This is a genomic window from Paenibacillus sp. cl141a (assembly GCF_900109305.1).
Classification (GTDB): Bacteria; Bacillota; Bacilli; order Paenibacillales; family Paenibacillaceae; genus Paenibacillus_AQ; species Paenibacillus_AQ lautus_A.
This window is the reverse complement of record NZ_FNZO01000011.1, coordinates 57,672-173,014: the sequence shown is the minus strand read 5'-3', so window position 1 is coordinate 173,014 and position 115,343 is coordinate 57,672. Positions and strand designations below refer to the sequence as shown.

Below are 115,343 nucleotides of genomic sequence, written 5' to 3'. Positions count from 1 at the left end.
TTGTCCAAGTGGAACGAAGGACGCGACAACAACAAGGAGATTCCGTTTATCCCTGCCCGTATCGTACTGCAGGACTTCACCGGCGTACCCGTTGTCGTAGACCTTGCAGCCATGCGCGACACTGTAAAAAAATCCGGCGGCGATCCTAAACAGATCAATCCGCTCGTTCCGGTCGACCTCGTTATCGACCACTCCGTCATGGTCGACGCTTTTGGTACCGACCAAGCGCTTGAAACGAACATGAAGCTTGAATTTGAGCGCAACGAGGAGCGTTACCGTTTCCTCCGCTGGGCTCAAACGGCATTCAACAACTTCCGCGCGGTTCCTCCGGGAACAGGTATCGTTCACCAGGTTAACCTGGAGTACCTGGCTTCCGTTGCGGCTACGAAGACCGTTGACGGCGAAACGCTGGTCTTCCCTGATTCCCTCGTAGGCACGGACTCCCATACAACCATGATCAACGGTCTTGGCGTTGTGGGCTGGGGCGTCGGCGGCATCGAGGCGGAAGCCGGCATGCTCGGCCAGCCGCTGTACTTTGTCACCCCTGAAGTTATCGGCTTCAAGCTGACAGGCAGCCTGGCAGAAGGCGCTACCGCGACTGACCTTGCCCTCACGGTAACCGAGCTTCTCCGCAAGAAAGGCGTCGTAGGCAAATTCGTAGAATTCTACGGTCCAGGCCTCGCCAACATCAGCTTGGCTGACCGCGCAACGGTTGCCAACATGGCTCCGGAATATGGCGCTACGATCGGCTTCTTCCCGGTTGACGACGAAACGCTGGCTTATCTTCGCAACACGGGCCGCTCCGATGAGCAGGTTGAGCTTGTGGAGAACTACTATAAAGTGCAAAACATGTTCCGTACGGCCGATACGCCGGACCCTGAGTTCTCCGACGTAATCGAACTGGACCTGGCTTCGGTTGTGCCGAGCTTGGCCGGACCGAAACGTCCGCAGGACCGTATCGAGCTTACCAGCATGAAACAAAACTTTAACGACATCATCCGTACGCCGATCGATAAGGGCGGATATGGACTCAGCGACGAGAAAATCGCAGAGACCGTTAAAGTTAACCATAAAGACGGCTCTACCAGCGAAATGGGTACGGGTGCGGTTGTAATCGCGGCCATCACCAGCTGTACGAACACGTCGAACCCAAGCGTTATGCTCGGCGCAGGCCTCCTGGCCAAGAAAGCCGTTGAACGCGGACTGAAGAAGCCTGGCTATGTGAAGAGCAGCTTGACACCGGGCTCCCTCGTCGTAACCGACTACCTGGAAAAAGCCGGTCTCCTGCACTATCTGGAATCCCTTGGCTTCTACGTGGCAGGCTATGGCTGCGCAACGTGCATCGGTAACTCCGGTCCATTGCCGGATGAAGTGAGCGAAGCGATTGCCGACAACGACATGACGGTAGCTGCCGTATTGTCCGGTAACCGTAACTTCGAAGGCCGCGTGCATGCTCAAGTCAAAGCCAACTACCTGGCTTCGCCGCCGCTGGTTGTTGCTTACGCCCTGGCAGGCACGGTGAACATCGATCTTCAGAACGATCCGATCGGTTACGATCCGAACAATGAGCCTGTGTATCTGAAGGACATCTGGCCAACGAGCGCGGAAATCCGCGAAGCGATCGGCCTGTCCGTCAGCGCTGAAGCATTCCGCGCCAAGTACGAGAACGTGTTCACCGCCAATGAGCGTTGGAACAAGATTCCTGTGCCTGAAGGCGAGCTGTACGAGTGGGACGATCAATCCACTTACATTCAGAACCCGCCGTTCTTCGAAAGCCTGGGCAAAGGCCTGAACGACATCCAGGACATCAAGGAAGCGCGCGTGCTGGCTCTCTTGGGCGATTCCGTTACGACGGACCACATCTCTCCAGCGGGCAACATCGCAACGAACAGCCCTGCCGGCAAATATCTGAGCGATCGCAACGTGGAACGCAAAGACTTCAACTCCTACGGCTCCCGCCGCGGTAACCACGAAGTCATGATGCGCGGTACGTTCGCTAACATCCGGATCCGTAACCAGGTCGCTCCAGGTACGGAAGGCGGCGTTACGACTTACCTGCCAACGGAAGAAGTGATGTCCATCTATGATGCATCGATGAATTATCAAGCAGGCGGACAGAACCTGATCGTTATCGCAGGTAAAGAATACGGTACGGGAAGCTCCCGCGACTGGGCGGCAAAAGGTACGTATCTCCTCGGCGTCAAGGCTGTACTGGCTGAAAGCTTCGAGCGTATCCACCGCTCCAACCTGGTGGGCATGGGCGTTCTGCCGCTCCAGTTCCAGGAAGGTCACGGCTGGAAGAGCCTCGGTCTGAACGGCCGCGAGACATTCAATATTCTCGGCCTCAGCAACGACGTGAAGCCAGGCCAGGAATTGACGGTTGTCGCTACGCGCGAAGACGGAACCCAATTCGAGTTCCCAGCCATCGCTCGACTCGACAGCATGGTGGACGTGGATTACTACCATAACGGAGGTATCCTCCAAACGGTACTGCGTCAAATGATCGCATCGAACCAATAAAGCATTCTTCTAGGCGATTTGACCTTAGTCAAAAATCCCCATCATCCGCGCATGGATGATGGGGATTTTGTTGTTTCCCGGTACTTTTTTCCTGAATACTGGATATTCCGTTTCGAATTAGGCCACACAGGTTAATGGGTACACAACATTGCGGAAACCCATATCCAGGAGGAAGGTACCGATGATCAAAATACATACGATGGCTTCGTTCCACTATCAATACCAGCCGCCGCACCCGGTGGCAGCGCCTAAGAAAGAAGAAGCGACGGACAAACCTCTGACCTTTCAAGAAATCCTTAATCAGAAAATGAAGGAAAAGAACGTGAAGCTGACCTAAGTTGAACTTGCCTGTGACATACTGAGCTGCAGCGGTAAAAGGACCGTTCCCCGGATCACCAAGATCATGGGGGACGGTCCTTTTCCATCCTGATAAGAAATATCACCTATGGCCGAGCCTTCTTTGAAAATGGACAGCGTTTGGACGGTGTTATTTCGGGCGGCTGTATCACACGCAGCCTCCCGGTCATTCAATAACTTATAGTGATGCTGTCTCTGATCCGGCAATAGAATAAATTAAATCATCATTCCCATTTCCCGTGCCGCTTCCATCAGAATTGGCGCATGCTCGCGAAGCGTTTCGGCCGACAGGCGGGTTACAGGCCCGGACATCGACAACGCGGCGGCGACGCGGCCGCTGCGGTCGAAGATCGGCACCGATACGGCAGCAGCTCCAGGCTCGCGCTCTTCGATGCTGATCGCGTAACCGTTCTCCAGTATTTCCGCCAGCTGCTGCCGGTACGCGTTCTTATCGACCGCCTCCGGCCAATCCGGCGCATTCAGCAGCTCCTCCTGGTCCGCCTCAGGCGCAAAGGCCACAAGAACCTTGCTGGACGCGCCCACCGAGAGCGGCAGCCGCACGCCGACCTGGGCGACCCGGCGGATCCCCTGGTTGCTCTGAACCGCTTGAATCCGAAGACGATCCGAACCGTCCCTTAAATACAGACTTACCGTTTCCCCAAGCCGATCCCGCAAAGCCTCCATCGCCGGCTGAAGGCGAATGGCAGGGTCGTCGCTTTGGGACAGATGCATCGACAGCTCCCATATTTTCAAGCCGAGCCGGTATTTCTCCGTCTCTTTGTTCCGCACAACGAATCCTTTGTCTTCCAGCGTTGTTAGCAGCCGATGGACGGTGCTTTTATGTAATCCGATAAGGGAAGAAATCTCCGTGAGAGCAAGTTCGCCATCCTTCGTAAAACACATCAAGATATCAAGGGCCCGCTCTACGGCGCGTACCGTTAATTTGCGGTCTTCCATCCCGATCAGCTCCTCTCCTGTTTCATTGTATGAAACCTGGTTACAAGAATTATATGAGAATTCTTCTCAAAAGTAAACCATGGGGACAGGGACTTTACAGTTGTCTTACAATCTATGGTTTTGCATTGACTTTATAGGCATCCGGGCATACGATTATTATAATTTCAACTTTTTCATGTTCACGAAACGCACTCATACTATATGGTAAGGAGGGGCCACTTATGAGCACTACGACTGGTAGTAATGCCCCACTCTCCCAATTGAATGACGCGCCTGCCGAGCTGTCCACGGGCTTGGTTCGTCTAAAGCATATTATATTAGCGCTGTTATTATCTGTCGTTTTTTTCCTCGTTTTCTGTTTTATTGCGCTTCATGCCTATATCGCTTGGGTTTTGTCGAATCCGACGGTGGCTCCGCTCTATTCCAATCCCAAGCTTGCGAAAGATATGAATTACGAGAATGTCACGTTCCACTCCATTGACGGGAAACGAAATATCAATGGATGGTATATCCCGGCTGAGAATTCCTCGAAAACCATCGTGCTCAGCCATGGTTACGGCGCCAACCGGGAGGAAACCTGGGTGCCGATGTACGATATCGCCCACTACGCGCATAACATGAATTTCAATGTGCTCATGTTTGATTACGGTTTTGCCTCCCAGACCAGCAAGGAAGTGGCGACCGGCGGCAAGGAGGAGAAACGCCAGCTTCTTGGAGCCATTGAGCATGTGAAGCAGCGCGGCGCGAAGCAAATTGTCGTCTGGGGGTTCTCCATGGGGGCCGGCACCGCGCTGCAGGCAGGGCTTGAGACCAAGGACGTGGATGCCATGATTCTGGACAGCGCCTTTTTATTGGAGCCGGACACGCTTTACCACAATATCCACAACCAGATTGATCTCCCCCGTCATCCTTCGCTGGAGATTCTGGAGCTGCTCTTCCCTGTGCTTAACGGCACAAGTCTGGACCAGATTCCGTACAATGAGGTGAAGAAGCACGATTACCCGTTCCCGACCTTGTTCATCCACGGAACGAAAGACGATAAGGCTCCTTACCCGATTGCCGAGAAAATCGCTTCCAACCAGACGCATGCGGATTCCGATTCCTGGATTGTAGAGGATGCCCATCATGAGCTTATCTTCCGCGAGCACCCTAGGGAATATCTGCGCAAAGTATCGACCTTCCTCGGCAAACTCGAAACGCCGGACGAACCCTGAGGTGTTCATCAGTGGTTTATATAGCGAAGAGACCGTGCCTTTCATGATACGATTCTACTCCCCTGCTGCCTGATGCAGCGGGGGTTTTTATTTTTCCTTCATAATACAGGCCGCCAAATGAATATAGTGTGTTTAGTGAACCTGATACTGGAGGGAACGGACATGTTATTTCATTATGGAGCGAAGCTCCCGGTGCGTTTACTGGAGGAAATTCGCTTTTGGAAGCATCAGGAGAGAAAACACATCGCGCTGATCAAAGCCGTGTTGCCCGGTCTTGAGCCGGTCTACGTGAAGATGCTGGATCAATGGGCCCTCGTGTTCTCCGACACGGAGAAGGCGACAGACGAACTTCTACGCCATATTCTAAGTTATAATGCTTCTCCCACGCCTCAAATGCTGGCCCAGATCGAGCAGCTCTTGCGCGCTTCCTGCGAGCAGTCCAGGGAGTTCATTCGCCAGCTGCACAGCCTAAAAGAGAACAGTGAAGCCGTTCAGAAAGTGCCGCTTGCCGGTACGGTCCTGCACCATGTGATTCGGGAGTCCGAATATTTCCTGAATGCACTCGAAACACTGAACGCCGCCGGAGCGCTGGAGAGATTCATGGACGTGGATATGCCGCTGCAGTCGATGACGCTGCACGAGGCCACGTCTCCTCCGCCGTCTACTCCCGAAGCCGAGCTGTCCATTCAAGGCATGGGAGACAGCGGCGGCAAGGCTGTGCCGATTGGCGGACACCGCCTCCCTCCACTGCCTTACGCTTATAATGCGCTCGAGCCTTATATCGACGAGAAAACCATGCGGATTCATCACGACATTCATCACCAAAGCTATGTCGACGGCTTGAACAAGGCAGAGAAGAAATTGGAGGAGGCCCGAAAAAGCGGCGATTTCGAGCTCGTGAAGCACTGGGAACGCGAGCTTGCGTTTCACGGTGCCGGGCACTATCTGCATACGATCTTCTGGAACATCATGAACCCGCGGGGCGGCGGCGAACCGGGCGGAGAGCTTGCCCAGCAGATCAAGAAGGATTTCGGAAGCTTCGATCGATTCAAGAAGCATTTTACCGAAGCAGCAGACAAAGTGGAAGGCGGCGGCTGGGCGATCCTCGTCTGGAGTCCGCGCAGCCATCGGCTTGAAATTTTGCAGGCCGAGAAACATCAAAATCTCTCCCAGTGGGACGTCGTCCCTCTCCTCGCCCTGGATGTATGGGAGCATGCATATTACCTTAAACATCAAAATAAACGCAAGGATTACATCAACGATTGGTGGAACGTGGTCTACTGGCCGGAAGTCGCAGAGCGTTATAAGCATGCCAGCAAGCTGAAATGGAAACCGTTTTAACTTTCAGTCCGGCATTAGCTGCTTCGGATTGGTTAATATTGGGTATAAAGTCGATAGCCCTCCTTACTTCCTTTATGGAGGTTAGGGAGGGCTTCCCTGTTCAGAGGAGTGCTTGGTCATGCGCCCGGAATTCAACAGGATTATTCAAGCTAAGGAGTAACCCAACCGTATTGTTAGGTCTTTTTTACCACATATCTGGTTATTTATTCGGTTGAACGCTACCATATGCTGGATTATGATATGACAGTAAGCTTGGTACGCAGCCTCAGCATTGGTCTAAGGCAACAACCGAAAGATCCGGCGTGCCTGTGGGAGCAGGACATCACGACTGAAGGGATGGGTCAGTGTGAACAGTAGGTTCAAATCGCGTATTTTCATTTTTGCTTTTGTATTCATTATTCTAATTGTTGGAGGATGCCAGCCCGTGAACCATAATCAAAACGAAGCCACTGCAAACGGCAGCTCGGACGAGGTTATAACAAAGGCGAAAACCACGGCCGTTGAGTATTTTAAGGAAAAATACAATTTGGATGTAGAGATTACCAAAGAAGAGATGATGCCTTCGATCGTAGCGGACAAGGTCAACCTCGAAGGGTATGTCGTGGATCATCCTGAACAAACCTTTAAAATATCCGTAGATTTCAACACAGGCGAAACGTCCAATTTCGTGATGAACCCGGAGCTTAGAAAAGCTATTAAGGGCGAGTGATGGGCCTATGTTTCTCTTTGCAATAACCATAGGCTCTGAACCTGATAGATCGCGTTAAGGGAGGGAATATATTTGAGTTCACCGCAAGTGGATGACGAGACATACCGACTCATGTCGGAAGCGGCATATCTCGATCTGAAAAAAGAAGATACCGTTGAGGACCTGCCGGGATGGGAGGTTCTTGAGGACTATAAGAGCAACAGCATATCCGGTTTTGACGCGGTAACTTTCTACAATAAGGAAACGAACCAGGCCGTCATCGCATACCGCGGCACCGAAGCAGGCAGAGATTTATCCCATGCTCTCCCCGATTATCTGGCCGACGCGGATATTGGCATTGAAGAGATCAAACGAAAAATCCCGGAGTTTCGGGCTCCTTGGGCCGACCATGTAGACAAAGTCAAAGAAGTCACGGGCATTAACGATGTCACGGATTGGTTCGGCGAACAATCGAGGAAAATCGATAAGAAAACGGATATCTTGGGCACCAATCAGTTGTATCAAGCTGAGGATTACGCGCTGGAAATGAAGGAGAAGTACAAAGGTGTTGATTTTTCTCTTACCGGTCATTCGCTTGGCGGAGCCAACGCGCAATATGCTGCCGCTTATACGGGCATGTCGGCTGTCACCTTCAGCGCCCCGTCCGTCATCGGAAGCCTCTCCCCTGAAGCCCGAAGAAAGGCTGAGAATGGGGAATTCGATTCTCAGATCATTAATTTCGCCCATCCCGGCGACATTATTGCCAGCGGTGCGCTCGGAGGTTACGACGGTCACGTCGGCTCTACCTATTACATAGACTCCAGTTACAAAGATGCGAATGACGGGCTCAGCATCAAAGAAAAAATCGATAATACGCTAGGAGGCCCCAACTATCACCAGCTGGACCGCTATCAGTTCGAGAATGGTTACATTTCGAACCGTCTGTATGACGGCGCTACCGGTAAAGCCGTGGATTCGCCCAGAATCCCTTCCCATAGCGACCTCTTGTTTGGTCTTGGCGGGCCGTTGAGCAACTTGGGCTTAGGTTTAGGCAGCTCGCTGGGAGCCATGGCCGGATCGGCAGGAGGCTCCTCCGGCACCATCCAGGTTACCCCTGCCGAGCTGCGAAGCGTAGCCGAGAAATGGAGAGCCCACGCCCATCAGAGCGATGCCGAAATGCAGGGAATCCGGCAGCGTCTCTCCAAATACATGTTCTCCAGCCACAGCCGGCGTCTGCAGCCGATCGTCCAGCAGCTGGATACATCCATCATGTCGATGAGTCAGTGGCATCTGCAGCATACCACCGACATCGTGCAGTACATTAAATTCAAGGCGGATCTGTTTGAACGTACAGATAACAGCGGGTAAACATCTATTAGCAATCACCGGGAGGAATGGGGATGAGTCGAGAGATTCTGCTGGAGCTTGATGATTTGCTTCAAGCCGAACGCGAGCTGACGGGGCTGCTTGCAGCCCTTCGGCCCGATGAACAAGAGGCACGGGTCATGTATGCCCGCCTTCAGGATTGGAAGGGACAATCGGCTAATGTGCTGAGGGATCAGATTGAAGTCTTTTTCATGGAGATGTCCCGTCGAATCCGGGAGATCGAGGAGCAGAAAAGCGCCCTCGTCCAGTATGTGCAATATATGAAACAAGTCGATGGTGCATCTTGATCTTTCTGTCCTGGATGATCAGATGGCTTCATATCGTCACAAGGATAACAAAAAAAGGCTTCGCCTCCGTGGGCGAAGCCTTTTTGATATCATAAAGACCCAGCTTAGTCTTTAATCAAGGACAGAAACTCCGAGCGCTGCGCAGAATCGCTCTGGAACGTACCGCGTACAGCCGACGTTACCGTCTTGCTGCCCGGCTTCTTCACGCCGCGCGCGCACATGCACAGATGCTCGCCTTCCACCACGACCATAACGCCGTTAGGCTGCAGCGCCTCCACCATGATATCGGCGATTTGCGAAGTGATGCGCTCCTGCACCTGAAGACGGCGCGTAACCGCCTCTACCAAGCGCGCCAGCTTGCTCAAGCCGGCGATTTTGCCGCTCGGGACATATCCGATATGGACTTTGCCGAAGAACGGCGCCATATGGTGCTCGCACTGGCTGTAATATACGATATCCTTCACGATGACCAGTTCCTCGTGATTCTCGTCGAAGGTAACCCCGAGAACGTCCTTGGGATCGACTTCATATCCCGCAAAGATCTCTTCGTACATCCGCGTCACGCGGGCCGGTGTCTCAAGCAGACCCTCACGCTTGGGATCTTCACCGATCAGCTTCAATATTTGCTCTACATGGTACTCGATCTGCTCCCGGTTTTGGCCTACTTTATGGTTCACATAGTCCTTTACGCCCGCCACAGTACAATCCCCCTTTCCGTTCCAAAAAAAAGCAAACGGTTAACTTATAGCCGCTGTTAGCGGTCTTTTTAAATAGAAATGCCCCTCCGTCGTTCCATTTAGACGGGAGCGGGCTTTCTTGCATTATGATTTGCGTTTGCGGCCTTGCCCTTTGCCCGGCATAGGCTGATTTTTCATCATTTGCTGTGCACGCTGCATCTGCTTGCTGTTCATGTTATACCCCATTTGTTTTGCCATCTTCTGCAGCATTTGCGGATCGTTCTGCATCTTCTCCAATTGCTTGCGCAGATAGAATACGCCGATGAAGAATCCGCCGACCAGACCCACGATCAATGTAATAATCGGAATGACAATATCCATCACTTGACCACCTTCTACTAATATCTGCCATTAAATGGCGCATACACGAACCTATCATAGCATGTCCTTTTCATCACAGCAAATGAAAATAACGGATGTTCGGCAGCAGGCAGTTCCGATGATTACGCCTTGGTCAACTACGATCCTTTACGGTCCGGCATGGCTCCTTCGATCGTCAACAAGGTGCGTTTGATTTCCGGCCCGCCGGCATAGCCGATCAACGCTCCGTCGGCCCCTACCACCCGGTGGCACGGCACGATAATCGGAACGGGGTTCTTATTGTTCGCTCCGCCTACGGCTCGAACGGCTTTCGGACGCCCGATGGATTCGGCTACATCCTTATAGGAGCAGACCGTTCCATAGGGAATGGATTTCAGCGCTTCCCATACCTGCAGTTGGAATGAGGTTCCGCGCATGTCCAGCTGTACGTCGAAAGCCTTCAGTTCCCCGGCAAAGTACTGCTTCAACTGCGTGATCGCAGGGGCTAGTCTGGCCTCGTCCCGTTGGTATCCGCCGTTGCCGGCCCAAGTCCGCGACCACTGCTGGATGACCGCTTCCTTCACATAGAAGCTGCCGAATTCAATGAGACAAAGCCCCTTCTCCGTGGCACAGACCGTCAGCGGTCCGATCGGAGATTGGACTTCATCATAATACAGCATTTCCGGTCCTCCTTCAGGGATGGCCATCGGCTCGATCCCCTGAATGACAGGACCCTCCTGCTCCGGATTGCCCCCATTAGAGGAACCCGGAACCCCGGCGGATGAAGCTTCGGCCGCGGCTTGCGCTTCGGCAGGTGCTTCATTTCCAGCTGGTTCAGGCTTTAGTTTGTTCAAGGCTTGCTGCAGCATATCTCGTACTCGGGAATCTCCTTCTGATTTCATGCTTTTCTCTAAGTTGTTCATCGCTTCTTCGCCTCCAATACGGCCCAGAGCCCATGCAGCGGTTCCCCGCAGCTCCGGGCGCGGGTCCTTCAGCAGTACTTCGCTCAGCTTCGGTACGGCTGAAATATCTTTAAAATTGCCGAGCGCGATGACGGCATTGCGCTGAATCGGCTTACGGCCGCGCCAAGCGGCGGACGTATCTCCGAAGGTCTCCTTGAATTCCCGGTTGCTCATATCCAGAATGGGCAGGAGCAGCGGCTTGGCTTTTTCAGGATCGGGCTTGAAGTCCTCTTGATGAGTCCAGCTCTTGCCCCGGTTCTTCGGACAAACTATTTGACAGGTGTCACATCCGTACAGCCGGTTGCCGATCTTGCGCATGGCTTCTTCGTCCAGAAATCCTTTGGTCTGGGTTAGAAAAGAAACGCAGCGCTGGGCATTCAGCTGCCCGGGACCGACAAGGGCGCCGGTTGGACATGCATCGATGCATTTGGTACACTCCCCGCAATCCTCGGTTACCGGCGAATCCGGCGGAAACGGGATATTGGTTACCATTTCGCCAAGAAATATCCAGGAACCGAACTTCGGCGAGATGATGGCGCAGTTCTTGGCACTGAAACCGATGCCGGCACGCTGCGAGACGGCCCGGTCGACAAGCGCGCCGGTGTCCACCATGCTTTCAAGCTTTGCATCCGGCACGCGTTCCTTGATGTACGTCTCCAGGCGGCCCATCGCCTCCCGGAGCACATGGTGATAATCCCTTCCCCAAGCGGATCGCGCCATGATGCCCCTGTACTTGCCAGGCTCCGATTTCGGCGGGTTCTCCATCTTGGAGTGGTACGTTATCGCGATGGCGATCAGGGACTTCGGCTCGGTGCCGGGGAGTGCGGGAGTCACCCGCTTATCCAAATTCGGCTCCTCGAACCCGGACTCGTATCCCTTATCCCGATGGGATTGTAAAATCCCCTTCAGGGATTGGAACGGCTCCGCCGAGGCGAAGCCGATATCATCTATGCCTAGCTCGGGTGCAGCGGCTTTTAGCTCCTGCTTGAGTTCCTCCCATACCGAAGGCGGAGGAGCGTACGAGCCGAGTGTGTAGGTCATTATCCAGCGCCTCCTTTTCTGGGATGATGTTCTGTCTTAAGCTACAGCTTTTTGATCTCGGACAACGGCCAGAAAATAAATTCGGCCCTGCCCACGATGTCGCTTTCCTTCACGCTGCCGAACATGCGGCTGTCCTTGCTCTTTCCGAGATGGCGGTTATCCCCCATAACAAAATACCTTCCCTCTTCCAGGGTAACGGGCTCAAAGCCAGGATCCTCGATCGGGACATCGGTATACCCTTCCTCTTGGGCCACGCCGTTCACGTACAGCTTCTGATCCTTTACCTCAATGGTATCCCCGGGTACGCCGACGACACGCTTAACAAGAAACTCCTTCTTGTCCGGACCGTCGCTCGGATCCTTAAGCACAATGACGTCGCCGTGGCTCGGTTCCGAAAAGCGATAGACCACTTTATTAATAAAGAGCCGCTCCGATGCCACCAGCGTCGGCTGCATGGATTCGCCCTTAACCATAGACAGGTTAAACACAAACATATTTAGAAGCACCATAATAACAAATGCAATCGCAATCGTCTTTACCCAATCCCACAGTTCGGCGGCCCAGCTATTCTTCTTGGCCGGTTGATTCTGAGGCCCGTTGTTCTCGCCATGCTCCGTATCCGGAGAAATCACTTGTCCCATGCTACACCTACTTTACTTCGATTTCACCTTCGAGCATCGAGGGCGGCACCTTCAAAAACAGGTACATTAATAGAAAAGCATATCTCCCACCCATTTGCAACGGCTGAAAGATATGCTTCATATCGAAAAAATGTCGTTTCTTATCTCTGTCGAAGCTTGAGGCCGCCGTTTTGCGCTGCTCGTATGTACCGCTGTAGTCGCTGCAACTATTGACCAAGGATACTGAGCTTCTGGAACGACCGCAGGATTTGGCTGGCACCGTATCCCATGGCTTCATAAAATGGCATGGCTGCGGCGTTGTGCTCATCCCCGGCTACCATGATCCGACTGACTTTCCGTGATTGAAAACGCTGTTCCATCGCTGATATCAAGGCTTTGCCAATCCCTTTCCTGCGATAGTCGGGATGAATGGCGATGCGGTAATAACAACCATGATTGCGTTCGATCGTACCGATTAAGGCACCAACGATTTCACCGTTTTCTTCTGCCACCATAATCAGATCGGAGTCCCAGGCGAGCTGCCTGGAGAAAGGCTCCATCGTGTTTTCGTAGCATTCTTCCGATAAAGCAATCTGTAATAGCTCGGTTACGGGGTTACAGTCACTCAACTGAAAGGAACGAACATGCATTTCAAAATCTCCCTTTTCGTTAGCATGATGCGGTTTACCCGGTTTACAAAGATCTAGTATTCCGTTAACGCAAACCTGACATTTAAGTTTACTACAAAAAACCCGAAAATCCTGTTTCCTTGTCCATTAAACCACATCTTTCTCGTAAATTCACGAGTTTTCTTCTGAAAGCGCTTTATATGAAGCGTTTTCATTATTTTTGATGGATAAAATTCCATATTTTTGTTGAATGATCAATTCGTTTCCTGCCGTTACACCATTAGCTCACGGTAAAATGCACCCCATTAATTACCAATGAGTTTACATCATTGTCTCCATGTATTTTTGAAATCACCGGGCTGCCTTTCCTGTGGCGACACATGCTGTAATGAGAGAACTTGATGAAAAAAACAGCGCCCCCCGGCCATGTGCCTTTTGAGGAACGCTGCTTTCGTACATCCATGTTTACTGAAGAACGACGGTATCTCCCGCTTTCAGCCCTGACAAAACCTCGATTTTATCTAGCGTCTGCATCCCCGTCTCAATATCCTGCCGCTCGATCTGGCCGCCTCCCTTGTCCACCATGACATAAGAGCTATCTCCCTCCGTCATGACGGCCAGCTTGGGAACGACAACCGCTTTGTTCTTCCGTTTGGTCACGATCTCTCCGTTCAGCGTCAATCCGCCGATCAAGCGATCGTTCTTCGGCAGGGATATGATGACCTTGAACTGCGGTGTCTGGGACGTCTGCTTCTCCTGTGCCGTCGCCTCGGCGAATTTGGCCACTTCCAGCACCTTGCCCTTCAGCTTCAAATCTTTGATGGACGGCAGCTTGACCTCAACCGCCATATCAGGCTTAATGCTGAATATATCGTTCTCCCCGACAAATGCCACTAATCGAAGAGAGTCCAGGTCGACGATTTTGCCGATATACTGGTTCGCCGTCACCGATTGCGGTCGCTGCTGCGTCGGATCGAACAGAAACAGGCCTGTTGCCGGAGATACGTATGTCGATTGCCTCAGCCTCTCATTCAAATCGGCAAGCGTCTGACGTTCGATATCGTTGTTCACCTCGTCCAGTTGACTGCTCAGCCGCGCATTTTCCTGGTCTGCCAGCATTTTCAGGCGGTCCGCCTCCGTTGCGCCTACAGGCGCGTTGTCGAGGTCCTGATTCAGCGTAAACTCCTTCAGCTCCTGCTCCAGCTTCCGCTTCTGCAGCTCCGCCTCCTTCTGCTGGAGCTGCTGGCGAATCGCCTTTTGCTCCAATTTGAAAAGCGCATCGCCTTTTTTGATCTGCTGGCCGTTCTCGACGTTCCAGGACTCCACCTTCGCTTCAAAAGGTGCGTACACATTGGTCTCACGCCCGTATTCCGACGTTCCCTTGACCTGCACGGTCGATAGAATCGTTTCCTCGGTTACCGGAAATGTGATGACCTGCGGCTCTTCCATCATGGGAATCTCGGGTTCCTTCGGTTTCACCTGTCCGTAACCCCAATATCCCACCAAGCCCAGCACGGCAATGATAACCGTCCATTTTAAGATTTTTTTTATCATACCGATTTAGCTTCCTTTCTGAAACTCATTATCCTAATCCCGCTTGATGGCTAGAAGTGCATTCGTTCTTGCTGCGCTGATCGCCGGATAGATCCCCGAGAAGATTCCGGTCATTACAGCGAATGCAATGCCGATGGGCAGCGTCTCCAGCGTAACCGCAATTTGGAGCCCTGACATGCCCGCCGAAGCCATAATGAATGAATTCAGTCCCTTGATGATCAAAAATGCGAATACGATGCCAAGCAGTCCGCCAAGCAAACCGAGCAGGCTGGCTTCCACGATGAACATGTTGCGGATTTGCGGCATATTCGCCCCAAGGACCTTCATGATGCCGATTTGTCTACGGCGCTGATGCGTAGACATCGTCATGGCTACGATGATTGATATCGAGGCCAATAACAGGATAAATACGCCTATGCCGAGAGCGATCGCTTTGAATGTATCCAATTGGGAAGCGACCTGATCACGCATGGCCAGATTGTCGCTCGCATTCAGCGCAAGCTTGGAGATCAGGTCCTCAAGCGGTTTAATATTCTGCAGGTCATCCACCTTGACGGTTAGACTATCGTATACCCGCTGTTTCGAAGCTGTCCCATGTTGCAGTTTCAAACTGTTTGTTAGCCATTCCGCCGTATCAAAGGAAATATAGGCCTGACGATCGTAGAACGCAAACTGGGCATCTCTCCCCGTAGGCACGTCCAGCACGCCTCCAACATAAAGTTGTGGGCTAAGCTGTTTCTTATCACCGTCCATCGACTCCAGCTGAATATTTTTACCGTTCATTTCCGAAACGGTGCTCTCATACATCTGATATTCTTCCCATAGCTTCGGGTTATTGGGATCGGTATTTATCATATTCATCAATCTTTCGCTCGTCTCTGCATCCTTCCATCCGGTTGTTGCTCCGTAATTGAGCACCATAGCACCGATCTGATCAAGCGGGCCACCTTCCTTGAACCTGTTACCCTGCTCTTTGAGCTTTGACAGGTCCACAGCCACAACGTTAAAGCCGTCGTTGATCAAATTGTCGGACGAAATGGCTCTGAAATACCCGAGCTGTTTGGTCGCTATAACGGATTTGACATGATCAAAGCCCTGAATCACCTGAACCTTATCATCCGTGAGCAATCCCCGGTCAGCTCCGACCGAGGGGCCGCTGCCTTCACCTTGCCCGCTTGAGCCCTGCGGAGTCACCGTAATTTCGTCAAGCTTCATGCCGCCTATAATTTCCGTCTCCAAGTAATTCTGGGCGCCATTGCCAATGCTGATCGCTACGATAATAGCCGCGCATCCAATCGAAATACCGGTCATGCACAGGGCTGTCACCACTTTACGGCGTTTAATCTGCCCCCATGCCAGCCGTATGCTGTCTAAAATTATCAGCTGACCTCACCTGCCTCCTCCACATGAACCGGGGCCCCAGTCAGGGACGAAGGGGCGCTCGGCCCCCGCTGCCCTCCCGTGGAAGTCGCGTAGTTCTCCGGCTGAACCAGGTAACCGTCGCGGAGCATAATCGTTTTTTTCATTTGGGCGGCGACTTCCATCTCATGGGTAACGATGACAAACGTTGTTTTCATGGACTCGTTCAACGACATCATGATTCGGATAATTTCCTCTTCCGTCTTGGTGTCCAGGTTGCCCGTCGGCTCGTCCGCAAAAATGACGGAGGGCTCGGTAATCAACGAGCGGGCAATACTGACGCGCTGCTGCTGTCCGCCGGACAGCTGGGACGGGTACAGCGAAGCCTTATCGCCGATCCCCGTCATCTCCAGAAGCTCCATCGCTTTCTTGCGGCGCTTGGACGGAGAGACGGATTGAAAAACAAGCGGAAGCTCCACGTTCTCCCGGACCGTGAGTGTCGGAATCAATTCGTAAGCCTGAAAAATAAATCCGATATGCTTGCGCCGAAAAACGGCAAGCTTGTTTTCCCCGTATTTGACGATATCCTGATCCGCAATATAAATATGGCCTTCGGTCGGTTTCATCAGCCCGGCCATCAAGTTGAGCAGCGTGGACTTGCCCGATCCGGAGCTGCCGAGCAGCGCAATCATCTCGCCCTTCTGGACTTCGAACTGGATGTTATGGAGCACCTTTAACACTTCGTTGCCGTTCTTAAAGCTGTGCGATACATTTTCCAAACGCAGCATGTTCGCTATTCCTTTCCGGTTCTTAGTCTATCTCTCCTCGTTCGGGTCCAGAAGGGGCTGGAACGTCAGGTTGTAGCTCTGGCTGCCCAGCGTGATCCGCTCGTTCTGGAATTCGTCCACAAGGGTCAAGTTAAACCAGCCGCCGCGGAGCTTTTTGTACTGCTCGTCCGTCAGCTCCATCGATATCGACCGGGTGCCCGGCACTTGGATATCGGTGCCTGGCGTAAGTGTCCGCTCCTGTGTTTGTCCGAGGCTGTCCTTGATGATGAGTATCAGCTTGTGGCCGGAGTCCGCCGCAATGATGCTCTCGCTGCGTTTCACATCAAACGTGATATTCAGCGGAATGGAAGAACTGCCCTCCTGCAGATGTCCTACCGCTTTCGTAACCGAAACGTGGTAAGGATACCAATCAAGGTTCGTCAGTGCGGAACTTATGGCAGGCCTGATAGGATTCAGCATCATTTTTTTTACGCCCATGACACCGGTAGCATCCTTACCCGTTTCCGCAAGCTTGCCTCCGGTCATCGCCGTACCTAGAGCAAGCCCCAATTCGTTTGAAGCCCCCTTCGGCACCCTGGCCCAAAAGACGACCGACTGCCTGGATCCCGGCTGAAGGGCCGCTTCCGGCTGAATGGTTTCCGCTTCGTAGATCTTGCCATCCGTGCTTTGGAAATACCCCTTTAGCACCGCTGCTTGAACGCGGCGCTGTTCATTGCTGGTCAGCAAGAACTCGGAATAGACAATGTCGGAGTCCACGCCTTCATAGATGACCGTCCGCCGTTCCTGCGCCTCTGCGCGTTTACCAATCGTGGTAACGGTATACGGCTTCCCTTTTTCCAAAGTGCTGATCGACTGCGTCATGCCGGACGTGGTCAAGGTAAGGAACGACGTTTTGGCCGTATCCTGCTGCGTAAACAGCTCGAAGCGGAGCGAACGGATATCCTTGGTATACGGGATCCGCGCCATGACATACACCTCGGTTGATGACCCCGGGGCAATCAGAGAACCCTGCTCCTCCGCAATAACCTCCGAACCGGCCAAGCTCGTTTTTTCGTCCGCCGTGACGTTCACTTTAAGCTCAGGCAGCGGCAGCGATTTGGATTCCTGAGTATTCCGCAGACGAAGCTTCGCCACGATCAGATCCTGATCCTGCCATGGCAGGCGCTGCATGGATTCCAGCGTGTACGCAAATCCTTTGGCCGTCTGCGCGTCGTACTCTACGCCGATAGATGATTTACGTTCCGTTTGATAAGGGATGGCAAAGTATGCAATCGGCAGGGTCAATGACTCCTGGACCTCGGCGGTCGGCTCACTGCCCGGTTCGCCCGAGTTCGCCGGCGGTTTGGATGGGCTGACCGGGCCAGATGCGCCGATCATTTGCAGCTTCAACCGTTCCTGCTTGAGATCAAGCGGAAGCGTGATTTCCATCACCATCGTTTTCTCTTCCCCGGGACGCAGCGTCAAACCCGCTTTATTATCCGGAGTGTAAGGATGGAAGGAACCTTCGGATGCTTTAATCGCATACTCGTAGGCCGGAACCTCCACCGTTTTTTTTCCTTTGTTCTTGAAGGCCATCTCGATGGTCCATATGCCCTGCCCCCCTGAGGCACGCAGCGAAGCTTGGCGGATTCTGGCATCGACCGGAATCCCTTTGATGGTCAACTTCTTGGCCGCACCCGCCGCAACATCCCACTTTGGAGCTGTTGCCGCAGGCAGCTTGAAGGATGCGACCGGCAGCGCCAGCTTCAGCGTTTCATCGTTTTCGGTCCACAAGAAACGCAAACCGGCCGTTTTAAGATAGGAGGGAACTTCTGTTATGTAATAAACCAGTTTCTTTTCTTTCGGCTGAACAGGCACACCCTCAGCCCCTGCCTCATGTCGCAGAAGGAACGAACTGCCGCTTGCCGTTACCAGATGCGGCTCGAATCCCCGATCATTCCATACTTTTCCGCCATGGTTGGTCATATACATCCCGACTTTAGCAATGACTTTGCCGTCGTACTTGATGATCTCCAGCGATTCCGCCTGTACCGTAACCGGCGTTCCGCCCAGCCTCAGCTTGGTGCTTGAGCCCGTTGGGACGGCAGCGGAATAATTGGCGGGCATTCTGTACGTTCCGACGCGCTGCAGGTAGCCTTTGACCTGCGGATTCCATACGTCCATGACCAGCTTCATGCCGGCCAAAGAGCTGCTGTCGGTCTTCGCATAGTAGGTGACGCTCACGCTTTGCCCGGGCTCTACCTTCTTCTTGGCCAGGTCCTTGGAAATGGGATTGGCCGTACTCACGGAACCGCCGGGAAGGACCACCTTGGGAAAATAAGATACCAGGCGCGCCGCGCTCTTGCCCCCATTTTTATAAGTCAGGGTAAATACCGCCGCATGCGACCCGCTTTGCTGCCATACGTCGGCATAGTCGAGCTTCGCCGTGACGTTGCTGCCCAGCTTCACGCTCCAGGCCAGATTTGCATTTTTCTGCGCGGCCGACTTCGCGATCTGCGATGTCTCCGTCTTAGATGCAGCAGCTTCCGCTTGCGGTGCCGCAGCCAGAAGCGCAGCCATCAAAATGGCCGTCACTCTGAACTTTGTACTATTCATGTTACGACTCCTTTCTACCTCGATCTATCCCTTTCATGCTCCATCTATAAGTACAGATTTCTTCAAGGCTAATATATATAACGACAACTTTCTCAGGAAAGTTTTTCATCATTTTCCATTGCGGCAAAATAACATTCTTTAGCCTTAAATCGGCTCTCGCGGACTTTTCAAACATAAAAGTTGATTTAATCACCCAAAACGGTTTAATATATGTAGTGTAGCCGGATTACATATTCCATTGCTCCGGGATGATTAAAGACTTCCTGATGAAGGAAGGCCTTTCATCATAACCAAAAACTAAATTTACAGGAGGTTTTTACTATGGCATTTCAATTACCAGCACTTCCTTACGCAAACGACGCGCTCGAGCCTCACATCGACGCACAAACGATGGAGATCCACCATGATCGCCACCATAATACCTACGTAACCAACCTGAACGCTGCTCTTGAGAACGCTCCTGAGCTTCAAGGCAAATCCCTTGAGGATCTGATCGCTAACCTTGATGCTGTACCGGAAAACATCCGCACAGCGGTTCGCAACAACGGCGGCGGCCATGCTAACCACTCCCTGTTCTGGGAAGTGATCGGACCAAACGGCGGCGGACAACCAACCGGCGCTTTGGCTGATGCCATCAACAGCGAGCTCGGCGGCTTCGACAAATTCAAGGAAGATTTCGCCAAAGCGGCTACAACTCGTTTCGGCAGCGGCTGGGCTTGGCTCGTTGTTAAAGACGGCAAACTGGCAGTAACCAGCACCCCTAACCAAGACAGCCCGATCATGGAAGGTCAAACCCCTCTCCTCGGCCTGGACGTTTGGGAGCATGCTTACTACCTGAAGTATCAAAACAAACGCCCTGATTACATTTCCGCATTCTGGAATGTAGTGAACTGGGAAGAAGTCGGCAAACGTTACGATAACGCGAAATAATATCGCTTAACTCAAAACCGATAATCATACAAAAAAAGGCTGCTTTCCGCTGTAGACCCTGTCTACCGCGAAAGCAGCCTTTTCCTATTCATTTAATTTCTCCTACGCATCGTTTGCCGCTGCGGCAGGGCTGGTCTCATAATAACGCGCTTTGGACGGCGAGTAGATGACCGCCAGCAGCATGACCGAGGACAGAACCGCTGCGCCTGCACCGATCAGGCATACAGCCTGCAGCGACCAGGCATCGGCGGCAAAACCGAGCAGGAGCGTGAAGAGAATCTGCAGCATCCCTTCCAGCAGTCGGGTCACGCTCGTAAAGCGTCCCATGAGATCAATGGGTACCTGGTTTTGAAAAAAGGTGGTATAACCCGCGTTGGCATACGAAGAGAAGAAACCAAACAGGATAAAACCGATTACGGCCGTCATGAGACCCGAGGCCGCATAGAAGATCATATAGCCGATGCTCGACAGGAGCATCCCTGCACCGATAAACATACGCAGCGACAGCCGTTTAACGGATAAAGACGCAGCCATTGAGCCTGCCAGATACCCAGCTCCCGCAACGCTGACAAGCAATCCGTAATCCTCGTCGCCGAGGAGCAGCACCTGCTTAATAAAAGTGGCCTCCTGGGAATCAAGCGCAAAGCTGAGCAGCGTAGCGGATTGAAACAGCACGTATACGAGCATAAAATACTTCGCGGCCTTTCCGAAATCAATCACCGCGGCCCAGTCCCGCAGCAGCATTCTCATCGTCATGGCCTCCCGCTTGCTGCCTGCCGCCTCCTCTCCATCCACATCGGGAAGGAAGTAGATGACAAGCGCACAGATCAGGAAGGAGACCGCATTGATGACGATGCTGATCCGGATATCCGTATAGGCGATCAACAGGCCGGATATGGCAGGTCCAAGCAGCACCGCGCCGGAAGTCGTAAAGCTTGACCATGCGTTGAACCGCTTTCGTTCCTCTGCCGGAATCAGCTTCGTTACGTACGTCATGGACGTAGGCCCAAAGAAAGAGCCCGCCACATTAATCAGAAACATGACGCCATAGATGCCCCACACCGAGGACATGAAGGGAATCAGGGCGATCAAGGCCCCCCGGATCACATCGGTAATCATCATAAGCCTGCGCTTGTTCGCCCTGTCGATGATGCTGCCCGCCCAGGAGTTGGTCAACAGGGTAGCGAGCGGCCGGATGATGAACAATCCGGCGACTGCAGCGGGAGACCCCGTCATGTGGAGCACGAGCAAATTGATGGCAACCAGATAGATCCAGTTCCCGAGATTGGAGATCCCGATGCCAAAAATGTACAACAACGCATTCTTCCAACTATGCAAAAGCTTCACGACTCCTTATAAACCTCTTCTGCATTACATCCTAACGAAAAAGGCAAAAGCGGCTTCAAGATGAGAAATAGGCATTCAGAATCCGGATGAATACATTGGGAAATGCGTAACGCTCCATATCCTGAACGTGAATCCACCGGAAATTCTCTTCGCCCGTCTCATATGCAGCCGCGCTTTCCGCTGCTTGCAGGGCTGCCGGCGGCACATCCTGCCACTTACAGCGGTATACGCCCATATTCCATTGAATATGGCTAAATGTATGCTCCGCGTCCATCACATGGCCGATCGGCTGGACCGGGACCCCTTCCTCCAGCAAGGCGTCGTGCAAGCGGATCATCGCAGTCTCCTCAGGCATTGCAGCTGGTACGCTGCTCCCATCGGCCGGTACGATCACATGCGGCAGCTCCCACATCCCGGCCAATAAACCGGCGGCTGGACGCTTGCGGATCAGGATCTTGCCTTCATGCACGCCGGTACCCTCTACAATCGCGGTAAGACGGTATTCAGGACGCGGCGGCTTGGCCTTCGTTTTAATAGGAAGCGATTCCTCTTTGCCCTCCAGCCGAGCCGAACAATGCTCCATGACCGGACATACTAGGCATTTGGGCGACTTCGGCGTACAGATCAAGGCTCCCAGCTCCATCAGCGCCTGGGTGAAATCCGAGGCCCGTCCATCCGGAACCAGCGTCAGCACCAGATCCTCCATCTTGGTACGGGTTTTCACTTTCATGATATCTTCCTCGATCAAAAAATAACGGGAAAGCACGCGCATCACGTTGCCGTCCACGGCCGCGGCCGGAATGTTGAACGCGATGCTGCGAATGGCACCCGAAGTATAGGGACCTATCCCTTTCAGACCCGACACTTCGTCTTTGCCGCTGGGCATCACGCCATCGTACTGCTCCGTCACTTGTCTGGCGGCAGCCTGAAGGTTGCGTGCGCGGGAATAATAGCCCAGACCCTCCCAGCATTTCAATACATCGTCCTCCGGCGCGTCCGCAAGCGATTGGATCGTCGGAAACCGCTCGATAAACCGATGGAAATACGGGATCACCCTATCTACCCGGGTCTGCTGCAGCATAATTTCAGATACCCATATATAATAAGGATCGCGATGCCTGCGCCATGGCAGATCCCGTTTATTGATTTCATACCAATCCAGCAGCTCTTGGCTGAAGTATCGTTTGTGTTCCGTGTTATGCATCTATTCGTAATCTCCTTCGTCTTCCTTACTTGATCTTCTCCACCACGGCGAAGGCGGAAGCCAGCGTGGCCTGATGGGAAATCGTCAAATGAATCGCATAATGGGCAGGGCCCCCCAAGCCCAGACGGTCCCAGGCTTCCTTGGACAGACTGGCTTCCGGCCTGCCGAGAGCACCCGGCATTACTTCCATGTCATGGAATCCGATCAGGCGGCCGATTCCGCAGCCAAATGCCTTGGATATCGCCTCCTTGGCAGCAAATCGCCCGGCAACAAACTCCGTCCGTCTTGCCCCCTTCTTAGCGGCAACGGCCTGCTCTTGCTGCGTAAGCACGCGCTGAATGAACTTCTCTCCATGCGGGCCAGTCATCAACATCTCCATTCGCTTCATGTCCAGCACATCATGCCCGATTCCGTAGATCACAATCGTCTGCTCCCCTTCGTTGATCCAGTCTTCCTGTTCCAAAAAAATAAAAGCTCCTACTTATTGTAGCAGTCGATGTCCGCCAACGCGAGACTACGGTGTTACAACAGCATGAATTAAATACATAAACGAATCGATCAGCTGGTTTTAAAAATTAATCCAGTGATGGTTAGTGACGGTGTTCCGTTATTCGGGAGTGTTAAACCCAGGTTGAAGTTCGATTTGATCGATATGAAGCAATATGCCAACGGCGTTCTCAAACCGACCTACAACATCATATATGCCTAGTCTCTCATAAAAATAAAAAGCCTTCCGGGGGATGGATGATCCTCCGAAAGGCTTGTTTCGCTTGGGATATGGTTATGTTAGATGCCTGGAATCGTATTGCGCTTGTGCGCCGTTTTGACGTAATAGCTCTCAAGCTTCTGCTGAACCTCGGGATTGATCGTTTTGCCTTCCAGATAATCGCTGTTATCATCATAGCTGATTCCGAGCTCTTTCTCGTCCGTCTGTCCTTCCCAAAGTCCGGCAGAAGGCGCTTTGTCCAGAATCGATTGCGGTACCCCCAAATAGGATGCAAGCATGCGAACCTGACGCTTGTTCAGGGAACTCAGCGGCGTAATGTCCACTGCGCCGTCCCCCCACTTGGTATAGAAGCCGGTAATCGCCTCGGATGCATGGTCCGTGCCGACAACGATCAAATTCTGCTCGAATGCCAGCGCATATTGTACCACCATACGCACTCTGGCCTTCACGTTGCCTTTCCCGGGGATACTCATATGTTGATGGACGCCGATATTCTTCAGGCCATGCTCCACTTCCAAAGCAACCTCGTTCACCGCCTCCTCGATATTGGTCTCGACGGTATATTTCAAATCAAAGGCCTTCGCCGTTGCGTAGCTGTCGGAAATATCGGCCTGTTCGCCGTATGGCTGGAACACCCCGAGCGTCTTGTATTCCTTGCCGTTCTCCTCCGTGAGCTCGTCTGTAGCCCGCTTGCACAGGCCGGTGGCCACGGCCGAATCGATTCCGCCGCTAATGGCGATCAGCAGTCCGGAAGTCCCGGAGTTCTTCACGTAGCTTTTCAGGAAATCCACGCGCTTGCGTACCTCTTCCTCCACGTTAATCGTAGGTTTGACACCCAGTTCAGCGATAATTTGTTCTTGCAGGCTCATGATAGATGACTCCTCTCAGTATGTTCTCTCTAACCTAGGTACTTCACTCATACAACAAAAGCCCCGCGGCTTCGGAATATGCCGAATGCTTCGGGGCCTATGTAACTGCCGAATTACTGGCAGTAGCGATTGAATGCGTCGGTCAAATCCGCGGCGATTTCCTCGGCGGAACGGTTCTCCACTTGATGACGCTCAATAAAGTGTACCAATTCCCCGTCCTTCAGCAGCGCAATCGATGGGGAAGATGGAGGATACGGAGCAAAATACTCACGGGCTTTCGCCGTTGCTTCCTTATCCTGTCCGGCGAACACGGTATACAAATGATCCGGCTTCACCTGGTTCTCAAGCGCAATGGCTACACCAGGACGTGCTTGCCCTGCTGCGCATCCGCAAACGGAGTTTACTACGACCAGCGTTGTGCCTTTCGCTTCCGGAAGCACTTCTTCCACCTCTTCAGGTGTTGTAAGCTCCTTGATTCCTAAACTGGTCAGTTCATCCCGCATCGGTTGAACCATATCGCGCATATATCGGTCAAAAGACATACCCATAACTGCTTCACTCCTTATATAAACAAGATTGTTAGAATTATAACAACTCATCGATATCTATATTATACAATCCTAAAGAGTGAAAGCAAGAAAATACAAAACGAGCAGCATCACAAAATGGGATACCGCCCGTCTTCTTGCTTCATTCATCATACTAGGTAGCAGGATAGTTTACCCCGTCCTTTTTCTTGTCAACGATGGGCTCGCTACGGCGATCTTTGTTTTCACGCTCCTGCCGCTCCTGTTGCTTGGAATCGTTCTTACTCATCCGAATCCCTCCTTTACCCTGAGCTCTGCCTTATGATGCGTAATTAACAGACCGTTTATTCGAAAGCGGCAGCGCTCTGGGATTCCGGCAGGCCGTGCGGGTACGAGCGGACAGGAAAAGAAATGATGAACACCGTGCCCTCACCTAGGTGCGATTTTACGTCTATCGTTCCATGATGACGCTGTACAATGCTCATGCACAGGGCGAGTCCAAGCCCCGTCCCCTTGCTCTTCGTGGTGAAGAAAGGTTCAAACAAGCGCTCCAGCTCATTCTCCGGTATGCCGATTCCGGTATCCGCCACATACAGCTGGGCGAGGTCCCCTTCCAGCCGGGTTTCGATCGTCAGCGTCCCCTTGTCATCCATGGCCTCCATCCCATTGCGGCACAAGTTCAGAATGAGCTGCTTCATCTCCTTGGCATTTAGATACAGTTCGGGAATGCCGGTTCCCAGTTTCAGCTCGATGTTCTGTCCGCGCAAATTGGCGTCCGCCCACAAGAGCGGGCTGAGCTCATGGATAATGTCATGAAGGTGGCACTCTTCTTTCTCGGCAGCCCGGTTCTGGGCCAGGGACAAAAAGTCGCTGATGATGCCATTGGCCCGATCGAGCTCTTCCATGACGATCCGGTAATAATGATCCAGCGTATCCGGACTCTTCTCTTTCATAAGCTGCAGGAATCCGCGCACGACAGCCATCGGGTTGCGAATCTCGTGGGTGATGCTTGCCGCCATTTGGCCGACCAAGCTTAACCGTTCTACATTAATAAATTCCGCGCGGAGCTTCTCAAGCTCCGTAATGTCTTCCATAATGCCTACCGCACCCATGATGTCGCCGTTCCCATTATGTATAAGCGGATAAATGCCGGTAGAATACACTCTAGTAGCGCTGCGCATAATTTCCCCGGTGCTTTCGACACCGTTTATGGCTCTCTGAAATCGGCTGCGCAGATGTTCCTTTTGAATCATGCCCTCCAGCAAGTCGAACAACGGCCTGCCGATGACATCCTTGGTGGTCAGATTGGGAAACACGCTTCGAAAGCTGCGCATAAGCGGTTGATTAAAGGCGATGATATTGCCGCTGCGATCCACCGCAACCATCCCTAAAGGAATCATCTCCATCATTTTCGTTAATGAAGCAATCTCTCCGTCCTTCACGTCGTATTGGCCCGAAGCCAGACGCCCAGAGGTTAATTCGATCCAATACACGATCACGCCCGAATAAAAAATGCCGATCAGCATATACAGAATGGTCACCAGAATCGTGTCCGGATTCAGATCGTCATTCCTAGCCTTTCCTTCCATCGCGTGGCAGGCTACAATAATCAGCATAGCCGGAACGAGCGCGCTCCAGAGCCAATAGATCTTTTCGGTCATGGAGCCTTTCTTGAAATTGGAGGATACCCTAGGTAACAGCGAGTATCCCAAGACAAGCAAATTCAGAACGAGGCCGGCCGTTGACCAGCCGTTAATCAGCCCATGGCTTGTGACATAAATTACTGCAAGGCATAGCCCTGAACTCCTGCTTCCATATAATATGCCTAAAAATAACGGGATCACGCCAAGATGGATCGGAACGTAATAATCGCTCATCGCAGAAATCAAGACGCACAATACGGTGCTGATTCCGCTGGCAATAACAATATGCTTGCGAAATCGAAGCAGATCATCCGGGTTCTTCTTATTCAGGCACTTTAGATGTCTGTCGAGGAGAAGCGGCAGATGAAAGATGAGTGTACCAGACAGCAAAACTTGCAGCAAAATATCTTTCCATAGGCTCAGCACAGTGATCCATCACCTCAATTGGACAACGCATCTAATATTTCTGATTAAAGCACAGGCGACATCATATTACAATATCTTGTAAATTCCTGCAGCGGCGACGGAGTCCCCCGTCTTATGTCCTATTCATGAGGTTTGGGATAATTCGCGAATATCCTATATAATAAGATCCATCTATTAATTGATATACCCCCAAAGGAGCTATGAGCAAACATGCTGGATTATGATATTATCGTCGTCGGAGGCGGGCCTTCCGGATTGATGTCCTGCGTGGCTGCAGGGGAAAGAGGAGCTTCTGTCCTCTTGATTGACAAAGGGGATAAGCTAGGCCGTAAGCTTGGCATCTCGGGCGGCGGAAGATGCAATGTCACGAATGCCAAAGAACAGGATGAATTGATTGCCAACATCCCGGGGAACGGGCGCTTTTTATACAGCGCTTTTCAGCATTGGAACAACAGGGATATCATGACCTTCTTCGAGGGGCTTGGCATCCGGTTGAAAGAGGAAGACAACGGGCGCATGTTTCCTGTTACGGACAAAGCCTCCAGCGTGGTGAATGCCCTGATTGGCAAAGTGAAAGAGCTCGGTACCGATATCCGGACGAATAGCCCGGTGAACCGCGTTCTCTATGAGAACGGCCGGACGTCCGGGGTCGAGCTGAAATCCGGGGAAGTGATCAAATCTTCCTGCGTGATCATTGCCACCGGCGGGCAATCCGTGCCCCAGACCGGTTCGACGGGAGACGGTTATCCATGGGCTGAAGCCGCAGGCCATACGATAACGGAGCTGTATCCGACCGAGGTGCCTATCGTGTCTACCGAGCCTTTTATTGCCTCGAAAGAGCTGCAGGGCTTGTCACTGCGGGAGGTGGAGCTGTCCGTCTGGAATCCGAAAGGAAAAAAAGTGATTGCCCACCGGGGAGATATGCTGTTTACCCATTTCGGGGTGTCCGGACCGATCGCGCTTCGCTGCAGTCAGTTCATCCGCCAGGTGCAGCGGAAATTCGATGTCGTCAACGTGGACATGGCCATCGACATGTTCCCCGAGCGCTCTCAAACGGAGCTTGCGGCCGAGCTCAAAGGGCGATTGGAGGATGAGCCGCGAAAGAGCATCAAGAACGTGCTTAAGGGCATGCTGCCGGAACGGATGATCCCGCTGCTGTTATCCAAATCGTCCATCGATAGCGACATGATCTGCAGCGGCATATCCAAAGCCGCGCAGGAAAACCTGGCCTCCGTTCTTAAAAAATTTACGTTCCGGGCTTCAGGCACCCGTTCGCTGAAGGAGGCCTTCGTGACGGGCGGCGGCGTCAGCCTTAAGGAAATCCAGCCCAAAAGCATGGAATCGAAGCTGATGCCCGGCCTCTTCTTCTGCGGCGAGATTATGGATATACATGGATACACCGGCGGCTACAACATCACGGCTGCCTTTGCGACCGGTTATACGGCAGGCAAGCATGCCGCCGAGTCCGTATCGTCGCACATAGCCGATTAAAAAAGCGCGCCGGAATGCCCTGTGGATGGGAGCATTCCGGCGCGCTTTGATTATTCCTGAGGTTGGCGTTTCTCCTCCTTGTATACCGGCCAAGACATGAGCGATGGCGCGACCATGAGAGCAAGCACGGTCAATGCAAGCACGGCGAGCCATCCCATTACGCCCTGAAAAAGCGTTAACCCTGCCACGAGCGAATAAAGAAATGCGGGAACGGCGAGCAAAGCTCGTACCGCAACAATGCCGGCGGCTCGATGCTGCTGATTCGTAAACGGAAGCACATGCATGAATTCGGCTTTGGCAAACAATGCCCATCTTGTGTTCAGCCAATACGACATCATCAAGACAAGGGCAGCATAAACGATGATTTTGATGATCAGCGGCGGCAGCCAGACGGCCGGGATGCCGACCAGCGTAATCTGAACATACAATAACAAACTCTCAGGTTGGCGCAAAATCGCTTTAAGCCCCGCATCGGCGAGCCTTTTCTCTGCCGTGCCTTTGAACAATCGGCCGGACTTCCGCATAAACCAGGTTTTGCTTCGTATGCTGGGCGGTTTCCCGACGGCTTGAACCAGCAGCTTCTCCGTCAGCTGGACCCGAGTCTTTGCATCTTCGCGCGCATCGGCCAGGAAGGTCCCCTGCATGGCCAGACGCTTTCGGCTGAGAAAAAAAAGCAGCATGAGCAGAAGCAAGACCGCCGCCCATATCACAACATAGGACTGAAGCCAAAACGTAACAAGCAGCGTCAGCAGTCCGAATGATAGCCAGCGTACAACATACGTCATCAGATGCTTCCGCCAGCCTTTATAACGGGAACGAATCATGGCCGTCCATAGATTGGCGCACCAGGCGCAAACGACTGTAACGGCCAGTAATGTCATCAGGGCAGTTCCGGTAATTTCATGTTCCCTGACGAGAATCGGCAGCGCAAGCACCGAGATGATCAATCCCTTGATCATTGAAACCGCATGACTGTACGCCATGCCTCCGATCATTAATCCCTTCATCCATTCCCGCTTCTGGCGAAGAAACAACGTGTCGGCCTCTTCAAAGAATAACAGCACTCTGCCGGAAAACATGAGGAGCAGGATCCCTACCACCGCTTGCAGCGGCAGGAATTGTACCCATCCGGGAAGCGGGCTCGTCCATAACTCGCGGTATAACCCGCCTCCCAAGAGAAGGCCGGGGACAATAATGTAGAGCATTACGACCCAGTCGACCACGGTCGCCAGATTGTCGCGCTGATTCTTCCAATGAGCGGTCACCCTTCGCCATAAGAGGGAGCCCGGATGTCTGAAGTGATGTGATCGTTCCATATCCATCATCCCCCTCATGTCAGCGCATCGAAGCAGTCAAACAACGATGCGCCGGGAAGTTCAGCGGACTGCCGGATTTGGTCCAGCGTGCCCTCCGAGGCAATCCGCCCTCCGGATATGAGCACAAATCGATCGCAAATTTTCTCCGCGGTGTCCAGCACATGGGTAGACATCAATACACCTGCGCCCCGGCGCCTCTCCTCAAGCAGCAAATTCAGGAAGTCGCGCGTTGCCCGGGGATCCAAACCGATAAACGGCTCGTCTACGATATAAACGTCGGGTTTGGAGAGAAAGCCGATCATCAGCATCATCTTCTGCTTCATTCCTTTGGAGAAGCCTCCCGGCAGTTCATGGCGTACCGACTCCATGCCGAACTGCCGAAGCAGCTGGGCGGCCTGCTCCTCAAAATGCTGATCGTCCATTCCAAAAGCAGCGGCTGCCAGATCCAAATGCTCCCACAGCGTCAAGTCCTCGTAAAACACGGGCTGCTCGGGAACGTAAGCATATCGCGGCGGATTGCCCGCGATATAGACGTCGGCTTTGCTATCTTTAAGAAGCCCCAGCACCGTCTTAATGGTCGTGCTTTTCCCCGCTCCGTTCGGTCCGATCAAACCCAGAAGCTCCCCGGGCACCACTTGAAAGGATATATCCCGTATGCGCGGGCGGCTTGGTTCGTACCCTGCCTCCTGAATATCCACCTTCAGCACCGGTTCTGGCCCAAGTCCATTCTCTTGAATCTTATGCATCCTAACACCCCATCCGTTGTCTCTATTCCCAGTATTACGCAGCAAGGCAGGGATCCGTTGCATTTGGCGAAACATTCTTGCATTATATCGTCGTTTCAGGGTTCCTATGGATACCGTTCCCTGCTGCAGCGGCATCATCTTTCCTTTCGATTCTGCCTTTGAACAGCAAGCGCCGCACCCACTGCGGCCGTCCCAAGCCCTGTGACGATATACGTCGACACGGGTCCTATACCCGTTATGTGCTGAGACCCATCAACAACATAAGTTCCGATTGCGCAGCAGCGATTTGAGCCCCGCGGATTCTGCGGTTTGTGCTTGTTTCATGTCCCCCACCCTTTTCTTCCCATTTGAGTTTCATTATAGGATCGGCGCACGGAGGGCGTATCGGGCTGGAGGCATCGTGGCTGCCGGAGCCGGAGGATGAAAAATGTTTCGTCCGCATTGTGACAAATCACATGTTGCATTTGTACATTTCAGCGTAATCTTAGATTTGAAGTAATTCAGGACATGAGTCCATACCAAAGGCGGGAGAATGTATGAAGGTGTCACATGAACGCGATACACAGCTTGCGATGCACCTGTATCGGGTGTTTGCCAAGTCATTCAAGAGCGTCAACGAACATGTCGTGAATGGCAGTAAAATCGAAGGCTTTAATCCAACCTCTTTTGCCGTCATGGAAGTACTATTCTATAAAGGCCGCCAGCCCATCCAGCAGATCGGGGCACAGCTGCTTCTGCAGAGCGGAAACGTAACTTACGTGGTTGATAAGCTGGTAGAAAAAGGCTACGTGCGCCGCAGACCCTGTCCCGAGGACAGACGAGTGATCTATGCCGAGCTGACCCCATCCGGAGAGCAATTGATGCAGAAGCTGTACCCGCTGCATGAACAACACATCCAGCATGCCTTGGGGGGACTGGACGAGGAAGAGAAGCGCCAGCTGATCGGGCTGCTGGGCAAAATGGGAAAACATGCGGAACTGGTGCAGATCGTGCGCCAGCAGGGCTGAAAAAGAAAGAGAAGAACCCTTCCTCCTTCTAGGAAACAGGGTTCTTCTTGCTCAATGTACTGATTAGAAACGCTCGGTCTTTAAAGCCTTCCAATCCATGCCGATTTCGCTGATCATGATGCTTTTTCCATATCTGGCGGTCATGTCTTTGGCATTGGCTATCGTCTGATCGACCTTCGATGACCAATCGCCCGCTTCCGGGTACAGCGACATGCCGATAATATCGAAGTTCGCGCCGTTGCTGATCAATCCGCCAAGATTCCACTTGAACAATTCATTGTCATACCCATTCGATAAATGAACGATCGTCTTGGCCTGGCCGCTGACGGTCTTCACCGTATTATGCCCCGTATTGACGAGCCATGCGTAATTCTTCATGTTCGCTGAGGCCTTGCCGTCCTCCCACAGCATTCCGTTGTTGGTTTCGTTGCAACCTGTACCCAATCCGAGTCACGCCTTTACATGAGTCCATCGATCAATGGCTTGACGGTTTTTCCTCTCCCGCCTCCGGTTCAGGGGGCGCATTGCGGAAGGCGGCCACGATCAACATACAGATCACCGCCATCACGGCCATCACCACGAACAGGGAATTGAGGCTTCCCTCCAGTATTCCGCTCAGCAGGCTGCCTGACCCTTCCGGCAGTTCGGCCATTCCATGCGGGGAGAGCAATTTATTAATGTCGTCGCTCGTAATGCCGGCCGCATCCGGCTCAGCGGCTAGCCTGCCCGCGATTCCCGCATTGACCCATAATCCGAACACCGCTACGCCCACGGTCTGACCGAACGTCCGTATGAAGGAGTTCAGCGCCGTAGAAGCTCCGCGAACCTCATAGCCGACCGAGGATTGCGCAATGATCTGAAACAAGGTGGAGATATAACCGAAGCCGACGCCATAAATGAACGTAAAGACCAACAGTACGCCCAGCGCCGTATCCTTATGCATGAACGCCAACCCCACCGCTCCGATTATTAGGAGCACGACGCCGATCATCGCCGTTTTCCGGGAACCGGATTTAACGATCAGGCGACCGCTGATGATCGAGCCGATCAGCCATCCGATCGACATCGGGGCCAGCGTCAGACCCGACAAGGTGGCGTTGCCGCCGCGAACGCCTTGAATCCACAGCGGCAAATACGTGGTCAACCCGATGATAAGCGCGCTTACCAGAATGTTGGCTACCGTCGATACACTAATATCCCGGATCTTGAACAGATGGAGCGGCAGCATCGGCTCCTTCACCCTGCTCTCCACCACCAGAAACGCAGCGAGCAGCACCACGGAACCGATCATCAGACCGAGCATGAACGGAGAATTCCAGGAATAGCTCTCTCCGCCGCCGACCGCGAGCGCAAACAGCAGCGCCGTCATTCCCACGGTAAACAGGGCCGCTCCCCCGTAATCGATCGATACTTCGCGGGCGTTGCGCTCCTCTTGGAAATAACGGAAAATCAGCCATATCGATAACAGCCCGAACGGAACATTAAAAACAAAAATCCAGTGCCAGGACAAGAAATCCACGAAATACCCGCCAAGCAGCGGTCCGATCAGCGAGGAAATTCCCCAAACGGAGCTGATCATCCCCTGGATCTTCCCTCGTTCCTCCAGATTGTAAATGTCTCCGACAATCGTGAAGGTCACCGGTATAACCGCACCGGCTCCGATCCCTTGGATTGCCCTGAAAATGATCAGCTGCGTCATGTTCTGTGACAGCCCGCACAGCAAAGAGCCTACGAGAAAGATCAGCGAGCCGTATAAAAATACGGGCTTGCGTCCATATAAATCGCTTATTTTACCGAAGATCGGCGTCGTTACAGCCATCGTCAGCAGATAGGCCGTAAAAATCCAGCTCATCAGGCTTACGCTCCCGAAGCTGCTGATAATGGCCGGACCCGCCGGACCGACAACCGTTCCTTCGATCGCAGCCATAAAGGTGGATAGCAAAATACCGACCAGGATATAACTGCGTTTGTCTTGTCTTAATACACCCACGTTCCTTCGTCCCCTTTACTCTAGACGGCCCCGGCATGACTCCTGTCCCTGCTGATCCTATTAGGATAAAACCGGGGCCAACAGCATAAAAGCGCCTCCCGATACCAGGAGCGCTTTCACATCATGTAACATTTCTATTATAAAGGTTACCGCGAAGGTTGCACAGACATTTTCCCGCTTCGCAGATGAATACAGGAAGTGGCATGCCGCTTCATGAGTTCGGGATCGTGCGTGATCATCAGGACGGCCGAGCCTTCACCGACGACATAACGGCACAGCTCGGTTACTTTACCGATGGCGGCATAGTCCATTCCCGAGGTCGGCTCGTCCAGGATATACAGCGATCTTTCCAGCATCATTTGGCTGATGATGCTTAAGAGACGCTTCTCGCCCTGACTAAGCAAATAAGGAGACATTTGAAGCCGATCCGTAAGTCCCGCCATCTCTAACAGAAACCTCGCCCGCTGCTGCTGGCCGGCCGTCAGCTCCGGGCGCTTCTTCACGGACATCCCGCCGTGGAGGCTGTAGATCAGCTCCTCCCAAACATTTGGGGCCGTAAACATATATTCCGGCTGCTGGAAGACGTAGCCGATCAACTTGGCCCTGCGGTAGACGGCCATTCCCTTCGTATCTTCCCCTTGCCAGCGTATGCTGCCTGCCGGAGCCGGCAGCAGGCCCATGATCAGACGGCTGAGCGTCGTTTTGCCCGACCCGTTCTCCCCCGTCAGCAGCACCCAGTCGCCGGGATCAATCTTCGCATTGATATCGCGCAGCGCCTCCCGGCCGCCGGGATAAGCAAACGTCAGCGAATTAATCTGGAGCAGCGGGGAGACGGCAGACGGCCTGGCGCCTTCTGCATGGGATTCCGCCGCAGGTACGGAACCTGCAGGAACTGGCTTGCCCGCATGGGATACCGCCGCAGGAGCGGAACCTGCGGGGACCGGCAATTCCGCATGGCGCGCTGCCGGATGCGGGGGAGTTGTTGCCGGGACAGGCTTGTCCCCGGCGGCGGCACTCGCTGCCTCGCCTGCGGGCCGAGGCAGCAAGCCCAGCTGTACCAGCTGCTCCCCGCAGCGGTGCAGCAGCTCCTGCGGCGGCCCGTCCTGCACGACGGTGCCGCCGTCCAGGACGATGACGCGCCCCGCGGCGCGCGCGACATCGTCAAAGCGGCCGGACGCGGTGATCAGCGTCCGACCCTCAGCCTGCAGCTTATGGCACAGCTGCAGGAAGTTCGCCTGCGCCGCGGCATCCAGGCTGGCGCAGGCGTCGTCGAAGACGAAGAGCCCCGGGCGCAGCGCCAGCACCGCGGCCAAGGCCGTGCGCTGCCGCTGTCCGCCGGACAGGCTGCGCACCGGATCGGTCCGGCGGTGAAGCAGCCCGACCGCCGCAAGGGACTGCACCACCCGCTCCTCGATTTCCGCGGGCGGAACCCGCATATTTTCAGGACCGAAGGCCGCTTCGTCCTCGACGATCCCTTGAACGAGCTGGGCATCCGGATCCTGAAACAGCACCCCGACCGCATCGGCTACATCGGCTGTCGGCGCCGCTGCAGGATCCATGCCGTCCAGCAGCACTTCCCCCGTTCTTGCGCCTCCGCCGCTCCGCGGAAGAAGGCCGCATAGCAGCTGGCACAGCGTTGACTTCCCGCTGCCGCTGGCACCAAGAATCGCGACCCAATCGTTCTCGACTATGTCCAGATTCATATCGTGGATAACCGGACGTTCCTCTCCGTCATAGCGGAATCCCAGTCCCCGGCATGACACCCTTGTTCCCGACATCGGGCTATCCCTTGACGGCGACGGCGAACCGGCGAAGCAGGCCCGTCTTCACTAACGCCTCGCCTAAAACCTTGGTTAACAGGCCGCAGAGGAGAACGCCGCTCAGAATACGCACCACCAACGCAATGCCAAGCACTTCGATCGGCCAGGACGTATACCCGAACATGTTGGCTGCGAACAGGAACCAGAGCGGTACCATCGCTCCGCCAACCAGCATGAGAGCGCCGGCGCTCCACTTTTTGTATCGGTAGATCGCGAAAATCGTCTCCGCCACGATCATGTAGCAGCCTGCGGCCACAAAACACGAAGCTATGCCGTATACCGTACCGGTCAGAGCCTGAATCGTGCCGCCGATGGCAAACGTGACAACCGCCGTTCCCGGTTTACGAATGATGTAGTAAGCCAAGAGTCCATAAACCATGTAGATTCCTGTCGTCGTCGAAGTGGCGATGGGTCCGCCCAGACTGTTCAACAGTTTGTTAACCGGCCCTATGTATACGGTGAGAACGGCATTAACGGCAGCAAGCATTGCCATCAGGATAATCTCCTGCGTCGTAAAAGCAAACCATTTTTTCTGTGATGATGAATTCAAAGGTAGTCCTCCTTCATACCAGCCGCCGTCGGCGGCTGTGCTAGCGTTCGTCAACGCTTCTTTTCATATTTTGCACACTTCCGCTCATAACGTCAACCTATTTTTTGTTTATTCAGGTTAACAATTCAGGCAATCCACCACACGAAAACCGTTGCCAGTACATACATAACTGCCGATGCAACCGCCCATGAAGGAATGTTAACCTCCGTGCGATAGGTTCGGTCCGGGTATGCCCCAAATCCTTTGGATTCCATTGCGCCCGCCGTTTGCTGAACACGACGCAGCGCATTAAGCAGGACAGCCGAAACAAACTTCAATCCGTAGCCGATGCGGCTTCCGAGTCCCTTGGGCGGTCGATGGCCCCTTACCTGCTGGGCAGCCAGAATATGGGCACCCTCCTCCTCCAACAGCGGAATGAAGGTCAGCGCAGCGGATACGCCAAACGCGAACCGGTAAGGGATTCGAAGACGTCTGGTCAGCTCGGCAACCAGTTCTCTCGGATCCGTCGTCAAGATATACGCCATCGAGGTCAGAAACAACGTAAACATCCGGAGCGACATGGCACCCGCGGCGTTCAGAGCCTCAACCGTCAGGGTGATGGGCCCCCACTGCAGCCATACGGTGTCCCCTTGGACCGTCAAGCTGGTCAGAATGAAGTAGGGTACCGCAACGATTGCAATGAGCCGGATCCCTCCCAGCAGACGCTTGTAAGACACCCGGCCGGCGAATCGGGCTTGGCCGATGCATAACAGGAGAAACAACGCCTGCTGCCAGGCTTGGTCGAGCAGCATGGCGATTACCGCTGTACAGAACAGAATCACCAGCTTGCTTAAAGGATCATATCGATGAAGAAGCGTGCCGCCCTTCTCATATTGAATCAGCAAATTCCAACACCTGCCTCTCTTATAGCGTGTTCCAATCTTTTCTCAATCGCGAAAAAACGACGGCATCGACATAACCGCCGGACGTTAGGCGATAATCGCGAAGTACTCCCTCGCGCATATAACCATTCTTCGCAAACCATCGGCATGCACGCTCATTTCTCGAATCGACGAAAGCCTCGATTCGATTTAGTCCCATGGACCCGTACCCGAAAGCCGCAACCAGTTCGGCCGCCTCGGCCATATAGCTTTTCCCCCAATAACGGCTTGCCAGCTCACACCCAAACTCGCCCTTGAACGCGCCCTCCAGCTGCCAAATATTAAATCCGCAGCTGCCGATCAATTGGCCTGTTTCGGTGATCTCGATGCCCCAGCGAATGGCTTCGTCCTGCTCGGCAAGCCGTTGCAGCCACTCAATCAGTGCCTTTGCGTCCTCGGCTGAATCCATGACGGGCATATCCAGAAAGGCGGTTACCGCGGGATCGGACCAGCAGCCGAGCATCGCTTCCGCATCCGCCGCCTCCATCCTTCGCAGCCGGATCCGCCGCCCCTTCATTTCCGGAACGATTCCTTCGCATCTGTACATGGTATTCCACCCCTCGCAAAAAAACTGACTTGCATCGGCTGTTTCCGGTGATACTATGTGCGTGTATAAAAGAGTATAGCGAAAATCAATCCGTATCCTGGTCCCCCATCAACATCTATGAGCTGGATGTATATATATTGATGGATTCGGGAGGCTTCCGTCAATATGCTTGTCACGGCTCCCTTGTACAGTGCGGAAGAAGGAGGAAGTCATCTGAGTATGTATATCGCGATTGTCTTGCTGTTCACCGTCGTTGTCATCGCCGCTGCCATCACGCAAATCGGATATCTGCAGATTACGCGGATGCGCGTAAAGAATGACCTCAAGCTGTTCACGGTGCTGGAAAAAGCCGGACTGTACAGCAGAGAGAAATATGAATCGCTTCAAAAGAACGAAGTGGCGATCAAGAGCTTTGACGGGTTGAAGCTGTGCGGCGCAGCCATTCTAAACAATCCCGGCTCCAAGCATTGGATGCTTCTTGCCCACGGCTATACCGGTTCGCGAGCCGTCTCCACCCAATTCATTGATTTGTTTACGGAAGAGGGTTACAACGTGCTCCTGATCGATCAGCGCCGGCATGGACGAAGCGAAGGACGCTATACCACCTACGGTTATTATGAGAAACACGACGTGCAGGCGTGGGTGCGCTGGATTACCCGCAAGTACGGCGAGGATGTGGCGATCGGGCTTCATGGACAGTCGCTGGGAGGCGGAACCGTGCTGGAGTATTTATCCATTGCCGATCCGCAGGTCAAGCTTGTCATTGCGGATTGCCCGTATTCCGATTTGACGGATTTAATGCGGCATCAGCTCACGCGCATCAACAAAATCCCCTCCGTGCCGTTCCTGTCCTGGGTAAACGCCAGAATTCGGCGCAAAGCCGGGTTCAGCCTCGATCAGGTCAGCCCGATCCGTGCTGTTCGGAACAGCACGCTTCCGGTTATGTTCATCCATGGCACCAAGGATAATTACGTGCCTACCCGAATGAGCATCGAGATGTACGAAGCCAAACCGGACCCGAAAAAACTTCTTCTTATCGAAGGCGCTATCCATGCGAACGCTTATCATGTGGATCCCGAGCAATATCGGGAAGGCGTGCACTCTTTCCTTCGTGAACATATAGATCAACCCGTCCAGGCACCGCTGCCGGAAGCTGCCCGCGCAGCGCAGCCGGAAGCAGCGCCAGCCCAAAATACCTTCCAGCTGGAGCTGGACGGATCCCTTGAGACGGTATAGAACGGCGGCTCAAAAAGCCCCCTCACCACACGCTGGATCCGCGTGAGTCGGGGGCTTTTTTCAATTGTTATGCTGTTATCTGCCCTACGCCATGGAATCGGCCTTTTTCGGGTTCACCGGTTTAAGCACTTCATCGCAAAGCTCCTTAAGCCTGATCTGGATTTCCTTGAACTCCTCGATCCCGGCTCCCGTGAGGCTGTACCCCTCACCGTGCGCGGTCAGGAAGTTCTCCTCGGTCAAGCGTTCAAGTTCATGCTTAACCTCCCGGTCGCCGACCTTATATCCATGACGCTCCAGCTCGGGCTGCATCTCGCTGATCGTAAGGTCCCGCTCATGGGCGTGATAGAGCATATGAATACCGATAAACAAATTCTGAACGTCTGCGCGCATTCGATCTTCTCTCCCTCCACCTGATTGAATTGATACCTGGTCATGTCATACATTACCCCTCCGGCATGGTCAGGAATCAGCCGGATTCGCCGGACTCTTTCTTCCCAGTGGCTTGTCCCTTGACGAATATCATATACTTATACTAAGGTGAATGAATCAACGCAAATGAAGGAAGGGCGGATATCCATGTTTCAAAACACACCCTATGAAGGCACTAGGAGCGAGCAATACGCCCAGGTCCTGAATCAGTTGAAAGCACTTATCCACGACGAGCCGAATGCCATTGCCAACTTGTCCAATGCATCTGCGCTGCTCAAGCAGTTCCTGTCCGATACGAATTGGGTCGGCTTCTATCTGTATGATGGCAAAGAGCTGGTGCTCGGGCCATTCCAAGGACTGCCCGCTTGCATCCGGATTCCGATGAATCGTGGAGTTTGCGGAACCGCTGCGGCTAAACAGCAGACACTGCTTGTAGCCGATGTACATGAGTTCCCGGGGCACATTGCCTGCGATGCGGCTTCGAACAGCGAGATTGTGGTGCCCATGATGGTGGATGGCGCATTGTATGGCGTTCTGGATATCGATAGTCCGCTCAAGAACCGTTTCGACCAAGAGGATCAGGCCTTTTTGGAGGATTTTGTCCATATATTGGAAGGGCAGCTCACATTATAATTCAGGATGATTTGACGTATTCTTCCGTACACTAACCAAGGATTTGAAACCACAATTCTTAGGAGGAATACACGCCATGTATCCAATGAATAACAACAACTCGCAAATTTCGCAGCAAATTCGTCAGTGCGAGCAAATTCTTCAGCAGCTGACCCAGCAAACGCAGCAGGGTTCGGCTATGTACCAGCAGCTGATGCAGCAAGAGCAGCAAAATGCAGCCCGACTCGAGGAACTCGCTCAGCGTGAGCGTCAAGCGGCGCAGATGATCCAAACTGCCCTTCAAGGCCATCAACAGGCGATGCAGCAGTATCAGCAAATCTCCCAGATCGTTAAACAAGTGGAGTACTCTGTACAAGCCCACAACCAAACACAGCATATTCAGCCTTCATACGGCCAACAAGGTTTTCCTAACACACATCAGGGTCAAGGCTTCCAATAAGCATGCTAAAAGGGGTAACCCGCAGGTTCCTAGAATCTGCAGGTTACCCCTCTATTGCTTTATTCCTTCTCCTCGCTTACGCTGAATTCGATCTCGGCTTGTATCTTATAGCGCTTTGGCTCTTCCCCGTTCGAACCGCTCTGACTCGCGCCCTGCGACATGGAATCAATCACGAAATCCGCGGATCCGTAGACGACGTAGCGCCCGCCCGGAAAACCATCCTTCAGCGAATGGATGAAATCTTTGAATTTCTTGTCGTCCCTGCTGTCGTATCCACCGCCGATTTCGTAATATTCGCGCAGCGGCTTGCCCTTTTTCAGCTTGGTTGTAATATAGGGCTCGTTCATGGCATAACTGATGTTGTAGTCTCTTGTGAGCTCTTTCATCGGGAAATAAAAAGCGGAGGCCGCATGGCCGATCGTAATCTCATCCTCTTCGCCGATATACTCCAGTTCCCCGTATACTTGAACTTGATCTCCCTGTTCATACTCTTCTTTCTCGCTAACGAGTCGATACACGAAGTCCCCGTCGGTAATCTCCGCCTGATTCCCCCTGGCAGCTTTATTCAATGAAGGTCCAGTCGGATCTGCCCCCTGCGTCTCCTGCTTCGCGCAGCCCGTTAACATCAACATCAAGATAAACCCCATATAAAGGTATCTTCTCATCTTTTTTGTTCACCTCAACCTCCAGACGGATGGATTGTGAGCAATGTTGCATGGAAATGCAAAAAAGCCGCATCCAAAACTCCTCAGATTTGCGAAGTTTTGGATGCGGCTTTTGGTTTGCTATATCCCAGGCAGCCTATGGCCTTTAGTCTCGAACCGCATCGAATGTTACGACTCGTAAATGTTCTTCACCCGTCCCACTTGGCCGTCCTGAAGACGTACTTTAATGCCGTGCGGATGGTTGGGCGAATTGGTCAAAATATCTTTGACCACGCCGCGGGTTAATTTGCCCGTTCTCTGGTCCTGCTTCAGTACGATATCAACCTCAAGCCCCGGTCTGATATTGGAACGCTGCCCACCGTTCATCATCGTCCCTCCTGTTCCTATCTTCATGCTGTTGTCCCGTTCCTACTGTCCACCTTACTGAAATCGAAAGCGAAATGCAAATCGCATAACACAAAGGACTGCCCGTTAAAGATCGTTCAGATCTCCCAACCGGACAGTCCTTCTGTTTTTATTCTAACCTTGGAACGATGTTTTATAGTACGCTTCCGCCGTGCATGAAGCGGTGTTTCCAAGAATCGCCGAAGTTACCTACGAGGACCCCGCCCGATTGTTTCGAGTACGTATGCAGCAGCTTGTTGTCTCCCAGATAGATCGCTACGTGCGTAATCCGCTGTTTGGACTTGTCCAATCCGGCATAAGCGGATGCTGATGAACCTCGGTAGCTCATGAAGAATACCAGATCCCCGCGCTTTAATTGATTGACGTTGTAAACAGCCGTTCCTTTATCTTTGACGTACTGCCCTTGCTTGCGGGAATCGCTTGGCAACGTAATGTTAGCGCCGTCCATGAATGCGCGGCGAACAAATGCCGAGCAGTCAAAGGTACTCGTTGAATTGCGGTTAGAACTGAATTCGTACGGCGTGCCCAGATACTTCATGCCTGCACTGATTACTTTTTCAACGCTTGCGCTCGCAGAAGGCGCCGTGCTTCCCGAATTGCCGGAAGTGTTAGAAGATCCGCTGCTTTGGTTAATATATTTAGACGAAGCATATCCTTGCTTGCCGTCCGAAGTTTTGATCTTATACCAGCTTGAGCTCTTGCCCAGAATTTGAACGCGCTCACCCTTATGCACGCGGTCAACGACTTTACCCGAAGTCGAAGGCTTATTGCGCATGTACACATTCGAGCTTGCTACACCTTTGGTTACAGACTGCACGCTGGCAGCAGACACTTCATTCACGGACCCATATCCATAAGAACCAAGAACCGCTGCTGATAACAGCGCTCCGGCCATCAATTGTTTAAATCTTTTTTTCGAGAAAATAACGATCTCCCCCATCTCGTTGATTGTGGAATGACGAAAATGTCATTTTCGTGATCCCGCAATCATTATAGACAGGCTATATCTCGGGACGCATGCTACCATCCTCACAAAAACACATGCCAACTATTGGTAAAGAGGAGGACTTTAGTCTCTTATTATACTTAAATTTAGTATAAATAGATTATTATAGCAAAAAAACATGCCAAAATAACCCAACCAATCCGGCCTAAAGAAGTCCGGATTTCTTTGTTGGGTCTTTCTGCTTACCAAATATATGTATTTTTCCTTGCGATTGCTGCGTGGAAGATGACCTCTATTCCCTGTCATACTTTTTTTTAAAAAAAAGCCTGATCAGACGGATACCCCATCTGACAGGCTCTAGTTTATCGTACCATCTCAATTTCATTCCACTACAATATTGTAAACTTTTGACCCTATGGCCGCTTGGAATAGAGCGGATATCCAGGGTTTTCCGGTACGTCAATCAGGATGACCCTGACATTCTCTTGCGCCTTAAGGCTTATCGTCTCACCTGGCACCGTATCGATTACCATAAAGTCCCGATGATGAAACATGAGGCTATCCTCTTCCGTGCTAAAGCTGCCGGCTCCCCTTACGGCTAGCGCAGCCGCGCGCCTGCCGGTTTTCAGTTCATATCGTGCTTCGTGCCCGGCCAGAATTTGAATATCGAGCATCTTCACGTCCACGGACAGATCGGTTGGGGCGGAACCGCCGATCATTGTTTTGACCAATCCCCCCTGGATGCGGGTTACCGGATAAGAGTCCGGACGATACTGACGACAGGCCGGGTTTTGCTTCAATGAATCGCGAAGATACGGCTCAAACCAAATCTGGAATCCTTCTGCATCCGGCCCGGTCAGAAGTTCCTCATGCGTAAGTCCGGAACCTGCCCTCATCAATTGCAGGCCTCCTGGCCCTATTATGCTGTGCGTACCATGCGAATCCTCATGGTCGCACTTTCCCTGAATCATATAAGTCACGATTTCAAAACCCTGATGGGGATGAGACGCGATATAGCCTTCGACGGGCGCACGAAACCAGGACCAATAGAAAAGAGGCCCTACCCGGGTCACGGCTGACCCTTCTCCGGAGAAACCGATCGGCTTCAACTCCGTTATCCTTCCTCCATCGAGTGAGCCCTTGCCCTGATTCTCGGGTGGATATACATTTCCTATCATGTCCAGTCTCCTCCTTTCACCCATCCATGATGGATCTTGAACAGGTGCTGCATTGATTGTCTTGGCTTTAAGATAGTATTAACGATAACCGAACAGATATCAACATCCTTAAATTCCCTGATTTGAGAATGCATATTTGCGAATCATTTTTCAGTTTATTTTCAGTTCGCGTTCAGAATTCATTCAGCTACGTCACGTATGATAAAGTTGAAGGAATGAAAGAAGAGGAGTTTTGTCATGGGATCCATGCATCGTATTCGCGTTTTGCTTGTGGATGACGAGCCGCATATACTGCAATTTCTGGAGCTTGGTCTCCAAAATGAAGGGTTTGAGGTGCGCACGGCCTCCGATGGAGAATGTGCATTAAGGGAAGCCGTCTGCTTCGAACCGCATGTCATCGTTCTGGATGTGATGATGCCGGGAATGGACGGTCTTGCGGTGTGCAGACGTTTGAAGGAGGAAGGCCGGGATGTTGCGGTCATAATGCTCACCGCGAAGGATGAGATCGATGACCGTGTAACGGGCCTTATGACCGGAGCGGACGACTACATGGCCAAGCCCTTCAGTTTTGAAGAGCTGCTGGCCCGCATTCAAGCTCGGCTCCGCAATCAGTTCCCGAGCCTGCTTGGCGAAATCCGGCTTGGGCCATTCACCATCGATGACCGCAAGAAAGAAATTTCATACCTGGGAGTAGCCTTGGAGCTTTCCCCTACGGAATATAAACTGCTCAAACTGCTTGTGACCAAACACGGCAGCGTTCTGAGCAAATCGAACATATTGAATATTGTGTGGGATTATGACTTTGGGGGAGAGGATAACATCGTGGAGGTCTATATCCGATCTCTGCGAGAGAAGCTTGGGGACAAGGAGCATCGGGTCATTCGCACGCTTCGCGGAGCCGGCTACCGGGTGGATTTGCCATGAGTTTCCGAAACCGTATACGCGCATCTCGGCCAACGTCTCTGCGCACGCAGCTCCTGTCGCGTTCCCTTCTCGTCTTGGCGCTTCTGCTCGTGCTGATCGGAGCGCTGCAATATGTACTGATGAAAAACGCCCTGTTCCGCAATCAGGCCGAGGCGCTTTCGCTTCAGGTCCGCTCTATCCCCGTGGAGATGTGGGAGCCTGATCGCGTGCAACATAACCGGCCTTCTGTTCCGAATTACGACGCCCATGCGGGCATGCCCCGCCAGGAGGATAGACCTCTGCTCTTTCTGCCGAATATGTCGCTTGCCAAGATCGCAACGAACGGAAGCTACACCGACCTGGCCAGTGACAACGGTCTGTCCGCGCCGCAGCTGGCAGCAGAGGCTTATACCTCGATTCTGGAGCAATTCAAAGAGCGTCGGCCCGTTCCGTACGAAGTGATTGACGATGCCCACGGCACCGAACAGATCGTTGTTTTTCGCCCTTACGGCAGCCCTAACAGCCCTTCCGGTATACTGCAGCTTGGAATGGATACGCAGCCGCTCCATGCCGTTCTGCTGCGGCAGCTGCTGATATTTGCCGCGCTGGCTTTGCTTGCCATGGCTGGCGGGGTTGCATTGTACCTGCCATTGCTGCGCAGGACGCTTAACCCGCTAAGCCGAATGGTCGAAACAGTGGAACGAACGGATGCCGGAAACTTGGCGGAGCGATTTCCGGCCATGCAGGGTCAGCAGGAGATTGACCGCTTGGCCCAATCGTTTAACGGCATGTTGAATAGGCTTGAGGGAGCGTTTGAAGCGGAACGCGAGGCGAAAGAGCAGATGCAGAGGTTTATTGCCGATGCTTCCCATGAGCTGCGCACGCCGCTTACTTCGATTCACGGCTTTCTGGAGGTGCTTGGCCGCGGCGCCGCCGACAACAAGGATCAGCTCCATGCAGCACTGTCCAGCATGCACGGCGAATCGAAGCGCATGAAGAAATTGGTCGAGGATTTGCTTCTGTTGGCCAAACTTGACCGTAAGCCGGAGCTTCATCTGCAGGATACCCGGCTGGATCGGCTGCTGCTAGAGATGGAGCCCCATCTCAGGATGCTGGCTCAAGGCAGGAACGTAACGATTCAAGCGGCAGCCGTGCTGTGCCAGTGTGACCCCGACAAGATCAAGCAGGTCATCTACAACCTGTTCCATAATGCGGTACAGCATACCGATTCCGACACAGGGCGGATTACCGTTACGGTGGATAAAACCAAGGACCACGCCGTACTGCGGGTCAGCGACAATGGAGCCGGGATTTCGAAGGAGCATCTGCCCCATCTGTTCGAGCGGTTCTACCGCATCGATGAATCCCGGACCCGGCAGCACGGCGGTGCCGGTCTTGGACTGTCCATCACCCAGTCCATCATGAACGCTCATGGCGGCCAAATGAGCGTGGACAGCACGGTTAACCAAGGAACGGTTTTTCGAGCGGAGTGGCCGGGCATCATTCCTTAGCCTGAAATACTCCTTCATGCACCAGTTCATTCAAGGATCGTCGGTCCGTAGGGACCTCCCGTTCCTGCAGCGTCTCCGGCAGCACCGATTTATCCCCGCGGTATCCAAGTGTTATGACCGCATGCAGATCATATTCTTCCGGAATATGCAGGACTTCGCGGGCAAGCCTATGGTCGAAGCCGCCAATCGCGCGAGTATTCAGCCCAAGCAAAGCAGCCTGCGAAGCGATTATTCCCCAAGCAGCCCCCGCATCAAACGCGTGGCTTCCGCCCGGTTCCCCATTGGCATTCAGCGTGTAGGAAACGAGCAGGACAAGTGCCGGCGCGCGATCGCTCCACACGCGGTTTCCGGGACGGATAAAGGACCGGAATCGCTCCCGCTCCTCCTCTGTTCGGGCGACGATAAACCGCCACGGCTGCCCGTTGCCCGAGGAGGGTGCCCACCGGGCCGCCTCCAAGACGGTATACAGCACATCCTCTTCGACCGGACGGGAGTCAAAGGCCCTCGAAGACCATCGATTCACAAAGTGGGCATGCACCGGATATTCGGGACGGCGCGTTTGTTCCGCCACCGTCCGCTTCGACAGGGCTGATACGATTACGGTTGGATCAGGTCTGGTCATAAGATCATCTCTCCTTACCCTTTGCGGGTTATTGTAATACAGCTTGGTCTAAGCTTGGTTAAGGCTTGATCAGCCAATCGTCCAATGCAAAATCGGTTTCCGCCAGCTTCTCTTCGACCAGGAAGGCCTTCGTTCCCTCCAGCAGTTGCAGCCCTTCCTCGGTAAATGGAACCTCCTTAATCAGCTCGATCGGGCTTACCTTCTTCACGTACTCCACCTTCGTGCTCTGCAATTCAGCCAGAAACGCATAGTACTCCTCCTGATGCTGCTTTAAATCCTCTAGCGCCTTGGAACGGGCTTCATTCCATGCCTTGGCGAAATCCGGATATTTCGCCAGATAATCCTCCGACACCGCGGTTACGCTGGTTCCGTACAGCTCGGGATGCTTGGTGGCATCGTCCAGCAGCGTATAGCCTTCATCGATTTGTTTGAGTGTATACACGCCGGTATTGGTCATCGCGTCGATTTCCCCGCGGGCCAGGGCAGCCTCCGCATCCACGCGAAGCAGGTGGATGACCTTCACATCCTCAGCCAGCCCCTCTTTCTTCAAAAGACCGGCCAAGTATCGGTGGTGGAAGGAGCCTTTTTGAGTGGCTACCGTCTTTCCCTTTAACTCTTCCAGGGAAGACGGGCCACCCTTCTTCGCCACGAGGTACCCGATGCTGTCGGTCGAGCCTTGGGTAATGACCTTGGTCTTCGCTCCCGTTGAACGTGACAGGATGGCCGGCGTATCGCCCAAGCTGCCAAAGTCCAAGCGACCGCTGATCAGCGATTCGCTCAAATCCGGACCGTTGGGAAAGGCGGTCAGGTTTACCGTTTCAATCCCGTGCTTCTTAAGCTCTTCCTGAATAATGCCCTTATGGAACCCCCAACCCTCGGCGCCTCCAGGCACATTCAGGGCATTGGTTCCTATATATCCGTAATTGAGCGTCTTCGGCACGCCGGAGCTTGATGCCTCCGTTATTTGATCTTTGGTGCCGCAGCCCTGCGAAAAAGCAAGCGCCGCCGCCACCAGCGTCAATAAAATCGCGTACCGCTTTCGCTTGTGTTGCTTAACGTTTCGATTCTCCATTCGATTTCTCTCCCCTCACAGATCCCATCTCGATATGGCATTGCCTCGCTTTCGCTTCTTGCGCCTCTAGCTTCTTACGGGGCTTCATGGAATCCCCGGCAAGCCCTGGCCTCAATGAGCCCCAGATCATGCTTCCCATGCAGACGGGAAGAGTGGAGCTGCCTGAAAAAGGGGCAGACTGACGGTTAAGGAACAGAACGCTTCGCGAGCTGAGCCAGAAACGCATGGCTGGATATGGACGTTCGGCCGGGTCCCCATCCCACCTTCTCGCGGTAGCCCCCCAACAGCTCGGCCTGCTCCAGCTCCGCCTCGCTTAGCCCGCTGAGCCGGTCCGGATGAGGCGCGACGTACATCGCGTCCGCCGGACAATAGAGCTCGCACATAAAACAGGTTTGGCAATCGTTCTGGCGCGCAATGACAGGCACATCGTTATCGACTGTATCAAATACGTTGGTCGGACATACGGAGACGCACAAATTGCACTGCACGCATCTGGCATCGCTGATCAGCTCGATCAAAGGGAAACCGCCTCCCCGCTCACGCGCTGCGCCCGGACGCTGATTTCATCCAACCCGGATGTAATCAGGCGGTAATGCTGCGTCTCGTCCAGCTCCGGATAATCAACCCGCTTATGCATTCCCCGCGTTTCCGTCCTGGCCTGCGCCGAGCGGTACATCCAGCGGGCGGTTGCAGCCATGGCCGCTGCCTCGCGTTTCTTCACCGCCTGATAATCAAGATGGATGGGTTCTTGCCGGATCGATTTCCATACGCCATCAAGCCGTTGCAACGAATCCCGAAGTCCCTCATCCGTACGGAACAGGTTCCGGTCATAAGGCATGACCTCTTCCTGCACCGCCCGAATGTATTCCTCCGCGGCAATCGGCGGCTTTTCCTGCAGCGAGCCGTAGGTACCGGAAGACACGATCGGAGCCGAAGACAATCCGTGCACCTCGCGTTTAGCGGCATGCCGTCCTAGCGATGGCATAGTCCGCCGCGCCTTCGCCCGCAAAGCTGCCGGAAGACATCGCCCAGGCGGCATTGTGGCTGCCGCCTCCGGTAAATCCGCCGCAGATCAGCTCCCTCGTTGCGGCGTCTCCGGCGGCATACAAGCCGGGGACCTTCGTGGCGCACGTTTCGTCCACGATATGAATGCCCCCGGTCCCGCGCACCGTCCCTTCGAGCCGAAGCGTGACCGGGAACATATCCTTGAACGGGTCGATGCCCATGCGGTCAAACGGCAGGAAAAAATTCGTCTGCGCCACCCGGAGCAGCGGCTGCAGATCGGCGGGTGCCTGATCCAATCGGGCATATACCTGTCGGTTCTCCAGCAGTTTTTTGGCAATGACGGAACGTCCCTTGGTCGAGCCCGCTCCCTCTACCACCGTGCCGTCCTCGTAGTAAAAGCTTGCATAACGGTAATACGCCGTTTTGGTCACCGAGGAGAACGTTGGCGATATGGCGTAGGCGTTGGAGAACTCCATGCCCGACATTTCGGCCCCGGCCTCGGCCGCCATCAGATAGCCGTCACCGGTCAACACGTTGCATCCCAGCGCTTTGCTCAGGAAGGCGCAGCCGCCGGTTGCGATGACAACGGCACCCGCGGTGACTCTCCAGGGATCGCCGCCCTGCGTGCTTACGCCAGCAGCGCCCCCCACTCCGTGTTCATCCGCCAGAAGTTCCAGCGCTGGGCTGTGGTCGAGTATTTTGACGCCGGCTCTTTTTACCAGCTTGCGCATGAGACGCATATACTCCGGTCCCTGCAAGCCGCGCCGGAATATGCCGCCATCCGGATCGACCGGGAACGAATACCCCCAGCCGCCAAGGCGGTTCATATTCTCGTAGGTTTGTTCCAGCACCCGATCCATCCACTCATTCTCGGCTAAGCGTCCGCCCATCAAATACCGGCTCATCTTCGCTTCCTGGCGCTGCCGCGCTTCAGGCTCCACGTACCATACGCCCGTGCCCGACGGCGCCGTTGCCCCGCTTGATCCGCAGAAGCCCTTATCCGCCAGCACGACATTGCTGCCTTTCGCCGCAGCCGTTAAAGCTGCCCATGCTCCGGCCGGGCCACCGCCAATGACCAGCACATCCGCTTCCAACTGAAGCGTGCTGCCTTGCATACGTGAACTCATGCGTGTTCCCCTCCTAATCATCATTGTCCCTCTGTTCTCTCATTCACGAAGCCTGATCATCCCTTGTAACTATCCCGCCACTTCAGCAAGCGGCGTTCCAGAGAGCGGACGAACAGATCCACCATCATGCCGACGACGGCAAAAACCAATACACCCACAAAAATTTGCTCCGTTAAGGAGGATTGCTTGGCAAGATTGATGAGAAACCCGACCCCCGACTGCGAACCGATCAGCTCCGCAACGACGAGCCCGAGCCAGGATACCGCCAGCGATAAGCGGAGTCCCATTAACAGGTTAGGCAGCGAAGACGGGATGATCAGCTTGATGATCTGCTGAACCCGGCTGTACTGCAGCACCCTCGATACCTCGAACAGCTTTTTGTCGACGCTCCGGATGCCGAGAAACGTATTGACGTACAGCGGAAAAAAAGCTCCCTTAGCAATGATCAGCACCTTCGACGTTTCTCCGAATCCGAACCACAAAATAATAAGCGGAGCGATCGCCAAATGCGGGATCATCCGCAGCATCTGCACCGTCGGATCCAGGAATATTTCCGACTTGCGGGAGAAGCCCGTCAGCAGGCCGAATATCAAGCCCAGGCTGCCTCCCAGTGCGAAGCCTGCAGCGGCGCGGCCGATGCTTATGCCCAGATGGGTCGCCATCTTGCCCGAGGCGATCAGATTCCAGAGGGATTCGAAAATCGCCGCCGGCGTCGGCAGGAAGAACGCATCGATCCAGCCAAGATTGCCTGCCAGCTGCCATAGGGCCAACACCAGAACCGGAAGGGCCGATCCGAGCGTAATGGCCCGTAGTAAGGATGCACGCCGGCGTTTGGAGCGCACGGCAGCAGGATTGGGCGGCTGCGATACAGAGGGTGACTGCCCCGCCGCAGGCAGCGCAAGTTCGTTCGCGTTATTCATCGTGTCTCCTCCTCTCTCTTGGAATCAGAAGCCGTGCTTTAGCCCTCATAGCTGTCGTTCCATTTCAGCAGCCTGCGCTCCATCAGCCTAACCGCGGCGTCTGCTGCTTTGCCGATAACGGCAAACAGGACGATGCACACGAACACGGTTGCGGTTTTGCTGAACTGTCTGGCATCCGTCATCAAATAGCCGATGCCGGACGTGGAGCCCATGATCTCGGCAACGACGAGCCCGAGCCAGGCCAGCCCGAGGGACAGCCGGATCCCGAGGAAGATATGCGGCAGGGAGGACGGAATGACCAGCCTGAAGATTTGCTGGATACGCGTGAAACCCAGAACCCTTGTTACTTCGAACCATTTGTTATCCACGCCGCGGATGCCCAGATAGGTTTGGATATAGAGCGGAAAGAAAGCCCCTTTGGCGATCAGCAGTATTTTGGACGATTCCCCGATTCCGAACCAAAGCACGAACAGCGGCGCAACCGCTAAATGCGGAATCATGCGGACCATCTGGATGGATGGATCGAGCACACGCTCGGATATGCGGAATACCCCGACCAGAATACCGAAGGCTAGGCCGAGAGCCCCTCCAAGGGCAAAGCCCGCCGCGGCACGAACCAAACTGATCCGCACATGACCGCCAAGGTCACCCGAGCCCGCCAAGTGGGCAAAAGCCTCCGCAATGCGAAGCGGCGTCGGGAAGAGCAGCTCCGAGATGTAACCAAGATCGCCGAGCACCTGCCATAAAACCAGCAGCGACACGGGAAGAACCGCGCCCGCAGCAAAGGTGCCCAGCGACTTCCTCCATATCCCGGCACCTGCTCCGCCCGGGGAGACCCTCTGCCGCTGCCCGGCGGCGGGCTCCGGTACCAGCGACTCGCTGCCGTGGACCGGAGCCGGAGGGTCATGCCGGTACAATCGTGCATGGTCACTCATTGCGATCACGCTCCGGCACGGGAAACGCAAATCTTTCATCATCTAACATGAACATCAGCCGAACCCGTTTCATAAGCGCACCTCTCTCCTCGAATGCAAAAGGAGACATTCTTCGAAAAACCGAAGGAATGTCTCCATTAGAATGGTTGACAGTATGAATGCTTTTGGTTTAGTTCCTGCTTTAACTTCGCCGGGGGAGAATCCGATCGATGAACGGGGTCTCGTCGATCTCGGCCAGCCGGGTCCGCCCGCGTCCCCAGCCGACCGTCTCTCTCCAGCTTCCGATGATTCCTACCGCGATCAGCTCTTCTTCCGTCACCTTCTGCTCCATATCCGCAAAGGGAGAAACATACAGAGCATCGACAGGACAATAAGCCTCGCATATAAAGCAGGTCTGGCAATCCTCCTGACGGGCAATGACCGGAAGCCCCGTCTCCGTCCGGTCGAATACATTGGTCGGACAGACCTTGACGCACAGGCCGCACTCGATGCACCGCTGCCGACTGACAACCTCGATCATGAGCCTTCCACCTCCCCGGCCGCTGCCGCGATCCAGGCAGCAGCCCCCACGGCTTCACTGCTCCTATTCCTTGAATCGCCATAGTTTCGGCAAGCGCCCATGGTACCTCGGCCTGCCTGCCGGGGCGGCCTCCCCTCAGGATACACCTGAATATGATCGATCCCGCTCACGGTCAGACGATGCTGCTGTTCCGGATTCGGATCCGGGTATTCCAGAAGGGTATGCATCCCTCTGGTTTCCCGCCGGGTCAGCGCAGCCGCATACATCCATCTTGCCGTTGCCGCCATGGCCGCCGCTTCCCTTGCCTTAATCCGCTCGCGCGAACCCCCGGTTACCTTTGCGTACACTTCCGGCCATAGCCCGTTCAGCCGTTCGAGCGATTGCTGCAGGACCGGTTCGCTGCGAAAATAATTGATATCCAGCGGAAACACCTCCCGCTGTACCGATTGAATCAGGCCGGATGCATCCATTCCCTGCCCATGTGCTGCGGATGGATGGGACATTCCGGCCCGCCCCGCACCTTGCAGGCGACGGCCGTCCGCAGAAGAACGCATACTCAGCGCATGCTTCGCCGCCGATTCGCCAGCCCACGTTCCCGAGCAAATCGCCCAAGAGGCATTAAAAGCCCCTCCGCCCGACTTGGCACCGGTCACCCGCTCCCGGGTTGCGGCATCGCCGGCGACGTACAGACCCGGTACCGTCGTCGCGCAATCTTCGCCGGTGATCCGGATGCCTCCGGTTCCGCGGACCGTCCCTTCATAGCGGAGGGTTAAGGGAAACCGTTCCTTAAACGGATCGATTCCCGCCCGATCATAAGGAACAAAGAAGATGGCGTGCGATTGCCTTAATATGCGCCGTTTCTCTTCCGTGTCGGCATGATTCAGCATGGCGTATACCGGTCCTTTGCGGAGCATCGTCGGCAGAAAATCATGCGGCCTGGGCCCTCCGGGACTGTACAACGTATTCCCGTCTTCGTCATAATACGTCGCCCAGTTGAGAAGCCGCCCCCGGGTCACCGTGCCAAACGCCGCGCTCGGCGCGTATTGGCGGCTGAATTCCATGCCGGATAGCTCAGCGCCAAGCTCTGCCGCCATGAGCAGCCCTTCTCCTGTAAGCACGTTGCAGCCAAGGCCCTTGCTCAGAAAGGCGCAGCCGCCGGTAGCAATGACAACCGACTGTGCCCGTACCTCCCAATCCCTGTTCTTCTGCCTGCATATGCCTCGTGCTCCACCGACCCCATGCTCGTCGGCAAGCAGCTCGAGCGCCGGGGACTGATCTAAGATCCGTACGCCCGCCCGGCTGACCGCGCTTCGCATCAGCTTCATATATTCCGGGCCTTGCAAATGATCTCGCATAGGGACCCCGTCCTCATCGCGGCGAAACGGGTATCCCCATGCCTCCACGCGTTCCAGATTGATGTATACCTGATCCAGCACGCGATGGATCCAATCCGGTTCCGATAAATAACCGCCCTCCTTCATCCGCTGGGCCACGGCTTCATCGCGCAGCTTATCGTCAGGAGGCAAATATAGCAGATTGGTTCCTCCGGGTGCCGTTGCCCCGCTGGAGCCCAGAAACCCTTTGTCGGCCAGTACGACCTTGGCACCTTGGGACGCCGCGCTCCAGGCTGCCCAAGCCCCTGCAGGACCGCCGCCAATGACGAGGACATCCGCCGTCAGTTTCAATTCATCCTGTACAAGCAATCGTTGATCCCCCCGCTCCTTGGTTGATAGTAAAATTGAGGTCCATACGACAAAAAGGAGATCATGAAGGATGCTCATGATCTCCAGCAGACTGGTCGATTAACATTTATCATAGTTATTCGATTGGAATTATCAAGTATATTATCAGCTGATGGCACAAGCGTCAAGACATTATTTCTTCGGAAGGATCGCCTAACAAAGCGAGACATTCGCTTCCGCGCTTTCCTGAGACCCACTGTCTTCGCTCACGCAATTTTTCCTTATATCCTGACAATTTGGTACAATACAGACGGTACGAGAATGTCAAATGAAGGGACTATGATCGATATGTTCAAAATTTTCATTGTCGAAGACGATGCCGGGCTGGTCGGCCTGCTGAAAGAATATCTTCATAAATTCGGTTATGCAACGCAGTCCGTTCATGATTTCGAGACGGTGCGCCATCAATTTGAATCGTATGACCCTCATCTTGTGCTTCTGGATATCAATCTGCCTAAATTCGACGGCTATTATTGGTGCCGGCAGTTCCGCAGCCTCTCCACCTGCCCGATCATCTTCATCTCCGCCCGCGACGGGAAAATGGATCAGGTGATGGCGCTGGAGAACGGTGCCGATGATTATATAACCAAACCCTTTGACTACGAGATCGTCATGGCCAAAATCAAAAGCCAGCTCCGGCGGGCCTACGGGTCCTATGCTGCCGGTCAGAATGAGCGGGTCCTCAGCATCGCCGGACTCACGCTTGACGTTGAGCGTCTCTCTGTTTCGCTCGGACCGACCCAAGCGGAGCTCAGCCATACCGAAGCCAAAATATTGGATGAATTAATGAAGAAGCCCGAGCAGATCGTTAGCAGGGACCGGCTCCTGGAGAAAATATGGGATGATCAGGCCTTTGTGGACGATAATACGCTGAATGTGTACATCACCCGCGTCCGCAAGAAACTCGCTGCCCTCGGAATCGAGGATGGCCTTCAAACCGTGCGGGGGCGCGGCTACCGACTGGTACCGAGCTGGAGGGACGAAGCATGAGACTATTTTTGCAAGAACAGCGTCCCTTGATGATTGTTTACATCGCCCAGCTTCTTGTCGTCACCCTGATCTACAGGCTGGACGGTTATCGCAATTTGACGGTCAGCCTGTACGCGGGCATCATCAGCTTGCTGCTGCTCGTCGGCTATCTCGCCTTCCGCTTCATTGCCAACCGTTCCTTCTATAAACGATTGGAGCAGCCGCTCCCGGGAGAACCCCTCATTGGCGAATCCTCGGCAGAATCCTCCCACACCCCGCTCGCCGAAGCGCTTCATCAGCTGCTGAAAACCCAGTTCCGGCATTACACCACGGATCTGCATAACTATAAGCATAAAATTGAAGGCCATCTGCAGTTCATCAACCAATGGGCCCACCAGATGAAAACGCCGATTTCGGTCATTCACCTGATTCTTCAGGATGATGATGACCCCCGTTTTGCCGCGATCGGCGACGAGCTGGACCGCCTCAAAAAAGGGCTCGATCTCGTGCTGTATACCGCCAGGCTCGATACGTTCGAGCGCGACTTCCATGTGGAAAACCTGCCGCTTCAGCGAATCGTCCGAAAGGTCACGTCCGAGCAAAAACGGCTGTTTATCCGGCGGAGAATGTACCCGTCCATCCGGATCGATTCCGGATTAACGGTGGCCACGGACGAGAAATGGCTCTCCTTTGTGCTGACGCAACTGCTGACCAACGCGGTTCGATATACGCTGAAGGAACAAGGTACCCTCTTTTTCAACAGCTACACCCGGGAGAATCAAGTCGTGCTTGAGATAAGGGACGAAGGCATCGGCATTCCCCAGAGCGACCTCCCGCGGGTGTTCGATCCCTATTTCACCGGAGAGAACGGGCGCCGATTCCAGGAATCGACAGGCATGGGCCTGTTTCTGGTCAAACAAATATGCGATAAGCTTGGACATGCCTTCGAAATCGAATCCAAGGTCGGTGAAGGAACGACGGTCCGCATCATTTTCGCGGATGCTGCGGACCATATCGCACAATGAATTCACCTGCAGATGGCAGGAATCGGCAGGACAAGCTCTTTAAGGGCGCTGCGGCATTTCCCGATCCGCTTACGCCGGCAAAAGAAACCTTACAAGGTTGTAAGGTAACTGTAAGTTGCGAATATGGCATGGACGCAAACGAATCTTTTACAATGATAACATCGTTATAGGGGAGTGAAGATATGCCCATCCTGAGCGTCAAGCATCTATCCAAAATCTATGAGGGCAAAGTGGCGTTCCAAGCGCTCAACAATATTCACTTCAACGTCGCCAAAGGCGAATTCGTCGGTATTATGGGACCTTCCGGCAGCGGAAAAACGACGCTCCTCAATCTGATTGCGACCATTGATCAGCCCACGGCCGGGGAAGTGGTCATAGGCGGACGCAATCCCCATCTGCTCAGCAGGAGCGATACCGCTCTGTTTCGGCGCAGGGAGCTGGGCTTCGTCTTCCAGCATTTCAATCTGCTGGATACGCTGACCGTCCAGGAAAACATCGTTCTTCCACTGACGCTGGAGAGTATGCCGCTGGACGAAATGGACATCCGGCTGAAGCGGATCGCAGACCGGCTTGGGATCGGGTCCATTCTGCACAAGCACACCTATGAGATTTCCGGCGGGCAGATGCAGCGCACCGCCATCGCCAGGGCGCTCATTCAGGAGCCCTCCCTGATTCTGGCCGACGAGCCGACGGGGAACCTGGACTCCAGAGCCTCCAAAGAAGTGATGCAGACGCTTTCCGCTTCGAGCAAAGAAGCTTCCGCAACGATTCTCATGGTCACGCATGATCCGGTGGCAGCCAGCTACTGTGACCGCGTCTTGTTCATCAAGGACGGTCAACTATATAATGAAATGTATTGCGGTGACAACCGCCAAGCCTTTTTCCAGAAAATCATCGACATGCTGGCGCTGCTGGGAGGAGGAAGTCATGACCTTTCGACAATTCGCTTTTAGGAATGTCCTGAGGAACAAGCGGACCTACGCGGCCTATTTCTTAAGCAGCGCATTCTCCGTCATGATTTTCTTTGTGTGCGCGCTGTTCCTGTTTCACCCTTCCATCACGGACGAGATGTTCTATCCGGTCGTGATCCAGGCGATGGTTGGGGCAGAGCTGATTATGTACGTATTCTCGTTTTTCTTCGTGCTGTATTCCGTCGGGGCTTTCTTGAAGACCCGCAAGCGCGAGTTCGGCATTCTGTTCATGCACGGCATGACGGACCGCCAGTTTAACAAGATGGTGTTTCTTGAAAATATGATCATCGGCGTAAGCGCGATCGCCACGGGCATCCTGTTCGGCATCATTACAGGCAAGCTGTTCCTGATGGCAGGCTCGGCCTTTCTCGGAGTCCCGCCCCTGCCGTTTCGGCTGAGTCTGCGCGCGCTGGGACTGACGATCGCGAGTTACGCGCTGCTATTTCTCATCATCTCGCTGTGCACGTCCTGGCTCCTGCGGCCCAAAGCGCTCATCGACTTGTTCCAGTCCGGACAGCGGCCGAAAACCGCGCCCAGAACATCGCCGTGGTTATCCATATTGGCGGCTGTCCTGCTGCTTGTCAGCTACGGCCTGGCAGCCACGACAAGCGCATCGACCCTCGCGCTGCGCATGTTCCCGGTTACCTTGATGACGATGATCGGCACTTATCTGATTTATTCGCAGTTAGGGGTTGCTCTCGTCCGCAGGCTGAAAGAAAGTCGACGTTTTACCTGGAGAAGAACCAAGCTGATCTCGCTATCCAGCCTGCAGTACCGGTTGAAGGATCATGCCCAGATGTTTTCGATGGTGACGATCGTGCTGGCCGTGTCTTTTTGCTCGGTAGGCGTATTCGCCTCCATTCCGGTGCTCACGAAGCAGTTCAACGAGGACTTCCCGGCCGCCATCGGTTATCTCGCCAAAACGGGAGATACCTCCGAAGAGCAGCATTTGAACGAAATCCGGCAGGAGCTGGAGTCGAGGAAAATACCGTTTGAAACGCTATCGTTTCGCGTTAAATATACGGATGCCGAACCGGCATCCGCACAGGCCGGTCCATCCGAGATTCCGTTGACGCTGATCGCGTTCTCCGACTATAAGGCGGCCGTCGTGATGGCGGGACTGCCGTTTGACGAACAGCCGCCGAGCGGCGAGGAAGCCCTTGTCCTCATTGCTTCGCAAAACGACAGAGCTTATACCCGCAACCGGGATTACGCTTCTTACCGGCTTCGGGATTCCGGCATCCGGCTGCGTGAAATCGGTTATTCCGATCATGTCGGCGTGCCGGAATACTTGCTGCCGGAGATGGACGACGATTCCCGTTTCGGCGGTCTTGTCGTCAGCGACGACATCTTTGCCGCCGTCACCGTTCCGGTGCGGCAGGAACGGTACACCGGCTTCTACGTGGACGATTTTACGGAGACGGAGGGAATCGTTCCCCATTTGGCTCCGGGCGGTGCCGTGCGCTATGAGATGGACCGGTCCTTTGCGCTGGCGGTCAGCGGTACGCTGTTTGCCCTTCGGGACAGCCTGTACAACATGCTGCTCTTCGCGGCATTGCTTGTGGGCACGGTGTTTTTTATCGCGGCAGGAAGCTTCCTGTACTTCCGCCTCTATGCCGATCTGGATTTTGACCGCAGGCATTATGCCACCATATCCCGGCTCGGCATGACGGACAGGGAGTTCAGGCGGATCGTTACCGGACAGCTGTCGCTGCTGTTTTTTGTACCGATCGGACTTGCGATCGTGCACAGCATCTTTGCTTTCATCGCGCTGCAAAGCTATTTTTATTTATCCATAGCGGCTGAAATGGGCATCGTGCTGATCAGCTTCCTGATGATGCAGGTCCTGTACTTTTTCTTCATCCGCAGCCAATATCTGCGCAAGCTGAAGCAGACCCTTATATAAAGGATGGCAAAGGCCTCCTTATCTTTTGAAAGAGGTGTAACTTTTGGAAAACTGGATTACGGACATTATGGAGAAGTTCGGCTATGTCGGCATCCTGCTGATGATTGCCCTGGAAAACGTGTTCCCGCCGATTCCCTCCGAGGTCATTCTGACCTTCGGCGGTTTCATGACAACCTACACGAAACTGACGGTGCCCGGCGTCATTATCGCAGCAACCATCGGCTCCGTGGTCGGTGCCGTCATCCTGTACGGGATCGGACGCCTGCTCGATGTCGAACGGCTCGAGAAAATCGTGGACCGTTGGGGGCATATCCTCCGCGTCAAAAAAGAAGACATCCGCAAGGCGGATGCCTGGTTCGATAAATACGGCTACTGGACCGTGCTGTTCTGCCGCATGATTCCGCTGATCCGGAGCCTGATCTCCATCCCGGCGGGGATGTCCAACATGAAGTTCGGCATGTTCCTGCTCTTCACGACCATCGGCACCTTGATCTGGAACGTCATTCTGGTATCCGTCGGGGCCGCCGTCGGCGATTCATGGGAAAATATCGTCGCCTTCATGGACGTCTATTCTAATATCGCTTATGCTGTAATAGCCGTGGCCGTGATTGCATTCCTGTTCTTCTTCTTCCGCAAGCGGAGAAAATCGGCTTGAGCTGGAACCACGCATTTCATGCCAAGCATCATTCATATCATTACATTTTACATTTTTAAGTAAGGGAGAGACCGCAGGTCATGGATTTTTTAACCATCCTCAAAGCAATTATTCTGGGAATCGTCGAGGGACTGACCGAGTTTGCTCCTGTATCCTCTACCGGCCATATGATCATCGTGGATGACATGTGGCTGAAATCCGAGGAGTTTCTGACGAAATACGTAGCCAACACGTTCAAAGTCGTGATTCAGCTCGGCTCCATTCTCGCCGTCATCGTGGTGTTCAAGGACCGCTTCCTGGATCTCTTGGGACTCAAGCGCAAAAAGCCCGAGGCCGGCGTACCGGCCGGTACGGGCAGACTGAGACTCAGCCAGGTTATCGTCGGTTTGATTCCGGCCGGCGTTCTGGGCGTCTTGTTCGAAGACCTCATTGACGAGCATTTATTTTCTACCGAAACGGTGCTGATCGGTCTTGTGATCGGAGCCATCTTCATGATCGTTGCCGACAAGGTCAGCTCGAAACAAGAGCCGAAAGTGGTGACTGTCGATCAAATTACGTACAGGCAGGCATTCAGCGTCGGGCTGATTCAATGTCTGTCGCTCTGGCCAGGCTTCTCCCGCTCCGGCTCCACCATATCCGGAGGCGTTATGCTGGGCATGAGCCACCGTGCGGCGGCGGACTTTACGTTCATCATGGCCGTGCCGATCATGTTCGGGGCCAGCTTCCTGTCGCTGCTGAAGAACTGGGAATACTTCACGCTGGAGGCTCTTCCGTTCTTCATCGCCGGATTCGTGGCGGCTTTCGTCTTCGCTTTGATCTCCATCCGTTTCTTCCTGAAGCTGATCAACCGGATCAAGCTGGTGCCGTTTGCGATCTATCGGATCGTGCTCGCTGCCATTATTGCGTTGGTGCTTTATCTGTAAAAACGCTCGTTCATGTATATGGAATGCACAAGATTAAAAAAAGCGGGGCTCCCCCAAAGTCATTTTCAATGACTTTGGGGACTGCCCCGCCTTTTATTAAGGGTTCGCGGATAGCTATCATACTAACAGACTATGGTGGAAGCGGCTCAAATCCCTTCCCAAGTCATGTTATAGAATTTCGTTTACCGCATTCGAGAACCATTTCGTGATAATTTGCGGCCTTGTTATCGCGCTGCCTACAACCACACAATAAGCTCCCATTTCGATCGCTTTTGCAGCCTGTTCCGGTGTGTTGAAGTTGCCTTCTGCAATGACTGGCTTTTTACACTGCTTAATCAGTTCTTCCAGCACGGTGAACTTCTCCATATGCTGAGACTGCGGTGTATAACCAATAAGCGTCGTTCCAATGTAATGGAACCCCAATCGATCTGCTCGCAGCCCCTCTTCCGTTGTGGAGATATCCGCCATGAACTTCTGGGAAGGATATTTTGTAAAAATCGATTGCAGGAATGCCTCATCCTGGTCCATCGTTGCTTGCACAGCAATAATCTCAACCCCCGTACCAACAAGCGCATCCACTTCGGTCATGGTCGCCGTAATGAACGATTGCATGCCCGGATAGTCTTTTTTGATAATGCCAATAATGGGCAGCTCAACTTGCTTCTTTATTTCCTCGATGTCTTCAACGCTATTAGCACGGATCCCCACCGCACCGGATGCGGCCGCCGCAATGGCCATACGTCCCATAATAAATGAACTATGCAACGGTTCGCCTGGCAAAGCCTGACATGATACAATTAATCCTCGTTTCACAATATGTTCCCTCCATGCCATATCCTCTTTTATTCTTCTCCAATAGCCTCATTTATCTTTTGTTTAATCAAATCGGCTTTAGCGCCAAATACAGCCTGAACCCCGCCTTTTACTTCCAATACTGCAGTAGCACCCAGTTCCTTGATTGTATCCTTATCTACTTTCGATACATCTTTGACTGCAACACGAAGTCTTGTAATACATGCATCGACATCTTCCAGGTTCTCCTTGCCGCCAAGCGCATTCAGCACTTTCATCGCGGTCTCTCCAATGCTGTCCTTGGTTTCAACCGATACGCTCTCCCCATCGCTTTCACGTCCAGGTGTCGCCACATTGAATTTCGCAATTAAGAAGCGGAACACCAGGTAATAGATGATAGCCCAGAAGAGCCCCATAATAATGACATAGATCCAATTCGTTTTGGCATTCCCCTGTAGAACCCCAAAGAGCATGAAGTCGATGGCCCCGCCAGAGAAGGTATTCCCGATACGAACGGATAACATATCCGCGATCATAAAGGATAGCCCATCTAGAGCCGCATGAATCACGTATAACCAAGGAGCGACGAATAAGAACATAAACTCAATCGGCTCCGTAATCCCTGTCAGGAACGATGTCAGCGCTGCACTAAAGAACAAACCAAACACAAGCTTGCGACGGTGCTTCGGAACGCAATGATACATCGCAAGACATGCTGCAGGAAGACCAAACATCATCGTAGCAAAACGTCCTGCAAAAAAACGGGTTCCTTCAGAGAACATTCCAACATGATTCGGATCAGCCAGTTCGGCAAAAAAGATTTTCTGCGCACCCACCACTTGCTGACCTGCAACCGTGGCGACACCGCCCAGCTCTGTGAACCAGAACATCGGGTAAATCATATGGTGTAGACCGACAGCACCTGTAAGACGAAGCAAGAATCCGTATAAATAGGTACCGAAATACCCCATTCCGGCTATAGCAGTCCCTGCCGCTACCAGCCAGCCCTGAAATGTAGGCCAGATTAAGAAAAAGATCCCGCCTACAAAAATAGCACTAAACGATGAGACGATCGGAATAAACCGCGAGCCTCCAAAAAAACCCAGAAAGGAAGGTAATTGAATCCCCCGGTATCGATTGTTCAAATAAGTAACCAGGATACCAATGACAATAGCCCCTACAACTCCGGTGTCAATGGATTCAACGCTTGGATTAAATACCGTGATCATTGCGCCAATCGATGCATTCATAACAAGGAACGAGACGGCCGCCGCCAGCGCTGCAGTACCTTTATCTTTTTTCGCTAACCCGACGGCAAGACCAATACACATGATTAGCGCTAAGTTGGCAAACACAACATTGCCGGCTGCCGACATAATTTGAAAAACAGCTTGTAAAAACCGCGTATTCAGAATCGGGTATGCAGCAATCGTATTCGCATTCGATAAGGCTCCTCCAATCCCAAGCAGCAAACCCGCAGCAGGCAGGATTGCAATCGGTAACATAAATGACTTACCAAGCTTTTGCAACTGTTTAAACATGGACTTTCCTCCTATTGGATCAATCATTGTATTCCATCGCGATATGTAGATTCTACATCATGAAATTATTTTAGTAAATATAAATTAACTGAAATTATTTTATTAATTGGTAATTAATCTATGACACTTAGTATGAACAATCACACAATAAAAAACCTGTGCCCCTCCAGTAGACGAAAAATACGTCCACTTCTGAGGTTCACAGGTACGATGAAAGCTTTATTATTAATCCATTCGATTATGTTCTAGAATCGTATTCACTGTAATTTGCATCCGACTATTTAAATCCGCATCCGCGAGTAAAATCATACATAAAATATCTATCGCATACATGACGGAAAATTGACTATTTACAAACCTTTCTTTATCAACAAACAATGTATTGGAGACCAAAACAAAAGAGTCCACTTGTTGCGCCAGCGTACTTTCGGAGAAGCTGGTCAGACAGATGACTTTGCACCCATTATTCTTTGCAATTCTGGTTGCGTCGACAATGACAGACGTTTCCCCTGAACTGGAAATCGCAATAACGAAATCATTCTCATTCACTATCGAACTATTGATCAGCATTAAATGAGAATCCGTAATACTCTGCACATTGAAGCCCATACGCAGCAAGCGAAGCATCATCTCCTTCGCTGAAAGTCCCGAGCTCCCGATTCCGTATATGTAAATTCGTGCTGCGCTCTTAATCGCTTCAGCAAGTCGATGCAAATATGTAATGTCCAGTAATTGATTCGAACGCTCAATGACCGTCTGATAGAATTTAGATACTTGAATGAGAATATTGTCCTCCGCCGAAGGGGCCGTCGAAGTGCGAAGCCTGCCCAACTGAACCTTCAATTCGGCAAAATTATTGCAGCCAATCTTCTTGCAAAAATGCGTGATTGTCCCGTTTGAGACACCAACATGGTTCGCCAGCACAGATATATTCATGTTATTAATTGATTGACCTTCTTGAAGAATATAATTCGCTACCAACTGTTCTTTCTTCGAGAAACTCGGATATAGCTGCTGAATAACCATATATATATCCATTGAATCCACCACCGCCATTTGGGAATTATAACAAAAAAAGCATATGGATTCAATATCATTGCTATGAGCGTGAATGCTAGTGCCCATCCTGAATCCTAGTTCGTAAAAACGGGTATACAGAGAATGATATCGAGCTTCTTCGGAAGAGCGATTTAGTAAACAACGTCCGCTCTGTCTGTCAACGTATATCATAAAATTATAAATGCGGGGACTTCGGGGAGCATGCTACTACAGTCGGTACTTTGAATAATACCGCACTTGTTTCCCATGCCCATTGGCGTATTCGATCTCGGCCCGCGTGCTCTCGCCGATATACCCGTTCACATCGATCACAAAGATTTCGTCCGACATATCGATTTTGCGGAAGTGCAGCTCTTTGAGCCTGCGCTCCTGCTCCTCCGTGATCTCGATTCCGTCGCTCTGCTCAAAAAATCCAACGCTAAGGACGATATGTCCGCTAAGCGTGAGCGAAGCTTCGGCTTCTCGAAATTGCGCTTTAAACTTGGTCGAGCCGCATAGTGTAATCACCTGCATGGCACACCCTCCTTTTGGCTATATTCATGCTTTAAATGGTTCTCGATCTGGCCAATATTCAGCGGTCAAACATCCCCCCAAGAATATCATGATGCAAAGCCATCGTCCAAGGCAACAAAAGAGAAGCCCTCCGGTATGGAGAGACTTCTGCCTAATGGTTGTAAGGGGAATCCCCTATCCATCAACGAGCCAAGATCAATCATTCCCGTAGACGGGCGTATCCCCCCATGCTTTACTCTTCAAACGATAAATTAGCGGGCTCCTCAAGCAGCTCATAATGAACGTCAAGGTTCGTCGTCGGTACGCTGAGATCTACCTCTTCAAAACGGAAGCTGTCCACCCACACCTGGCCTGCCCCCATAAGCAGGACGCCGATCGAGATCGTGGCGCTATCTTCAGGCACGTCCAGCACGATGGCATAGTGATTCCAGTGCGTGCTGCCGACGATCCGCCGATTGTTCATATTATCGAACTGGAGCACGTCTTCGGCGCGATTGTCGACGCGCATCCACAATCCGCAGTAGTCCTTCACGTTTTCGGTTTTGACGAATCCGGAGAACCGCATTCGCTTGCCCGCATACTTGCCGGCTTTGAACTGCTGCATCATGGTTGCAAAAGCGCCATCCTCCATCGGCGTGAGGGCTCTTAAGTAACCCGAGGTACTTCCCTGGTGGACGGTGGTCCGATCGACGCCGATCTCATAATCTTGAGGGTGGCTTCCGCTTAGGAACCAGCCTCTCTCGGAAATCTTGCCGGAAATAGCGGAGATAGTGGAGACCCTCTGCTAAGGACTCAGGGACGCTCATCCTTTGAAGTCCCATTGTTCTCATATAAAAAAGCCCCTCGATTTCGAACATCGAAGGGGCTTAAACTGCAAGGTTCTCTGCCATCGCTCCATCCTTAAGATGCAATGACTTCATATCCTAAAGAGGCCAGGCTGCGCCTCTAACAAAGGCATAGCTCCGCACTTCACAGGCAGCGGCGCTTCCGGCCGGAAGCAGGCATGTCATCCTAAAGACGATTGCGCTGCTGCTTATTCTTCAAGGACGAATCCCTGCACGCTCACATTTTACTAACGGGAATTTCTCGCTCCCCGGCTTTATCGGCAAAACCGCACTATCCCTGCGGCTTCAGCTGAACGGTGCGCTTGGTGCTTGCAGACTCGTACGCAGCTATGGCAACCCGGGCGGAGCGGTAGCCGTCTTCCCCGGTAATTTCGACCGGCTTGCCGTCGCGGATGCTTTCGACAAAGCTGTTGACGAGGCCTTCGTCCATATCATCGCCCCAGAAGCTCCACGATGCTTTACCGGTCACATCGCTGTATACATCGTTCTTCTGGGCAAAAGAATCAATGTTCAGCACGCCTTTGGTGCCAATGATCTCAAGCGTTACGTCTCCCCATGTCGGAAAGCTGCGGTTGCGGGACCAGCTTGGGTCCAGCACGGCCACGACGCCGTTCGCGAATTTGACGTGGACCATGCCGGCGTCGTCAATTTCGGTATCGTTGAACAGCGTTTCCGCATGGGCATACACTTCCTCGGCCTGGCTGCCGGTAAACCAGTGCATCAGGTCCATCACATGGACGGTATGATCCAATACGGCGCCGCCGCCCGATTTCTCCCGTTCAATAAACCAGCCGCCCGGCATGGTTCCCCGGTTGGTTCCCTTCATAGCCAAAATGTCACCGATCTGCCCTGCGTCAATCGTTTCCTTCGCCTGGCGTACGGACGAAATATATCGGCAAGGAAAAGCGGTCATGAGCTGAACGCCGTTATCCTTGCATACCTGAATCATCTCCAGCATCTCGGCTTCCGATAGGCCCAGCGGCTTCTCGCACAGCACATGCTTGCCCGCCGCAGCGGCGCGTTTGGTAATTTCCGCATGACGCGCGTTCTCCGAACAAATGACAACGGCATCCAGTTCTTGTGCCAGCAATTCATTATAGTCGGCATAATACGGAATCCCCCGGTCCACCGAGTAAGGACGAACGCGCTCCGCGTCTTCATCCGCGATTCCGATCACCTCGACGTCATCCCGCTTCAGCATGCCGAAGAGATAGCTTGCCGCATGCATATGGGCAAAACTGATAAACCCTACTTTCACTTTTTTCATGAAACCGTCCCTCCGATCATCACGGGCTGTCCAGTTTGTGCCGATTGCTCCGCTGCCTGAGCGATTTCAACGGCGTAGCAAGCATCCTCGATGCTGACGAGCGGCTCGCTGCCGTTTCGGATGCACTCGATAAAATGCTGCACCTCGTTATAATAAGGGTCATGGAGGCTCGGACTGGAAGGAACCTGCACAGCAGCTCCCTCCCCGGCCTCGGCGCCAACCAATTTCAAGTCCAGGGACTGTACCTGATTGCTGTCGAATCGTACGATGCCTTGGTCTCCCGAGATCTCGAACTGCGTCGTAAATGGGCCAGGATACCCCCAATATCCGGTTAGACTCGCGATGGCGCTATTTTTAAAATGAAGCGTAAGCTGGGCGTACTCCATCTGCGGCTCGGCCCGCTTCACGGTCGAAGCATATACCGACTCCACTTCCCCGAACAGCCAGCAGGCAAAATCGATGTCATGAATCATCAGATCCATGATGACGCCGCCGCTCTTGCCCGGGTCGTTGTACCATCCATCCATTCCCTGCGGATAGGAACCGTACCGCTTAAAGTGAGCCATCTTCGGCGTTCCGATATTTCCCGAGCGGGCCTGCCGATAGGCATCGTGATAGTTCGGGAAGAACCGGACGACATGTCCGATAAATAACCGGACTCCGTGCTTCTCGCATGCCGCCTTCATCTCCTGCGCATCCTCCAGCGTTAATGCTGCCGGCTTTTCGCAGATGACGTGCAGCCCTTTTTCGGCCAGTTTCAATACAAACGGTTTGTGAAGATAGGTGGGCAGACACACCGCAACCGTTTCCAAATCTTTTTGTTCAAACATCAACTCTACATCCGTGTATGCCTTCGCCCCGGTCAAAGCTGCAGCGCGCTCCGCCCGTTCGGCGTTTATATCGACCACGCCCGTGACCGTTACTCCCGGCATTTTCGCCAAATTATGCGCATAGGCCGTCCCCATCGTTCCGCAGCCCAATATCGCTATGTTCATGCTTATCCCTCCAGTATGCCTATAATGACATGGATCATCAGGTGATGCCGTATCCGCCGTCCGCGATACCGCCCACCCTGTAACATTCTTCATGTAACATGACATTCCTGCCTGTATTCCTCAGGATTCGTGCTTTTTTGAACTTATGCCGCTAACTTGGTAAAGTGTATATATAGAGCAGAGAGAAAGGGTGTAGCGAGAACATGTCAGAACTTGTCGTACAAACGAAAGACGGGCGCATTCAAGGCTTTACGGAAAACGGAGTGCGCGTATGGAAGGGAATTCCGTATGCGAAGCCACCGGTTGGCCCGCTGCGGTTCCGTTCTCCTGTGCCCCCCGATTCATGGGACGGGATTAGAGAAACCACCGCTTTCAGTCCCATGTGCCTTCAGCCGCTTGAATCCACATCCAGCATGCTTGGCGGCGGCATGACCAAGACGGTATCCGAGGATTGCCTATATCTCAATGTGTGGGCACCCCGGAACATGCCGGCGGAGCCGCTGCCCGTCATGGTATGGATTCACGGAGGCGCTTTTGTCACAGGCTCGGGCAGCTTGCCAAGCTATAACGGCGCGCCCTTCGTTCTCCGCGGAGACGTGATCGTAGTTACCCTCAATTACCGGCTGGGTCCCCTCGGCTTTCTCCATCTCTCTCCATACGGCGAAGCCTATTCCTCCAATACCGGTTTATTGGACCAGATCGCTGCCCTGGAATGGGTGCGGGACAATATCGCGGCCTTCGGCGGCGATCCGGAGCGGGTTACGGTATTCGGGGAATCAGCGGGCAGCATGAGCATTGCAGCCTTATTGGCGATGCCTGCAGCCAAGGGACTGTTCCATCGGGCGATCATGGAGAGCGGCGCTGCCCAGGTCATGGTCCCGGAACAGGCACGGATGATAACGGCCGGCCTGCTTAAAGAGCTGGACATTTCGCCTGACAACATCCATCAGCTGGCTTCCCTGACAGGCGAGTCGATATTCGAAGCCGGGGAACGGCTGAAGAAGCAGATCGGACCCGGCGTCAACATGATCTTTCAGCCGGTTCTGGATCCGGACACTTTGCCGCATGATCCGCTGCAGGCCATTCAATCGGGCTGGGCCAAGGACGTGCCGATCCTGATCGGGACGAATCTTGATGAAGGGGCTTTGTTCTTCCGGCCGGACATGCCGCTTGTAAAGGAAGACGTTCTGGTTCGCACCGTGGAGATGATGACCGGCATTAAGGATGCCGCCCCCATCACCAAGGAGTACCCGTACAGCATCGACGGACATGCCCAGATTATGACCGATCTGTACTTCTGGCGCTCGGCCCTGCAATTCGCTTCCGCACAGAGCCAACACGCTCCGGTATGGATGTACCGGTTCGATTGGACCTTGCCGGACCATCCGGTGCTCGGCAAAGCGATGCATGCCCTGGAAATCCCGTTTGTATTCAACACGCTGGCGCTGTTTGAGAATATCGGCGTTCAAGTCGATGCGGCCACGCAGGCCCTGTCGGACCGGATCCAGGATGCCTGGATTGCATTTGCACGGAACGGCTCGCCGGATACGGAGGCGCTGCCGTGGCCAGCTTATGATCCGGCTTTGCGTTCCACGATGATATTCAACAACGACAGCAGGATCATCGAGGACCCGGATGCGGAGAAACGGCACATGCTGCAATTATAATAGGGACACGACATAAACCAGGGAATCCTCCGCCGATTCGAACCCTGGCGGCAGCAAAAAAGCTGTATTCCAGTCATGACATCATGCCGGAATACAGCTTTTCGTTATGATGGGTCGTACAAGGACATGCTGCTGATTTCGGGCTCCGCAGCCCCCTGCTGCAGCGATGGGCAGAGAGGACTTCTAAGGATTCCTAGGAAATGCGAAGCCGCCTTATTTTACAGCCCCCTGCGTAATGCCGTTGATGATCCACTTTTGCGCGAATAGATAGATAATGATCATCGGCAGCATCGCCATCAGGTAGGAGGCAAAGGCCAGATTGAAGTCCGTGTTGAACTGCCCTTGGAATATATACTGCACCAGCGGCAGCGTGTAGGAATTCGTATCGCTGATAATGATGAGCGGCAGCAGGAAGTCATTGTAGGTCGAGAGGCAGATCAGAATGCCTACCGTCGCATTGATCGGTGCCATAATCGGGAATATGATTCTCCAGAATGTTCCCCAAGTCGACGTGCCGTCCACTCGGGCCGCTTCCTCCAGCGCCACCGGGATGGATTTGATATAACCTACGTACACAAATACGTTAAATGCCAAGGCATAGACGGTATGCAGGATGGTGAGCCCGACCAGATTCGTCATATGGAACCCGGCCGTCAGCTTGACCAGCGGCAACATAATGATCGGGAACGGAATAAACATCGCGCTGATGAAATAGAAGTACAAGCCTTTGAAGAACTTCCGGTTCATATTGCGGGCAATGGCATAAGCGACGAGCGAATTCGTCAGCAGGGTCAGCACCACCGTTGCCGTTGTCACCATGGCGCTATTGCCCAGCGCATGGAAGAAATTCGTCATTTTTATGGCGTTCGCGAAATTCTCGAAATGCAGGTCTTTCGGCAGTCCGAACACCGATGCCAGCATGTCTTCCGGCGTTTTGAGCGCAATCGTGATTGTCATATACAGCGGAAACAGGATTAATATCGTACCCAATGTGATGAGAATCATCACCGTCCAGTTGGTTTTCGTCCGCATTACATGTCCCCCTCTCTTCTCTGCAGGAACCGAATCTGCACAATCGATATCGTGGCAATCAAGATGAAGTAGATCACGGAGTTAGCCGATTGGTAAGCAAACTCGCCTCCCTCGAAGCCGCCGGTATAAATCAGGTGGGAGATGGACTGCGTGGCCCGCCCCGGGCCGCCGTTGGTGAGGGCTACGATCTGATCAAAGACCATCAGGGAATTCTTCATCGCCAGCACCATGTTGATCGTAAAGAACGGCGCGATCAGAGGAAACGTTATTTTCCAGAACTCCTGCCAGCGGTTCGCTCCATCGAGGTTGGAAGCCTCGTAAAGCGTACCGGGAATGGTCTGGAGTCCGGCAAGATACAGAATCGTGTTGTAGGCAATGCCCTGCCATACCGCGACCACCACGATGCCGATCCAAGCATGCTGTTCACTGCCTAGGATATTGGTCGACAGCCACCCGATCCCCAGGTTCTGTCCCCAAATGGTGAACACATTCGAGAACAGATAGTTGAATATGTAACCTACAATCAGCACGCTCAGAATATTCGGAAGAAAATAGATGCCCCGAAAGAAATTTCTTGCCTTGATTCTGGCGTTCAGTCCCATGGCAATCAGCAGACTGAAGATGTTGATGAGGATGGTGACCACGACCGCGAATTTGAATGTGAACCAGTACGCATTGCCCACGTTGCCATCCTTGAACAGATTGACGTAATTCTTGAAACCGATGAAGTCGAAGTTATCGCCGAATCCATTCCAGTTCGTGAAGGAGTAATACACCCCCTGCAAAGCCGGCAGCGTCAGAAATACGAAGAACAGCACGACCGCCGGCACGGTCATCAAGTAATAAGGCATAAGCCGCTTGTTCATGTTGGGTCCTCCTCAATGCTTCTTGGATATCGTGTGAAGAAAATACCGCCTTCCGCCCGTTAACGCCTGTCAGCTACCTTGTCCCATTCGGTGTCCAGCTTCTTCAGATACCCGTCGATATCCCCGTTCTGGAGGAAGGATTGGATCACCGAGTTCAGCTGCACCGCCGCGGGAATGTAGTGGTCGGCAAAATCGATGACCTGGCCCCGCTCCAGATAAGGCAGCAGCTCTGCGACGGCGGGATCCTCCTGCTTCACGCCTTCCACGGTGGAGAACAGCGTTTGCTCCGTTATATATTGCTTGCTATTCTCAGGCTCCAGCAGAAATTGAATGAAACGCTGGGCCTCCTCTTTATGCTTCGAATCCTCGGAAATAGCCAGTAAAGTATCAACGCCCGAAATCAGTTTATTCTCCTCCGGACGATCGCCGGTCGGCAGCGGAAAGAAGCCGATCGGCGCATCCGGATTCGCCTTCCGGATTTCCGGTATGGCCCAGGTTCCCTGGATATACATGGCGGATTCCCCCCTCGCGAAATCCCGGTTCCCGTCCGCATAGTTTTTGCCGAAGTTGTCCCCATGGCCATAATCCATCAGCGCGAGCTGTTTCTCCGCAATCTCCCTGTATTTCTCGGCAAACGTTACGGTGCCTTCCCGCCGATCCATGTAAAATTCAATGCCTTCCAGGTTGGAAGCCAATGCGTTAAACGGCAGCACCGTCTGCCAATCGTCTTTATATGTGAAATAAAACGGGATTTTCCCCGCATCCTTGGCCTTCTGCGCCGTAGCCAGCAGCTCATCCCAGGTCTTGGGAACGCTGAGCCCCAGCTCCTTGAAAATTTCCTTATTGTACATGACGCCGTTAGCGTTAGTGGAATAGGGAATCCCCGTAACCTCGTCCATGCCAGCTACGTCCTTCAGCATCTGGACATAAGTCTCATCCACCCGGCTCAGCAGCGGGTTATCCGTCAAATCCATAAATATGCCGCTTTGGGCCAGCAATGAATACGTATCGGTTGCACCCATGCCGATAATGTCGGGAATGTCATTCTTGACGACTCTTGTCTTGAGCACCGTCTCTGCATCCGGCGGGTTCACCTGAACCACCTTGATCTCGGATTGGGATTCGTTAAATTTCTCGATGAGTGCATCAAAGGAGCCTTTCGCTTCAGGCTTGTTCTGAAAAAACTCAATCTGCACGCGTCCTGACTCCTCTTGAGCGCCGCAAGCGGTCAGCATCCATACGGTCATCAAACACGCCGCAATCCATTTAGCTAACTTCATGGTCTGCCCCCCGTTTCCTATCCTGATGTTATATGGCCGATGTCCATGTTAATTTACTACCCTATTTGCTTGGTTGGTAAACCTACCCGACGCCGAGGGGACGCTCTCTTCACCTTGTTGGACAAAACAAAAAAGCCAGCAGATCAGGTTCTTCAACCTGATCTGCTGGCAGGGATTGGCTATTTGTTTATAGCCTGATCCAACCTACTCCAGCCATTTTTTATGAATGTCCGCAAACTTGCCTTGCAGCTTCATTTCGTCGATCCACATTTCCAGATAGCTTGCATATTCAAAGTCGCCGCGAGGGATCATGTAGCCTTTTTCGCTGTTCGTGAACGGCTTGTCCGTCAAAGCGGCATACAGTCTGGAATCCGCCTTCGCATACGTGATCGCTTCGATTGTATCGGTGATCATCACGTCATACGTACCGTCTGCTACCAAATGCGGGATATCCAGGTTGTTCGGAACAACCGTCACATTCGCTTTGGTCAAGTGCTCGCGCACGAATACTTCGTTCGTTCCGCCCGGATTCACGCCGATGCGTACGGAAGGTTTATTGATATCTTCAACCGTCAGGTATTTGTCTTTGTCTTCTGCACGGATCAATGGAGCTTTACCGAAGGAAATGTACCCTTGGGATACATAAGCGGTTTTTTGTCTAGCCGTGTTGCGGGTAACGCCGCCCACTGCGATGTCGAACTTATCAGCCTGCAAGTCCTTCATCATGTTGGACCAAGTCGTGTTGACGTAGCGTACTTCGACGCCAAGGTCTTTACCGAGCTCTTCCATGGCGTCAACGTCATAACCTTCATACTCTTTTGTAGCAGGATTCAAATATGTAAACGGTTTGTAATCCCCTGTCATACCAACCCGGATGTAGCCTCTTTCGATAATTTCGTCAAGCTGGGAAGCCGCCTGCTTCTTCAGTTGACCAGGTGCATTGGTTGAAGCCGATTTTGCCGATACTTCAGGCGATGTGAGGACCTCGTTTGCCGCAAAGCCCGTTGCTACCAATGATAAGCTGACTACCCCTGCCAATAATACCTTTTTCCAATTTTTAGCCATGATTTCGTTTCCTCCAGTTTTCTTCTAGTTGTACTTCCTGATGCCCCTTGGTTGGCAGTGGCATCGATCTGCCTTGAACACGTTGAACCTCTTCTTGCCTGTACTTCCTCTGACTTACTGCCTTGCACGCTTGCGATTCGAACCGTTTTCCTTCCAGGCATCCCCCCTCTCAAGTACCCTTACGCGCGGTCCGTAAGATCCAGGGAATGCTAGAGACTGAATTTGCCGAGCTCTTTGCTAAGCTCCTGAGCGACCGTCTCCAGTTGTTTAACGGAATTTGAAATTTCCTTAATCGTTGCAATCTGATCTTCCACGGCAGCCGTCACGTTCTGTGCGTCATTGGAAGTCAGATCCGCAATGGACTTCAGCTCTTCAACCGAAGCGCTGACCTGTTCCGATCCAGCGGACATTTCTTCGGATGCCGCCGATACTTCCAAAATGTGATCCGCCACGTTGCGGGTCGCATTCAGAATGTTATCGAATTTCTCTCGCACATCTTCAATCAATGCAATGCCTTCCTGTACATCCTTACGGCTGACGTCCATGACCTGTACGGCGTTGATCGTGTCCTCGCGTATTTCCGTAATCAGCTTCGCGATCTGATCGGTTGAAACCTCCGACTGTCCCGCCAACTTCTTGACTTCTTCAGCCACGACCGCAAAGCCTCGTCCATGCTCGCCCGCTCTGGCAGCCTCGATGGAAGCGTTCAGGGACAGCAGTCGAATCCGGGAGGTGACTTCCGTGATAAAGCTCAAAATTTGCTCGATTTCCGAGGAACGCTCATTCAAACGCTCGATCGCCGTGCCGACTTTGGATGTACCCTCGCCGATGTTGCCGATCTGTTTCACGGCTTGCTCAACGACAACCGATCCGGTCTCCGCTTGGCTGGCAGCTTCCTGCGCGGCTTCGGACACCATGGAAGACGTCTCGGCGATTTTGACGATCCCGCTGGCCATGTCGCTCATGGACGTCGCGATTTCGTTGGAGCTTGAGGCGTGGGCGTGCGCACCGCTGGCAATCTGGCGAATGGAAGATCCGATTCGGTCCACGCTGTCCATGGCCGTATCCACCCCGCTCGAGACGGTTTCCGTAACTGACATGACCTGGCGGGAGGAATCGTTCACGCCGAGAACCAGATGCTTCAAATGCGATACCGTCTGGTTGAAATCGCTGGAAAGAACGGCAACCTCATCCTTGCCGCTAACCTGAATGGTCTTGGTCAAATCACCCGCCGCGACTTCCTTCACAGCCGTGTTGAGCCTGCGGATCGGCCGGACGATCTGGGCCGTGAACCAAATTGCTGCACCCGCGGAAACGATCAGGGCCGCAACCGAGATAATGACTAACGTAAACGACATCTCCTTGATCGGGGCATTCAGCTCATGGGTCGGTGCCGTCACGAAGACCCCCCAGTTCAAGTTGGACGGTGCATAGGCCGCCGAGTATTCAACATTATCCAGCACATAGTCGAATCCTCCAAGCTCGCCTTGACGTACCTTATCAAAAGCTTGCGATAATTCCGTGTTTTCCACATCTTCGACTTTCTTCTGAAGGACGAATTCCTCGGTCGGATGCCACATAAACGTTCCCGCTTTGCTTAGAAGAAAGGCATATCCGGTGTCTCCGAACGTTTGGGACGATACTGTTTTCTGAACCTCGTTAATCGGAAGGGTGGAGCCCATGTAACCGTACTGTTTTCCATCCCTCATCAGCGGAATGATCATCGTAACGATGTTGTTGCCCGTCCGCTTGGAAAGCACCGGCTCCGACACGACCAGCTTGCCTTCGCCCTTCCCGGCTTCCTGATAATGGACGCGATCGGACACGTCGGTCACCTCGCCCAGAAAGTTAATGACGTTCTTCCCCGTCAAATCGTACGAGAAGAAGAAGGTCTCAAATTCCTTGTTCGCTTCCTGCGCAGCCTGAATCAACTGCAGATCTTGCTCTTTGTTCCCCGTAATGAATTTCCCGATGCTTTCTACCTTGGCAATCTCCACATCAAGAAATTGGTCGATCTGAAGCGCCAGCTTCTCTGCCCGAAGCTGTGCTTCCTTGTCCAAGCTCTCCTGCAGCAAGTCAGATGACCGACTGTAAGTTATAGCAAAAACAGATCCAAGACTGACTAGCAAGAGCAAACAAATCATTGTAATCATCTTTTGCTTAAGACTCTTTAGCATGCTGTAAATCCTCCCCCAATAAGTAGCGCTTTGGTCCTATCCGATCATTCGTCCAAAATTTTTGCAAGTGCTCTTTTTTCTGTAAGGACTTTCTCTCTACATACAAAAACGAACAGGCAATGTCGAAAAATGTTGGTGTAAAATGGGAGATAAGACTCCGCTTTATAAGTTATCGGTAGCATTTGTCCAATTTTTGAGAGTTTGGCGAAACTTTTTACATAATTCGACTTTTAGGTCGTGTATGTGCAAATAGATGAATAATGGTTCTAAATCCCTAATTAAATGAAGAAAACGCATATATCTTTAGACCTTGTTGGAATCAGCATCGGCTGCACCACCCTCAGTCTTGGGGGCGGCTGGCCGCCTTTCGGAAGGCCAGGCGGAATAAAAACACAGCTGCATAAAAGCCAAAAAGGCTGCCCCATTGAAGCAGAAGGATCTGCTTGAGGGACAGCCTTATTTCATTCGTCGACCCTTAACCTGCCCTAATGGACAAATAAAGATCTTTGTTCGTTGTAAGCATGGAGCAGCGTGTAGCGGCTGTATCGAACCTTATGGGCTTCAGCCAGGCTCCGTTCCAGCAACTCATCGCCGATCGGAAGCTCCCACACCCCGGCCGGTCCGCCTACCATGCGCATCAGATCGCCCAGCACTTCCGGCTCCGGGAGATGCGTAATATGCGACCGAATGTCGTTCCACTGCAGCGCCAATCGCCGTTTTATATCTTCCGCACCCGGGGAGGAGCCTCCGTTCAGCTCAATCCCCTGCTCTCCGATACGATGATACAGCTTCGAGATTTCCACGCAAGCGGCGCCTACCTTGGCACCGTGCAGCAGCTGTTTCCTCCCTAGACGGATAAACTCCATCTCCCAATAATGGGACAGGTGATGCTCCGAACCCGAAGCCGGATGGGATTGACCGAACAGCAGCATCGCCAGGCCGGATTCGACGAGCGCCCCCATCAAGATGCGTACGCCCTCCTCGCTCCGCTTCGCAATCTGTTCCACCGCGTTCACGCACTGGCTGAGCGCGGATTTGGTCATATCCGCCGAAATTTGCAAATAGGGCTCGTCGGCCACCAAACTCCCGAACTTCCAGTCGAACAGCGATGTGTACTTGCCCAGCATATCCCCGAATCCGGCGGCGGTTAACTGGGAGGGAGCAGCCATGAGAATATCGACGTCCGCGAATATCGCGCTCGGTCCGATGGCAGGAATCGTTATCTTCTCGCCCCGTATAATGACCGGCGCTCCTTTGGAATTAAATCCATCCACCGATGCGGCCGTAGGCAAGGAGATGAACGGAACGCCCGCGGTATAGGCGGCGTAACGGCTAATATCGTGAATCGTCCCTCCGCCTACCGCCAGCACCGCCTTCGCCCCGCTATGCTGGATATCCAATATGACCTGGATCAGGGATACTTCATCCGCAATGACATCTCCCTTCCGGTCCGGAAGCAGCCGGGTGACCTGGACCCCGATCGAGGATTTCGCTAGCAGATTCGAAAGCCTCTGGCCCGCTTGGTCATAGGTATTGCCGTCCACGACCATGACCACCGAGGTCCACCGTTTCGTCTCAAGGTAGCCCGCCACCTCGTCTAACGCTCCGTGCTGGATCTGAACCAACTCTACTTCGTCCAGATTCGCAAGCTGATGGGCCGGTAAATCTGCGGCTAGACTCCGGACATTCGATAAAATGGAGGTCATATCCGCGTACCCATCTTTCCGGTTACCGTCATCGCCGGCAGCGGATCATTGCAGGTCATGCCGGTAACCCCGCATTCCAGCGAATACCGGACGCCCTGCTCATCGTCCGGGCAATAGCTCCAGACCAGCAGCCCCTGTGCCTGGAACCGGGCAACGAGTTCGGGCGTAAGCAGTGACATCTCCACGCCGATCCCCCACATTTTGGCGTAGGTGCCATCCTCCCCGAAGTCAAAGCCGGACATTTTCTCGCCCGGAAACCCCTGAGTCTTCTGGCCATGCGTTTCATGGATATAGGTCAGAACCTGAGCATCGAAGCAGGTGAATACGCAGCGCGGCAGGTACCCATACCGGTTCAGTATGTCAATCGCCAGGTCGGCGGCCTCTTGGGCATCGGGACTGGGCTTAATCTCCACGTTGCATAGAACCTCCGGATATTCCCGAAGCAGTTCGCAAAGCTCCTCAAGCGTCGGGATCTTCAAGCCTTCGAATTCCCGGGCAAACCAGCTGCCCGCATCCAAAGCCTTCAGCTCCGCAAGCGTGTAGTCCCTTACCTCGCCGGCACCATTGGTCGTACGCTGAACCGTTGCATCATGGATAACCACAATCTCCTTATCCTTTGTCAGCCGAAGATCAAACTCCAGCATGTCAACGCCTAACTCCAGTGCCTTGCGAAAGGCCAGCAGCGTATTTTCCGGATAAGCCGATTTATACCCGCGATGTGCAGCCACCATCATAGAGGATGGCTCCCGTAGTCGTTCGATCATATGTCCTGCCACTCCTTTACCTGTTGTTATTGGGCCAGAATCCGTTCCGTCTCTTTCTTGAAGGTATCCAGCGTCGCCGGGATATCCTTGCTGTCGTACATGATCGCTTCCATGGCGGAGAAGAACTCATGCATAATCTCAGGCCATGCCACATCCTTGTTGGTATCCGTAGCGAATTCCAGCTGATCATAGGCGACTTTGCGGTTCGGTTCTTTGGCCCACAGCTCTTGGATCTTCTCCGACTCCACCATCTTCTTCGTGAAAGGCAGGTAACCGGATTGCAAAATAAATTCAAGAGCGCCTTCCTCTTCCATCTCCATCCACCGGATGAACTCCCATGCCGCTTCCTTGTTCTTGGAAGAAGACAGCATCGTCACGTTCGCGCCTCCGGTCGGGTTCGCATACACTTCGTCCTTAGGCAGGAATGCCGTCACGTAATCGAAATCCACCGCGCTGGACAATCCACCGATCGATCCCGTGGATTGGTACATCATCCCGACTTTGCCTTCCACAAACATGCTGTTTACGATGTTGCCGGAATCCTGAGCGGGCGGATAATACAAAGCGCCCGTGCTTTGCAGGTCTTTCAGGTAAGTGAACATTTTGGCACCGGCGCCGTTATCCGAAAAGCCGATCGACGTATTGTCGTCATTGAAGAACGTGCCGCCGGCTTGCGAAATCATGGCAATCGGATACCAAGTGTCGTAGGGCATCGTGACGCCGTATCGCTTATACTCGCTGCCTTCCTTGACCACCAGCGCGTTCGCGACCTCCTTCATTTTCTCCCATGTCGTCGGGATTTGAAGCCCGAGCTCATCCAGCAAGGTTTTGTTCACGTGCAGGATCGGGGTGGAACGATTCAGCGGCAGCGACACCAATTGATCATTGAAGGTGGAGTGTCCCATTAAACCGGCAGTGAAGTCGTCTGCGCTGATGCCGGAGCCTTCAAGAAAAGGCGTCAGATCCTCAAGGACCTCCGAATCCGCGAACATCTGGATGTAGGCTCGCTCGAGCATGCTGACATCCGGGCCGGTGCCGGATGCAATCGCCTGCTGCAGCTTGGTTACCGTTTCGTCGTAGCTGCCTTGGAAGGTGCCAACGACTTCGATATCCTCATGGGATGCATTAAAGCGCTGAATGAGCGCATCCATGTATTCCCCGTTCTTGCCTCCCAGCGAGTGCCAGAACTGCACCGTGGTTTTCCCCTTGTCTCCGGACGGGGCTTCGGTTCCCCCGCTTCCCGGCGCTTCGCCGAGCTCAGCCGAACCTCCTCCACCGCATGCGGCAAGCAAACTGAACAGCAGGATGACGGATAGGCGTGTATACCACTTGGATTTCATGTGATTCATTCCTCCATTAATTATTCGATTATGAATGGCTGAAACCTGTCATTTCCTGTAATTATTTAATGCCTGAATACACAAAAGCCTTCACGATGTGCTTCGAACAGAACAAATATACAAGCAGGATGGGCACTACCAGAATCACGTTGCCGGCCATGATGATATGCCAATTGCTGATGCCCTCGGTCTCCCGCAGCATGGCGATCCCCAAGGTCAGCGGCCGGACGGCTGCCGAATCGGTCATGACAAGCGGCCAGAAATAGTCGTTCCAGTGACTGACGAAGCTGAACAGCGCAATGGTGGCGAGTGCCGGCTTCGACATGGGAATCATGATCTTCCGGATGATTTTGAACTCGCTGGCGTTATCCAGGCGGGCCGCTTCGATGATTTCCTCCGGAATCTGCATGAAGTATTGCCGCAGCAGGAAGATGCCGAAGGCATTCGACACGAACGGAATGATCTGCGGGAGCAAGGTTTTGACCAATCCCCAATCCGCCATCATCAGATAAACCGGAATGAACGTAACCTGTCCCGGGATCATGAAGGCCAGGAGGATCATGCCGAACAGCAGCGTTTTTCCCCGGAATTTATACTTGGCAAAAGCATACGCGGCCGGAATCATGATCAGGAACTGCAGTACGATGATGGAGCCGGTGACAACAACCGAGTTCCTGAAATAGGTCAGGAATGGCCCCGCATTCATCGCTTCCGCGAAATTCCCCCACTGCGGCGAAGCCGGAATCCACGTCGGCGGAAACGTCATCGTCTCCCGGAATGTCTGGAGCGATGTGGAGATCATCCACAGAAACGGAAAGATGAAGATCATGAGCACTGCAGCCTTCAGCAAATAGCCCAGCGCCGTCCATACGATTTTTAAGTCAAAGGTCTTCAAACCGTGCCTCCTTTCTTCGTGGCCTAAGCCTTATCGCCTTATTGATAGTGGACCTTCTTGGATAACAGCCGGAAATAGATGAACGTGAGCAATCCGATAATGGCCATGAGCACAACGCCTGTCGCGGCCGAATAACCGATATTGGTCGTTCGGAATCCATATATGTAATACACAAGCGTCGTCGTTGCATTGTTCGGTCCTCCGCCTGTCATCACCTGAACGGTATCGAATACCTTGAAGGAGCCGATCGTCATGATGATGAGAATAAAAAACAGCTGCGGCGAAATCATCGGCAGTGTGATTTTGTAAAACACTTTGAACTTGCTTGCATTATCCAGCGCGGCCGCTTCATAAATGCTCGGCGATATGCTCTGCAAGGCTGCCACGATAATCAGGGTGTAATAGCCAATGGCCTGCCAGACCGACACGATAATGACCGATATCAACGCGGTCTTGGAGCTTTGAAGCCATGCCGACGGCGGGAGTCCAACCAGCTTGAGCAGATAATTGAGCAGTCCTTGATTCGGCTCCATCAGCCACAGCCAGACCAGCGAGATCGATACGATGGATACAACGTGCGGCGTGAAAATCCCGGCCTGGACGACCGAATTGAAACGGCCTTTCTTGTTCAGCCATACGGCGATCAGCAGGGACAGCAGCATGGTCAAAATGACGACCCCGGCCGTATAGACGGAGGTGTTCCAGAGTGCTTTGTAGAAATCCCCGCGCCCCAGAATCTGCGTGAAATTGTCCAATCCGACAAATTTGCTCTTGTCTTTGTTCATCAGGTTGTATTTGAACAAGCTTAAGTAAATCAAATAACCTACCGGATACATCACGAACAGCAGGATACCCGCCATGGCTGGCGCGATCAGCACATAGGGCCTGATCCCTTCCCAGATCCTCCTCTTATCCATAGGCCAGCCCTCTCAGCCGCTCCATGAATTCCCTGTGGCGGTTGTCCTTCTCGTCCACCCGGTTCTCATCCGGACCGAAGAAAAACAATTGGTCGGCCGGCACGCCGAGACAGACTTGCTGATCGACGTGGTATCTGTCATCCGGACATTTCACCATGAATGCATGACCATCGGTCGTCTTCACCTGATAAATCGTCTCGGAGCCCAGCATTTCCCGCGTGATGACCTCGCCCTTGGCCGTGTAGTGAAACGATTCCGGCTCCGTGCCGATCACAACGCTTTCCGGACGGAACCCGAACGTCGCGCGATCGTCTCCCAGCGGCGCAATGTTCATGGGAGGAACCCCGATAAACTGGGCCGCAAACAGATTGCTGGGCTTGCGGTACACTACCTCGGGCGGCGCCTCCTGCTGAATGACCCCTTTGTTCATCAGCACGATGGTATCCGCCATCGACATGGCCTCGATTTGGTCATGGGTCACGTAAACAAAGGTCGTCCCGAGCTTCTTGTGCAGCTCGATCAGCTCGATCCGCATCTGAACCCTCAGCTTGGCGTCCAGATTGGACAACGGTTCATCCATCAGGAAGACGGACGGATCCTTAACCATGGCCCGGGCTAAAGCCACCCGCTGCCGTTGTCCGCCGGACAAGGTGGAGGGCTTGCGGTCTAAATAATCGTTCAGGCCCACGGTTGCCCCTATGGTTTCCACCAGGCGCTTGCGCTCGGCTTTGGGAACCTTATTGTTCACGAGGCCGAATTCGATATTCTCGCGGACCGACATCGTCGGGTAAATGGCGTAGTTCTGAAACACCATGGCCACGCCGCGCTTCCCCGGTGCAATGCGCGTGACATCCTTGCCGTCGATCAGAACGGAACCGGAGGTTTGAGGGTCTATGCCCGCGATCATCCTTAGGAGCGTTGTTTTCCCGCACCCTGACGGGCCGACCAGCACGGTGAATTTTCCGTCCTCGATGGTAAGATCCAAGTCCTCTATGACGGTTTGACGATCAAACGACTTGCTCACTTTCACAAATTCAATGGATGCCAAGAGCGATCCCCCTCACCAATGTGTAATGATGTTGTTGCTGTCATGACAAGCAAAAAAATGAACGTTTCCATAACATGAAATCCCTTACATGCACCTGATAATAAGTACGCATCAAATGCACATGTAATGATCATTTTTGTTCATTTTTATTTAATTCGATTGTAGATCTGCAATATTAGGAGAGTGTTAGGCCTTCGTACGGATTGTGTAAATTCGCTTCGCAGCAAGGGATTTAACATGGCATTAACATAACGGGAGTACACTAGATAGATATGGAGCCCATAAGCATAAAAAAGCAAAAGTGCGCATTGTATGTACAAACGCACTCTGCTGCTCATTGTCCAATTAGGAAGGGAGAAATTATCGATTGCTGGCACACGAACGAAAGAAAAGGATCATTGATTACGTAAGGCAGTACCGTACGGCAACGGTTGCCGCCCTGGCATCCGAATTCGGCGTCCACACGGCCACCATTCGCCGCGATCTGGCGGAGATTGAGCAGGAAGGCGCTTTGAAGCGCACGCATGGCGGAGTCATCATGGAGCAATGGACGCATAACGAGCCATCCTTTAATGAACGGACCAACTTTCATCGGGACGAAAAAATACGCATCGGCCAGCTCGCGGCTTCACTCGTGGAAGACGGGGAAAATATCATCATCGATTCGGGGACAACCACCCTTCATATTGCTACGCATCTTGTTCACCGCTCGGACATTACCGTCATAACCAACGATATGAACGTTGCCGTCGAACTTCGCGATGCTCCGGGCATCAAAGTCATCCTGACCGGCGGGGAGCTGTACCCCTCGAGCTATATGCTAAACGGCATGTTTACCGACCATGTGCTGAAATCCCTGCATGTGGAGAAAGCGTTCATCGGCACCCCTGCCCTGCATCCCCAGCATGGCCTCATGCACCCGGAGGCGCTGCTCGTCCCGGCCAAGCAGAACATGATCCAGGCCGCCGGCGAAATTGTCGTAGTCACCGACCACAGCAAGATCGGCAAGCTGTCCCTGCATACGGTCGCTCCCAACAGCGCCATTCATACACTCGTTACCGGCAGCGAGGCTTCCGACTCGGATGTCAAGCCTTTTCAGGAACGGGGCATCACCGTTTACAGGGTTTGAGACTAGCAAACTTTGCATACCTTTGCGGACCTGGCACCTTTGCATACCTTCGTACCTTTGCGTACCTTGGCTTTGCCTGAACATACTTCTTGCAGAAAGCACAAAAGGCACCCCGGGGGGTGCCTTTTTCAAGCTGCTGCTCGCCAGCAGCTTGCTTATTTATATTCCACTGCTATGTGTACCATCCATACTCGCTTTTTTCGCGATCCCCCCGCTTAGCCAAGGAGCAATAAGCAGAAATTCACGGAACGTCCATCAATACAATCGCCATGTCATCCAATATGTCCAAAAACTCAACGGTCGACAGCCAATCCAAGCATGCCCGGGACCACGCACCGTGCCCACAGGGAGCAGTGACCACGATGTACTTGTTCTTTGGTATAAGGACTTCCTAACGGACTCAGAAGACCTTATTTCATTGAAAACAACCCTTTTAGTAACTTTAGCGGACACAGCGGACCTTATTTGCTGTTTTAATCGGTAAATGCCCTCGTATTTCTCATAATAGCGGATCTGGGGTCCGGTACATTGTAAAAATCGGGTTATGATTTTGAATAACGGAACTAGGGTCCGTTATTGTTGACGAAAGTCATGAAATCATCGAATGAAGAACATCGACAGTCCGTGAACCCACAATATTTCTAAAGGTAATTCCAAGCCATCAGGGTCAATGCGCAGCCGACGGAGGCTATCTCTCTAGCTTATTAGAAGCTATCTCCTCTATACTTATTAATAAGAAGTAAAAAAAAGGAAATATACCACCACCCACTCTCTCATTCCCTCTATCCGCATAGCGGGTGGTTCTTTGTTTCGCGCGGTTCACGCACTCAACTGGCTAAAGCCTAAGAAAAATCCGGCAGTCATTAGACGCCGGATCCGGTCAAACGATCGATTTAAGGGATAACCTTCCAAACTTCGGCAGATCCAGGTGTTTCGCCTTGAGTCCACCATTTTGCTTCATAGTTCACGCCATTGTGGCTGACTTTGCTGCCGCCTAAATAAACGGCTGTTGCGCTCCATGCCGGATAGGTCGTGGAACTTCCGGATGTTGAAACCGTAAGCGGAGCCGATGCCGATGATTTACTGCCTGAGCTGCTGACGGCTACCACAGTGTACGTATAGGACGTTCCTGCGGTTAACCCCGTGTTGGTATAAGAGGTTGAAGTCGATGTACCCACAAGGGATCCGTTGCGGTAGATTTCATAACTGGAAGCCCCGGTGGAAGCTGTCCATGCCAAGGATACGCTGCTGCTTGTTTGGGATGGGGAAGTAAGTCCTGTCGGTGCAGGAACGCCTGGGTTCGGAGTTCCGCCACCGCCGAAGTCTACATCGATGACGTTATAGAAAGCGTTAGCCGTGTCAGCTACTTCCCATACCGCCAGAATGACATGGTAACCGGACTTGGCAGGAACGTTACATGTGGATGCATAGTTTGTCGGAGGTTTTACGCCGCCGTAGTTAATGGAGCAGAAAGGCGTCAGATCGAACGAAGCTCTGCTCAGCGGAGCATTTTGATTCCAGCCGTCTTTCGTAATGTAGTATTTCCAGCTTGCCGTTGCGTGGTTGGCCGTCAAATGCCATTGGAACGTCGTGGTTCCCGGGGAAATGCTTACTTTGCTCCAGCGAGTTGCGGACTGCTCATCGAGTTTAGGGAACGCGCCGCCTGCACTCGCGATTTTGCCATCAGCGGGACCTGCGTTCGGCCAGCCTTTAGGAGCTTCCAAGCTTTGCGGCTCATACACGATGGCGCCGCAATCGGTGTTTTGCCCCTGCTTACACAGAATGGCGCGGCTTCCTGGAGAATCGACATATCCGTGGGCAGAAGCTTTATCCGCAAATAATACCATGAACAAGGTCATCAACAACATCATGGAACCAGCAATGATCAAATTCTTGAGCCAAGCTTTGTTCGGCAAACTTAAAGTCATACAATTAATCCTCCTTTAATATAAAAGATAATAATAAAGCGTTTACACCACCTCCGGCTGTTCAGGCCACCTCCCCTTCTTTGATACAGTAGTTGCCCGCTTAACTTACTGATAACTTGACTGAACTTGGAAATCTTCCACAATCATTGTCCAAGCTTTACCAGTACTATCATTATTTTAAAGCATCTGGAAGCCGTATCCCATAACACTAATCAACGATTTGTTACACATTTCAATGAAATTGGATAAATATGTAACCTGAAATGTTATGAAATCACACGGAACTTGCAGAAAAAAATCGCAAAAAAAAAGCATGCCTCCCCTGAGGGAATCATGCTTTCATCCATGCATTTCGATCCGTTCAGACCGGCAGCAGCTCTATTCCACGCCGTCCCTAAAATGCTTCTTGTAATGTTTATCCCCTTTGTGCTCCAAATCCTCGATCGTAAGCTCCAGGGTATGAATAATCTGTTCCTTGACCTGATTCAACGTGTCAAAATACACGTTCTCCTCCGCTCCAACGATGCGTGTGCCACTAAGTGCCTGAACGGCCTGGTAAACCCGGTGCTGTTCGGCCAAATCGTCGACGGCCTGCAGCGTATGTTTCATCTGAAGGAACAGATCCTTATGATGCTGGGTGGTCAAACGTTTTTCAAGCTCTTCGATTCTGGCATTCATGGCAGCTCTCTCCTTCGCAATAAGATGCTTTCGATTATACTTCCTTGGAATACCCTTTTCCAATAAATTCTTCTTATATATATCACGGTTTCTTTACGGTGAAACAGGAAATTGACCACTGCTCAGCGAACTATGATAACGTTAACATTTTGCATAACTACATACACTGAGAATGACGAAATCGATCAAACATTTGGAGGTAACAATGGAAAACAACGGACTCGGAGGAAAGAGCATTATCCTCAGACTAGAAATGAATACGCAAGAGATCAAATTCGGTGAAGTTGCATCCGCCATATTTGAAGCCGGGGGAGACATGGTTGCCATCGACGTCATTCAAGCCAGCGGCCACATTACCGTACGCGATATTACCATTACGGTCACCGATAGCGTCGATATCGAAAAAATTACAAATACAGTAAAACATTTAAAAGGCGTTCGGCTCGTCAATGTTTCGGACCGCACCTTCCTGCTGCATCTCGGCGGCAAGATCGAAACCCAGCCCAAAATCCCCATCCAAAACCGCGATGACCTATCTCGCGTCTATACGCCTGATGTCGCCCGCGTATGCTCGGCCATTCAGGAGGATCCGAAAAAAGCCTACACGCTCACGATTAAAAGAAATACGGTGGCCGTTATTTCGGACGGAAGCGCCGTGCTCGGTTTGGGCAATATCGGCCCTTATGCGGCCATGCCGGTCATGGAAGGGAAGTCGATGCTCTTCAAACAGCTGGCCGGCGTAGACTCCTTCCCGATTTGCCTTGACACCCAGGACACGGAAGAGATTATAGCCTGCATCAAAGCGATGGCGCCGGCATTTGGCGGCATTAACCTGGAGGACATTTCCTCTCCGCGCTGCTTCGAGATTGAACAGAGACTGCGCGACGAGCTGGACATCCCCGTATTCCACGATGATCAGCACGGTACGGCGGTCGTTCTGTACGCGGCGCTGATCAATGCCCTGAAAATCGTCGGAAAATCCATCGATAACGTTCGGGTCGTTGTGTGCGGAATCGGGGCCGCCGGGGTGGCATGCAGTAAAATCCTTCTGTCAGCCGGCGTTAAGGACATTATTGGCGTCGACCGCGAAGGTGCGCTGGTTGCTGGAAAAGAATACAGTAATAGTATGTGGCAATGGTACGCTGAGCATACGAACCCGAACAAAGTCGAAGGTTCCCTGCGCCAAGTGATCCAAGGTGCCGACGTGTTCATCGGCCTTTCCGCAGGCGGCCTGCTTCGCCGCGAAGACGTACAAGCCATGGCTGATCAACCGATCGTATTCGCAATGGCCAACCCTACGCCGGAGATCAGACCCGAAGAGGTCGAAGATATTGTGGGCGTTATTGCGACCGGACGTTCGGATTACCCGAACCAGATCAATAACGTCCTCTGCTTCCCGGGTATTTTCCGGGCAGCCCTGGACTGTAGAGCAACCACGATTAATGAGGAAATGAAGCTGGCCGCAGCCGAAGCCATTGCATCCGCCGTATCGGACGAGGAACGCAACCCGTCGTATATCATTCCAAGCGTGTTCAACCAGAACGTCGTAAAGGCCATTCGTGAGCTTGTCGTGAAAGCAGCGGTCAAGACAGGGGTTGCCCGGAGAATTCCGCGTGAATAAGAATGCCCTCATTCGAAAGTTCAATAAACAAGCTCCTATATATGAGAGGAACACCAGGCAGCGCAGACTCGGAGAATGGAGACAGCGGCTGCTCTATGGAGTGGAGGGCAAAGTGCTCGAAGTAGCTGTCGGCGCCGGCGCCAACTTCCCCTTCTATCATCCTGATAAGGTGGACGTAACGGCCGTCGATTTCAGTCCCGAGATGTTAACCCGGGCGCGCCAAATGGCATCCGAGCTTGGCATTCGGGCCACTTTCCTGGAACGGGACATCGAGACCCTGGAGCTGCCGGAACGTTCTTACGACTCCGTGGTTTCCACCTTGTCGCTATGCGGCTATGAAGATCCGGTAAAGGCTCTGAACAACATCAACCGCTGGGCCAAACCTGGCGGCCGCATTTATTTGCTGGAGCACGGCATGAGCACGAACCGGCTGCTCGGCGCCGTGCAGCATCTCGTCAACCCTGCGGCACGGCGGATATCCGGGTGTCATTATAACCGGGACATGATCGATATCGTGAATGCCTCGGAACTGAACATCGTCAAGACGGAACGCTATTGGAACGGCATCATCCATCTGATCTGGGCCCAAGCAACCTGACCGTTCATACATACATTCATTGTGGACCTGGCGGCATAATTTTAACATGAGCTCTTAATCATGGATATGGAGGAACTTATTATGTTGAACACAAGGCCTAATGCTAACGAATATTTGCCCCTCGGCGAAAAATACGTGTCGCTTGTCCCTGAAGGCTATATTGCCGAGATCTTGCAGCGGCAGCATGACGAGACGTTACGATCGCTGAGCGATCTGACGGAAGAACAAGCTAATTTCCGCTATGCGGAAGGAAAATGGAGTCTCAAGCAGGTGGTCGGCCATATCGCCGATGTAGAGCGTTTATGGAGCTACCGCATTCTCTACATTGCGCGCGGGGATGCCCGTGAATTCTCGGGTTACGACCGGGAGATTTTTGTGCAGAATTCTCCGTTCGGCCAGCTTCCGCTACGGGAAGCCCTTAAGGATTATGCTGCCGTCAGGCAGTCTACCATTACGCTGGTTGGAAGCTTGACGGAGGAAGCGCTGCTGCGTCAGGGCACGTTCAATAATTACCCGCTCTCCGCCCGGGCGGCCGCCTATGTCATTGCAGGCCATGAGCTTCATCATATGAATATTTTGCGGAATAAATATTTAGCGTAATTGATGAAAGCTGCTTAGCGGCATGGTCTAGTATTACGTATTCTTAACCAAAAAGGGGGCCCCAAAAGATCTTAGATCTGACGGGAACCTCTTTTTCGGTTATGAGACGCTCCTTGTACGAATCGTTCCTCCCATCGCTGTTGCCCCCAATTTTCTCGGAATGGTTCAAAGCATGGAAGAAATTCGGGGACAAATGCAAAGGTTGGCAGCCAAGCTGGCTTAACTCCAATTCCATACCTCGGATGCGGCCCAAACGAAATCCCCAGAATTCCGACTCCGCCTTCAGCTTCTCCAGCTCCCGCACAGGTCCCGTGACGGTAGCCCCATAAACTTGAACTCCATTTTTCTTCAAGTAGGCCAGCCGTTGTTTGTCATCATCCACGCCGTTATATTTGATATTGTTGGTCATCCATTCAACGTCGGCGATCAGCTGCTGCACATCGTCCGATACTCCTGCCTCCAATGAGAAAAAAGTATGCCATGCAGAAAGGAAATGGTTATCGTCAAACATAATCCTGGGCCTCAATGTAAGATGGGGGATCGTGTGACCAGCGCCGCTAGAGCTATAAGTACCCAGTTTGATTTCCCTCAGTTCACCCGCATAAACAGCCATATTAGTCGCTCTAACATCATAATCCGACAGGAGCTCCAAAACCTGCTCCGGTGACTTCAACGTACGAAGCGAGAAGAATATTTCAGCTACGTTGCCGTCTTCCAGTTTCTCTAACTGGTTCATTGCACCATTCGGATGAGAGGAGTCAGTAATCTTCCCACCATCCAGAAGCGCAGAATGCAGAACATAAGGGTCCCTTTCTTCGCGGTTCAGGTAAGGCCCCTGTTCTTCAACGGAATAGGTCAGTTCTCCCCATAACCTCTTCTTCGCGTGAAGCTCTCCGACAATCAACTGCCATTCCCCCACATCCTTATACACTTTCAGCGTTTTCTTCTGGGTGAGGAAGGGCGTCACTTCTACCGAAGACAAGCCGCGTTTATCTACCATAAGTCCACTCTCATGCAATTCAACCGTCGTCATGACAGACCTTATAAATTTATCGTTCAGGCCATTTTTTTCATAATAAATTTGGACGGCTATATAATACATGACATAAGTAAGAAACACGGCCAACGCAGCTAATAAAGCATTTAAGAGCAGCGTTGCCCTTGTCCGCCAGGTCATCCGATTAACATGCAGCATTCGTATCTTCTCCCCCTTCTCACTTAGACAACGGTTTGATTTCGCAAAGGTTACGGTAACATAAAAAATCGCTACAGCAGCTAGAACAACAGCTACCGTAGCGATTCCGTCCTCGTTATTCGATTATGGCGCTTTCGTGGTTGGGCTGTTATGTCCATCCCAGCACTCCACATCCTGAAGCCCCTTGATGCTGTCTTTAGTGAAGACCGGATCGAGGCCTGCCCGCTTCTGCTTCAAGTAGTCATTCAGCGCGGCAAAGGCCGTTCGGGATAGCAGCGCGATGGCGATGAGATTCACGATTACCATCAAGCCCATGAAGAGGTCGGCCAAATCCCACACCAGCTTCACGCTGGTTACGGAGCCGAAGATGACCATGGCCAGCACGGAAACCCGATAGATCCATACCCAAACCCGATTCGACTTCAAAAATTCGATGTTGGTTTCCCCGTAGTAATAGTTACCTATCAAGGTACTGAACGCAAACAGGAAAATCATGACCGCCAGGAAGTCGGATGCCCACGCGCCCATCTCCATGGCCAGGGCAGCCTGCGTCAGGGCGATTCCATCAAGTCCGGTCTGCTGGTATGCGCCGGTAAACAGAATAATGAATGCCGTGCTTGTACATATGACCAGCGTATCGATCAGGACGCCCAGCGCCTGAACCAGTCCCTGCTTCGCCGGATGGCTAGTCGTTGCGGTCGCCGCTGCGTTCGGTGCGCTCCCCATGCCGGCTTCGTTGGAGAACAAGCCTCTTTTGATCCCGTTCATGAGGGCAGCACCGATCGATCCGCCGACCACCTGCTCATACCCGAACGCGCTTTTGACGATTAGCGCAAAAACCTCCGGCAGCTTGGTGATGTTCGCCAATACGATAAACAACGCGGCACCGACATACAGCACAGCCAGAATCACGACGATCAACTCCGACATTTTGGCAATTCGCTTCACTCCCCCAAAGATGATGGCCGCAAACACAACCGCCATGATGATTCCGAGGGTTAAACGATCCGTGCCCAAGGAATTCTGGAAAGCAATCGTAATCGTGTTGGATTGAACCGCGTTAAACACAAGACCAAAGGACAAGGTGATCAGGATCGCAAACAGCACGCCCATCCACCGCTTTTTTAAACCTTGCTGCATGTAATAGGCGGGACCTCCGCGGAATCCGTCCGCTCCATCCTTTACCTTATAAATCTGCGCCAATGTGCTCTCAATAAAGCTGGAGGCCGATCCGATGATCGCAATGATCCACATCCAAAATACGGCCCCCGGCCCCCCAAGCGAGATAGCCAGGGCAACGCCGGTAATGTTCCCGGTCCCGACGCGGGCCGCCATGCTGATGGCAAACGCCTGAAACGGGGAAATGCTCCCCTTCGTTTTGCTCTTGGGTTCGCGGATGACCCGAAACATCTCGCCGATCAGGCGAAACTGCATGAACCTAGTCCCCACTGTAAAATACAGGCCAAACGCTATCAGCAATACGATAAGCAGTTTAGACCATAGAAAATCGTTAAAGATCGTAACGACCTGCTGTACAATTTGATCCATTCTCTACCCTCACTATATATATGTCATCACCCATGGTGTAGGTTTGTGAAAAATAGCCCATGCTACATCTAACCATTACTCCCCCCGTGGAGACAAGAGGTTAATTGTGGAAGAGGGGGGCAGGGTGAACAGATCCAGGTCCTTCAAGGGATCCCTAATAAAAAAGACCCTCTCATCCGCGGGTTTAGCGGAGGGAAAGGGTCTTGTCGGTATGATAAGGCTGCTTGCCTCAGCTTGCTTACAATGATGCAGGATTCGTGCCCGTGTAAATCAGAATCGCATCGCGGAGGAACTTGGCGGTTCCAGGCTGCTTCTCGTCATAATGGGCGGTAAACCGCTCATCGTCAACATACATCTGGGCAAGGCCGGCATGGGCTTCTTTGCTGTAATCATTCCAATAATAGGTGAGCCAACGCTTGTGAAGATCGGCCGCCTTCTGGGCGAGCTCGCCGGCAGGATCGCCCTGCTTAAACGCTTCGGCCAGCGTTTCGTACAGCTCCTCCGCAAGACGCGTTACTTCATCATGCTGCGCTTGCGTCATATTTTTCAGCTTGGCATTGGATTGATTTACAGTTTCGTCGCCATACTTCTCGCGAATTTCCTTACCGTATTTCTTCTCATTATCATCGATCAGCTTTTGCTTGAATCCTTCGAATTTCTCTTGGTCACTCATCGTTTTTCTCCCTTCGGCGGAGGCTATCGTGTTCTCCACATTGGTAATCAGCAAATCCAGTTGCCTTCTCTTGTCTAGGAGCTGCGCATGGTGTTCCTGGAGCGCCTTGGTCCGATTGAAGGATGGTGAGGTCATAATCTCTTTGATCCCGTCCAATTGCAGCCCAAGCTCCCGGTAAAACAAGATCTGCTGCAATCGGTCAACCTCCTCCTGCCCGTAAATCCGATACCCCGACGAGTTGATTCTGGCCGGCTTCAGAATCCCGATCTCGTCATAATAACGGAGGGTTCGCGTGCTTATTCCCGCCAACTTCCCAAGCTTCTGCACCGTGTATTCCATGGTTTCACCTCCTGACAAACTCAATGTACACCTTTACGTAACGTTAAGGTCAACACTTTGTGAGAAAATAATGATGAATTTCTTATATATAAAATAAGAAACTGAATGTATTCTTAATAGAATACCATCCAGTCTCTTCAGCAATCCAATCTCGATTCAATCGTTATTCCGTATCCTCATCCGTTTCTCCCGCAGCCGCAGCCGACTTATCAGCGTCCGCATGCTTCTCGTTCACCCATTGCTTCAAGGGCTCAGTCATTTGATCTTTCAGCTTCTGAATCAGTTGATCCTCCGTCACTCCCTTCGCCGCCGCGATCTCAGCCAACGATTGTCCTTCTTCCATTCCGGCCTTCAGCTCGTCCTCCGACACTCCGAGCAATGCCGCGATTTCCTCCGGATTGCCGAATTTGCCGAACCCTCGTCCTCCTTTGCCATGACCTTTCCCCAAACCGGCGTCGCTGCTCTCTACGATTTGGGTAAGACGATCGCTCAGACCTTCTTTCCACTCGGCTGCTTCAGCTTTCGTAATGCCGCCCTCGCTCAGACGCTCATCGATCTTGGCGGTTTCCAGCTCCATCAGCTTCTGAAGAAACGCGGATTTGACCATTCCCTTGCCTTCGGCAATTTCGGCAAACGTGTTGCCCGCTTCAAGCGCCGTCCGGATTTCAGCCTCCGTCAGCCCAAGGATTTCGGCCGTTTCCTTCACGATGCTGCCGCTCCGAGGTCCGCCCGCCTTATGCCCCATCCACTTCCCTTCCCGGTTCTTCGCTGCATCCGAAGCCGATGTGTCCGTTCCCGTCTGACCGCCCTGAGCTGCCGAGGCAACCGTATCCGTGCTCGCTGCGGCAAAGGTTTTGTTCTGAAGATACCCCGCTCCCCCCAGCACGATCGCTGCCGCCATACTGCTTACTAATACTTTTTTGCTTATCGGATTCATCGTCATCTCTCCTTCTAGGATCATGGTTTGTCTTGCTATTTGAAGTATAGAGACGGAATCTGAAAGCAATCTTAGGGGAAGGTTATGCCAGGCTTAGGCTAAGCTGAAGGTTTGCTGAATGTGGCGCTATGCCAATCGGCTTACGCACATCATGACGCTTTAGGTACATCCAGATGCTAATCGAAAATGGGTGCGGAAACTAAACAAGCGAAAGAAGACGGGACACGCCAAAAAACCGCGCACATCTGGATGGCGGGCGCGGTAGCAGCAGGTACTAGCGAAAAGACAACGTACGGGCGGAGGCCAGCTTGCGTACCGTAAGCCACAGGGACAAGAGGAGCAGCAGCTCGAATACGTTCGTGGCAGCCGAGCTTTCGATCGGGATCGGGATCGGAATGGCGCTCCCAGCAGCCATCAGCACCGTGCCGATGAACAGCAGCGGCGTCTTTTTTCTCCGCCATACGATAATGCCTGCCGTCAGCAGCGGAATCAAAATCAGGATTACCATGAGCGGCGGCCCCCCGGAGTCGAACGAAACGTAACGCAGCGCTCCGTACTCCATGGATGGCTGGAGCTTGAGCGGCAAGGTCTCCGTCACCATCTCGAGCACGATCAGCGCTGCGGTGAAAAGCCAGGCCCCCCATGCGGCGGCCGGCCTGCTGGCCCAAGGACTTCCGGCCTTGCGCATCAGGTCGAACGACACGAGCACAAGCAGCGGCGTGGCCAACGCATGCACCCAGAAACGCGCAACGTTAAGCCCCTCCAGCAGATCTCCTTCCCCCATGTATTTTCCGATGCCGATCACGCCAGTATCCCAGACCAATCCGGCCGTTACGATCAGCAGCAAGTACCGAAGCCCCGGTGACGCATCCCGCCTCATCAGCACGCACCCATACAGAAACAGCACGGCATATATAGCGGCCAAGCCCAAATACAGCACAGAATCCATGGTTGCATACCTCCTTTCATCCTAATTCCTCATGAGCGGATTTCGATCGCCTCGTATAGTACGTACTGATAGGTTTTATACCCGTTAGCCCGCCATCCTAACCTAAGTGTATGTATATGAAGCAGAGGCTGCAGAAGATGCCGCGATTATGTAATGGAGCCGCAAAAAGGAATGTCCGGCACGCGAAGCGAAAAAAAAACCGCCGGAGCCAGCTCTCCCGCGGTTTCTATCCTTATTTCCTGCTAAGTGGCTCTCTCGTCCGATCAGATCAAGGCTCCTGATTTTCCTTCTCCTCCGCTTCCGAAAGGGCCCGTTTGGCCAAATTCGTCAGCACGACATCATCCATCGGCGGATTATGAAGACCTGCCCGGACATCCCGGTACATACGCTCCAACGGGAGCTTCCGGGAGAGACTCAATCCCCCAACGATCCGCATGGCCTGATCGACAATCCGGACCGCCGCATTGGTCACGACGTACTTGGCAAGCCCAAGCTCGGGTTTGAGCGCGGCGCGGTTCTCCGCTTCCTTGTCCCAGCGGTCGGCAGTTTGGTACAGGTAACTGCGAGCCGTCAGCAGGTCAACTTCGATTTGGGCGATCTGCCTTTGGACATTCGGCAATTCGGCAATGGGCACCGTCAAGGAGTTCGGTTGATGACGACGGGCAAAATCGATGGCAAAATTTCGCGCGGCATAAGCAATCCCCATATAACATGCCGGGATATGGAGCAGAATGCCTTCCGTAGGCACGGGAAACTCAGGCTTCTCATAATCGGGCCCCCGAATGACTTCCGTGTCCGGCACGAATACGTCCTCCAGAATCACGTCATGGCTTCCCGTTGCCCGCATGCCCATCGTATTCCAGGTCTCTTCAACCTTGACCCCGGGCCCGCTGCGAACGAGGAACGCGCCGACCTTCTCGCTATGCTCGATTCCGGCCGTAACCACGAATTGCTTCAAGATCGGGCTTAACGTGCTGAAGGTTTTGCGTCCGGTGATGCGCCAGCCGCCCGACACCCGCCGTGCCGTCGTCTCCGGCCTTCCGCCCCGGCTGGGGCTCCCCGTCGCAGGCTCGCTCGCCAGTTCATTAATGACCGTGCCTTCTGCTACAACGTCTCTGCACAATCTCTCAAATAACGGCTCCGGCCAAGCCCCGGAAAGGCGCAGCTGCAGTATCTGCCCGATATGCCAGCCTACGGCCAGCGCCGTAGACCCGTCTCCTCGGGCGAGCCGTTCCTGGGCAAGCACCATTTCGTATACGGAGGCTTCTTCTCCTCCAAAGGCTGCCGGAACGGTCAGCTTCAGATAACCGGACTCCTTCAAATCATCAAAATTCTCGAACGGAAACGATCCCTCCAGATCGTGCTGAGGTGCTCTTTCCGCGAATATCGCTCCCAGCTTGTCGGCCCGGGCCGCGATCACCGCTTCGCGTTCATTACGTATGAATGGATCTGTGGAACCGAATCGATTCAAGTTCGTCCCCTCCTTGATAACCCTTGTATTCCGATGGATATATGCCTAAAATTGTAGCAACCCTGTTTTGGGGTGTCAATGAAAGGGCTCAGATACCGCTAGATCGCGTGCTCCGACAGAAATGAAGCGATCGCCTCGTTCACCTCGTCGGGGTTATCCAAATTCGTTGCGTGATGAGCGTTTCGGATGATTTTCAACTGCGCGTTCGCGATTTGTTCCTGCATGTATGCCTGCTGCCTTCGGATCATCGTGTCGCTTTCGCCTTGAAGCAGCAATACCGGACACTGGATTTTGTGCAGATCATGCGTGCTGTCCATTCGGGTCACCGCATCCCATATCCGAATCCAATCGGAATGAGCAATAGAGCCAAAAGCTTGCTCAATATAGGCTTGATTGCTCTTATTAAATTTGGATAACATCCTGCCTTGTATTTTTCCGGATAAAGACATCGGCATCAGATAACTTGTTAAGCGGTTTATCGGCACGAACATGCGCTCGAACCAATTAAACGCATTCGTGAATGGCGTGCCGATCAGTACCAGGGCCGCAACCTTCTCCGGATAGCGAACGGCAGTCTGCAGCGAAATATGACCGCCCAGGGACAGCCCGCAAAGCGTCGCTTGTTCAATGCCGAGTTCGCTTAGCAAATCCGCCAAATCCCTGCTGAAATCCTCCGAATCCACCTTGCCTTGCGGCAAGGAAGAGGAGCCATGCCCCCGGATATCCCACACCACGGTTTGATACCGACGGGAGAAGGCATCGACTTGAGGCCGCCACTGTTTATGATTCCAGGAAGCTCCGTGCGTAAACACCAGCGGCTTCCCTTCTCCCTTCACTTCATAATACAAATCGACTTCCCTTCCTTTGTAAAGCGGCATAGCCCTCCACCTCTCCATAATAAAATGGGCATTATTCCGTACCGCCTTGAACGAGCGAGGCGAATATGACCTGAAAGCACTCGTCAAACAGTTCGTCCAAGCTTCGGTCCGACTCTTTGATCCAGATCAGCATGGCGCCGCTGATCGCGGCTTGCAGCACCCGGCTGACCCGTGCCACGTCACATGGCACGATCTCTTTGTTCGTGATCGCCTGATCCAGCATCTTTCGGGTAAACTCATCAATCAGCTGCAGCCGGTACCGGGTCTTCTCCAGCAAATCCGGATCATTCGTCCCTTCCAGATAGAAGGAGGTATGGTTGGCCAATTCCACAGGATCCTTCATATGCGAGACGGCATCCCTGAACACCGTTTTAAGCGCCTCGATTCTGGATTGGCCGGACAAGTCCGCATCGTGGAAGGCTTGCTTGGTTAATTGAATGACATAATCGCTGTAGGCCAGGAGCAGATTCTTCTTAGATCCGAATCGCTTCATTAAGGCTGCCGGCGAGATGTTCATTTCATGCGTGATGTCGGTTAAGGCTAACTGGCCGTAGCCCTTTTTGCATAGTGCCCGGTAGACACCGTGGAAGATCCCCTCGTCTTGAAATTCGCGAGGTCTTACCATGCGCATTCCTCCCATCGTTAGTGAATGATCATTTACTAACTATTATTTCATAAACATTATTCCATGTAAATGTAATATTGGTCATGTTGATGCCGCTGGACATAACCAACGGCTTCCCTGGCAGCAAGATATTCATTTGACCATCTAAGTGATCGAAATTTCGCTATTTTGTTGATCGTGTGATAGAAATAGCCCAACTTCCTTATACTCTTGGGCGGAATTAACCTCTATACTGTCAGTAGAAGGAAACCATAATCTAGGAGGAGCTGAGCACATTGCGTACCAAATTCATTTACCAGGCACCTGCAAACGGTTATCCCGAATGGAATAATAATCCGAATATTTTTCAGTTGAACCGTCACAAAGCGCATGCTTACATGATGAATTTCCCGACGGAGTCCGAGGCGCTGAGCCTTGACCACGCCATGTCTCCCTGGTATCAGTCATTAAACGGGACCTGGAAATTCGCTTTCGCCAAAACGCCTGAAGAGCGCATTCAAAACTTCCACGAGGCCGATTACGATTCCGGGAGCTGGGCCGATCTTCCCGTCCCTTCCCATTGGCAGCTTCAAGGCTATGACTATCCTCAATATACGAACGTAAGATACCCCTGGGCCGAATCGGAGCCTGAATTGAAAGCCCCCTTCGCACCGACCCGATACAATCCCGTGGGCTCCTACATCCGTGAATTCACGGTACCTGAAGCATGGAAGGAACAGCCCGTTTATATTAGCTTCCAAGGTGTTGAATCCGCTTTCTATGTATGGGTGAACGGCGAGATGGTCGGGTATAGCGAGGATACGTTTACGCCGGCCGAGTTCGACCTTACCCCCTATCTGATTGAGGGCAAGAACAAATTAGCCGTTGAGGTATACCGATGGTGCGATGCGAGCTGGCTTGAGGATCAGGATTTTTGGAGGCTTAGCGGGATCTTCCGCGAGGTCTATCTCTATTCGGTCCCTGCCGTCCATATCTCCGATTTCTTTGTGCGCCCGGTTCTTGATGACGAGTACCGGCATGCCGAGCTGCAAATCGATGCAGCCGTCACGAATTATTATAACGAAACCATCGACAAGGACACGCTCCAGTTGGAGGCGCTTCTCTACGATCAGGACCGGCAGCTGGTCCAGAAACAAACACTTACCATTGCGGATTACATCATTGAAGAGGGCAGCTTTACCCTGAGCATGAACGTCCCCGAACCCGAGAAATGGAGCGCGGAATCGCCTTATTTGTACACCGTTGTCCTGGCATTGAAGAATACGGACGGAGCTTGCCGCGGAGCCGTAAGCTGCCGCACGGGATTCCGCCGCTTCGAGCTGAAGGACGGGCTCATGCGAATCAACGGTCAGCGCATTCTGTTCAAAGGCGTGAACAGGCATGAATTCTCCCCGGATACCGGGCGGGCCCTCAGCCGTGAAGACATGATCACCGATATTGAGCTGATGAAGACACATAACATTAATGCGGTACGGACTTCCCATTACCCGAATCAATCCGCATGGTATGACCTCTGCGATGAATACGGGTTATATGTCATCGATGAAACGAACTTGGAGACGCACGGAACCTGGACGTATGGGCAACAGGAGCTGGAAGAAACGGTGCCCGGCAGCAAGCTGGAGTGGCGCGACAACGTATTGGACCGCTGCAATTCGATGTTCCAACGCGACAAGAATCACCCCTCGGTCATCATCTGGTCGCTTGGCAACGAATCGTTCGGAGGCGACAACTTCGTTGCGATGCACGATTTTCTGAAGGAAGCCGACCCGTCCCGGCTGGTTCATTACGAGGGAATCTTTCATTACAGGGCGTCCGAAGCGGCCAGCGACATGGAATCCACCATGTATGCAAGGCCGCAGGATGTGGAGAAGTATGCCAACAGCAATCCGGACAAGCCTTATATCATTTGCGAGTACAGTCACGCGATGGGCAATTCCTGCGGCGGGCTTCACCTGTATTGGGAGCTGTTTGAGAAGTACGACATTTTGCAAGGGGCTTTTATATGGGATTGGATCGATCAAGCAATCCGCACCCAAACGACGGACGGCATACCATATTTGGCTTACGGCGGAGACTTCAACGAAACGCCGCATGACGGCAACTTCAGCGGGAACGGCCTGATCTTCGCGGACCGAACCAAAACCCCTAAGCTGGACGAAGTGAAAAAATGCTACCAGAACGTCAAGTTCGAAAGCCTGGATCCTGCCGCAAGCCGGATTCGGGTCAGCAACCGTTTCTTGTTTACCAGCCTCGATTCGTATCTTGTACAATGGGACGTAACGCTAAACGGCAAAGTCAGCCAATCCGGCACGCTCGAGCTCTCGCTTCAGCCAGGTGAGCAAGCGGAAATTCACGTTCCGTACTCCCCTGTGGAGGACGAAGGAAAAGAAGCGATTCTCACCGTCTCCCTCGTTCGGAAGGAGAGCACCAAGTGGGCGCCTGCAGGACATGAGGAGGCTTGGGAGCAGTTTGTGCTGACGCCGTATATAGCCGAGCAACCCGAAACGGACGCTCTTGCAAACGTGCAGGCTCTGGAAGCTGCCGAGTCGGATGAAGAGCTTATCATCAGGGGTTCTGCCGTCTCGTTGCGTTTCCACCTTGGCACCGGGGATCTGACATCCTACGCACTGTCCGGCAGGGAATGCCTGCTGGCGCCGGCAAGACCGAATTTCTGGCGGGCCGTCACCGACAACGATCTGGGCAACCGGCTCCCTGAACGCAGCGGCGTGTGGAGAACGGCCCATGATCGGCGAAAGCTGCTGTCTTTGCGCTGGCATGCGGAAGGCCCTGCCGTCGTGGTCTCCAGCCACTATCGGATCGAGACCCATCCCGTATCCAGCCTGACGCTGGAATATCGAATCTATCCGGACGGCACCCTCCGCGTGCATGAAACCTTGAACCCTGGCGCCGGTCTGCCCGACATTCCGGAAGTCGGCATGCTGTTCTTGCTGGATGAAGGACTCGATACGCTCAGCTGGTATGGGCGGGGACCGCATGATAATTATTGGGACCGGAAGACAGGAGCCAAAATCGGCCGATACGCGGGCAAGGTCGCTGATCAGTTCGTCCCTTATCTGAGGCCTCAAGAGTGCGGGAATAAAACGGATGTGCGCTTTGCGCTGCTAACCGGGGAGCATAGCGGGGACGGACTGGAATTCGAGAGTTCCTCCCTCATGGAAATATGCGCACTGCCGTGGACGCCGGAGGAGCTGGAGGGCAGCGACCATGCGTACAAGCTACCGCCAAGCGATAAAACCGTCCTGCGCATCAACTACAAGCAAATGGGCGTCGGCGGCGACGACAGCTGGGGAGCGCCGATCCATGAAGAATTCACGCTGCCTTCCAACCGCACGTACAGCTTCGGCTTTACGATGGGGGCAGCACGCAGACCTACTCGATAGGACACATGCAAAAAGAGCAGCTTCGTGTTGAAGCTGCTCTTTTTTATTTTTCGGCAATTCCATGCCCTCTCACCACGGATAGGTGGCCACAAGGAAATTTAACCCTATTCCAGAATTGTGCCCGTTGCTAGTTCGCATCGCTTAGGCGTGTGCCCCCTGCAACTCGCGGCGATCCGATTCGTCCCGGATATCGCCCACGATCTCCTCCAGAATATCCTCCATCGTCACCAGCCCGATCGTCGTGCCGGATTCGTTCGTGACGACGGCCATATGCACGCGGATTTGCTGCATCTTGATCAGGACGTCCTTGATCGAAGACGACTCCGGAAAACGCGGCATGTCGTGAATAAAGTCATTCACGCTGCAGTTTCTTCCCGCCGCTATGCCCGTCAGCATCTCCTTCGTATGGATAAACCCGATGAAATCCTCCGCGCGTCCCGATTCCGTCACCGGGTAACGGGTATAGTCGTACTCGCCCAGAACCTCCAGGATATTGGCAAGGGGCCACCCTCGTTCTACCGTAACGATCCGATCTCTCGGGACCATGATTTCGCGCAGGGTGCGCTCTTCAAAAGCAAATATATTGGTCAAATACCCCATCTCAGTCTGGTTGATTTCGCCGCTCTCGTAGCTCTGGTCCACGATCCACTTCAATTCCTCCTCGGAATGGACCGTTTCATGCCCTGCCGGTTTTACGCCGAATACTCGAAGCAGGAGACGCGAAGCTCCATTCAATGCATAAATGAACGGATACATGATCTTCCCAAACCAATACAAGGGAGACGCCAGCAGCAGCGTCATTTTCTCGGCAAATTGGATCGCCAATGTTTTAGGCGCCAGTTCCCCTATGACGACATGCAGGAACGTGATGATCCCAAGGGCAATGGCATAAGAGAGCACCGTTGCCACCGCCGCCGGCACGTCGAATCGTTCAAACAGCGGATGCAGCATCCTTTCGACGGTCGGTTCGCCCAGCGCGCCCAGCACGAGAGCCGTAATGGTGATTCCAAGCTGGCAGGCGGACAAATAGTAATCCAGCTCATGGGCTACCTTCCTGGCCGTGACCGCCCGTTTATTCCCTTCGGCGATCAATTGATCGATCCGGGACAGCCGCACCTTCAAGATGGCGAATTCGGCCCCTACGAAAAATGCAGTCAGTCCGATGAACACGGCTACCAAAAATAAATTCAACGCGATTATTCCGTCCAATGATTTCCCTCTTGCGAGGGATTCACCTCCAAAAAAGTTATGGTCTGAATGTACACGGGATCATGCCATGCCCTAAATCATCCGTGTCTGAGAATGACGTGTTTGATCTGAAAATTATCCGTTTCCGCTACGGCCCATATATGCTCGCCATGCTGGATCTCATCGCCGTCTTGAGCCGTCGTGCCTTTCTTGTACTGTATCCAGCCGCCGATCGTATCCATCTCCTCGTTATCCTCGAATACCAAGCCGAAGCGCTTTTCAAGCTCCTCCAAGAGAACCCGTCCGCTTATCAGGTATTCGCGTTCTCCGATCTTCCGGATATCCGCTACTTCATCTTCATCGAATTCGTCGCGAATTTCCCCTACGATCTCTTCCAAAATATCCTCCAGGGTCAGGATCCCCGCCGTACCGCCGTATTCATCAATCACCAAAGCCATATGCATCTGCTCCTGCTGCATCTTCAGCATGGCATCCTGGATCGGCGTAATTTCAAGCACGACCGGGAGGTCCCGAACGAATTCTTCCAGCTTGCGGTCTCGACCGGCCACGATGTGGGGCAGCATCTTCTTGACGTTGACGACGCCAACCACCCGATCCTTGCTGCCATCCTCGATGACAGGGTACCGCGTATAGTTGTGCTCATCCAGGATACGGACGATGTCCGGGTATTCCATGCCTTTATCCAGGGTGATCAGATCCGTTCTCGGTACCATAATGTCTTTGGCCACGCGCTCATCAAACGAAAACACGTTTTCCATGTAAGCCAGCTTGGTCCCATTGATCTCGCCGCCCTGAAAGCTCTGCGCCATGACGATGCGCAGTTCCTCCTCCGTATAGGCCTGCTCATGCGGCGCAGGTTTCACGCCGAATGCACGAAGAAGCACGCGCGAGGCTCCATTCAACGCCCAAATGAACGGATACATCAGCTTGCCGAACCAATACAGCGGGGCTGCAAGGAGCAGCGTCGTCTTTTCCGAGAATTGAATAGCCAAGGTCTTGGGCGCCATCTCTCCCACCACGACATGCAAAAAGGTTACGAGAATGAACGCTATGGCGTAAGAGGCAATCGAGGCCGTTGAAGCCGATACGTCAAACCAATCGAATACCGGGTACATGAAACGCTCAACGGCCGGCTTGCCGATGGCCCCGAGCCCCAGCGCCGTCACCGTAATGCCGAGCTGGCAGGCCGAGAGATAGTAATCGAGATCGCCGGCTACCTTTTTGGCAACAACCGCCTTCTTGTTTCCTTCCGTTATTAATTGATCGATCCGCGACATGCGGATTTTAACGACGGCAAACTCGGACGCCACGAAAAAAGCGGTCAACGCAATCAGTATGGCAAGTATGATTAAATTAGTGATGGTAATAATGTCCAATGATTTCCCTCTTCAGAGGGATTCACCTCCAGATTGAATTAAAGGCCATGTGCGTTTGCATCTGAACAGGTCATTCTATATACGATATTTCCATGAAAAAGAGGTAGTTCGCAGAAGAGAATATGACAACCTAATTCCGCAATTTGATCCATTTGCAATAACGCCTTCCCAATGTACTACCTCCTCTCCTGGAATCTATTTTTCATATTTATGAAAAAATTATATCATGACTGCAATCAAACCATCCAGTTGCACGTTATGGTTTGCAGGCGAATTCCAGCACGAATTCACATAATTCTCACTTGTTTGATGAGGTATATTCCTTCTTGGTGCTAAATATGCCCTGTAATGTATTAAAGTGCCCACCCCAACCGGTGCTCATCCATTCATAACCAATACGGGATCCGTCTTGAAGGATATGCGCGCGGGTTCGGCTAGCATAAAGAAACCGCAGGATGCTGGATCCTGCGGTTTTGCCACTGCTAATGAACGAATTTTCGTTATCAATGGAGATCTACGGTTTTGTTTATATCCGAGTCGCCCTTGGGCTCTTGGCCCACCATTTTCTTGAAGAAGGCTTTCACCGTTTTCGTTTTGTTTCCGGTTTCCCAATACTCCGCGGTGTCCGTGTCCACCTTGATCAGAATAATGTTGGGATCGTCGTAGGACGTCTGCAGAAATTTTTCGTGCGCCGCATTCCAGAGCGACTTCTTCTTCTCCAGATCATCCACGACTTCGGCCTTGCCTCGGATCGATACGTAGGATTTGCCCACATAAGCGACATTTACGTTGGGATTCGCCAGGATTTCTTCGTATTTGCTGGTATCCCGCTTTGTTAAGAACCACAAGTCGCCGTCGAATTCGATATCCTGCGTCTGCATCGGCCTGGCATTGATCCCGCCCTCCGATATCGTGGAGAACATGGCCGTTTCGATATCCTTAATAATCTCCTTCACGGTTTCGACCGCTTCCTGGTTTACAACGGTTCTGTTTGCCATCTCAATCACCCCATCCTTGTATTTAGTCTCTAATTACACTTCCCATAAATAAGTTAAACGATGAATCATGTAACATTTCGGGTATTTCGGGTCCATTCGTACGATCTTCCTGCATGGATTCAGGCAGGACGGGAACCGTTCCCTGCGCAAAAAAAGCCGGAAACTGCAAACGCAGTCCGACTCTTTTGCACGAAAAAACATTCATTTTAAAAGGACGGCTTCATTTCATCACACCTGGGCTCTGAATTCCAGCGCGTAAACGGATGAAGACCGTAAGTCGTAGCCTTGGCGCCATGCCTCTGCCGGAACCCTGCTTTCCTTGCACATAATATGTTCCGGCTGGAAAACGGAGTTGATGTCATCGTAAGATTCGCCGGTGATTTCGTAAAGGGTCGTTTCCCCGGAAGCCTCGAAGGCCTTCAAATCCAGCACGGCCCTAACCGCTTCCAGGCTTCGATTTACGATCAACACGGTGACGATGCTGCCGTCGTCATTCGTCCCCGCCACGATGTCCAGGTCCAGAAGCGCGTCAAGTGCCATAGGCGTCTCCTTCCTCGAAGCCACGGAGAAAGTTCCGCATTCCGCTTGGACGGGAAGGACGCGCCGAACGTCCCGATTGGCGTAAAGCTTCAGCACTTCATAGGTTGGCGTCCCGTAGATCGTAAGGGGATGCCCGCTCCAGCCGGGCTGCTTGCCGCAGTATTGGTCCGCATAATAGTCCCCGACGCGTATGCAGCCGCCAAGCCAGCCATTTACCAGGTCGGAGAAGCTGCCGATGTGCACCATGTCGCTGCAGCGCATCATTTCATTCAGGTTGGCGGCATTGGCCACCGCGGCTCCCAGCGTGTGCTCGTTCGGCAGCCCTTTTCGCACCGTATTCGGATAATACATCGTGTTGTATTCAGTGATCGCCAGCTTGACGTGGCTATGCTCCGGACGGGACCGGATCAGCTCCGTCGTCTGCCGGACATGGTGCCGGGTCCACTCGGGATAAGAAGCAATCGCCTTATAGCGATCCTCCGCCGGCGTATCCCGGTTCATGCCGAAAGGGCCGTAGCCGTGATACAAATGCAGCGTCAAATAATCGATGCTCTCACCGGCCAGTTCTAGCACGGTTCGGTTCCATTCCTGCTCGTAATGACCGCAGGCCAGCAGCACGATGGAGGGGTCCGCCTCCTTCATGGCCTTGGCAAACGATATCGTCCGCTCCGCAAACTGCTCGGCCGTGCAAGTTCCGACCTGCCATTGGCCCCACACTTCGTTGCCGATCTCCCAGTACCTGACGTTATACGGCTCAGGGAAGCCGTTCCGGGCACGTAAAGCCCCCATCGACGTATCCGCGCTCCCGTTGCAGTATTCGATCCACTGCGCGGCTTCTTCAGGGGTGCCCGATCCGTCGTTCACGCAAATCAGGGGCTCCACCTGCAGCTCTCGGCAAAAGCGGATGAATTCGTCCGTTCCGAAATATTTGCTGGTCCACCCTCCCCAGGCCTCATTGTACATGACCGGCCTTTCCAGGACGGGGCCGACGCCATGCTCCCAATGGTAAGCGCTGATGTAATTGCCTGCGAGTCTCATCATGCCCGCATTCAAATCTTTAGTCATCTCGACCACTTCACGTTTGACCAAGGCAGTGCTGTCGACGGGCAGCAAGGAGACGTGATCGATCCAGAGCATGCCGGTGGACACGTGATCGACCCACCTTGGATGTTCTGCAGGAACATATACCCGGATCTCGGCATCTGTGCATTCGCGCAATATGGACAGCTGATCCTCATAGTGCTGCCAGTTATGGCTGCCAAGCTCCATGCGAAGCTGGCCAAGCGTCTCTTCCGTGCGCCGGTCGACAGCTTCCACCATCACGTATTGAAGCTCAATGGAGGCGCGGGCGACAAGCCGGACCGTATAGTTCATCGGCCCCTTTAATGCCGCCTTCTGCGTTATGCCGGCATAAGCTTCGTCATCGCTCAGGATGCGGATGCGCTGGGCTCTTCCCGAATGCCGGGGCGCCGGTGCTTCCATCGCGTACTGGGTGTTGCGTCCGTTCGTATACGCGCGCCAGCTTCCCGATACCGGCGTCATCGTTTCTGCCTCGCTCTCAAAATCCATGTCCTTCAGCGGAAACGCGAGCATCGCCTCCATATGGTCCCGGATATCCTCCACAAAATGACCGAACAGATACGGATTAATCTCATGCTCGCTCTTGCGGCTGCAATCAATGGTAATCGTTGCGTTCGTATTCAAGAATATAACCTCCAATGGAATTTTAGGGTGAGCTGTGCATCATATCAGCATTACCCCTTGATCGAGCCGATCATACCGGCATTACCCTTTGATCGAGCCGATCATGACGCCTTTCACGAAATGCCGCTGCACCAAAGGATACATCAGCAGTACAGGCAAACTGGATACGATAATGACCGCGTATTTGATGCTTTCGGCCAGCAGGATGCTTTTTTCCAGTCCCACGCTGCCGTCCACGGCATCCGATTGGCTGATCAGCAAAATTTCGCGCAGCACCAGCTGAAGCGGGTGCAGATCTTCGTTTCGGATGTATATGAGTGCGTTAAAGAACGAATTCCAATGGCCGACCGCATAGAACAACACCATGACCGCCAGGATCGGCTTCGATAAGGGCAGGATGATGCTAAACAGCAGCCTCCAATTGGAGCACCCGTCGATATGGGCCGCCTCCTGCAGCTCCCAAGGAATGCTCGATTGGAAATACGTCCTCATCACGATCAGATTGTACGTCGCGATCGCGCCGGGTATGATCAACGCCCACATCGTGTCGACCATTCCCAAATCTTTGACCAACAGATACGTTGGAATCAGCCCGCCGTTGAAGAACATGGTCAGCGTGATCAGCACCATGATCCCGTTGCGTCCGGGAAGATCGGGTCTCGACAGCGGATAGGCCGCCAATATCGTCATGATGATATTGATCGCCGTGCCGACGGTCGTGTAGAGGATGGTATTGCGATATCCCGTCCAAATCTTGTCGTTGTGCAAAATATTCTCATAGGCATCCAGCGTCACGCCCTTCGGCAGCAGCCAAACTTCGCCGTTCAATACCCGTGCCGGGTCGCTGAACGAAGCGCTGACGATAAACAACAGCGGATACAGCACGATGACGATAATGACCGCGGCGATCGCATAGATCAGGATGTCGAATAGCCGTTCACTCGAGGCTTCTTTTATTGTCGATGGCTTGGACATGTCCGTCCCCCCTTTACCATAAGCTCGTCTCCGACGTCTTGCGCGCAATGCGGTTCACAAGCAGGAGCAGCACCAGATTGATGGCGGAATTAAACAGGCCGATTGCAGCCGTGTAGCTATACTCCCCTTTTAAAATGCCTGTCGTGTAGACAAACGTGGAGATGACGTCGCTTGATTCCAGATTCAAGTTGTTCTGCATCAATAATATTTTCTCGAAGCCCACGTTCATGAAATGGCCGATATCCAAAATAAGCAAGATGATGATGACAGGCGCAATGCCCGGCAAGGAAATGTGCCAAATGCGCCGCAGCCTTGAAGCCCCGTCCATCTTCGCCGCCTCGTACAGCTGCGGGTTCACCCCGCTCAGCGCCGCAATGTAGATAATGGACTGCCACCCCATGCTCTGCCATATGTTAGAACCGATAAAGATGGTCTTGAACCAGCCCGCTTCCTCCAGAAAGCGGATCGGCGTGCCGCCGAGTGCCTCGATCAACAGATTGATGGGACCGCTGGTCGGCGACAGGAACACATTCAGGATGCCGACAATGACAACTACCGATATAAAATGCGGTATGTACGTAATGTTCTGCAGCCATTTGCTGAAGGTCTTGCTGCGTATTTCGCTGATGATTAAGGCCAGCAGGATCGGAATCGGAAAGGCAATCAAGAGCGAGAACAAATTGATGGACAGCGTATTCCACAGCAGCCGCCAGAAATAATACGAGTCGAAGAAGCGTTCGAAGTGTCCGAAGCCCTCCCAGCTGCTGCCGAGAATGCCTTTGGCCGGATTGAAATTTTTAAAGGCAATCTGCAGCCCGTACAACGGACCGTAGTGAAACACCAAATACCAGACGATGGGCAGAAGCAGCATAAGATACAGATCATACCGCTTGGCCATTTGTCTTAACAAGCGGGGGCTCCGCCTCGAATCGCTTCGAGGCAGAGCCATCGCTTTATCCGCGTTGGCGCTCTTCATGGGCATCCACTCCTTCACGATGATGTGGCAGCTTTATTTCTCCATCTTGTCATATGCATCCTGATACAATTTCTCCAGTTCGCCGATCTTCATCTTTTGGAGCGTGGATTGGAATTCTCCCCACTTGTCGAAGCTAAGCGCGCCCGCAATGAATTTCGTGCTTTGCTCCTCGTAGTATTTGTCGATGTCGTTACGCAGAATGTTGACCTGTTGCGCCGTTTGCTCATCGAACATCGGAGCGGCGTAACGAACCTTCGGCATGAACGGATCCAGCTGCTGCTGCGCTTGCTGCACCTGCGGCGGGTTGATGAACGAAGCAACCTGTTCGCTGATGATGTGAGGGGCCCCTCCTCCAGCATAAGGCGTGATTTTGGCCTGATTGGTAATATCCTTCAGGAAATCCTCCGTATAGTATGGAATCCCGTCCTTGAGCTCGTAGTGCTCCCCTTCCCTGCCGAATCTCAGAAGCGTCGATCCTTCATCGCTGTAAAAATAATCGATCCAGCGCATCGTGACTTCCGGGTACTTGTTGATGGACGTAATGGCAAAGGCTCCAAAGTCCCGCGCAATCGGCAAGGCCTGGCTTTGCATCCGGTCTCCGTTCGGGCCTGCCGGCGGCGCGATTCCGGTATACTGATCCTGGATCGACAAGAAGTTATTGTTGGTTTGGTCAAAGAAGAATCCCGTATTTCCCGACCCTTGCTTGGCCAAATACTGAGCTTCCGTGTGCGAGAATATCTCAGGGTCCAAAAGCTTTTCCTTGTATAGCTTGTTTAAATACATCAACATCTCTTTATTCTTGTCGCTGCCCATCCAGATGCTCACTTTGTCATTTTCGATATTGATGTTATACCCGAGCTGCGTATCCAGTCCGAAAGATCCGCTCATCGCGGCCACAATCGACAATCCGACACGTGCCGTCATCGGAAGCTCATCCTGCTTCCCGTTGCCGTTCGGGTCTCCGTCGCGGAAGGCCAGCAGCACCTCATACAGTTCGTCCGTCGTCTCCGGCACCTTCAGATTCAGCTTCTCCAGCCACATCTGGTTGATCCATTTCTTATCCGTACGCGCCGCGCCTAGCGTAACAATGCCGGGAATGGCATAGATGTGCCCCTCCGGCGTCGTGATGCCCGAACGGATTTCGGGATATTCCTCCATCAATTTCTTCAGATTCGGCGCGTATTCGTCGATAAGGCCTTCCAGCGGAATCAATTGGCCTGCCGATCCGTAGCGAACGGCCTCAAGCGGCGAGAGCCCGGAACGGAACAAGGCGTCAGGGAGCTCGTTGGAAGCAAACAGCAGGTTTTTCTTCTCCTGGAAACCGTCCGTCGGCGCTTCGATGAATTCCACCTTGACGTTGCTCAATTTCTCGTAATCCTGGAACACCGGCATCTCCTTGAACGGACCGTTCACGGGCGCAATCCGGGTGAACATTTTCAGTTCCACCGGTTGGTCCACGATCGGAAACCCCGTGGTATGTACGACATTCTCCGCACCTTCGGGTGCGGCTTCCTTCTTCGATCCTCCATCGGAACTGCATCCGGCCAGCATCAAGCTGGAAACGATCATGGAGATGACCGCGTTTCTTCCCCAGCGTCTACGCATGTATCAGCTACCCCCATATTTTCTTATTCACCAACCCTATTTGTAAGCGTTTACCGTTGGTGTGTGTGATTATTATAATTCAGCCGCCTTGACGGCCCGTTACAAAAATTTGACCATTTACTCCACATATTTTACGGTTTATAACAAGGCGGCTTTTGAGTTCGTTTCCCTGCCGATCCGAATACTTGGTTTTATCCTTCTCCTCTTCCCAGGCGGTTCAAATACTCCTGCGGGGTTAGGCCCGTCATTTCCTTGAATACTTTGAAAAAATAATTATGCGTCGTAAACCCCACTTGTCCGCTGATTTCCTTGATCGAGTATTTGCCGCTTTCCAGCAGCTTGCGCCCCGCATCGATCCGAACCCGATTCAGATACTCCGAGAACGTCCGCTGCGTCTCTTCCTTGAATATTCGGCTCAAATAGGAGGAGTTCAGGCCGATGGCGCCCGCGGCAAGCTCCAGCGTCACGTAACCCGGGTAACGCTCCAGAATAAAGTGTATGGCCTGCGTGACATGCCGGGAATACGGCCCTCCCGCCCGGTGCTGCTTCAGCAGTCCGAGCAAGCCTGCATAGAAGGATTGCAGCCACTGCACCAGCTCCCCGACGCTGCCGATCCTTCCGAGCTCGCTTCGGGAAGGAAGCTTTTCCTTGGCGTCTTCCGTCCCTGGAATCCAGGTTTTCAAAGCCTTGTCCCCAGTTTGCATGAGCTCGCTGACCATCATCTGGACCGTATGCGAATGGATCGGCAGATGGTGGATGGATGCAAAAACTGAGTCGATTAAACCGTGTACGCCTTCGATGTCCAGTCGTTCAATCGAAAGCAGCAGCTGTTTGTGTTCCTCAATCGTTAGGGATACTCGCTGGTGGTATTCATCGTCAAGCCCGCCGGCCCGGCCCGGCATCCTGGGGGCCGCGCTGCTGCCGGACGGCTCCGAGCGGGAAGCGTCGAGTAACCGTTCGGCGGAGCCGTAGCTTGTGCCGAGCTGGGTCAGGCTGGTGCACACATGTCCGGCGGCGCTTACGCATTTTAGATTAAGGAACAGCTCAAGGGCATGCTGAAGCTTCCTCATCTGTCCGTCGATTTCGCTCTTCATGGCATGTTCGCTCCGTTCCTTAAACGCAAACACGATCATGAACCGTCCATCCTCCACATAAGCTGCCGTCCGCTCCCGGATATCGCCAAGGCTCTGCTGCATCATATCGAGCACCTGCTGAACCAGCCGATTCGTCTGCACGTCGCTGTATGACTCCGTCAGCAGCAGGAACGGAACAATCTGCAGGGCCGCGGCCGCATAGCTTGACGCACCGGTGTACAGGCCGTTTTCTCGCGAAAACGCCTCAACCTCCAGGGTGGCCTTCTTCCGTCCCCTGACCAGATGCGCGATATATTCGCGGATATGCACGGGATTTATCCGTTCGGTCTTAACCTTGCGGGCCTCGCTCTCTTCCAGCAGCCGATCCGCCCGGCGCAATTCAAGGACCGCTTTGTTAAGCAAGGCAGCAAGCGTTGCACCGTCCAGCCGATGCTTCAATAAATAATCGATAGAGCCGTTCTTCAGGCACGCCCGCACGTAGTCATAATCATCAAAGCTGCTGAGCATGATCGTCTGAATGGACGGAAACCGTGCCTTAATCTCCCGATTGAGCTCCACGCCGTTCATTTCCGGCATATTCACGTCAATAATCGCGATATGCGGAGGAGACTGCTCGATCATCGCGAGCGCCATGATGCCGTTATGGGCTTGGCCGCATAATTCGAATCCATGCTCATTCCAGTCCAATAGCGTTCGCAGATCATGCCGCACCAGCGGTTCGTCGTCAACAAGCAGCACTTGAAACATGGCTTTATATCACCTCTTGTCGGGATTTGTCCTTATTCTCCACTATGTTCGGAAGCCGGATCTCGGCCTTCGTATATAAACCCGGCTCACTGTACAATTTGACGCCGTAGCCATCTCCGTACATGTGAACGATCCGCTCATGCACATTGCGTACCCCCATGCCGCTGAAGCGGGACGTGTTACCATTCTTGCCCGTCTCCCCCAGCAGTTGTTCCTGCTGCCCCGCCGTCATCCCCTTGCCATTGTCGATCACTTCAATCTTGAGGTCGCTGCCCGCTTCACATACGCGTATCAGCACGAGCCCCTCCTGCTCCATCGGTCCGATGCCATGAATGATGGCATTCTCCACGAGGGGCTGCAGCATCAGCTTCAGGACCCGGCATTCCAGCAAAGTTTCGTCCTCCACCTGGGTGACCATCCGGATCGGCTCCATATACCTGTACTTCACGATGGAGATATAGCGTTCCACATACTCCAGCTCCTCCCGCACCGTCAAAAATTCGTTCGAATTGCCTAAAACGCCGCGCATGAGCTCAATCAACGATCCGGACACCTCTTCGATATTCGGCACGCCGTTCATCTTGGCCAAATACTTGATTGTATTCAGCGAATTGTATAAAAAATGAGGATGAATCTGCGCCTGAAGCGCCGTTAATTCGGCCTCCCGCTTCTCTTTCTCGCTGACCCGGATCCCTTCCAGCAGCCGCTTCAAATCCTCCACCATGCTGGTGAAGACGCGGTACAGCTGACCGGTCTCGTCCTCGCTTTTGATTTCCTTTTTCGGGAACGTCAGATTCCCTTCCTTCACGAACATCATCAGGGATTTCAATCGCCGGATGTTGAGTGTGATTCGGGAAGATACCTGCAGCGAAGCGATCAGGACAACGATAAACACGATGATGGATACCTCCGCCAACAGTTTGCGGAGCTTTGCCGATTCGCTCAGCAGCGAGTCCATTGGTATCAGAGCCAGGGTGCTCCATCCCGTATACCCGGATTGACGGCTCACAACGATGTACTCTCTGCCGTCTATGCTTTGCTTGATGGCATCCCCATTCCCTGCAAGGTCTTGATGAATGCGGAGAATTTTATCGAACGAAGGGGCAAAGGCCGGCGCCGATTCGGCTTCATAGACGAAACCGCCCTGCTTGTCCAGCACATAAATCATGCTGTCGGTGGTCGGCTTCACGCCGTATGTTTTTTGGATAAAATCATAATTCAGATCCACCATGACCACTCCGATTGTTTCACGGTTATATCGAATCTCACGGCCGATCGTGATGGCATCCGATACGCCCGACTGCTTGAAATACGCATGGCGCGATCCGTTGTGGAGCATGTAATCCATCATGGGGCTGCCCAAGACCGTCTTGTCCAGCCACGGACCGCCCGAGAAATACACCTTCCCGTTCAAGCCAACCACCGCAATTCGCGAAATATAGGGCTTGTAATCGATCAGGATGGAGAGAAACTCGTCGATCCGTTTCTGTTCCTGAAACCATTCATAACTAATCTCTTCATGGGGGCTCAGCAGCGTGTCGATCACCGTGCTTTTGTTGGTCACCACGACGGTGTTCAGCCGGTCGATTTCCTCCAGCATCATATTCAGCGATTCATCCGCCTGCCGGATGCTGTCCGAAACCGAGGTGACGGCATTTTGCATGATCGTCTCGCGCATGCTCATATACACGATGACCGTAATGGAGACGATGGACAGGAGCGTCACCGCACTGAACGCGATGAATATTTTCCCTTGAATGCTTCGTCTGGGCGATAGCCATCTTTGAATCGTAGAGAGCTTCATGGCGAGTGTCTCCTTTTTTCGGTTCCGTAGAACCGGGTCGGTAACCGTTTTCAAAAGTATATAATGCTTCCTGAAATCAGCATGGATTTTCACGCATCGTTATGGGAGGCACCTTGAAATAAATCTTGAACGCCCGGGTGAATGAATACAAATTGGGATAACCCAGGGACAAGGCAATCTCGGTAATCGTGGCGTCCGTTTCCGTTAGTAACCGTTTGGCCTTGTCCATTCGGATGCGCTGAAGGTATTTCAGCGGGGGCATTCCTACCTGGCTCGTGAACATATTGGAGAAGTACGAGCGGTGCACACCCGCGAATTCGGCAACCTGCTGCACGGATATCCCCTCGGTAGCATGCAATTCCATGTAATCCAAACACTCGTGAATCCATCCCGCAAGCTCCGTCGGCTCTGCGGAAGCCGCATCGGGAACCATGCCGGCGAGCAGACCATAAACCAAACCGTGCAGCTCGAGCGATACCGACGGCTTCCAGCGCTCGACGCCGGCCAAGGCATCAATCACACATTCGGCGGACTTTTCGACCCGGGAGGAGATCATTTGTCTGCCGAACGGGCTTTCCGGCACTAAGCCGGCCAGCTCGAGCAGCGGCCTTACCCTGTTTCCGTCCAAGGCCAGCCAGCTCATCCGAAGCGGTGCATCCGAGGGAAGCAGGTGATAGTAATAAGTCCGGCCCGGAAACAGGCAGAACAGATCATTCTTCTGCAGATCCACTCGTTTCCCGTCGAACTCCAGCCGCACCGTTCCCTCATGCACGAAGTGCAGACTGTAACACTCGATCCGTTTCGGCCCGACCTTGTAATTGGGCTTGGCTAAACTTCGCCCCGCCCGGACGGGCCAGATCTGTGCTTCTTTATCCAAATATCCCGGCGTATAGTAGATAAACTCGGCATACTCGTATTCGTACTCCTGCAATTCGACTTCCCCTCTTCCCTTCATTTTTTCAACAAGAATAACAAAATGACAACAAAAATATAACACGGTGCTATTTTGATAACCTCTATTTTTCAATATCATCATACTAGGAGGGGATTACACTTGTCGAGAAGACCTAACATTTTGCTAATCACTAGCGATCAGCAGCATTGGAATACGATCGGCGCGTTTCAGCCTGAAATCTCTACGCCGAACCTGGACCGCCTCGCGCGCCAAGGAACGACGTTCGAACGGGCGTACTGTCCCAATCCGACCTGCACGCCGAGCCGGGCTTCCATCATTACGGGGCAGTACCCGAGTCAGCACGGAGCCTGGACCTTGGGGACAAAGCTGCTGGAAGATCGCCATACCGTCGGCGCAAGCTTCCAAGAAGCCGGATACCGGACCGCGCTAGTGGGAAAGGCTCATTTTCAGCCGTTAACATCCACGGAAGACTACCCGTCCGTCGAAGCTTACCCGATCCTTCAGGATTTGGCGTATTGGCGAAATTTTCACGGTTCTTTTTACGGCTTCGATCACGTCGAGCTGGCGCGCAACCATACGAACGAGGCCCATGTCGGTCAACATTATGCCCTATGGCTGGAGGAGCAAGGATGCGCCAATTGGCGCGATTACTTCCTGCCGCCTACCGGAACCATGGATCCTACCCAAACATACGCATGGCCCATCCCGGAAAAATACCACTACAATACCTGGATCGCCGAGCGGACCCGTTCGCTTTTGGACCAATACAAGAAGGCGGAGGAGCCATTCTTTTTGTGGGCAAGCTTCTTCGACCCGCACCCGGAATATTTGGTGCCTGAGCCTTGGGATTCGATGTATGATCCGGAGAAACTCACGATTCCGTCCCTGACGCCCGGAGAGCATGACCGCAATCCCCCGCATTTCG

100 protein-coding genes and 4 pseudogenes (2 of these 104 cut by a window edge) are annotated in these 115,343 nt (G+C 53.1%); 29 read left to right on the top strand and 75 right to left on the bottom strand.

What is annotated here, in order from left to right; all coding sequences use genetic code 11:
* Window positions 1–2,520, top strand: the 3' portion of a protein-coding gene (acnA, locus tag BMX45_RS24870; RefSeq protein ID WP_090912757.1) for an aconitate hydratase AcnA. 198 nt of this gene lie to the left of the window's left edge; only the last 2,520 of its 2,718 coding nucleotides appear in the window; the start codon falls outside the window, past its left edge; its stop codon occupies window positions 2,518–2,520.
* A 181-nt stretch (window positions 2,521–2,701) separates the two neighbouring features.
* Entirely contained in the window at window positions 2,702–2,857 is a 156-nt protein-coding gene (locus BMX45_RS31445) for a hypothetical protein (RefSeq protein WP_175495199.1), read from the top strand.
* 236 nt (window positions 2,858–3,093) lie between these two features.
* On the opposite strand, the gene BMX45_RS24865 is transcribed toward BMX45_RS31445, so the two are convergent.
* Window positions 3,094–3,834, bottom strand: a complete 741-nt coding sequence (locus tag BMX45_RS24865) for an IclR family transcriptional regulator (RefSeq protein ID WP_009591105.1) — start codon at window positions 3,832–3,834, stop codon at window positions 3,094–3,096.
* A gap of 221 nt (window positions 3,835–4,055) precedes the next feature.
* Between BMX45_RS24865 and BMX45_RS24860 the strand changes: the two genes are divergently transcribed.
* From BMX45_RS24860 to BMX45_RS24840, 5 genes are all read left to right on the top strand, one after another.
* Window positions 4,056–5,048, top strand: a complete 993-nt coding sequence (locus BMX45_RS24860) for an alpha/beta fold hydrolase (protein ID WP_090912756.1) — start codon at window positions 4,056–4,058, stop codon at window positions 5,046–5,048.
* A 162-nt stretch (window positions 5,049–5,210) separates the two neighbouring features.
* Window positions 5,211–6,389: a Fe-Mn family superoxide dismutase gene (locus BMX45_RS24855; RefSeq protein WP_090912754.1), complete on the top strand. Its 1,179-nt coding sequence runs from the start codon at window positions 5,211–5,213 to the stop codon at window positions 6,387–6,389.
* A gap of 424 nt (window positions 6,390–6,813) precedes the next feature.
* On the top strand, window positions 6,814–7,098 hold the full coding sequence (locus tag BMX45_RS24850) for a hypothetical protein (protein ID WP_090912753.1): 285 nt from the start codon (window positions 6,814–6,816) through the stop codon (window positions 7,096–7,098).
* Window positions 7,099–7,170: 72 nt separating this feature from the next.
* Window positions 7,171–8,445, top strand: a complete 1,275-nt coding sequence (locus BMX45_RS24845; protein WP_090912752.1) for a Tle-like phospholipase domain-containing protein — start codon at window positions 7,171–7,173, stop codon at window positions 8,443–8,445.
* A 32-nt stretch (window positions 8,446–8,477) separates the two neighbouring features.
* Window positions 8,478–8,750, top strand: a complete 273-nt coding sequence (locus BMX45_RS24840) for a hypothetical protein (RefSeq protein WP_090912749.1) — start codon at window positions 8,478–8,480, stop codon at window positions 8,748–8,750.
* A gap of 104 nt (window positions 8,751–8,854) precedes the next feature.
* On the opposite strand, the gene folE is transcribed toward BMX45_RS24840, so the two are convergent.
* From folE to BMX45_RS24790, 9 genes are all read right to left on the bottom strand, one after another.
* On the bottom strand, window positions 8,855–9,448 hold the full coding sequence (gene folE, locus BMX45_RS24835; RefSeq protein ID WP_012819021.1) for a GTP cyclohydrolase I FolE: 594 nt from the start codon (window positions 9,446–9,448) through the stop codon (window positions 8,855–8,857).
* Window positions 9,449–9,571: 123 nt separating this feature from the next.
* Window positions 9,572–9,808, bottom strand: a complete 237-nt coding sequence (locus tag BMX45_RS24830) for a YneF family protein (RefSeq protein ID WP_009594912.1) — start codon at window positions 9,806–9,808, stop codon at window positions 9,572–9,574.
* Between the two features lie 137 nt (window positions 9,809–9,945).
* Entirely contained in the window at window positions 9,946–11,790 is a 1,845-nt protein-coding gene (gene queG, locus BMX45_RS24825) for a tRNA epoxyqueuosine(34) reductase QueG (protein ID WP_090912747.1), read from the bottom strand.
* 41 nt (window positions 11,791–11,831) lie between these two features.
* Entirely contained in the window at window positions 11,832–12,431 is a 600-nt protein-coding gene (gene lepB / locus BMX45_RS24820; protein WP_090912745.1) for a signal peptidase I, read from the bottom strand.
* Between the two features lie 206 nt (window positions 12,432–12,637).
* Window positions 12,638–13,060, bottom strand: a complete 423-nt coding sequence (locus BMX45_RS24810; protein ID WP_012819018.1) for a GNAT family N-acetyltransferase — start codon at window positions 13,058–13,060, stop codon at window positions 12,638–12,640.
* Between the two features lie 444 nt (window positions 13,061–13,504).
* The gene (locus tag BMX45_RS24805; RefSeq protein ID WP_090912741.1) at window positions 13,505–14,593 is read right to left on the bottom strand and encodes an efflux RND transporter periplasmic adaptor subunit; all 1,089 of its coding nucleotides are present in this window, start codon (window positions 14,591–14,593) and stop codon (window positions 13,505–13,507) included.
* A gap of 33 nt (window positions 14,594–14,626) precedes the next feature.
* On the bottom strand, window positions 14,627–15,904 hold the full coding sequence (locus tag BMX45_RS24800; RefSeq protein WP_254778249.1) for an ABC transporter permease: 1,278 nt from the start codon (window positions 15,902–15,904) through the stop codon (window positions 14,627–14,629).
* A 68-nt stretch (window positions 15,905–15,972) separates the two neighbouring features.
* Window positions 15,973–16,740, bottom strand: coding sequence for an ABC transporter ATP-binding protein (locus BMX45_RS24795; RefSeq protein ID WP_090912737.1), 768 nt, complete (start codon window positions 16,738–16,740; stop codon window positions 15,973–15,975).
* Window positions 16,741–16,767: 27 nt separating this feature from the next.
* Window positions 16,768–19,335, bottom strand: a complete 2,568-nt coding sequence (locus tag BMX45_RS24790) for a hypothetical protein (protein ID WP_090912735.1) — start codon at window positions 19,333–19,335, stop codon at window positions 16,768–16,770.
* Between the two features lie 321 nt (window positions 19,336–19,656).
* On the opposite strand from BMX45_RS24790, the gene BMX45_RS24785 reads away from it, so the two are divergent.
* Window positions 19,657–20,265 carry a superoxide dismutase gene (locus tag BMX45_RS24785; RefSeq protein ID WP_090912733.1) on the top strand — a complete coding sequence of 203 codons (609 nt, stop codon included), beginning with the start codon at window positions 19,657–19,659 and terminating at the stop codon, window positions 20,263–20,265.
* Window positions 20,266–20,367: 102 nt separating this feature from the next.
* On the opposite strand, the gene BMX45_RS24780 is transcribed toward BMX45_RS24785, so the two are convergent.
* The 3 genes from BMX45_RS24780 to acpS all read right to left on the bottom strand — a co-directional run bounded on the left by BMX45_RS24780 (window position 20,368) and on the right by acpS (window position 23,237).
* Entirely contained in the window at window positions 20,368–21,603 is a 1,236-nt protein-coding gene (locus BMX45_RS24780) for an MFS transporter (protein WP_090912731.1), read from the bottom strand.
* Between the two features lie 64 nt (window positions 21,604–21,667).
* Window positions 21,668–22,816 carry an A/G-specific adenine glycosylase gene (gene mutY, locus BMX45_RS24775; protein WP_090912729.1) on the bottom strand — a complete coding sequence of 383 codons (1,149 nt, stop codon included), beginning with the start codon at window positions 22,814–22,816 and terminating at the stop codon, window positions 21,668–21,670.
* Between the two features lie 25 nt (window positions 22,817–22,841).
* Complete coding sequence (gene acpS / locus BMX45_RS24770) at window positions 22,842–23,237, bottom strand: holo-ACP synthase (RefSeq protein ID WP_090912833.1); 396 nt, start codon at window positions 23,235–23,237, stop codon at window positions 22,842–22,844.
* A 123-nt stretch (window positions 23,238–23,360) separates the two neighbouring features.
* On the opposite strand from acpS, the pseudogene BMX45_RS31615 reads away from it, so the two are divergent.
* Window positions 23,361–23,525, top strand: a pseudogene (locus BMX45_RS31615) (dihydrofolate reductase); the annotation flags it as partial.
* A gap of 77 nt (window positions 23,526–23,602) precedes the next feature.
* Here the strand turns inward: BMX45_RS31615 and nadE are convergent.
* The 3 genes from nadE to BMX45_RS24750 all read right to left on the bottom strand — a co-directional run bounded on the left by nadE (window position 23,603) and on the right by BMX45_RS24750 (window position 27,008).
* The gene (nadE, locus tag BMX45_RS24760) at window positions 23,603–24,412 is read right to left on the bottom strand and encodes an ammonia-dependent NAD(+) synthetase (protein ID WP_090912727.1); all 810 of its coding nucleotides are present in this window, start codon (window positions 24,410–24,412) and stop codon (window positions 23,603–23,605) included.
* Window positions 24,413–24,525: 113 nt separating this feature from the next.
* On the bottom strand, window positions 24,526–24,960 hold the full coding sequence (locus BMX45_RS24755) for a BrxA/BrxB family bacilliredoxin (RefSeq protein WP_009594942.1): 435 nt from the start codon (window positions 24,958–24,960) through the stop codon (window positions 24,526–24,528).
* Between the two features lie 323 nt (window positions 24,961–25,283).
* Complete coding sequence (locus tag BMX45_RS24750; protein WP_090912725.1) at window positions 25,284–27,008, bottom strand: two-component system sensor histidine kinase NtrB; 1,725 nt, start codon at window positions 27,006–27,008, stop codon at window positions 25,284–25,286.
* A gap of 210 nt (window positions 27,009–27,218) precedes the next feature.
* Between BMX45_RS24750 and BMX45_RS24745 the strand changes: the two genes are divergently transcribed.
* Window positions 27,219–28,499 (top strand): BaiN/RdsA family NAD(P)/FAD-dependent oxidoreductase, encoded by a 1,281-nt coding sequence (locus tag BMX45_RS24745; protein WP_090912723.1) that lies wholly within the window; start codon window positions 27,219–27,221, stop codon window positions 28,497–28,499.
* Window positions 28,500–28,549: 50 nt separating this feature from the next.
* On the opposite strand, the gene BMX45_RS24740 is transcribed toward BMX45_RS24745, so the two are convergent.
* Both BMX45_RS24740 and BMX45_RS24735 read right to left on the bottom strand, forming a co-directional pair.
* On the bottom strand, window positions 28,550–29,815 hold the full coding sequence (locus BMX45_RS24740) for an ABC transporter permease (protein WP_175495198.1): 1,266 nt from the start codon (window positions 29,813–29,815) through the stop codon (window positions 28,550–28,552).
* A 14-nt stretch (window positions 29,816–29,829) separates the two neighbouring features.
* Entirely contained in the window at window positions 29,830–30,561 is a 732-nt protein-coding gene (locus tag BMX45_RS24735) for an ABC transporter ATP-binding protein (RefSeq protein ID WP_090912719.1), read from the bottom strand.
* 536 nt (window positions 30,562–31,097) lie between these two features.
* On the opposite strand from BMX45_RS24735, the gene BMX45_RS24730 reads away from it, so the two are divergent.
* Window positions 31,098–31,568, top strand: coding sequence for a MarR family winged helix-turn-helix transcriptional regulator (locus tag BMX45_RS24730; protein WP_009594890.1), 471 nt, complete (start codon window positions 31,098–31,100; stop codon window positions 31,566–31,568).
* Window positions 31,569–31,658: 90 nt separating this feature from the next.
* Here BMX45_RS24730 and BMX45_RS24725 read toward each other — a convergent pair.
* The 6 genes and pseudogenes from BMX45_RS24725 to BMX45_RS24700 form a co-directional block, all read right to left on the bottom strand.
* A pseudogene (locus BMX45_RS24725) lies at window positions 31,659–31,997 on the bottom strand (glycosyl hydrolase 53 family protein); the annotation flags it as partial.
* A gap of 46 nt (window positions 31,998–32,043) precedes the next feature.
* Window positions 32,044–33,558 carry an MDR family MFS transporter gene (locus BMX45_RS24720; RefSeq protein WP_090912717.1) on the bottom strand — a complete coding sequence of 505 codons (1,515 nt, stop codon included), beginning with the start codon at window positions 33,556–33,558 and terminating at the stop codon, window positions 32,044–32,046.
* A gap of 146 nt (window positions 33,559–33,704) precedes the next feature.
* Window positions 33,705–35,336 carry an ABC transporter ATP-binding protein gene (locus BMX45_RS24715; RefSeq protein WP_090912715.1) on the bottom strand — a complete coding sequence of 544 codons (1,632 nt, stop codon included), beginning with the start codon at window positions 35,334–35,336 and terminating at the stop codon, window positions 33,705–33,707.
* A gap of 4 nt (window positions 35,337–35,340) precedes the next feature.
* The gene (locus tag BMX45_RS24710) at window positions 35,341–35,928 is read right to left on the bottom strand and encodes an ECF transporter S component (RefSeq protein ID WP_090912713.1); all 588 of its coding nucleotides are present in this window, start codon (window positions 35,926–35,928) and stop codon (window positions 35,341–35,343) included.
* A gap of 125 nt (window positions 35,929–36,053) precedes the next feature.
* Entirely contained in the window at window positions 36,054–36,812 is a 759-nt protein-coding gene (locus tag BMX45_RS24705) for an energy-coupling factor transporter transmembrane component T family protein (protein ID WP_090912711.1), read from the bottom strand.
* Between the two features lie 19 nt (window positions 36,813–36,831).
* On the bottom strand, window positions 36,832–37,395 hold the full coding sequence (locus BMX45_RS24700; RefSeq protein WP_090912709.1) for a GNAT family N-acetyltransferase: 564 nt from the start codon (window positions 37,393–37,395) through the stop codon (window positions 36,832–36,834).
* A 219-nt stretch (window positions 37,396–37,614) separates the two neighbouring features.
* Here BMX45_RS24700 and BMX45_RS24695 point away from each other — a divergent pair, with 219 nt between their 5' ends.
* Window positions 37,615–38,631 (top strand): alpha/beta hydrolase, encoded by a 1,017-nt coding sequence (locus BMX45_RS24695; RefSeq protein WP_254778247.1) that lies wholly within the window; start codon window positions 37,615–37,617, stop codon window positions 38,629–38,631.
* 84 nt (window positions 38,632–38,715) lie between these two features.
* Here BMX45_RS24695 and BMX45_RS24690 read toward each other — a convergent pair whose 3' ends face one another.
* Window positions 38,716–39,021: a hypothetical protein gene (locus tag BMX45_RS24690; protein ID WP_009594879.1), complete on the bottom strand. Its 306-nt coding sequence runs from the start codon at window positions 39,019–39,021 to the stop codon at window positions 38,716–38,718.
* Between the two features lie 186 nt (window positions 39,022–39,207).
* Here BMX45_RS24690 and BMX45_RS24685 point away from each other — a divergent pair, with 186 nt between their 5' ends.
* Both BMX45_RS24685 and BMX45_RS24680 read left to right on the top strand, forming a co-directional pair.
* Complete coding sequence (locus BMX45_RS24685) at window positions 39,208–39,693, top strand: GAF domain-containing protein (RefSeq protein WP_090912829.1); 486 nt, start codon at window positions 39,208–39,210, stop codon at window positions 39,691–39,693.
* 76 nt (window positions 39,694–39,769) lie between these two features.
* Window positions 39,770–40,132, top strand: a complete 363-nt coding sequence (locus BMX45_RS24680) for a hypothetical protein (protein WP_012818992.1) — start codon at window positions 39,770–39,772, stop codon at window positions 40,130–40,132.
* A gap of 59 nt (window positions 40,133–40,191) precedes the next feature.
* Here the strand turns inward: BMX45_RS24680 and BMX45_RS24675 are convergent, their stop codons facing one another.
* The 4 genes from BMX45_RS24675 to BMX45_RS24660 form a co-directional block, all read right to left on the bottom strand.
* The gene (locus BMX45_RS24675; protein WP_254778245.1) at window positions 40,192–40,764 is read right to left on the bottom strand and encodes a hypothetical protein; all 573 of its coding nucleotides are present in this window, start codon (window positions 40,762–40,764) and stop codon (window positions 40,192–40,194) included.
* A 201-nt stretch (window positions 40,765–40,965) separates the two neighbouring features.
* Window positions 40,966–41,163 (bottom strand): YwbE family protein, encoded by a 198-nt coding sequence (locus BMX45_RS24670; protein WP_006208161.1) that lies wholly within the window; start codon window positions 41,161–41,163, stop codon window positions 40,966–40,968.
* Between the two features lie 172 nt (window positions 41,164–41,335).
* Window positions 41,336–42,142 (bottom strand): C40 family peptidase, encoded by an 807-nt coding sequence (locus tag BMX45_RS24665; protein WP_090912703.1) that lies wholly within the window; start codon window positions 42,140–42,142, stop codon window positions 41,336–41,338.
* 419 nt (window positions 42,143–42,561) lie between these two features.
* A complete protein-coding gene (locus tag BMX45_RS24660; RefSeq protein WP_090912702.1) occupies window positions 42,562–43,326 on the bottom strand; it encodes a pirin family protein in 765 nt (254 codons plus the stop codon).
* A gap of 237 nt (window positions 43,327–43,563) precedes the next feature.
* Here BMX45_RS24660 and BMX45_RS24655 point away from each other — a divergent pair, with 237 nt between their 5' ends.
* Together BMX45_RS24655 and BMX45_RS24650 are read left to right on the top strand one after the other, a co-directional pair.
* A complete protein-coding gene (locus BMX45_RS24655) occupies window positions 43,564–44,250 on the top strand; it encodes a response regulator transcription factor (RefSeq protein ID WP_090912700.1) in 687 nt (228 codons plus the stop codon).
* Entirely contained in the window at window positions 44,247–45,740 is a 1,494-nt protein-coding gene (locus BMX45_RS24650) for a sensor histidine kinase (protein ID WP_090912698.1), read from the top strand. The genes BMX45_RS24655 and BMX45_RS24650 overlap by 4 nt, the downstream gene beginning before the upstream one ends.
* Here the strand turns inward: BMX45_RS24650 and BMX45_RS24645 are convergent.
* From BMX45_RS24645 to BMX45_RS24610, 8 genes and pseudogenes are all read right to left on the bottom strand, one after another.
* Complete coding sequence (locus BMX45_RS24645) at window positions 45,730–46,362, bottom strand: nitroreductase family protein (protein WP_090912697.1); 633 nt, start codon at window positions 46,360–46,362, stop codon at window positions 45,730–45,732. The two genes, BMX45_RS24650 and BMX45_RS24645, sit on opposite strands and share 11 nt — an antisense overlap.
* A gap of 58 nt (window positions 46,363–46,420) precedes the next feature.
* Window positions 46,421–47,434: an ABC transporter substrate-binding protein gene (locus BMX45_RS24640; protein WP_090912695.1), complete on the bottom strand. Its 1,014-nt coding sequence runs from the start codon at window positions 47,432–47,434 to the stop codon at window positions 46,421–46,423.
* A gap of 185 nt (window positions 47,435–47,619) precedes the next feature.
* Window positions 47,620–47,952, bottom strand: a complete 333-nt coding sequence (locus tag BMX45_RS24635) for a 4Fe-4S binding protein (RefSeq protein WP_090912693.1) — start codon at window positions 47,950–47,952, stop codon at window positions 47,620–47,622.
* Window positions 47,949–49,566: pseudogene (locus tag BMX45_RS24630) on the bottom strand (FAD-dependent oxidoreductase). The gene BMX45_RS24635 and the pseudogene BMX45_RS24630 overlap by 4 nt, the downstream one beginning before the upstream one ends.
* A 56-nt stretch (window positions 49,567–49,622) precedes the next feature.
* Window positions 49,623–50,486, bottom strand: coding sequence for an ABC transporter permease (locus BMX45_RS24625; RefSeq protein WP_090912691.1), 864 nt, complete (start codon window positions 50,484–50,486; stop codon window positions 49,623–49,625).
* A 38-nt stretch (window positions 50,487–50,524) separates the two neighbouring features.
* A complete protein-coding gene (locus tag BMX45_RS24620; protein ID WP_090912689.1) occupies window positions 50,525–51,421 on the bottom strand; it encodes an ABC transporter permease in 897 nt (298 codons plus the stop codon).
* Between the two features lie 181 nt (window positions 51,422–51,602).
* On the bottom strand, window positions 51,603–51,941 hold the full coding sequence (locus BMX45_RS24615) for a 4Fe-4S dicluster domain-containing protein (protein ID WP_090912687.1): 339 nt from the start codon (window positions 51,939–51,941) through the stop codon (window positions 51,603–51,605).
* Window positions 51,938–53,644: an FAD-dependent oxidoreductase gene (locus BMX45_RS24610; RefSeq protein WP_090912685.1), complete on the bottom strand. Its 1,707-nt coding sequence runs from the start codon at window positions 53,642–53,644 to the stop codon at window positions 51,938–51,940. The genes BMX45_RS24615 and BMX45_RS24610 overlap by 4 nt, the downstream gene beginning before the upstream one ends.
* Before the next feature lie 327 nt (window positions 53,645–53,971).
* On the opposite strand from BMX45_RS24610, the gene BMX45_RS24605 reads away from it, so the two are divergent.
* The 6 genes from BMX45_RS24605 to BMX45_RS24580 all read left to right on the top strand — a co-directional run bounded on the left by BMX45_RS24605 (window position 53,972) and on the right by BMX45_RS24580 (window position 60,132).
* Entirely contained in the window at window positions 53,972–54,673 is a 702-nt protein-coding gene (locus tag BMX45_RS24605; RefSeq protein WP_090912827.1) for a response regulator transcription factor, read from the top strand.
* Window positions 54,670–55,677, top strand: coding sequence for a HAMP domain-containing histidine kinase (locus tag BMX45_RS24600; protein ID WP_090912683.1), 1,008 nt, complete (start codon window positions 54,670–54,672; stop codon window positions 55,675–55,677). Before BMX45_RS24605 ends, BMX45_RS24600 begins: the two co-directional genes overlap by 4 nt.
* Before the next feature lie 182 nt (window positions 55,678–55,859).
* Window positions 55,860–56,630 (top strand): ABC transporter ATP-binding protein, encoded by a 771-nt coding sequence (locus BMX45_RS24595; RefSeq protein ID WP_090912681.1) that lies wholly within the window; start codon window positions 55,860–55,862, stop codon window positions 56,628–56,630.
* Window positions 56,605–58,554 (top strand): ABC transporter permease, encoded by a 1,950-nt coding sequence (locus BMX45_RS24590; RefSeq protein ID WP_090912679.1) that lies wholly within the window; start codon window positions 56,605–56,607, stop codon window positions 58,552–58,554. Before BMX45_RS24595 ends, BMX45_RS24590 begins: the two co-directional genes overlap by 26 nt.
* 43 nt (window positions 58,555–58,597) lie before the next feature.
* Window positions 58,598–59,209: a DedA family protein gene (locus tag BMX45_RS24585; protein ID WP_009594880.1), complete on the top strand. Its 612-nt coding sequence runs from the start codon at window positions 58,598–58,600 to the stop codon at window positions 59,207–59,209.
* Between the two features lie 80 nt (window positions 59,210–59,289).
* A complete protein-coding gene (locus BMX45_RS24580; protein WP_009594940.1) occupies window positions 59,290–60,132 on the top strand; it encodes an undecaprenyl-diphosphate phosphatase in 843 nt (280 codons plus the stop codon).
* Between the two features lie 168 nt (window positions 60,133–60,300).
* Here the strand turns inward: BMX45_RS24580 and BMX45_RS24575 are convergent, their stop codons facing one another.
* The 7 genes and pseudogenes from BMX45_RS24575 to BMX45_RS24545 all read right to left on the bottom strand — a co-directional run bounded on the left by BMX45_RS24575 (window position 60,301) and on the right by BMX45_RS24545 (window position 67,144).
* On the bottom strand, window positions 60,301–60,966 hold the full coding sequence (locus BMX45_RS24575) for an N-acetylmannosamine-6-phosphate 2-epimerase (protein ID WP_090912675.1): 666 nt from the start codon (window positions 60,964–60,966) through the stop codon (window positions 60,301–60,303).
* Window positions 60,967–60,974: 8 nt separating this feature from the next.
* Entirely contained in the window at window positions 60,975–62,465 is a 1,491-nt protein-coding gene (locus BMX45_RS24570) for a PTS transporter subunit EIIC (RefSeq protein WP_090912674.1), read from the bottom strand.
* 225 nt (window positions 62,466–62,690) lie between these two features.
* Window positions 62,691–63,521, bottom strand: coding sequence for a MurR/RpiR family transcriptional regulator (locus BMX45_RS24565; RefSeq protein WP_254778244.1), 831 nt, complete (start codon window positions 63,519–63,521; stop codon window positions 62,691–62,693).
* Window positions 63,522–63,731: 210 nt separating this feature from the next.
* Window positions 63,732–64,037, bottom strand: a complete 306-nt coding sequence (locus tag BMX45_RS24560; protein WP_090912670.1) for a hypothetical protein — start codon at window positions 64,035–64,037, stop codon at window positions 63,732–63,734.
* Window positions 64,038–64,269: 232 nt separating this feature from the next.
* Window positions 64,270–64,776 (bottom strand): annotated as a pseudogene (locus BMX45_RS24555) (AraC family transcriptional regulator); the annotation flags it as partial.
* A gap of 377 nt (window positions 64,777–65,153) precedes the next feature.
* Entirely contained in the window at window positions 65,154–66,149 is a 996-nt protein-coding gene (locus BMX45_RS24550) for a Gfo/Idh/MocA family protein (protein WP_090912668.1), read from the bottom strand.
* Window positions 66,146–67,144 (bottom strand): Gfo/Idh/MocA family protein, encoded by a 999-nt coding sequence (locus BMX45_RS24545; RefSeq protein ID WP_090912666.1) that lies wholly within the window; start codon window positions 67,142–67,144, stop codon window positions 66,146–66,148. The genes BMX45_RS24550 and BMX45_RS24545 overlap by 4 nt, the downstream gene beginning before the upstream one ends.
* Before the next feature lie 203 nt (window positions 67,145–67,347).
* On the opposite strand from BMX45_RS24545, the gene BMX45_RS24540 reads away from it, so the two are divergent.
* Window positions 67,348–68,811, top strand: coding sequence for a carboxylesterase/lipase family protein (locus tag BMX45_RS24540; protein WP_090912665.1), 1,464 nt, complete (start codon window positions 67,348–67,350; stop codon window positions 68,809–68,811).
* 213 nt (window positions 68,812–69,024) lie between these two features.
* Here the strand turns inward: BMX45_RS24540 and BMX45_RS24535 are convergent, their stop codons facing one another.
* The 11 genes from BMX45_RS24535 to BMX45_RS24485 all read right to left on the bottom strand — a co-directional run bounded on the left by BMX45_RS24535 (window position 69,025) and on the right by BMX45_RS24485 (window position 81,901).
* On the bottom strand, window positions 69,025–69,843 hold the full coding sequence (locus BMX45_RS24535) for a carbohydrate ABC transporter permease (RefSeq protein WP_012818967.1): 819 nt from the start codon (window positions 69,841–69,843) through the stop codon (window positions 69,025–69,027).
* The gene (locus tag BMX45_RS24530; protein ID WP_009590746.1) at window positions 69,843–70,709 is read right to left on the bottom strand and encodes a carbohydrate ABC transporter permease; all 867 of its coding nucleotides are present in this window, start codon (window positions 70,707–70,709) and stop codon (window positions 69,843–69,845) included. Before BMX45_RS24530 ends, BMX45_RS24535 begins: the two co-directional genes overlap by 1 nt.
* A gap of 59 nt (window positions 70,710–70,768) precedes the next feature.
* Window positions 70,769–71,989, bottom strand: a complete 1,221-nt coding sequence (locus tag BMX45_RS24525; protein WP_090912663.1) for an ABC transporter substrate-binding protein — start codon at window positions 71,987–71,989, stop codon at window positions 70,769–70,771.
* 204 nt (window positions 71,990–72,193) lie between these two features.
* Window positions 72,194–73,054, bottom strand: coding sequence for a transporter substrate-binding domain-containing protein (locus BMX45_RS24520; RefSeq protein ID WP_090912662.1), 861 nt, complete (start codon window positions 73,052–73,054; stop codon window positions 72,194–72,196).
* A 209-nt stretch (window positions 73,055–73,263) separates the two neighbouring features.
* Entirely contained in the window at window positions 73,264–75,231 is a 1,968-nt protein-coding gene (locus tag BMX45_RS24515; RefSeq protein WP_090912661.1) for a methyl-accepting chemotaxis protein, read from the bottom strand.
* Between the two features lie 485 nt (window positions 75,232–75,716).
* Window positions 75,717–76,937, bottom strand: coding sequence for a sn-glycerol-1-phosphate dehydrogenase (locus BMX45_RS24510; protein ID WP_090912660.1), 1,221 nt, complete (start codon window positions 76,935–76,937; stop codon window positions 75,717–75,719).
* Window positions 76,934–77,701, bottom strand: a complete 768-nt coding sequence (locus BMX45_RS24505; protein ID WP_090912658.1) for a glycerophosphodiester phosphodiesterase family protein — start codon at window positions 77,699–77,701, stop codon at window positions 76,934–76,936. Before BMX45_RS24505 ends, BMX45_RS24510 begins: the two co-directional genes overlap by 4 nt.
* Before the next feature lie 26 nt (window positions 77,702–77,727).
* Window positions 77,728–79,041 (bottom strand): ABC transporter substrate-binding protein, encoded by a 1,314-nt coding sequence (locus BMX45_RS24500; protein ID WP_090912656.1) that lies wholly within the window; start codon window positions 79,039–79,041, stop codon window positions 77,728–77,730.
* Window positions 79,042–79,102: 61 nt separating this feature from the next.
* Entirely contained in the window at window positions 79,103–79,936 is an 834-nt protein-coding gene (locus tag BMX45_RS24495) for a carbohydrate ABC transporter permease (protein WP_090912654.1), read from the bottom strand.
* Between the two features lie 38 nt (window positions 79,937–79,974).
* Entirely contained in the window at window positions 79,975–80,853 is an 879-nt protein-coding gene (locus BMX45_RS24490) for a carbohydrate ABC transporter permease (protein ID WP_090912652.1), read from the bottom strand.
* Window positions 80,846–81,901: an ABC transporter ATP-binding protein gene (locus tag BMX45_RS24485; RefSeq protein ID WP_090912650.1), complete on the bottom strand. Its 1,056-nt coding sequence runs from the start codon at window positions 81,899–81,901 to the stop codon at window positions 80,846–80,848. The genes BMX45_RS24490 and BMX45_RS24485 overlap by 8 nt, the downstream gene beginning before the upstream one ends.
* Window positions 81,902–82,268: 367 nt before the next feature.
* Between BMX45_RS24485 and BMX45_RS24480 the strand changes: the two genes are divergently transcribed.
* The gene (locus BMX45_RS24480) at window positions 82,269–83,030 is read left to right on the top strand and encodes a DeoR/GlpR family DNA-binding transcription regulator (RefSeq protein WP_090912648.1); all 762 of its coding nucleotides are present in this window, start codon (window positions 82,269–82,271) and stop codon (window positions 83,028–83,030) included.
* 893 nt (window positions 83,031–83,923) lie between these two features.
* Here BMX45_RS24480 and BMX45_RS24475 read toward each other — a convergent pair.
* On the bottom strand, window positions 83,924–84,958 hold the full coding sequence (locus BMX45_RS24475; protein ID WP_090912646.1) for a lytic polysaccharide monooxygenase: 1,035 nt from the start codon (window positions 84,956–84,958) through the stop codon (window positions 83,924–83,926).
* Window positions 84,959–85,336: 378 nt separating this feature from the next.
* Window positions 85,337–85,636 (bottom strand): hypothetical protein, encoded by a 300-nt coding sequence (locus BMX45_RS24470; protein ID WP_012818954.1) that lies wholly within the window; start codon window positions 85,634–85,636, stop codon window positions 85,337–85,339.
* Between the two features lie 205 nt (window positions 85,637–85,841).
* Between BMX45_RS24470 and BMX45_RS24465 the strand changes: the two genes are divergently transcribed.
* The 3 genes from BMX45_RS24465 to BMX45_RS24455 all read left to right on the top strand — a co-directional run bounded on the left by BMX45_RS24465 (window position 85,842) and on the right by BMX45_RS24455 (window position 88,455).
* The gene (locus BMX45_RS24465) at window positions 85,842–87,257 is read left to right on the top strand and encodes an NAD-dependent malic enzyme (protein WP_090912644.1); all 1,416 of its coding nucleotides are present in this window, start codon (window positions 85,842–85,844) and stop codon (window positions 87,255–87,257) included.
* Window positions 87,250–87,855: a class I SAM-dependent methyltransferase gene (locus tag BMX45_RS24460; protein ID WP_090912642.1), complete on the top strand. Its 606-nt coding sequence runs from the start codon at window positions 87,250–87,252 to the stop codon at window positions 87,853–87,855. The genes BMX45_RS24465 and BMX45_RS24460 overlap by 8 nt, the downstream gene beginning before the upstream one ends.
* An 81-nt stretch (window positions 87,856–87,936) precedes the next feature.
* Entirely contained in the window at window positions 87,937–88,455 is a 519-nt protein-coding gene (locus BMX45_RS24455; RefSeq protein WP_175495197.1) for a DinB family protein, read from the top strand.
* Window positions 88,456–88,498: 43 nt separating this feature from the next.
* Here BMX45_RS24455 and BMX45_RS24450 read toward each other — a convergent pair whose 3' ends face one another.
* The 8 genes from BMX45_RS24450 to BMX45_RS24415 form a co-directional block, all read right to left on the bottom strand.
* Window positions 88,499–89,650 (bottom strand): anti sigma factor C-terminal domain-containing protein, encoded by a 1,152-nt coding sequence (locus BMX45_RS24450; protein WP_254778243.1) that lies wholly within the window; start codon window positions 89,648–89,650, stop codon window positions 88,499–88,501.
* A gap of 123 nt (window positions 89,651–89,773) precedes the next feature.
* Complete coding sequence (locus tag BMX45_RS24445; RefSeq protein WP_090912641.1) at window positions 89,774–91,198, bottom strand: alanine/glycine:cation symporter family protein; 1,425 nt, start codon at window positions 91,196–91,198, stop codon at window positions 89,774–89,776.
* Between the two features lie 238 nt (window positions 91,199–91,436).
* Window positions 91,437–92,210, bottom strand: a complete 774-nt coding sequence (locus BMX45_RS24440) for a MerR family transcriptional regulator (protein WP_090912639.1) — start codon at window positions 92,208–92,210, stop codon at window positions 91,437–91,439.
* 163 nt (window positions 92,211–92,373) lie between these two features.
* Window positions 92,374–93,147 (bottom strand): hypothetical protein, encoded by a 774-nt coding sequence (locus BMX45_RS24435; protein WP_090912637.1) that lies wholly within the window; start codon window positions 93,145–93,147, stop codon window positions 92,374–92,376.
* A 274-nt stretch (window positions 93,148–93,421) separates the two neighbouring features.
* A complete protein-coding gene (locus BMX45_RS24430; protein WP_090912635.1) occupies window positions 93,422–94,096 on the bottom strand; it encodes a hypothetical protein in 675 nt (224 codons plus the stop codon).
* Between the two features lie 268 nt (window positions 94,097–94,364).
* Complete coding sequence (locus BMX45_RS24425; RefSeq protein WP_090912633.1) at window positions 94,365–95,567, bottom strand: acyl-CoA dehydrogenase family protein; 1,203 nt, start codon at window positions 95,565–95,567, stop codon at window positions 94,365–94,367.
* Between the two features lie 98 nt (window positions 95,568–95,665).
* Window positions 95,666–96,445 (bottom strand): alpha/beta fold hydrolase, encoded by a 780-nt coding sequence (locus tag BMX45_RS24420; protein WP_090912631.1) that lies wholly within the window; start codon window positions 96,443–96,445, stop codon window positions 95,666–95,668.
* A gap of 31 nt (window positions 96,446–96,476) precedes the next feature.
* Window positions 96,477–97,070 carry a TetR/AcrR family transcriptional regulator gene (locus BMX45_RS24415; protein WP_090912629.1) on the bottom strand — a complete coding sequence of 198 codons (594 nt, stop codon included), beginning with the start codon at window positions 97,068–97,070 and terminating at the stop codon, window positions 96,477–96,479.
* Window positions 97,071–97,345: 275 nt separating this feature from the next.
* Here BMX45_RS24415 and BMX45_RS24410 point away from each other — a divergent pair, with 275 nt between their 5' ends.
* Window positions 97,346–100,474 carry a beta-galactosidase, LacZ type gene (locus BMX45_RS24410; protein ID WP_090912627.1) on the top strand — a complete coding sequence of 1,043 codons (3,129 nt, stop codon included), beginning with the start codon at window positions 97,346–97,348 and terminating at the stop codon, window positions 100,472–100,474.
* A gap of 141 nt (window positions 100,475–100,615) precedes the next feature.
* On the opposite strand, the gene BMX45_RS24405 is transcribed toward BMX45_RS24410, so the two are convergent.
* The 10 genes from BMX45_RS24405 to BMX45_RS24360 form a co-directional block, all read right to left on the bottom strand.
* Window positions 100,616–101,683 (bottom strand): hemolysin family protein, encoded by a 1,068-nt coding sequence (locus BMX45_RS24405; RefSeq protein ID WP_090912625.1) that lies wholly within the window; start codon window positions 101,681–101,683, stop codon window positions 100,616–100,618.
* A gap of 77 nt (window positions 101,684–101,760) precedes the next feature.
* Window positions 101,761–103,059, bottom strand: coding sequence for a hemolysin family protein (locus tag BMX45_RS24400; protein ID WP_090912623.1), 1,299 nt, complete (start codon window positions 103,057–103,059; stop codon window positions 101,761–101,763).
* A gap of 503 nt (window positions 103,060–103,562) precedes the next feature.
* Window positions 103,563–104,057, bottom strand: coding sequence for a pyridoxamine 5'-phosphate oxidase family protein (locus BMX45_RS24395; protein WP_090912621.1), 495 nt, complete (start codon window positions 104,055–104,057; stop codon window positions 103,563–103,565).
* Between the two features lie 228 nt (window positions 104,058–104,285).
* Window positions 104,286–106,301 (bottom strand): alpha-L-arabinofuranosidase C-terminal domain-containing protein, encoded by a 2,016-nt coding sequence (locus BMX45_RS24390; RefSeq protein ID WP_090912619.1) that lies wholly within the window; start codon window positions 106,299–106,301, stop codon window positions 104,286–104,288.
* Window positions 106,302–106,382: 81 nt separating this feature from the next.
* On the bottom strand, window positions 106,383–107,276 hold the full coding sequence (locus tag BMX45_RS24385) for a carbohydrate ABC transporter permease (protein WP_090912617.1): 894 nt from the start codon (window positions 107,274–107,276) through the stop codon (window positions 106,383–106,385).
* A gap of 13 nt (window positions 107,277–107,289) precedes the next feature.
* Window positions 107,290–108,225: an ABC transporter permease gene (locus BMX45_RS24380; RefSeq protein WP_254778257.1), complete on the bottom strand. Its 936-nt coding sequence runs from the start codon at window positions 108,223–108,225 to the stop codon at window positions 107,290–107,292.
* 60 nt (window positions 108,226–108,285) lie between these two features.
* Window positions 108,286–109,857, bottom strand: a complete 1,572-nt coding sequence (locus BMX45_RS24375; protein ID WP_090912613.1) for an extracellular solute-binding protein — start codon at window positions 109,855–109,857, stop codon at window positions 108,286–108,288.
* Between the two features lie 191 nt (window positions 109,858–110,048).
* On the bottom strand, window positions 110,049–111,698 hold the full coding sequence (locus BMX45_RS24370) for a response regulator (protein WP_090912611.1): 1,650 nt from the start codon (window positions 111,696–111,698) through the stop codon (window positions 110,049–110,051).
* 4 nt (window positions 111,699–111,702) lie between these two features.
* On the bottom strand, window positions 111,703–113,502 hold the full coding sequence (locus BMX45_RS24365; protein WP_090912609.1) for a sensor histidine kinase: 1,800 nt from the start codon (window positions 113,500–113,502) through the stop codon (window positions 111,703–111,705).
* 76 nt (window positions 113,503–113,578) lie between these two features.
* Window positions 113,579–114,433, bottom strand: a complete 855-nt coding sequence (locus BMX45_RS24360; RefSeq protein WP_090912606.1) for an AraC family transcriptional regulator — start codon at window positions 114,431–114,433, stop codon at window positions 113,579–113,581.
* 123 nt (window positions 114,434–114,556) lie between these two features.
* Between BMX45_RS24360 and BMX45_RS24355 the strand changes: the two genes are divergently transcribed.
* A protein-coding gene (locus BMX45_RS24355) for a sulfatase family protein (RefSeq protein ID WP_090912604.1) crosses the window boundary here: on the top strand, window positions 114,557–115,343 show its 5' portion. Its footprint extends 752 nt past the window's final position; the window shows 787 of its 1,539 coding nt (coding positions 1–787); it begins with the start codon at window positions 114,557–114,559; its stop codon lies beyond the right edge, outside the window.

Bases quoted from the DNA above. Each gene is read 5' to 3' on its own strand.
- BMX45_RS31445 (WP_175495199.1), top strand. From the start codon at position 2,702: ATGATCAAAATACATACGATGGCTTCGTTCCACTATCAATACCAGCCG.
- BMX45_RS24865 (WP_009591105.1), bottom strand. From the start codon at position 3,834: ATGGAAGACCGCAAATTAACGGTACGCGCCGTAGAGCGGGCCCTTGAT.
- BMX45_RS24860 (WP_090912756.1), top strand. From the start codon at position 4,056: ATGAGCACTACGACTGGTAGTAATGCCCCACTCTCCCAATTGAATGAC.
- BMX45_RS24855 (WP_090912754.1), top strand. From the start codon at position 5,211: ATGTTATTTCATTATGGAGCGAAGCTCCCGGTGCGTTTACTGGAGGAA.
- BMX45_RS24840 (WP_090912749.1), top strand. From the start codon at position 8,478: ATGAGTCGAGAGATTCTGCTGGAGCTTGATGATTTGCTTCAAGCCGAA.
- BMX45_RS24830 (WP_009594912.1), bottom strand. From the start codon at position 9,808: ATGGATATTGTCATTCCGATTATTACATTGATCGTGGGTCTGGTCGGC.
- queG (WP_090912747.1), bottom strand. From the start codon at position 11,790: ATGACCTACACACTCGGCTCGTACGCTCCTCCGCCTTCGGTATGGGAG.
- lepB (WP_090912745.1), bottom strand. From the start codon at position 12,431: ATGGGACAAGTGATTTCTCCGGATACGGAGCATGGCGAGAACAACGGG.
- BMX45_RS24810 (WP_012819018.1), bottom strand. From the start codon at position 13,060: ATGCATGTTCGTTCCTTTCAGTTGAGTGACTGTAACCCCGTAACCGAG.
- BMX45_RS24805 (WP_090912741.1), bottom strand. From the start codon at position 14,593: ATGATAAAAAAAATCTTAAAATGGACGGTTATCATTGCCGTGCTGGGC.
- BMX45_RS24800 (WP_254778249.1), bottom strand. From the start codon at position 15,904: ATGACCGGTATTTCGATTGGATGCGCGGCTATTATCGTAGCGATCAGC.
- BMX45_RS24795 (WP_090912737.1), bottom strand. From the start codon at position 16,740: ATGCTGCGTTTGGAAAATGTATCGCACAGCTTTAAGAACGGCAACGAA.
- BMX45_RS24790 (WP_090912735.1), bottom strand. From the start codon at position 19,335: ATGAATAGTACAAAGTTCAGAGTGACGGCCATTTTGATGGCTGCGCTT.
- BMX45_RS24785 (WP_090912733.1), top strand. From the start codon at position 19,657: ATGGCATTTCAATTACCAGCACTTCCTTACGCAAACGACGCGCTCGAG.
- mutY (WP_090912729.1), bottom strand. From the start codon at position 22,816: ATGCATAACACGGAACACAAACGATACTTCAGCCAAGAGCTGCTGGAT.
- nadE (WP_090912727.1), bottom strand. From the start codon at position 24,412: ATGAGCCTGCAAGAACAAATTATCGCTGAACTGGGTGTCAAACCTACG.
- BMX45_RS24755 (WP_009594942.1), bottom strand. From the start codon at position 24,960: ATGGGTATGTCTTTTGACCGATATATGCGCGATATGGTTCAACCGATG.
- BMX45_RS24745 (WP_090912723.1), top strand. From the start codon at position 27,219: ATGCTGGATTATGATATTATCGTCGTCGGAGGCGGGCCTTCCGGATTG.
- BMX45_RS24740 (WP_175495198.1), bottom strand. From the start codon at position 29,815: ATGGAACGATCACATCACTTCAGACATCCGGGCTCCCTCTTATGGCGA.
- BMX45_RS24735 (WP_090912719.1), bottom strand. From the start codon at position 30,561: ATGCATAAGATTCAAGAGAATGGACTTGGGCCAGAACCGGTGCTGAAG.
- BMX45_RS24730 (WP_009594890.1), top strand. From the start codon at position 31,098: ATGAAGGTGTCACATGAACGCGATACACAGCTTGCGATGCACCTGTAT.
- BMX45_RS24715 (WP_090912715.1), bottom strand. From the start codon at position 35,336: ATGTCGGGAACAAGGGTGTCATGCCGGGGACTGGGATTCCGCTATGAC.
- BMX45_RS24700 (WP_090912709.1), bottom strand. From the start codon at position 37,395: ATGTACAGATGCGAAGGAATCGTTCCGGAAATGAAGGGGCGGCGGATC.
- BMX45_RS24695 (WP_254778247.1), top strand. From the start codon at position 37,615: ATGTATATCGCGATTGTCTTGCTGTTCACCGTCGTTGTCATCGCCGCT.
- BMX45_RS24690 (WP_009594879.1), bottom strand. From the start codon at position 39,021: ATGCGCGCAGACGTTCAGAATTTGTTTATCGGTATTCATATGCTCTAT.
- BMX45_RS24685 (WP_090912829.1), top strand. From the start codon at position 39,208: ATGTTTCAAAACACACCCTATGAAGGCACTAGGAGCGAGCAATACGCC.
- BMX45_RS24680 (WP_012818992.1), top strand. From the start codon at position 39,770: ATGTATCCAATGAATAACAACAACTCGCAAATTTCGCAGCAAATTCGT.
- BMX45_RS24675 (WP_254778245.1), bottom strand. From the start codon at position 40,764: ATGTTGATGTTAACGGGCTGCGCGAAGCAGGAGACGCAGGGGGCAGAT.
- BMX45_RS24670 (WP_006208161.1), bottom strand. From the start codon at position 41,163: ATGAACGGTGGGCAGCGTTCCAATATCAGACCGGGGCTTGAGGTTGAT.
- BMX45_RS24665 (WP_090912703.1), bottom strand. From the start codon at position 42,142: ATGGGGGAGATCGTTATTTTCTCGAAAAAAAGATTTAAACAATTGATG.
- BMX45_RS24660 (WP_090912702.1), bottom strand. From the start codon at position 43,326: ATGATAGGAAATGTATATCCACCCGAGAATCAGGGCAAGGGCTCACTC.
- BMX45_RS24655 (WP_090912700.1), top strand. From the start codon at position 43,564: ATGGGATCCATGCATCGTATTCGCGTTTTGCTTGTGGATGACGAGCCG.
- BMX45_RS24650 (WP_090912698.1), top strand. From the start codon at position 44,247: ATGAGTTTCCGAAACCGTATACGCGCATCTCGGCCAACGTCTCTGCGC.
- BMX45_RS24645 (WP_090912697.1), bottom strand. From the start codon at position 46,362: ATGACCAGACCTGATCCAACCGTAATCGTATCAGCCCTGTCGAAGCGG.
- BMX45_RS24640 (WP_090912695.1), bottom strand. From the start codon at position 47,434: ATGGAGAATCGAAACGTTAAGCAACACAAGCGAAAGCGGTACGCGATT.
- BMX45_RS24625 (WP_090912691.1), bottom strand. From the start codon at position 50,486: ATGAATAACGCGAACGAACTTGCGCTGCCTGCGGCGGGGCAGTCACCC.
- BMX45_RS24620 (WP_090912689.1), bottom strand. From the start codon at position 51,421: ATGAGTGACCATGCACGATTGTACCGGCATGACCCTCCGGCTCCGGTC.
- BMX45_RS24615 (WP_090912687.1), bottom strand. From the start codon at position 51,941: ATGATCGAGGTTGTCAGTCGGCAGCGGTGCATCGAGTGCGGCCTGTGC.
- BMX45_RS24605 (WP_090912827.1), top strand. From the start codon at position 53,972: ATGTTCAAAATTTTCATTGTCGAAGACGATGCCGGGCTGGTCGGCCTG.
- BMX45_RS24600 (WP_090912683.1), top strand. From the start codon at position 54,670: ATGAGACTATTTTTGCAAGAACAGCGTCCCTTGATGATTGTTTACATC.
- BMX45_RS24595 (WP_090912681.1), top strand. From the start codon at position 55,860: ATGCCCATCCTGAGCGTCAAGCATCTATCCAAAATCTATGAGGGCAAA.
- BMX45_RS24590 (WP_090912679.1), top strand. From the start codon at position 56,605: ATGACCTTTCGACAATTCGCTTTTAGGAATGTCCTGAGGAACAAGCGG.
- BMX45_RS24580 (WP_009594940.1), top strand. From the start codon at position 59,290: ATGGATTTTTTAACCATCCTCAAAGCAATTATTCTGGGAATCGTCGAG.
- BMX45_RS24575 (WP_090912675.1), bottom strand. From the start codon at position 60,966: ATGGCATGGAGGGAACATATTGTGAAACGAGGATTAATTGTATCATGT.
- BMX45_RS24570 (WP_090912674.1), bottom strand. From the start codon at position 62,465: ATGTTTAAACAGTTGCAAAAGCTTGGTAAGTCATTTATGTTACCGATT.
- BMX45_RS24565 (WP_254778244.1), bottom strand. From the start codon at position 63,521: ATGGCGGTGGTGGATTCAATGGATATATATATGGTTATTCAGCAGCTA.
- BMX45_RS24560 (WP_090912670.1), bottom strand. From the start codon at position 64,037: ATGCAGGTGATTACACTATGCGGCTCGACCAAGTTTAAAGCGCAATTT.
- BMX45_RS24550 (WP_090912668.1), bottom strand. From the start codon at position 66,149: ATGAAAAAAGTGAAAGTAGGGTTTATCAGTTTTGCCCATATGCATGCG.
- BMX45_RS24545 (WP_090912666.1), bottom strand. From the start codon at position 67,144: ATGAACATAGCGATATTGGGCTGCGGAACGATGGGGACGGCCTATGCG.
- BMX45_RS24540 (WP_090912665.1), top strand. From the start codon at position 67,348: ATGTCAGAACTTGTCGTACAAACGAAAGACGGGCGCATTCAAGGCTTT.
- BMX45_RS24535 (WP_012818967.1), bottom strand. From the start codon at position 69,843: ATGCGGACGAAAACCAACTGGACGGTGATGATTCTCATCACATTGGGT.
- BMX45_RS24530 (WP_009590746.1), bottom strand. From the start codon at position 70,709: ATGAACAAGCGGCTTATGCCTTATTACTTGATGACCGTGCCGGCGGTC.
- BMX45_RS24525 (WP_090912663.1), bottom strand. From the start codon at position 71,989: ATGAAGTTAGCTAAATGGATTGCGGCGTGTTTGATGACCGTATGGATG.
- BMX45_RS24520 (WP_090912662.1), bottom strand. From the start codon at position 73,054: ATGGCTAAAAATTGGAAAAAGGTATTATTGGCAGGGGTAGTCAGCTTA.
- BMX45_RS24515 (WP_090912661.1), bottom strand. From the start codon at position 75,231: ATGCTAAAGAGTCTTAAGCAAAAGATGATTACAATGATTTGTTTGCTC.
- BMX45_RS24510 (WP_090912660.1), bottom strand. From the start codon at position 76,937: ATGACCTCCATTTTATCGAATGTCCGGAGTCTAGCCGCAGATTTACCG.
- BMX45_RS24505 (WP_090912658.1), bottom strand. From the start codon at position 77,701: ATGATCGAACGACTACGGGAGCCATCCTCTATGATGGTGGCTGCACAT.
- BMX45_RS24500 (WP_090912656.1), bottom strand. From the start codon at position 79,041: ATGAAATCCAAGTGGTATACACGCCTATCCGTCATCCTGCTGTTCAGT.
- BMX45_RS24490 (WP_090912652.1), bottom strand. From the start codon at position 80,853: ATGGATAAGAGGAGGATCTGGGAAGGGATCAGGCCCTATGTGCTGATC.
- BMX45_RS24475 (WP_090912646.1), bottom strand. From the start codon at position 84,958: ATGACTTTAAGTTTGCCGAACAAAGCTTGGCTCAAGAATTTGATCATT.
- BMX45_RS24470 (WP_012818954.1), bottom strand. From the start codon at position 85,636: ATGAATGCCAGAATCGAAGAGCTTGAAAAACGTTTGACCACCCAGCAT.
- BMX45_RS24465 (WP_090912644.1), top strand. From the start codon at position 85,842: ATGGAAAACAACGGACTCGGAGGAAAGAGCATTATCCTCAGACTAGAA.
- BMX45_RS24455 (WP_175495197.1), top strand. From the start codon at position 87,937: ATGTTGAACACAAGGCCTAATGCTAACGAATATTTGCCCCTCGGCGAA.
- BMX45_RS24450 (WP_254778243.1), bottom strand. From the start codon at position 89,650: ATGCTGCATGTTAATCGGATGACCTGGCGGACAAGGGCAACGCTGCTC.
- BMX45_RS24445 (WP_090912641.1), bottom strand. From the start codon at position 91,198: ATGGATCAAATTGTACAGCAGGTCGTTACGATCTTTAACGATTTTCTA.
- BMX45_RS24440 (WP_090912639.1), bottom strand. From the start codon at position 92,210: ATGGAATACACGGTGCAGAAGCTTGGGAAGTTGGCGGGAATAAGCACG.
- BMX45_RS24435 (WP_090912637.1), bottom strand. From the start codon at position 93,147: ATGAATCCGATAAGCAAAAAAGTATTAGTAAGCAGTATGGCGGCAGCG.
- BMX45_RS24430 (WP_090912635.1), bottom strand. From the start codon at position 94,096: ATGGATTCTGTGCTGTATTTGGGCTTGGCCGCTATATATGCCGTGCTG.
- BMX45_RS24420 (WP_090912631.1), bottom strand. From the start codon at position 96,445: ATGCCGCTTTACAAAGGAAGGGAAGTCGATTTGTATTATGAAGTGAAG.
- BMX45_RS24415 (WP_090912629.1), bottom strand. From the start codon at position 97,070: ATGGTAAGACCTCGCGAATTTCAAGACGAGGGGATCTTCCACGGTGTC.
- BMX45_RS24395 (WP_090912621.1), bottom strand. From the start codon at position 104,057: ATGGCAAACAGAACCGTTGTAAACCAGGAAGCGGTCGAAACCGTGAAG.
- BMX45_RS24385 (WP_090912617.1), bottom strand. From the start codon at position 107,276: ATGTCCAAGCCATCGACAATAAAAGAAGCCTCGAGTGAACGGCTATTC.
- BMX45_RS24380 (WP_254778257.1), bottom strand. From the start codon at position 108,225: ATGGCTCTGCCTCGAAGCGATTCGAGGCGGAGCCCCCGCTTGTTAAGA.
- BMX45_RS24375 (WP_090912613.1), bottom strand. From the start codon at position 109,857: ATGCGTAGACGCTGGGGAAGAAACGCGGTCATCTCCATGATCGTTTCC.
- BMX45_RS24370 (WP_090912611.1), bottom strand. From the start codon at position 111,698: ATGTTTCAAGTGCTGCTTGTTGACGACGAACCGCTGGTGCGGCATGAT.
- BMX45_RS24365 (WP_090912609.1), bottom strand. From the start codon at position 113,502: ATGAAGCTCTCTACGATTCAAAGATGGCTATCGCCCAGACGAAGCATT.